Origin of the sequence: Maritalea mobilis (genome assembly GCF_019800885.1) — a bacterium.
GTDB classification, from domain to species: domain Bacteria; phylum Pseudomonadota; class Alphaproteobacteria; order Rhodobacterales; family Rhodobacteraceae; genus Roseibacterium; species Roseibacterium beibuensis.
In genome coordinates this window covers 114,134-226,865 of the sequence record NZ_JAHVKE010000002.1, presented here as the reverse complement: position 1 = coordinate 226,865, position 112,732 = coordinate 114,134, and the positions used below count along the sequence as shown (strand labels likewise).

Annotated in this window: 114 protein-coding genes (2 of these 114 cut by a window edge); 45 read left to right on the top strand and 69 right to left on the bottom strand. The window is 63.1% G+C overall.

Translation table 11 applies throughout. The features are described from left to right. The 3 genes in view from KUV65_RS09850 to KUV65_RS09840 are tightly spaced (each overlapping or abutting the next) and all read right to left on the bottom strand, a layout consistent with a single transcriptional unit that may run on beyond the window. Positions 1-768: the 5' portion of a right-handed parallel beta-helix repeat-containing protein gene (locus KUV65_RS09850; protein ID WP_222190091.1), read on the bottom strand. The gene continues 639 nt to the left of window position 1, outside the view; 768 of the gene's 1,407 nt are visible here — the first part of the coding sequence; it begins with the start codon at positions 766-768; its stop codon lies off the left edge, out of view. Further along, positions 734-1,861 carry a glycosyltransferase family 4 protein gene (locus tag KUV65_RS09845; RefSeq protein WP_222190089.1) on the bottom strand — a complete coding sequence of 376 codons (1,128 nt, stop codon included), beginning with the start codon at positions 1,859-1,861 and terminating at the stop codon, positions 734-736. The genes KUV65_RS09850 and KUV65_RS09845 overlap by 35 nt, the downstream gene beginning before the upstream one ends. Then, on the bottom strand, positions 1,858-2,196 hold the full coding sequence (locus KUV65_RS09840; RefSeq protein ID WP_222190086.1) for a hypothetical protein: 339 nt from the start codon (positions 2,194-2,196) through the stop codon (positions 1,858-1,860). Before KUV65_RS09840 ends, KUV65_RS09845 begins: the two co-directional genes overlap by 4 nt. A gap of 176 nt (positions 2,197-2,372) precedes the next feature. On the opposite strand from KUV65_RS09840, the gene KUV65_RS09835 reads away from it, so the two are divergent. Beyond that, positions 2,373-2,549: a hypothetical protein gene (locus tag KUV65_RS09835; protein WP_222190085.1), complete on the top strand. Its 177-nt coding sequence runs from the start codon at positions 2,373-2,375 to the stop codon at positions 2,547-2,549. Between the two features lie 66 nt (positions 2,550-2,615). On the opposite strand, the gene KUV65_RS09830 is transcribed toward KUV65_RS09835, so the two are convergent. Continuing rightward, the gene (locus KUV65_RS09830) at positions 2,616-3,365 is read right to left on the bottom strand and encodes a sugar transferase (protein ID WP_261331733.1); all 750 of its coding nucleotides are present in this window, start codon (positions 3,363-3,365) and stop codon (positions 2,616-2,618) included. Positions 3,366-3,809: 444 nt separating this feature from the next. Here KUV65_RS09830 and KUV65_RS09825 point away from each other — a divergent pair, with 444 nt between their 5' ends. From KUV65_RS09825 to KUV65_RS09815, 3 genes are all read left to right on the top strand, one after another. Beyond that, entirely contained in the window at positions 3,810-4,352 is a 543-nt protein-coding gene (locus tag KUV65_RS09825) for a type VI secretion system-associated protein TagO (RefSeq protein ID WP_222190084.1), read from the top strand. 85 nt (positions 4,353-4,437) lie between these two features. Beyond that, positions 4,438-5,742: a UDP-glucose dehydrogenase family protein gene (locus KUV65_RS09820; protein ID WP_222190083.1), complete on the top strand. Its 1,305-nt coding sequence runs from the start codon at positions 4,438-4,440 to the stop codon at positions 5,740-5,742. 250 nt (positions 5,743-5,992) lie between these two features. Then, positions 5,993-6,319: a hypothetical protein gene (locus tag KUV65_RS09815; RefSeq protein ID WP_222190082.1), complete on the top strand. Its 327-nt coding sequence runs from the start codon at positions 5,993-5,995 to the stop codon at positions 6,317-6,319. Positions 6,320-6,406: 87 nt separating this feature from the next. On the opposite strand, the gene KUV65_RS09810 is transcribed toward KUV65_RS09815, so the two are convergent. Then, complete coding sequence (locus KUV65_RS09810) at positions 6,407-7,372, bottom strand: KpsF/GutQ family sugar-phosphate isomerase (protein WP_222190081.1); 966 nt, start codon at positions 7,370-7,372, stop codon at positions 6,407-6,409. Between the two features lie 97 nt (positions 7,373-7,469). Here KUV65_RS09810 and KUV65_RS09805 point away from each other — a divergent pair, with 97 nt between their 5' ends. Further along, a complete protein-coding gene (locus tag KUV65_RS09805; protein WP_222190080.1) occupies positions 7,470-7,925 on the top strand; it encodes an NUDIX domain-containing protein in 456 nt (151 codons plus the stop codon). Here KUV65_RS09805 and KUV65_RS09800 read toward each other — a convergent pair. Continuing rightward, positions 7,922-9,211 carry a PP2C family protein-serine/threonine phosphatase gene (locus tag KUV65_RS09800; protein WP_222190079.1) on the bottom strand — a complete coding sequence of 430 codons (1,290 nt, stop codon included), beginning with the start codon at positions 9,209-9,211 and terminating at the stop codon, positions 7,922-7,924. The genes KUV65_RS09805 and KUV65_RS09800 overlap by 4 nt on opposite strands. A 161-nt stretch (positions 9,212-9,372) precedes the next feature. Here KUV65_RS09800 and KUV65_RS09795 point away from each other — a divergent pair, with 161 nt between their 5' ends. Further along, complete coding sequence (locus KUV65_RS09795; RefSeq protein WP_222190078.1) at positions 9,373-9,699, top strand: Hpt domain-containing protein; 327 nt, start codon at positions 9,373-9,375, stop codon at positions 9,697-9,699. 5 nt (positions 9,700-9,704) lie between these two features. Here the strand turns inward: KUV65_RS09795 and ilvA are convergent, their stop codons facing one another. After that, on the bottom strand, positions 9,705-10,952 hold the full coding sequence (ilvA, locus tag KUV65_RS09790) for a threonine ammonia-lyase IlvA (protein ID WP_222190076.1): 1,248 nt from the start codon (positions 10,950-10,952) through the stop codon (positions 9,705-9,707). Positions 10,953-10,990: 38 nt separating this feature from the next. After that, positions 10,991-11,758 (bottom strand): hypothetical protein, encoded by a 768-nt coding sequence (locus KUV65_RS09785; RefSeq protein ID WP_222190069.1) that lies wholly within the window; start codon positions 11,756-11,758, stop codon positions 10,991-10,993. An 84-nt stretch (positions 11,759-11,842) separates the two neighbouring features. Here KUV65_RS09785 and KUV65_RS09780 point away from each other — a divergent pair, with 84 nt between their 5' ends. Continuing rightward, positions 11,843-13,066: an argininosuccinate synthase gene (locus tag KUV65_RS09780; protein WP_222190068.1), complete on the top strand. Its 1,224-nt coding sequence runs from the start codon at positions 11,843-11,845 to the stop codon at positions 13,064-13,066. A 90-nt stretch (positions 13,067-13,156) separates the two neighbouring features. On the opposite strand, the gene KUV65_RS09775 is transcribed toward KUV65_RS09780, so the two are convergent. From KUV65_RS09775 to ilvD, 7 genes are all read right to left on the bottom strand, one after another. Next, complete coding sequence (locus KUV65_RS09775) at positions 13,157-14,032, bottom strand: DUF4394 domain-containing protein (RefSeq protein ID WP_222190067.1); 876 nt, start codon at positions 14,030-14,032, stop codon at positions 13,157-13,159. Positions 14,033-14,131: 99 nt separating this feature from the next. Beyond that, positions 14,132-16,165: an NADPH-dependent 2,4-dienoyl-CoA reductase gene (locus KUV65_RS09770; RefSeq protein WP_222190066.1), complete on the bottom strand. Its 2,034-nt coding sequence runs from the start codon at positions 16,163-16,165 to the stop codon at positions 14,132-14,134. Between the two features lie 82 nt (positions 16,166-16,247). Further along, positions 16,248-16,712 carry a DUF4405 domain-containing protein gene (locus KUV65_RS09765; RefSeq protein WP_222190065.1) on the bottom strand — a complete coding sequence of 155 codons (465 nt, stop codon included), beginning with the start codon at positions 16,710-16,712 and terminating at the stop codon, positions 16,248-16,250. Between the two features lie 74 nt (positions 16,713-16,786). Next, positions 16,787-17,155, bottom strand: coding sequence for a hypothetical protein (locus KUV65_RS09760; protein WP_222190064.1), 369 nt, complete (start codon positions 17,153-17,155; stop codon positions 16,787-16,789). A gap of 32 nt (positions 17,156-17,187) precedes the next feature. Next, the gene (locus tag KUV65_RS09755) at positions 17,188-17,961 is read right to left on the bottom strand and encodes a DUF6478 family protein (RefSeq protein WP_222190062.1); all 774 of its coding nucleotides are present in this window, start codon (positions 17,959-17,961) and stop codon (positions 17,188-17,190) included. Between the two features lie 68 nt (positions 17,962-18,029). Beyond that, positions 18,030-18,770 (bottom strand): hypothetical protein, encoded by a 741-nt coding sequence (locus tag KUV65_RS09750; RefSeq protein ID WP_222190060.1) that lies wholly within the window; start codon positions 18,768-18,770, stop codon positions 18,030-18,032. After that, positions 18,751-20,484: a dihydroxy-acid dehydratase gene (ilvD, locus tag KUV65_RS09745; RefSeq protein WP_222190059.1), complete on the bottom strand. Its 1,734-nt coding sequence runs from the start codon at positions 20,482-20,484 to the stop codon at positions 18,751-18,753. The genes KUV65_RS09750 and ilvD overlap by 20 nt, the downstream gene beginning before the upstream one ends. Positions 20,485-20,661: 177 nt before the next feature. Here ilvD and KUV65_RS09740 point away from each other — a divergent pair, with 177 nt between their 5' ends. From KUV65_RS09740 to KUV65_RS09725, 4 genes are all read left to right on the top strand, one after another. Then, positions 20,662-21,558: a CPBP family intramembrane glutamic endopeptidase gene (locus tag KUV65_RS09740; RefSeq protein WP_222190058.1), complete on the top strand. Its 897-nt coding sequence runs from the start codon at positions 20,662-20,664 to the stop codon at positions 21,556-21,558. Positions 21,559-21,642: 84 nt separating this feature from the next. Continuing rightward, a complete protein-coding gene (accD, locus tag KUV65_RS09735; RefSeq protein WP_222190056.1) occupies positions 21,643-22,590 on the top strand; it encodes an acetyl-CoA carboxylase, carboxyltransferase subunit beta in 948 nt (315 codons plus the stop codon). After that, positions 22,587-23,861, top strand: a complete 1,275-nt coding sequence (locus tag KUV65_RS09730; protein WP_308124598.1) for a bifunctional folylpolyglutamate synthase/dihydrofolate synthase — start codon at positions 22,587-22,589, stop codon at positions 23,859-23,861. Before accD ends, KUV65_RS09730 begins: the two co-directional genes overlap by 4 nt. A gap of 170 nt (positions 23,862-24,031) precedes the next feature. Continuing rightward, complete coding sequence (locus KUV65_RS09725; protein WP_222190055.1) at positions 24,032-24,544, top strand: hypothetical protein; 513 nt, start codon at positions 24,032-24,034, stop codon at positions 24,542-24,544. On the opposite strand, the gene KUV65_RS09720 is transcribed toward KUV65_RS09725, so the two are convergent. From KUV65_RS09720 to zapE, 3 genes are all read right to left on the bottom strand, one after another. Then, the gene (locus tag KUV65_RS09720; protein WP_222190054.1) at positions 24,537-25,145 is read right to left on the bottom strand and encodes a hypothetical protein; all 609 of its coding nucleotides are present in this window, start codon (positions 25,143-25,145) and stop codon (positions 24,537-24,539) included. The two genes, KUV65_RS09725 and KUV65_RS09720, sit on opposite strands and share 8 nt — an antisense overlap. Positions 25,146-25,154: 9 nt before the next feature. Then, positions 25,155-25,754, bottom strand: coding sequence for a HupE/UreJ family protein (locus KUV65_RS09715; RefSeq protein WP_222190053.1), 600 nt, complete (start codon positions 25,752-25,754; stop codon positions 25,155-25,157). Between the two features lie 97 nt (positions 25,755-25,851). Further along, on the bottom strand, positions 25,852-26,940 hold the full coding sequence (gene zapE / locus KUV65_RS09710; RefSeq protein ID WP_222190052.1) for a cell division protein ZapE: 1,089 nt from the start codon (positions 26,938-26,940) through the stop codon (positions 25,852-25,854). Positions 26,941-27,076: 136 nt separating this feature from the next. On the opposite strand from zapE, the gene KUV65_RS09705 reads away from it, so the two are divergent. Beyond that, on the top strand, positions 27,077-28,327 hold the full coding sequence (locus tag KUV65_RS09705; protein WP_222190051.1) for an MFS transporter: 1,251 nt from the start codon (positions 27,077-27,079) through the stop codon (positions 28,325-28,327). A gap of 89 nt (positions 28,328-28,416) precedes the next feature. On the opposite strand, the gene KUV65_RS09700 is transcribed toward KUV65_RS09705, so the two are convergent. From KUV65_RS09700 to KUV65_RS09685, 4 genes are read right to left on the bottom strand one after another with little or no spacing between them, the layout of a single operon-like run. Then, positions 28,417-29,334 carry an ornithine cyclodeaminase family protein gene (locus KUV65_RS09700; RefSeq protein WP_261331731.1) on the bottom strand — a complete coding sequence of 306 codons (918 nt, stop codon included), beginning with the start codon at positions 29,332-29,334 and terminating at the stop codon, positions 28,417-28,419. Further along, complete coding sequence (locus tag KUV65_RS09695) at positions 29,331-29,954, bottom strand: HAD family hydrolase (RefSeq protein WP_222190050.1); 624 nt, start codon at positions 29,952-29,954, stop codon at positions 29,331-29,333. Before KUV65_RS09695 ends, KUV65_RS09700 begins: the two co-directional genes overlap by 4 nt. After that, complete coding sequence (gene fghA, locus KUV65_RS09690; protein ID WP_222190049.1) at positions 29,951-30,790, bottom strand: S-formylglutathione hydrolase; 840 nt, start codon at positions 30,788-30,790, stop codon at positions 29,951-29,953. The genes KUV65_RS09695 and fghA overlap by 4 nt, the downstream gene beginning before the upstream one ends. A 59-nt stretch (positions 30,791-30,849) precedes the next feature. Continuing rightward, complete coding sequence (locus tag KUV65_RS09685) at positions 30,850-31,800, bottom strand: AEC family transporter (RefSeq protein ID WP_222190047.1); 951 nt, start codon at positions 31,798-31,800, stop codon at positions 30,850-30,852. A 352-nt stretch (positions 31,801-32,152) separates the two neighbouring features. Between KUV65_RS09685 and KUV65_RS09680 the strand changes: the two genes are divergently transcribed. Further along, positions 32,153-32,770, top strand: coding sequence for a TetR/AcrR family transcriptional regulator (locus KUV65_RS09680; RefSeq protein WP_222190045.1), 618 nt, complete (start codon positions 32,153-32,155; stop codon positions 32,768-32,770). 2 nt (positions 32,771-32,772) lie between these two features. Next, entirely contained in the window at positions 32,773-33,201 is a 429-nt protein-coding gene (locus KUV65_RS09675; RefSeq protein ID WP_222190043.1) for a DUF1330 domain-containing protein, read from the top strand. On the opposite strand, the gene KUV65_RS09670 is transcribed toward KUV65_RS09675, so the two are convergent. From KUV65_RS09670 to KUV65_RS09650, 5 genes are all read right to left on the bottom strand, one after another. Then, positions 33,198-33,914, bottom strand: a complete 717-nt coding sequence (locus KUV65_RS09670) for an NYN domain-containing protein (protein ID WP_261331730.1) — start codon at positions 33,912-33,914, stop codon at positions 33,198-33,200. The two genes, KUV65_RS09675 and KUV65_RS09670, sit on opposite strands and share 4 nt — an antisense overlap. A 93-nt stretch (positions 33,915-34,007) precedes the next feature. Further along, on the bottom strand, positions 34,008-34,175 hold the full coding sequence (locus KUV65_RS09665) for a hypothetical protein (protein ID WP_222190041.1): 168 nt from the start codon (positions 34,173-34,175) through the stop codon (positions 34,008-34,010). Beyond that, positions 34,165-34,686: a GNAT family N-acetyltransferase gene (locus tag KUV65_RS09660; protein ID WP_222190038.1), complete on the bottom strand. Its 522-nt coding sequence runs from the start codon at positions 34,684-34,686 to the stop codon at positions 34,165-34,167. The genes KUV65_RS09665 and KUV65_RS09660 overlap by 11 nt, the downstream gene beginning before the upstream one ends. Before the next feature lie 6 nt (positions 34,687-34,692). Beyond that, the gene (locus tag KUV65_RS09655; protein WP_222190036.1) at positions 34,693-35,118 is read right to left on the bottom strand and encodes a hypothetical protein; all 426 of its coding nucleotides are present in this window, start codon (positions 35,116-35,118) and stop codon (positions 34,693-34,695) included. 53 nt (positions 35,119-35,171) lie between these two features. Further along, positions 35,172-36,284: an S-(hydroxymethyl)glutathione dehydrogenase/class III alcohol dehydrogenase gene (locus KUV65_RS09650; protein WP_222190034.1), complete on the bottom strand. Its 1,113-nt coding sequence runs from the start codon at positions 36,282-36,284 to the stop codon at positions 35,172-35,174. Positions 36,285-36,358: 74 nt separating this feature from the next. On the opposite strand from KUV65_RS09650, the gene KUV65_RS09645 reads away from it, so the two are divergent. From KUV65_RS09645 to infB, 5 genes are all read left to right on the top strand, one after another. After that, positions 36,359-36,655 (top strand): I78 family peptidase inhibitor, encoded by a 297-nt coding sequence (locus KUV65_RS09645; RefSeq protein WP_222190032.1) that lies wholly within the window; start codon positions 36,359-36,361, stop codon positions 36,653-36,655. Between the two features lie 154 nt (positions 36,656-36,809). Continuing rightward, positions 36,810-37,415, top strand: coding sequence for a ribosome maturation factor RimP (gene rimP / locus KUV65_RS09640; RefSeq protein ID WP_222190030.1), 606 nt, complete (start codon positions 36,810-36,812; stop codon positions 37,413-37,415). Positions 37,416-37,420: 5 nt separating this feature from the next. Further along, on the top strand, positions 37,421-39,052 hold the full coding sequence (gene nusA, locus KUV65_RS09635; protein WP_222190028.1) for a transcription termination factor NusA: 1,632 nt from the start codon (positions 37,421-37,423) through the stop codon (positions 39,050-39,052). Between the two features lie 24 nt (positions 39,053-39,076). After that, entirely contained in the window at positions 39,077-39,706 is a 630-nt protein-coding gene (locus KUV65_RS09630) for an RNA-binding protein (RefSeq protein ID WP_222190026.1), read from the top strand. Next, positions 39,703-42,183, top strand: coding sequence for a translation initiation factor IF-2 (gene infB / locus KUV65_RS09625; protein ID WP_222190024.1), 2,481 nt, complete (start codon positions 39,703-39,705; stop codon positions 42,181-42,183). Before KUV65_RS09630 ends, infB begins: the two co-directional genes overlap by 4 nt. 69 nt (positions 42,184-42,252) lie before the next feature. Here infB and tspO read toward each other — a convergent pair whose 3' ends face one another. From tspO to KUV65_RS09610, 3 genes are read right to left on the bottom strand one after another with little or no spacing between them, the layout of a single operon-like run. Further along, on the bottom strand, positions 42,253-42,720 hold the full coding sequence (tspO, locus tag KUV65_RS09620; RefSeq protein WP_222190022.1) for a tryptophan-rich sensory protein TspO: 468 nt from the start codon (positions 42,718-42,720) through the stop codon (positions 42,253-42,255). Between the two features lie 58 nt (positions 42,721-42,778). Next, positions 42,779-43,816 carry a 15-cis-phytoene synthase gene (gene crtB, locus KUV65_RS09615; RefSeq protein ID WP_222190021.1) on the bottom strand — a complete coding sequence of 346 codons (1,038 nt, stop codon included), beginning with the start codon at positions 43,814-43,816 and terminating at the stop codon, positions 42,779-42,781. Next, a complete protein-coding gene (locus KUV65_RS09610) occupies positions 43,813-45,363 on the bottom strand; it encodes a phytoene desaturase (protein WP_222190019.1) in 1,551 nt (516 codons plus the stop codon). Before KUV65_RS09610 ends, crtB begins: the two co-directional genes overlap by 4 nt. A 137-nt stretch (positions 45,364-45,500) precedes the next feature. On the opposite strand from KUV65_RS09610, the gene crtA reads away from it, so the two are divergent. The 4 genes from crtA to bchO are packed head-to-tail and all read left to right on the top strand — an operon-like array spanning position 45,501 to position 49,814. After that, complete coding sequence (crtA, locus tag KUV65_RS09605) at positions 45,501-46,241, top strand: spheroidene monooxygenase (protein WP_222190017.1); 741 nt, start codon at positions 45,501-45,503, stop codon at positions 46,239-46,241. Further along, on the top strand, positions 46,238-47,257 hold the full coding sequence (gene bchI, locus KUV65_RS09600; RefSeq protein WP_222190015.1) for a magnesium chelatase ATPase subunit I: 1,020 nt from the start codon (positions 46,238-46,240) through the stop codon (positions 47,255-47,257). The genes crtA and bchI overlap by 4 nt, the downstream gene beginning before the upstream one ends. Then, a complete protein-coding gene (locus tag KUV65_RS09595; protein ID WP_222190013.1) occupies positions 47,254-48,957 on the top strand; it encodes a magnesium chelatase subunit D in 1,704 nt (567 codons plus the stop codon). Before bchI ends, KUV65_RS09595 begins: the two co-directional genes overlap by 4 nt. Further along, the gene (gene bchO, locus KUV65_RS09590; protein ID WP_222190011.1) at positions 48,954-49,814 is read left to right on the top strand and encodes an alpha/beta fold hydrolase BchO; all 861 of its coding nucleotides are present in this window, start codon (positions 48,954-48,956) and stop codon (positions 49,812-49,814) included. Before KUV65_RS09595 ends, bchO begins: the two co-directional genes overlap by 4 nt. Positions 49,815-49,878: 64 nt before the next feature. On the opposite strand, the gene KUV65_RS09585 is transcribed toward bchO, so the two are convergent. The 15 genes from KUV65_RS09585 to bchF form a co-directional block, all read right to left on the bottom strand. After that, complete coding sequence (locus tag KUV65_RS09585) at positions 49,879-50,322, bottom strand: c-type cytochrome (RefSeq protein WP_222190009.1); 444 nt, start codon at positions 50,320-50,322, stop codon at positions 49,879-49,881. Between the two features lie 97 nt (positions 50,323-50,419). After that, a complete protein-coding gene (gene hemA / locus KUV65_RS09580; RefSeq protein WP_222190007.1) occupies positions 50,420-51,634 on the bottom strand; it encodes a 5-aminolevulinate synthase in 1,215 nt (404 codons plus the stop codon). Then, on the bottom strand, positions 51,631-52,443 hold the full coding sequence (puhE, locus tag KUV65_RS09575; protein WP_222190006.1) for a putative photosynthetic complex assembly protein PuhE: 813 nt from the start codon (positions 52,441-52,443) through the stop codon (positions 51,631-51,633). The genes hemA and puhE overlap by 4 nt, the downstream gene beginning before the upstream one ends. After that, the gene (gene acsF, locus KUV65_RS09570; RefSeq protein ID WP_222191255.1) at positions 52,443-53,510 is read right to left on the bottom strand and encodes a magnesium-protoporphyrin IX monomethyl ester (oxidative) cyclase; all 1,068 of its coding nucleotides are present in this window, start codon (positions 53,508-53,510) and stop codon (positions 52,443-52,445) included. The genes puhE and acsF overlap by 1 nt, the downstream gene beginning before the upstream one ends. A gap of 44 nt (positions 53,511-53,554) precedes the next feature. After that, the gene (locus KUV65_RS09565; protein WP_025311371.1) at positions 53,555-53,851 is read right to left on the bottom strand and encodes a hypothetical protein; all 297 of its coding nucleotides are present in this window, start codon (positions 53,849-53,851) and stop codon (positions 53,555-53,557) included. Positions 53,852-53,854: 3 nt separating this feature from the next. Then, on the bottom strand, positions 53,855-54,337 hold the full coding sequence (puhC, locus tag KUV65_RS09560) for a photosynthetic complex assembly protein PuhC (protein ID WP_222190004.1): 483 nt from the start codon (positions 54,335-54,337) through the stop codon (positions 53,855-53,857). Between the two features lie 13 nt (positions 54,338-54,350). Next, positions 54,351-55,007, bottom strand: coding sequence for a photosynthetic complex putative assembly protein PuhB (puhB, locus tag KUV65_RS09555; protein WP_222190002.1), 657 nt, complete (start codon positions 55,005-55,007; stop codon positions 54,351-54,353). 40 nt (positions 55,008-55,047) lie between these two features. Continuing rightward, a complete protein-coding gene (gene puhA, locus KUV65_RS09550) occupies positions 55,048-55,827 on the bottom strand; it encodes a photosynthetic reaction center subunit H (RefSeq protein WP_222190001.1) in 780 nt (259 codons plus the stop codon). Between the two features lie 25 nt (positions 55,828-55,852). Next, complete coding sequence (locus tag KUV65_RS09545) at positions 55,853-57,283, bottom strand: PucC family protein (RefSeq protein WP_222189999.1); 1,431 nt, start codon at positions 57,281-57,283, stop codon at positions 55,853-55,855. Then, a complete protein-coding gene (gene bchM / locus KUV65_RS09540) occupies positions 57,280-57,972 on the bottom strand; it encodes a magnesium protoporphyrin IX methyltransferase (protein WP_222189997.1) in 693 nt (230 codons plus the stop codon). Before bchM ends, KUV65_RS09545 begins: the two co-directional genes overlap by 4 nt. After that, positions 57,972-58,940, bottom strand: coding sequence for a ferredoxin:protochlorophyllide reductase (ATP-dependent) iron-sulfur ATP-binding protein (gene bchL, locus KUV65_RS09535; protein WP_261331727.1), 969 nt, complete (start codon positions 58,938-58,940; stop codon positions 57,972-57,974). Before bchL ends, bchM begins: the two co-directional genes overlap by 1 nt. A gap of 16 nt (positions 58,941-58,956) precedes the next feature. Continuing rightward, positions 58,957-62,556, bottom strand: a complete 3,600-nt coding sequence (locus KUV65_RS09530) for a magnesium chelatase subunit H (protein ID WP_222189995.1) — start codon at positions 62,554-62,556, stop codon at positions 58,957-58,959. Further along, complete coding sequence (gene bchB, locus KUV65_RS09525) at positions 62,528-64,078, bottom strand: ferredoxin:protochlorophyllide reductase (ATP-dependent) subunit B (RefSeq protein ID WP_222189993.1); 1,551 nt, start codon at positions 64,076-64,078, stop codon at positions 62,528-62,530. The genes KUV65_RS09530 and bchB overlap by 29 nt, the downstream gene beginning before the upstream one ends. Then, the gene (locus KUV65_RS09520) at positions 64,075-65,358 is read right to left on the bottom strand and encodes a ferredoxin:protochlorophyllide reductase (ATP-dependent) subunit N (protein ID WP_308124597.1); all 1,284 of its coding nucleotides are present in this window, start codon (positions 65,356-65,358) and stop codon (positions 64,075-64,077) included. The genes bchB and KUV65_RS09520 overlap by 4 nt, the downstream gene beginning before the upstream one ends. Continuing rightward, positions 65,355-65,840, bottom strand: coding sequence for a 2-vinyl bacteriochlorophyllide hydratase (bchF, locus tag KUV65_RS09515; protein ID WP_222189991.1), 486 nt, complete (start codon positions 65,838-65,840; stop codon positions 65,355-65,357). Before bchF ends, KUV65_RS09520 begins: the two co-directional genes overlap by 4 nt. Before the next feature lie 304 nt (positions 65,841-66,144). Here bchF and KUV65_RS09510 point away from each other — a divergent pair, with 304 nt between their 5' ends. The 6 genes from KUV65_RS09510 to idi all read left to right on the top strand — a co-directional run bounded on the left by KUV65_RS09510 (position 66,145) and on the right by idi (position 72,584). Further along, the gene (locus KUV65_RS09510; RefSeq protein ID WP_222189989.1) at positions 66,145-67,056 is read left to right on the top strand and encodes a cobalamin B12-binding domain-containing protein; all 912 of its coding nucleotides are present in this window, start codon (positions 66,145-66,147) and stop codon (positions 67,054-67,056) included. A 34-nt stretch (positions 67,057-67,090) separates the two neighbouring features. Next, positions 67,091-68,530, top strand: coding sequence for a transcriptional regulator PpsR (gene ppsR, locus KUV65_RS09505; protein ID WP_222189987.1), 1,440 nt, complete (start codon positions 67,091-67,093; stop codon positions 68,528-68,530). A 139-nt stretch (positions 68,531-68,669) separates the two neighbouring features. Then, complete coding sequence (chlG, locus tag KUV65_RS09500; RefSeq protein ID WP_222189985.1) at positions 68,670-69,587, top strand: chlorophyll synthase ChlG; 918 nt, start codon at positions 68,670-68,672, stop codon at positions 69,585-69,587. Then, positions 69,584-70,873 (top strand): BCD family MFS transporter, encoded by a 1,290-nt coding sequence (locus KUV65_RS09495; protein WP_222189983.1) that lies wholly within the window; start codon positions 69,584-69,586, stop codon positions 70,871-70,873. The genes chlG and KUV65_RS09495 overlap by 4 nt, the downstream gene beginning before the upstream one ends. A gap of 2 nt (positions 70,874-70,875) precedes the next feature. Continuing rightward, on the top strand, positions 70,876-72,057 hold the full coding sequence (locus KUV65_RS09490) for a geranylgeranyl diphosphate reductase (protein WP_259548629.1): 1,182 nt from the start codon (positions 70,876-70,878) through the stop codon (positions 72,055-72,057). Further along, positions 72,054-72,584 carry an isopentenyl-diphosphate Delta-isomerase gene (gene idi, locus KUV65_RS09485; protein WP_222189979.1) on the top strand — a complete coding sequence of 177 codons (531 nt, stop codon included), beginning with the start codon at positions 72,054-72,056 and terminating at the stop codon, positions 72,582-72,584. The genes KUV65_RS09490 and idi overlap by 4 nt, the downstream gene beginning before the upstream one ends. A 67-nt stretch (positions 72,585-72,651) precedes the next feature. Here idi and dxs read toward each other — a convergent pair whose 3' ends face one another. The 13 genes from dxs to KUV65_RS09420 form a co-directional block, all read right to left on the bottom strand. After that, the gene (gene dxs / locus KUV65_RS09480; RefSeq protein WP_222189977.1) at positions 72,652-74,577 is read right to left on the bottom strand and encodes a 1-deoxy-D-xylulose-5-phosphate synthase; all 1,926 of its coding nucleotides are present in this window, start codon (positions 74,575-74,577) and stop codon (positions 72,652-72,654) included. A 169-nt stretch (positions 74,578-74,746) separates the two neighbouring features. Next, complete coding sequence (pufC, locus tag KUV65_RS09475) at positions 74,747-75,850, bottom strand: photosynthetic reaction center cytochrome PufC (protein WP_222189975.1); 1,104 nt, start codon at positions 75,848-75,850, stop codon at positions 74,747-74,749. 3 nt (positions 75,851-75,853) lie between these two features. Then, complete coding sequence (gene pufM / locus KUV65_RS09470; RefSeq protein WP_222189973.1) at positions 75,854-76,858, bottom strand: photosynthetic reaction center subunit M; 1,005 nt, start codon at positions 76,856-76,858, stop codon at positions 75,854-75,856. 3 nt (positions 76,859-76,861) lie between these two features. Next, on the bottom strand, positions 76,862-77,764 hold the full coding sequence (gene pufL, locus KUV65_RS09465) for a photosynthetic reaction center subunit L (RefSeq protein ID WP_222189972.1): 903 nt from the start codon (positions 77,762-77,764) through the stop codon (positions 76,862-76,864). 134 nt (positions 77,765-77,898) lie between these two features. Further along, positions 77,899-78,063 carry a light-harvesting antenna LH1, alpha subunit gene (gene pufA, locus KUV65_RS09460; protein WP_222189970.1) on the bottom strand — a complete coding sequence of 55 codons (165 nt, stop codon included), beginning with the start codon at positions 78,061-78,063 and terminating at the stop codon, positions 77,899-77,901. Between the two features lie 15 nt (positions 78,064-78,078). After that, the gene (gene pufB / locus KUV65_RS09455) at positions 78,079-78,228 is read right to left on the bottom strand and encodes a light-harvesting antenna LH1, beta subunit (RefSeq protein WP_222189968.1); all 150 of its coding nucleotides are present in this window, start codon (positions 78,226-78,228) and stop codon (positions 78,079-78,081) included. 216 nt (positions 78,229-78,444) lie between these two features. Continuing rightward, a complete protein-coding gene (pufQ, locus tag KUV65_RS09450) occupies positions 78,445-78,663 on the bottom strand; it encodes a cytochrome PufQ (protein WP_222189966.1) in 219 nt (72 codons plus the stop codon). Then, positions 78,656-80,137, bottom strand: a complete 1,482-nt coding sequence (gene bchZ / locus KUV65_RS09445; RefSeq protein ID WP_222189964.1) for a chlorophyllide a reductase subunit Z — start codon at positions 80,135-80,137, stop codon at positions 78,656-78,658. Before bchZ ends, pufQ begins: the two co-directional genes overlap by 8 nt. Next, positions 80,137-81,717 (bottom strand): chlorophyllide a reductase subunit Y, encoded by a 1,581-nt coding sequence (gene bchY, locus KUV65_RS09440; protein WP_222189954.1) that lies wholly within the window; start codon positions 81,715-81,717, stop codon positions 80,137-80,139. The genes bchZ and bchY overlap by 1 nt, the downstream gene beginning before the upstream one ends. Positions 81,718-81,721: 4 nt before the next feature. Then, on the bottom strand, positions 81,722-82,723 hold the full coding sequence (locus KUV65_RS09435; RefSeq protein WP_222189952.1) for a chlorophyllide a reductase iron protein subunit X: 1,002 nt from the start codon (positions 82,721-82,723) through the stop codon (positions 81,722-81,724). Beyond that, complete coding sequence (bchC, locus tag KUV65_RS09430; protein ID WP_222189950.1) at positions 82,720-83,661, bottom strand: chlorophyll synthesis pathway protein BchC; 942 nt, start codon at positions 83,659-83,661, stop codon at positions 82,720-82,722. Before bchC ends, KUV65_RS09435 begins: the two co-directional genes overlap by 4 nt. Before the next feature lie 129 nt (positions 83,662-83,790). Next, a complete protein-coding gene (locus tag KUV65_RS09425) occupies positions 83,791-84,930 on the bottom strand; it encodes a methyltransferase (protein WP_222189949.1) in 1,140 nt (379 codons plus the stop codon). Positions 84,931-84,934: 4 nt separating this feature from the next. Then, a complete protein-coding gene (locus KUV65_RS09420; protein ID WP_222189947.1) occupies positions 84,935-85,810 on the bottom strand; it encodes a polyprenyl synthetase family protein in 876 nt (291 codons plus the stop codon). A 108-nt stretch (positions 85,811-85,918) separates the two neighbouring features. Here KUV65_RS09420 and crtD point away from each other — a divergent pair, with 108 nt between their 5' ends. From crtD to KUV65_RS09390, 6 genes are all read left to right on the top strand, one after another. Next, the gene (gene crtD / locus KUV65_RS09415) at positions 85,919-87,496 is read left to right on the top strand and encodes a 1-hydroxycarotenoid 3,4-desaturase CrtD (protein WP_222189945.1); all 1,578 of its coding nucleotides are present in this window, start codon (positions 85,919-85,921) and stop codon (positions 87,494-87,496) included. Beyond that, positions 87,406-88,329: a carotenoid 1,2-hydratase gene (gene crtC / locus KUV65_RS09410; protein ID WP_374107074.1), complete on the top strand. Its 924-nt coding sequence runs from the start codon at positions 87,406-87,408 to the stop codon at positions 88,327-88,329. The genes crtD and crtC overlap by 91 nt, the downstream gene beginning before the upstream one ends. Positions 88,330-88,394: 65 nt before the next feature. Next, a complete protein-coding gene (gene hslV, locus KUV65_RS09405; RefSeq protein ID WP_222189943.1) occupies positions 88,395-88,952 on the top strand; it encodes an ATP-dependent protease subunit HslV in 558 nt (185 codons plus the stop codon). Continuing rightward, positions 88,949-90,031 (top strand): hypothetical protein, encoded by a 1,083-nt coding sequence (locus KUV65_RS09400; RefSeq protein WP_222189941.1) that lies wholly within the window; start codon positions 88,949-88,951, stop codon positions 90,029-90,031. The genes hslV and KUV65_RS09400 overlap by 4 nt, the downstream gene beginning before the upstream one ends. Then, entirely contained in the window at positions 90,028-91,341 is a 1,314-nt protein-coding gene (gene hslU, locus KUV65_RS09395; RefSeq protein ID WP_222189939.1) for an ATP-dependent protease ATPase subunit HslU, read from the top strand. The genes KUV65_RS09400 and hslU overlap by 4 nt, the downstream gene beginning before the upstream one ends. Positions 91,342-91,439: 98 nt before the next feature. Continuing rightward, positions 91,440-92,474, top strand: a complete 1,035-nt coding sequence (locus tag KUV65_RS09390) for an alpha/beta hydrolase (RefSeq protein ID WP_222189937.1) — start codon at positions 91,440-91,442, stop codon at positions 92,472-92,474. On the opposite strand, the gene KUV65_RS09385 is transcribed toward KUV65_RS09390, so the two are convergent. The 3 genes from KUV65_RS09385 to KUV65_RS09375 form a co-directional block, all read right to left on the bottom strand. Continuing rightward, a complete protein-coding gene (locus KUV65_RS09385) occupies positions 92,471-93,013 on the bottom strand; it encodes a Smr/MutS family protein (protein ID WP_222189936.1) in 543 nt (180 codons plus the stop codon). The two genes, KUV65_RS09390 and KUV65_RS09385, sit on opposite strands and share 4 nt — an antisense overlap. An 81-nt stretch (positions 93,014-93,094) precedes the next feature. Continuing rightward, entirely contained in the window at positions 93,095-94,123 is a 1,029-nt protein-coding gene (gene mltA, locus KUV65_RS09380) for a murein transglycosylase A (RefSeq protein ID WP_222189935.1), read from the bottom strand. Positions 94,124-94,126: 3 nt separating this feature from the next. After that, the gene (locus KUV65_RS09375) at positions 94,127-94,786 is read right to left on the bottom strand and encodes a Tim44/TimA family putative adaptor protein (RefSeq protein WP_222189934.1); all 660 of its coding nucleotides are present in this window, start codon (positions 94,784-94,786) and stop codon (positions 94,127-94,129) included. Between the two features lie 140 nt (positions 94,787-94,926). On the opposite strand from KUV65_RS09375, the gene KUV65_RS09370 reads away from it, so the two are divergent. Together KUV65_RS09370 and secB are read left to right on the top strand one after the other, a co-directional pair. After that, positions 94,927-95,394, top strand: a complete 468-nt coding sequence (locus KUV65_RS09370; protein WP_222189933.1) for an FxsA family protein — start codon at positions 94,927-94,929, stop codon at positions 95,392-95,394. Positions 95,395-95,449: 55 nt separating this feature from the next. Then, on the top strand, positions 95,450-95,965 hold the full coding sequence (gene secB, locus KUV65_RS09365) for a protein-export chaperone SecB (protein ID WP_222189932.1): 516 nt from the start codon (positions 95,450-95,452) through the stop codon (positions 95,963-95,965). Positions 95,966-95,974: 9 nt separating this feature from the next. Here the strand turns inward: secB and dnaQ are convergent, their stop codons facing one another. From dnaQ to KUV65_RS09345, 4 genes are read right to left on the bottom strand one after another with little or no spacing between them, the layout of a single operon-like run. Next, entirely contained in the window at positions 95,975-96,730 is a 756-nt protein-coding gene (gene dnaQ, locus KUV65_RS09360) for a DNA polymerase III subunit epsilon (RefSeq protein WP_308124595.1), read from the bottom strand. After that, entirely contained in the window at positions 96,666-97,259 is a 594-nt protein-coding gene (coaE, locus tag KUV65_RS09355; RefSeq protein ID WP_222189931.1) for a dephospho-CoA kinase, read from the bottom strand. The genes dnaQ and coaE overlap by 65 nt, the downstream gene beginning before the upstream one ends. Then, the gene (locus tag KUV65_RS09350) at positions 97,256-98,092 is read right to left on the bottom strand and encodes a shikimate dehydrogenase (RefSeq protein ID WP_222189929.1); all 837 of its coding nucleotides are present in this window, start codon (positions 98,090-98,092) and stop codon (positions 97,256-97,258) included. The genes coaE and KUV65_RS09350 overlap by 4 nt, the downstream gene beginning before the upstream one ends. Next, positions 98,092-98,685, bottom strand: a complete 594-nt coding sequence (locus KUV65_RS09345) for a Maf family protein (RefSeq protein ID WP_261331725.1) — start codon at positions 98,683-98,685, stop codon at positions 98,092-98,094. Before KUV65_RS09345 ends, KUV65_RS09350 begins: the two co-directional genes overlap by 1 nt. A 559-nt stretch (positions 98,686-99,244) precedes the next feature. Between KUV65_RS09345 and rho the strand changes: the two genes are divergently transcribed. From rho to KUV65_RS09315, 6 genes are read left to right on the top strand one after another with little or no spacing between them, the layout of a single operon-like run. Then, on the top strand, positions 99,245-100,516 hold the full coding sequence (gene rho, locus KUV65_RS09340; RefSeq protein ID WP_222189926.1) for a transcription termination factor Rho: 1,272 nt from the start codon (positions 99,245-99,247) through the stop codon (positions 100,514-100,516). Positions 100,517-100,532: 16 nt separating this feature from the next. After that, on the top strand, positions 100,533-101,819 hold the full coding sequence (gene mnmE, locus KUV65_RS09335; RefSeq protein ID WP_222189924.1) for a tRNA uridine-5-carboxymethylaminomethyl(34) synthesis GTPase MnmE: 1,287 nt from the start codon (positions 100,533-100,535) through the stop codon (positions 101,817-101,819). Between the two features lie 11 nt (positions 101,820-101,830). Beyond that, a complete protein-coding gene (gene mnmG / locus KUV65_RS09330; protein WP_308124594.1) occupies positions 101,831-103,696 on the top strand; it encodes a tRNA uridine-5-carboxymethylaminomethyl(34) synthesis enzyme MnmG in 1,866 nt (621 codons plus the stop codon). Further along, on the top strand, positions 103,693-104,319 hold the full coding sequence (gene rsmG, locus KUV65_RS09325; RefSeq protein WP_222189920.1) for a 16S rRNA (guanine(527)-N(7))-methyltransferase RsmG: 627 nt from the start codon (positions 103,693-103,695) through the stop codon (positions 104,317-104,319). Before mnmG ends, rsmG begins: the two co-directional genes overlap by 4 nt. After that, positions 104,312-105,112, top strand: a complete 801-nt coding sequence (locus KUV65_RS09320) for a ParA family protein (RefSeq protein ID WP_222189918.1) — start codon at positions 104,312-104,314, stop codon at positions 105,110-105,112. The genes rsmG and KUV65_RS09320 overlap by 8 nt, the downstream gene beginning before the upstream one ends. Then, entirely contained in the window at positions 105,112-106,029 is a 918-nt protein-coding gene (locus KUV65_RS09315) for a ParB/RepB/Spo0J family partition protein (RefSeq protein WP_222189915.1), read from the top strand. Before KUV65_RS09320 ends, KUV65_RS09315 begins: the two co-directional genes overlap by 1 nt. On the opposite strand, the gene hemW is transcribed toward KUV65_RS09315, so the two are convergent. From hemW to rph, 3 genes are read right to left on the bottom strand one after another with little or no spacing between them, the layout of a single operon-like run. After that, positions 106,030-107,190, bottom strand: a complete 1,161-nt coding sequence (gene hemW, locus KUV65_RS09310; protein WP_222189913.1) for a radical SAM family heme chaperone HemW — start codon at positions 107,188-107,190, stop codon at positions 106,030-106,032. Next, positions 107,177-107,788 carry an RdgB/HAM1 family non-canonical purine NTP pyrophosphatase gene (gene rdgB, locus KUV65_RS09305; protein WP_222189911.1) on the bottom strand — a complete coding sequence of 204 codons (612 nt, stop codon included), beginning with the start codon at positions 107,786-107,788 and terminating at the stop codon, positions 107,177-107,179. The genes hemW and rdgB overlap by 14 nt, the downstream gene beginning before the upstream one ends. After that, a complete protein-coding gene (gene rph / locus KUV65_RS09300) occupies positions 107,788-108,501 on the bottom strand; it encodes a ribonuclease PH (RefSeq protein WP_222189909.1) in 714 nt (237 codons plus the stop codon). The genes rdgB and rph overlap by 1 nt, the downstream gene beginning before the upstream one ends. A gap of 102 nt (positions 108,502-108,603) precedes the next feature. Here rph and hrcA point away from each other — a divergent pair, with 102 nt between their 5' ends. Continuing rightward, positions 108,604-109,668 carry a heat-inducible transcriptional repressor HrcA gene (gene hrcA / locus KUV65_RS09295; RefSeq protein ID WP_222191250.1) on the top strand — a complete coding sequence of 355 codons (1,065 nt, stop codon included), beginning with the start codon at positions 108,604-108,606 and terminating at the stop codon, positions 109,666-109,668. A gap of 9 nt (positions 109,669-109,677) precedes the next feature. Next, positions 109,678-110,232: a nucleotide exchange factor GrpE gene (locus KUV65_RS09290; RefSeq protein WP_222189907.1), complete on the top strand. Its 555-nt coding sequence runs from the start codon at positions 109,678-109,680 to the stop codon at positions 110,230-110,232. Here KUV65_RS09290 and mutS read toward each other — a convergent pair whose 3' ends face one another. Next, a protein-coding gene (gene mutS / locus KUV65_RS09285; protein ID WP_222189905.1) for a DNA mismatch repair protein MutS crosses the window boundary here: on the bottom strand, positions 110,233-112,732 show its 3' portion. It continues 143 nt past the right edge of the window; only the last 2,500 of its 2,643 coding nucleotides appear in the window; its start codon lies beyond the right edge, outside the window; the stop codon is at positions 110,233-110,235.

Here is a 112,732-nt window from a genome sequence, read left to right as displayed (position 1 = left end):
ATCCAGGTCGAGATCACGGAACTCGGCCTCGAACAGATCATGAAAACGGGCAAACCCGCGGATCATGCCGAGCGCGGAACAGCGTTCGACCAAGAGGCCACGCACCGATGTCCCCTGCTCGGTTTCGATGACGCGGCCCACATTGACCGCGTGAATATCGGCAAAGGAAAGGTTCTGGATCTCGCCGCCGGTGTCGAGATTGAAGAAACCATTTCCGCCGGATCGAAGATAGGACGGCCCGGAGATGTTTAGGTTCGAGCTGTTCTCCTGAAACACGACAAAGGGGGCGCCGCCAACGTCCGGTCGCTCTCCCGGTCTGGTCTCGTTGCCGATCATCTGAAAGACAGGGGCCTCACCGGCATGGTCGGGCTGGTGAAACGCCTCTCCCTCGCGCAACACGCCGAAGTGAAGCGACACGGCCTCGGTCGGCGTGCCGGAAACTGCCCAACGCAGTTGCTGTCCCGACCATGGGTGCGGTGTTTCCTCCTCGGGCAAGCCTACGAAAATGGATTGGCCCGGGCGCGCCGATGCTGCCAACCGGTTCAGGCGGGACAACGGCAGGGCGTTGTTCCAGTCGCGACCATCTGCTTCGCCACTTGCTCTTAACGACACATGCACCGCGTCGTCAGTAGGCTGTGCCCGCACCGGCCCCGGCAGTGCAGCCGCAGAGGCCATAAGACCGAACAGCACAGTGCGGCGGTTCAAAACCGCCCCTACCCCTGCGCCCAAGGCATCACGGGGTGTCGAGCTGGACACGGTCGTTTTCATGGGACTGATTGTAAATCTCGACTGTTTGATGGGCAATTGACGTCCAGTTGAACGCAGGATCCAGCGGCTGCGCGGGAATGTCATCTGCATCATCCGCCAAGCGCGATGCCAACGCATCAACATCTCTGACCGGGAAATAATGCTCGGGCGAAAGGCCGAGATCGAGATTGGGTTGAATATCGCTCAGCAATAGGGGTGCACCAAGGGCCCAGGCCTCAAGCGCCGCGATGGGTAGCCCCTCGTGATGCGACGGAAGGATGAACATCTTCGCATTGGCCAGAAGCTGCGCCACCTTGGCCTGGGGCAAAGCGCCGGTGAGGATGACCTCGGGGTGCGCAATTTCGCTCAACATCCGGTCATGATCCGAATTGCTGTGGCCGCCCACGATCACCAGCGGCGTGCGTATGCCAGATTTCTTGTGCGCGCGGATCAGATCGGCAAAGCCTTTCTCCGGCACCAGGCGACCAACCGTCATCATGTAGCCTTCGGGTTCCAATCCGAATTCGCTCAGGGTCGAGGGGCCGTTAGCAGCCAAGGCACGTCCGACGATGTGATCGGCACCATTGGGGATATAATCGATCTGTTCGGCCTTCGCGGGATAGTCCCGGCGCAAACGCTCGGCCAGTGTTGGCGACACCGCGATCGTGCGGCAGGCACTCGCGACGCCGATCCGTTCGCCCAGGCGCAAAACCGACCGGGCAAAGGCGTTCCACTTGTCGCGTCGGAAATCGTCACCGTGATGTGTCAGGATGACCGGCATCCCAAGGAGACGGGCCAACGGGGCCAGAAGGCCTGGGCCGATCGCATGGATGTGGACGCAGTCCGCATGTTGCGAGAACCGGGCGCGCAGGATTGCCACAAGGCTATTCGACAGCGTTTCGAGATAGGTGTTGCGCATGGCATAGGCCGGCACAACCTCGATGCCCACGCTGGTGCGATAAGGAATGTCGCCGATATAGGGCTTTCGTCCGAAAACGACGATGTCCAGATCGGGGCGTTCGCGCTTCATCCGATCGTAGAGGTTTTCGCAATGCGTCTCGATCCCGCCGGAAACGTCCGGAATGCCACGTAAACCAATGACGCAGACCTTCATGTCGGGGTTCCTTCCGTTATCAGCGCGTCATCGCCGGATGGGGACAGCCACGGGTGAAGCGTCGCGCAATCGGTAGGCGCGGGCAAGGCGTCGCAAATCTGGGAAAATAGTGTTTCGCATTTGGAAACGGTCAAAGCTTGGGGCTCGGCATGCCAGAGCGGAAAAGCTCCGGGAGCAAGATTTTGGCCGCCTGCTGTTTGCGAATCGGCGTCAAAATCCTGAAGGAAAGATATTGTTTCCGTAGCGGAAACAGTCATCAAAACGGGCATTAGGGCGTCATCATTGGCGTCAGGAATAGGAAAACCGGCAATTTCTTGCCTTTCAAAATCGACCATAAGTCATTGTATTTCAATATTTTTACCCCTTCAAACATCACGTTTAAGCCTCATCCAGGATGCCACATTGCTGCCGTTTTCCATCTATAGCATCCTCCTTATCAACCTTTCGTTAACTCGGAGGCGTTACTGAGAGGATGTACGAGGTGCGAAAAGGGTAGGGGAAAGAACAGAAGATGTATGAGAACCAAAACATAATCGAAGCAGAACTGTTCAACGACGACTCCGGGTCAAAACGCCCCGAATGGGAGGGAGCTGACCGCTCGGTGCTCATTGCGCGAAACCTTATGTTCTGGAGCTCTGCCGCGATCAGCTGCGGCGCCATCTACTTCGTGCTGTCGGCCATTACCTGACATCCCCCGAAAACACCTGCTTCGGCTGGTATCCGTCACCTGTGTTGGAAACCTCTGAAGGCCGGGTCAGTATCCGGATCCCCGGAAAAACTCTTTCCAGAAGGTCTGTGCCGTGATCTTCACATCCAAAAGCAGAGACTGCCGCCGGATGTACTCCAAATCGTAGTCGAGCCGCTTGCGCGCAGCATGTGCGGTCGAGGTTTCCCCCCTGAACCCGTTCACCTGGGCAAGGCCCGTAAGCCCCGGCTTTACCACGTGTCGGGCCATGTAGCGCGGATCGAACTCCTCGTAGAGCATTCCGTTGGCAAGCATCCCGGGAACATGCGGGCGCGGACCGACAACCGACATCTCTCCCTTCAGAATGTTGAAGATCTGCGGCAGCTCATCGAAGCTGGTTTTCCGCAACAAACGCCCGATCTTCGTCACCCTCGGATCGTTCTTGGTGGTCTGCGCAACCCCGCTGACGTCGCACTGATCGGTGCGCATCGTGCGGAATTTGTAGATTTTGAACAGGTCACCGTTCAAGCCGTAGCGGTCCTGTCGAAAAAAGACCGGGCCCGGGCTACTCAGTTTAATGAGCACCGCAAAGACGGCGAAAAGTGGCAAAAGCAAGACAAGTGCAACCGTTCCGACGAGCAGATCGAACGATCTCGACAGAACACGATACCCCAAGTCGTTACGCGGCAGATGGATGGGATGATGACGGCGCTCTGACGGGCTCAACACCCTCTGACGCAGCACCCCATCTCCGGCCATGCCGATTTCGGCACGACCACCGATACTAGAAAAGTTACTGACTTCATTAGAATATTTCATGGCAGCCTCGCAGCATCGGAAAGTGCGACTGAATGGTGTGCCTTCCCGAGAAATGAACGATTAAAAAGGTTGCCCCCACTATGGCATAGCATACGACCATCGCAACATGCCGGAAAATACAACCTATCATTGGTGTTGACGGACAAATTCGGCCCAAGATATGCCCAAGTTCTGCCTTTTTTTTCACCGAGCGCCCAAGTTTTGCCCAGAATGGAGTCTCTTGAGGCCCGAATCGCGTGACGTGTCTGGCATGTGCCGCGGCCTTGGTCCGTGGTTGGGCCGCGTTTATTGAAAAGATCCGGTTGGCCTTGGGTGGCGTATGTTTTTCTGTTCCGGCAAGTTGCCGTGGTGTATCCAGCGTATCAAAAGATTTGGACAAGAGCTTCCATGTGGAGACCAATGATTATGCGTAGTTTTTTATCAATCTCTTCCCTTCTTGCGACTTTGCTCACCCTCCCCACCGCCGCGCTTGCGTACGATGACCTACCCTTTTGCAATGAGGGTACGATCGGCGTCGAATGTATCGAGACCTTCTCGGAGGCCGGCCCCTGGGAGATCGTCGAGGTCGTTCCGCCGGTGGGCAGCCAGAACGCCTTGGTCATGTCGTCGCTATCCTTCCAGGATCTGCCCGGCATCTTCGCACGCTCCGCGCCGGCCGAATTGGTCCTGTCCTGTCTCGAGAACACGACCCAGTTCGAAGTGAGGTTCGGCGAGAACTTCATGTCCGATGTCGGCGACTACGGCACACTGATTTACAAGATCGATGACGAAGCGCCGGTATCGCTCGAGGCCGACGTATCCGCGAACAACCGTGCGCTTGGTCTTTTCACCGGGGCCGAGGCCATCCCGCTGATCCGCGGCCTGTTCGAACATGAAAGGCTGTTGGTCAGCGCCACATCCTTCACCGGAAGAACCCTCAACGCGAGCTTTTCCATCGAAGGCCTCGAAACGGCGATCGAGCCGCTTAGGACACTCTGCAACTGGTAGGTTTCACACCCTGAACAAGGCATCGCTTTTCGTGGATTGGTTTGACCACGGGGCAACCGGATTTGGAAATCGTTAGGAGGATTTCATGAAGATCACCATGATCGGCACGGGCTACGTTGGGCTCGTTTCTGGTGTTTGTTTTTCGGATTTCGGACATGACGTGATCTGCGTCGACAAGGATCCGCGCAAGATCGAGATGCTGAACGCGGGCCAGGTCCCGATCTTCGAGCCGGGTCTGGACACCTTGATGGAGAAGAACGTCGAGGCCGGGCGCCTCTCCTTCACCACCGATCTGGCCACTGCCGTGGACGGGGCCGATGCCGTGTTCATCGCCGTGGGCACGCCCACGCGGCGCGGCGATGGCCATGCCGACCTGACCTACGTGATGGCCGCCGCCGAAGAGGTCGCCAAGGCCCTGACCGGCTATGCGGTGATCGTGACGAAATCGACCGTTCCCGTCGGCACGAACCGCAAGGTCAAGCAAGTCGTCGCCAAGGCCAACCCCGAGGCAGAATTCGACGTCGCCTCGAACCCCGAATTCCTGCGCGAAGGGGCGGCCATCGACGACTTCATGCGCCCGGACCGTGTCGTCGTCGGGGTGCAAAGCGAACGCGCCAGCGAGGTCATGGCCGAGATCTACCGCCCGCTGTTCCTGCGTGAGTTCCCGATCATCACGACCGACCTCGAGTCGGCAGAGATGATCAAATACGCCGCCAATGCCTTCCTTGCCACGAAGATCACCTTCATCAACGAAATCGCCGCCCTGTGCGAACGTGTCGGCGCAGACGTCAAGGAAGTGTCCAAGGGCATGGGCCTCGACAATCGGATCGGCAACAAGTTCCTGCATGCCGGGCCGGGCTATGGCGGGTCGTGCTTCCCCAAGGACACCAGCGCACTGGCCCGGATCGGGCAGGATCATTCCGTTCCCATGCAGATCACCGAGACGGTCATTCGTGTGAACGAGGACGTGAAGCACCGGATGATCGAGAAGCTGCGCGACCTGTGTGACGGGTCGTTCAACGGCAAGACGATTGCAGTCTTGGGCGTCACCTTCAAACCCAACACCGACGACATGCGCGATGCCCCCAGCCTGACGATTGTGCCGTCACTGGTTGGCGGCGGGGCGAAGGTTCGTGTTGTAGATCCCCAGGGTCAGCGCGAAGGCGAAGACCTGCTGCCGGGTGTGCAGTGGATGGACGACCCCTACAAGGCGGCGAACAAGGCCGATGTCGTGGTCCTGCTGACAGAGTGGAACGAGTTCCGCGCCCTCGATCTCAAGAAGATGGCCAAGAAGATGACCACCGCCCGCATGGCGGACCTGAGAAACATCTATTCCCCGCGCGACGCCAAGCGCGCCGGGTTCGAGGCCTATGTTGGCGTCGGAAGATAACGTTCCGTAACCAAACGAAAAATTGAACCAGTCATCACGGCCGCGCGACTGTTTTACACGCGGCCGTGCGCTTGGTGCGCGGGTTCGCCCAATATGTTCATTTTCGCACCAAAATAACGAATAGTTCCTTCCAGCGTGTGTTGAAACAGGGCCCGGAAGCCATCAATTCATCTCCACCGACGGACGATACCGTCACCAACGTGAGAAACGCGGTCTTGATCAACGAGGCCCGTTGCAAAGGAGATTGAAAATGAAACGCACCGTCATCGCTACCGCCATCATCGCCGCCGTCGCCGCTCCGGCCTTCGCGCAAGACCAAAGCGAAGCCCTCTCGACCGCGATCGAAATTTACAACGAAAGCGTCGACACCAACGCCGAGCGCATCAACAACGTCCAACGTGGCGCGCAGGTCAAGATTGGCGAAAACAGTGCACTTCGTACCGCTGTTGAAATCGCAAACAGCAGTGCGGACACGCCCTCTGACCGTATCAGCACCGACACTGTCACGGTGTTCCCGAGCGAACCCGCCTATGCAGCCGACACGATCGCTCGCATCCGCGCCGAAGCCGACAACTAAGTCCGTGGTGCTAATCTAACGCTTCCGCAAACGCCTCGCCTGTCTTTCAGGCGGGGCGTTTTGTTGTCCGCCGCCAAGGCCAGGTCTTCAAAGCAATCCGGCGCGCAGGCAGTCGTGGAGATGGAGGATACCGAGGGGGCGCCTGTCGGAATCGACAACGAAAAGGGCCGTGATCTTGTTTTCCGACATCATGGCCAATGCTTCGGAGGCAAGCATATCAGGCCCAATGCAGCGCGGATTCTGCGTTGCGACCTCACCGGCGGACCGATCCATAAGATTGGAAATATTGCGCCGAAGGTCACCGTCCGAAATGACACCGGCCAGTTTTTCGGACTCCGTTACGCCAGCGATTCCAAAGCCTTTTTCGCTCATCACCACCAGCGTTTCGGCCATGGACTCGGTCGCCGGAACAAGCGGGAGCCGTTCGGTCCCGTGCATCAACTGCGAAACCTTCGCCAATTGCGCCCCCAGCTTTCCGCCCGGGTGAAAGGTATGGAATTGCTCGGCAAGAAAACCGCGGCGCTCCATAACGGCGACGGCCAGGGCATCACCCAGAGCCAGCGTCAGGGTGGTCGATGTGGTAGGCGCCATGCCGAGGCTGCAGGCTTCGGGCTCGGGCGGCAAAAGCAATTTGAAATCCGCTGCCTGCATGAGCGTGGACCCGGCCCGGCCTGAAATCGCGATCAACGGGATGGAAAACCGGGTGACATGGGCCACGATATCCCGCAGCTCCGAGGTTTCGCCCGAATTCGAGATGAGGATCGCCAGATCCCCCGGTGTGACCATTCCCAGATCGCCGTGGCTGGCCTCGGCGGGGTGGACGAAGGCAGATGGTGTGCCCGTTGACGCGAAGGTCGAGCTGATTTTGCGGGCGATGTGACCGGATTTCCCAATACCCGATAGGATGACGCGCCCCTTCGTATCGAGCACGGCCTGCACCGCATCGGCGAAATCTTCTGGAAGGCTGTCGGCCATCGCGGTGACGGCGCGACCCTCGGTCTGCAAAACGCGCCGAGCGGTGGCGCGGATCATGTCGGAGACATCCTGTTTCATGGGCGTCCCATAGCCCAAGCGAACAGGCTTGGCGAGGGTGGTGCTTTCGCTGATGCGTCCGGGCTGGCAAGAAGACGCATGACACAGGAGGACCCCCATGAACCGTCGATTCGGACCTGTCCCTGATCGGGAGATCCGCTTTGCGCCGCGGCCCGGTGTTTATGCCATCATCGATGCTGGCGACGGACTTCTGGCCACGTTCCAGGAAGAACCTCGCGCGGAACTGCAACTGCCCGGCGGCGGGATCGATCCTGGCGAAGCGCCCTTGGTCGCCCTTGCACGGGAAGTGCGTGAAGAAACCGGGTATTCCATTGCCGCACCGCGTCGATTGGGGATGTTCCACCGGTACACTTTCATGCCGGAATACGGCTACCACGCGCACAAGCAGTGCCATGTCTATGTCGCCCGATTGGGTCGCAGGCATTCACCGCCGACCGAACCCGGGCACAGCGCGGTTTTCCTGCCGTGGACTGTCGCCCTGTCCGAACTGGACGTCTCCGGCGATCGGCATTTCGTAGCGCAATGGCTGCAAATCCGTGGTCAACGCCGCTAGGTCGGCGGACCATGATAGTCGAGCACGAGCGCAGAGGCGTCATCCTCGAACCCGGGCGCGGTGGCAAAGGCCCGCAGATCCGATTTGAGACATTCCAGGAATTCCGCGCCTGTTGCCCTGCGGTGCTTGCGGCTCAACTCGATCAGCCCCGCTTCGCCCAGCATGGTCCCATCGGGCGCGCTGCATTCGGTCAGGCCATCGGTGTAGAAAATCAGCCGGTCGCCCGGCATCAGGCGTTCGCGATCGACCTGATAGGTTGCATCCCGCACCAGACCGATCGGCAGACCGCCTTTGCCCAAGGTCTGAACGCTGCCATCGGCGCGAATGAGGATCGGGTGGGGATGGCCCGCCTGCACGAAGCTGAACTGCCCGGTCATCACATCCAACATCCCCAGAACCAGCGTGAGATAACGATCGCCGGTCAGTTCCTCGAGCATCAGCGCGTTCAGCCGCGTTGCGACAAAATCCGGTGGAAGGGCGCGAAATACGCCGCCGCCCAAGCCGGACAATGCGATGTTCTGCTCGGGGGCCCGACCCGAGAGCATACCGGCGACCCGTGCCCCGATCATCGCAGAGGCCACGCCGTGGCCGGACACGTCGATGCTGTGGACACCGATCATGCCGCGAGATGCCTCGAACCAACCAACCATGTCGCCCCCGACATGGCCCGACGACTCCAGCCAAAGCGACAAGTCCACACCCGGCAAGCTCCGGCTCGTGTCCGGCAGAAAGGACAGCTGCAAGCGGCGCGCTTCCTCGAGGTCGACATCGATGGCGTCGTAAAGCGTCTGGATCTCGGACAAGGCGCGGCCGAGTTGATGGTTTTTGTCCACAAGGGCGCGCTGCATCGCGACGATTCTCGCACCGGCATTCAGGCGCGCGCGCAATTCGGAAGGGTGGAGCGGTTTGCTGAGGAAATCATCGGCACCTGCGGCCAGACCTTCGGCCAAAGCATCCTCCGCCGATTTCGACGTCAGCAGGATGACATAGGCATACCCCTCGCGCCCCGAGGCCCGCAGGCGGCGGCAGAATTCCGGACCCGTCATGCCAGGCATCATCCAGTCGCAAATGACCATCCCGACGCGCGCGTCGCGGGCAAGGTCCAACGCCTCGGCCGGATCGCCCGATGACCAAGGCTCCATGCCCCATCGCTTCAGCAAGGCACAAAGCATTCCCCTTTGCGCGGCGCTGTCGTCGAGAACAAGAATCGTGCCGCCCACCCCGTCTGCCAGCGGCGGGACGGGAAAGGCATTGGCATAAGTCCGTTCCGAAATTTCGGGATACATCGCCCCTCACTTGTGCGACCAACTGGCAGACATTGACGCATCCTAGGCCGGGCGATCTTAAGGCCCGGTAAACGCTCGAAATCGCAACATCGCGGCATCCGCGTTTAAGAATTCCTCAACCTACGCCTGATACTGTCCCAAGCGTGGGGAAGGAGATATTGATGAGTTTGATTGATTGGGGCCGCCTCGCGACCCTGCGCGAAGATATCGGTCCGGAAAGCTTCGACGACATCGCAATGATGTTCGTCACCGAGATACAAGACACCCTTGATCGTTTTACACCGGGGTCGGAGACCGCAGCGGATTTCCACTTTCTGAAGGGAAGCGCAGCGAACATGGGTCTATTAGCGATGGTCGAGGCCTGCGCCCGCGCCGAAGAAACCTGTGACGCCGGATTCACAGCAGATATCGAAGACGTCAAAGCCGTCTTTCTTCAATCACTTGCGGAACTGGAAACCCGAATGCCGTCACAGATCGCGGCGGCGTAGCCGATTCAGATCAGGAAATCGGCCAGAACCTCGTCATCTGTAACATCGCGGAAAGCGAATCCGCGGGCGTTCACCCGTTCGAACAAGACGGGGAAGTTCGCTGCGTCGCCGGTTTCGATGCCGATCAGGACCGAGCCGAAATTGCGGCTGTTCTTCTTGAGGTATTCGAACCGGGTGATGTTGTCGTCGGCGCCCAGAAGGTCGAGGAAATCACGCAATGCGCCGGGCCGCTGCGGCAAGCGCAGGATGAAGTATTTCTTCACGCCCTGCCAATTCATGGCGCGTTCCTTGACCTCGGGGAGGCGCTCGAAATCGAAATTGCCGCCCGAGGTCACGCAGACGACCGTCTGCCCGGCGATCTGGTCGCGCACATCATCCAACACATCGACGGCCAGTGCGCCGGCAGGCTCTAGCACGATCCCTTCGCCGTTCAGCATCTCTTGTATCGTTACGCAGATACGATTCTCGGGCGCCAGAAGGACATCGGCGGGCGCAACCGATTTCAACACGTCGAACGTGCGGTCCCCGATGCGTGCAACGGCGGCCCCGTCCACGAATGTATCGGTGATCGGGATGGTCTGCGGCGCGCCAATCCGCAGGGCTGCCGTCAGGCTTGGTCCACCCACCGGCTCGACCAGCGTGAACTTGGTCCGGGCGCCAACCGCGTTGAAATACGAAATCATCCCGGCAGACAGGCCACCCCCGCCCACAGGCAGGATCAACCGGTCCGGCGCGTCCCCCATGTCGTCCAGCAACTCGACGGCGACAGATGCCTGCCCCTCGATCACGTCGGGGTCATCGAAGGGCGACAGGAAATGCGCGCCGGTCGACTCGCAATGGGCCTTGGCCGCCGCCAGCGTGTCGTCGAAGAAATCGCCGACCAACTCGATGGTGACGGCATCCCCGCCGAAACGCCGGGTCTTCATGATCTTCTGCTCGGGCGTCGTCACCGGCATGAAGATCGTGCCCTCGACCCCGAAATGCGCACAGACAAAGGCGACGCCCTGCGCATGGTTGCCCGCACTGGCACAGACGAATTTGCGTTTCTCGGGCGTCGCGGCCAACACCTTGCGCATGGCGTTGAACGCGCCCCGGATCTTGTAGGATCGGACGGGGCTCAGATCTTCGCGCTTGAGCCAGATATCGGCCCCGAAACGCTCGCTCAGATGCGCGTTGCGCTGAAGCGGCGTGGGCGGAAACAGGTCGCGCAGGGCCTCGGTGGCGGCGCGGGCGGCATCGGAAAACTGGGTCATGTCACGGGCGTGCCCCAACGCGGGCGCGCTGTCCAGACTCAGTGTAGCTGCCGACCCTCGACGAGGTTGCCATAAAGCGTGGTCATCAAGGCAAGGTTCACGAGAAGTTGCAGCCACGAAATCACGGCGGACACGAGAACGGCCACGATCCCGACTCCGAAGAGAACCAGCACCGCTTGCGACAACAACCCGCCAACCAACGCGATCACGATGATCGGCAACAGGATCTGGCCCGAAACGGGCCCCGTTACCTGCCAGCTTTCGCCGATGGACAGCGGAGCGTCGATGGCTGCGGCCGGAAGGACAAGGCCCACACGCGTGCCCACCCAGCTGATCCCGATGATCAGACCGATCCCGAGGATCAAACCGGCCCCGAAACCGGGCAGGATCATCACGACGAGGCCGATGATGATCGTCATCGCGATCATCGCCCCCACAAGGATCAGGCCCACCTGCAAAGCACGAATGAAATAGCGCCCGTTGCTGGAGCCGTGCCACGACGGGATGGGGCCGTTCGCATATTCCTCGAGCAAGACGAACCGATGCCATGCCACCGCTGCCCAGACCCAGGCGACGACGCTCAGGATCGCGCCGACCAGCGCCAGCAGCCAATTGACCTCGGGCATTTGCTGGGCATTCGGGTTGGAGGGGTCGAAACCGGGCCCGCCTGTCATCAGGTCGGTGTTCGTCACGGCCAGAAAGATCGTGGGGGCCATGGCCAACAGCAGCGTCAACTGCGCGGCCTGCCCGAGATTGCCGAAGACCTGCCGCACGGCGTGGCGCAGCAACTGATACCCATAGTCCATCTCGACCTCCACTCACCTTGCCCCGCCCCTGAAAACCCGGTATCGCCCCGTCGGTCAATGACGAAAGCCTGACGGAGCCCTCCCATGTCCGCACCCAAGAAGGTCGTGCTTGCCTATTCCGGCGGTCTCGACACCTCGATCATCCTGAAATGGTTGCAAACCGAGTATGGCTGCGAGGTGGTGACCTTCACCGCCGACCTCGGCCAGGGCGAAGAGCTTGAGCCGGCGCGCAAGAAAGCCGAGATGCTGGGCGTCAGCGAGATTTATATCGAGGACCTGCGCGAGGAATTCGTCCGCGATTTCGTCTTCCCCATGTTCCGGGCAAACGCAGTCTACGAGGGGCTGTACCTGCTGGGCACCTCGATCGCACGGCCGCTGATCTCCAAGCGGCTGGTCGAGATCGCCGAGGAAACCGGCGCGGATGCCGTCAGCCACGGCGCGACTGGCAAGGGCAATGACCAGGTCCGGTTCGAACTGGCGGCCTATGCGTTGAACCCCGAGATCAAGGTGATCGCCCCGTGGCGCGAATGGGACCTGACCAGCCGCACGCGTCTGCTCGACTTCGCCGAGAAGAACCAGATCCCGATCGCCAAGGACAAGCGCGGGGAAGCGCCCTTCTCGGTCGACGCGAACCTGCTGCACACCTCGTCCGAGGGGAAAGTGCTGGAAGACCCGGCCGAGATGGCACCGGATTACGTTTACCAGCGCACGGATGATCCGGTGACCGCCCCGGACGAGCCGGAATACATCGAGATCAGTTTCGAAAAGGGTGACGCGGTCGCGATCAATGGCGAGGCGATGTCGCCCGCGACGATCCTGACCACGCTGAACGCCTACGGCAAGAAGCATGGCATCGGACGACTGGATTTCGTTGAAAACCGGTTTGTCGGCATGAAATCGCGCGGCATCTACGAAACACCGGGCGGCGATATCCTTTTGGAGGCACATCGTGGGATCGAGCAGATCACGCTCGATAGTGGTGCCGGCCACCTGAAAGACTCGATCATGCCGCGCTACGCGGAGCTGATCTATAACGGCTTCTGGTTCAGCCCCGAGCGCGAAATGCTCCAGGCCCTGATCGACAAGAGCCAGGAACACGTCACCGGCACGGTCAAACTGATGCTGTTCAAGGGCTCCGCGCGCACCGTGGCGCGCTGGTCGGATCACAGCCTGTATTCCGAAGCACATGTGACCTTCGAGGAAGACGCCGGCGCCTACGACCAGAAGGACGCGCAGGGGTTCATCCAGCTCAATGCGCTTCGCCTGAAGCTCCTCGCTGCGCGGAACCGGCGCCTGGGCGGGAAGTGACCTGAGTGAACGGGCAGCCGGATTGCCCGGCCACCCGTAATGACGGATCAGATCAACGGGCGCCGCTGGCGCCCGTTTGCCGTTGCTGGGTTATTGGCCCGCGACCGCCACGGCGAACCCGGTCACACCGCCCATGCCCAGATCGGCCAACATCTCGGCTGCGCCACTTTCCAGGTCGATCGAATAAAGGCCCGCGGTCTCGGCGCCTTCCATCTGAAGGATCGCATAGGCCATGTTCTCTCCCTCGGCGGGCGAGGCGATGTCGAAGCCGCCCATCGGTGCCAGATCGACAGCCATCCCGTCCACCGTCACCTCGGCAATGGTCGCCAGCATGCCGGCGTTGTTGGCAAGACTGACCAACGAGTCGGTCTCGGCATCGAGGGCGTATTGAAAGGTCTCGGACGCAGTCATGCCGTTGATCGCGTTGGTGTAGGCGTTGGCGAAGACCATCGGCGTTGTGCCAGCGTTCGCGTCGCCGTCTTCATAGGCCAGCGTCGTGAAACGGCGCACCGAATTCGCGCGCTCATCATTGTCGCCGAACCCGTCCGGGAAATAGACAAGGTTGTCACCCGCCGTCGAAACCGCGCGCACGGCGTCGATCGCGTTGTTGAAATCGAACCCGACCATTGCGTCATCGTCGATCATGGCGTCATCCATGAAGGACGCGCTCAGATCCGACATCATACCCGTCATCGGGTCGATCGTGTAGATCATGCCTGCGCCGAAGCCGAGCAAATCACCGGTCACGGGACGGTAAGCGATGGCAGCAACTGCGTTATCCAGGTCCTGCGACATGGCGGTGGCCGGATCCGCCAGATCGGGCATGACGACCACGGATGCACCGTCATTCGCCAAGGCGTAGCCGGTCAGGGTCGGACCGCCGGAATGGGCTTCGCCATAAACCGCTTGGGTGAACAGAACCGGGATCATCGGCATCGCGCTGATCATCAGCAACTTCTTGAACATCTTAGCCTCCAAGATTGGACTGTTTTCCCGGCCTTTTTGGCCGAGCTGACAGGAACCACGAGGGAGGCGCGGCCGGAGTTTCACATCCGCCGAAAAAAATCAAAGAGAGGCGGCGAGGCGTGTGCCCTGATCGATGGCGCGCTTGGCATCGAGTTCGGCCGCCACATCGGCCCCACCGATGACATGGCAGGCAATCCCTTCTGCATCCAGCGCATCGGCAAGGCTGCGCTCGACGACCTGCCCGGCGCAGAGCACGATGGTATCGACCTCGATCAGGGTCGGGTTCACGTGGTCCGGGCCAAAGCTGACATGCAAGCCGTCCGCATCGATCTTTTCGTAGTTCACGCCCGGCATCATCTTGACGTTCTTCATCTTGAGGCTGGCGCGATGGATCCAGCCAGTCGTTTTGCCTAACCTCTTTCCAGGCTTTTCCGGTTTTCGTTGCAGAAGCACGACCTGTCGCGCCGCTGGCGCGGGGTGCGCACCATCCGGGGCAAGGCCGCCGCGATGTTCCTCGGGGTCCGATACACCCCATTCCTTGCGCCACAGCTCGGGGTTCTCGGTCGGACTTTCATCGCCCTCGACAAGGTACTCGGCCACATCAAACCCGATCCCGCCGGCACCGATGATGGCCACGCGCGTCCCGACGGGTGCCTTGCCCGCCAAGACATCAATATAGGACAGCACGTTCGGCCCGTCCTGACCGGGGATCTCCGGGTTACGCGGGTTGACCCCGGTCGCCACGATCACCTCGTCGAAGTCACGCAGGTCATCGGGCGACGGTGCCGTCGACAACCGCAGGTCGATGCCGCGACGGTCGATCATCGTTTCGAACCAATGGACGAGGCCGTGGAACTCTTCCTTGCCCGGGATTTCACGGGCCATGTTCAGTTGCCCACCCACCCGGTCGGCCTTGTCGAACAGGGTCACCGCATGGCCGCGCTCGGCCGCGGTCAGGGCCGCCGCGACACCGGCCGCCCCGGCCCCGACAATCGCCACTCTTTTGGGCTCATCTGTCGGGCGGATCTGCAACTCCGTTTCATGACAGGCGCGCGGATTCACGAGGCAGGACGTCAACTTGCCCGAGAAAGTATGATCAAGGCACGCCTGGTTGCAGGCGATGCAGGGCGCGATTTCATTCGCGCGGCCTGCGGCGGCCTTGGCCACGAAATCGGGATCGGCGAGGAACGGGCGCGCCATCGACACCATGTCGGCGCAGCCCTCGGCCAGAACCTCCTCCGCGACATCCGGCATATTGATGCGGTTGGAGGTGATGATCGGGATACCAACCTTGCCCATCAGCTTTTTTGTCACCCAGGCGAAGGCCTTGCGCGGCACGCTTGTCGCGATGGTGGGAATGCGCGCCTCGTGCCAGCCGATACCGGTATTCAGGATCGTGGCACCCGCCTCTTCGATCGCTTTGGCAAGTTGAACGACCTCGGCATGTGTCGATCCGCCGGGAACAAGGTCGATCATGCTCAGGCGGAAGATGATGATGAAATCCGGGCCAACCGCCTCGCGCGCGCGGCGCACCACCTCGACCGGCAAACGCATCCGGTTCTCGTAGGGTCCACCCCAACGGTCGGTCCGTTTGTTGGTGTGGGTGACGAGGAACTGGTTGAGGAAATACCCTTCGGAGCCCATGATCTCGACCCCGTCATATCCAGCCTCTCGGGCGCGGACAGCCGCCGTGACGATATCGGCGATCTGTTTCTCGATGCCCTCTTCGTCCAATTCCTTCGGCGGGAAGGGGGAGATCGGCGACTTGATCGCGCTGGGGGCCACGCAATCGGGCGAATAGGCATAACGGCCGGCATGCAGGATCTGCATCGCGATACGCCCGCCAGCGTCATGCACGGCATCGGTCACGATCCGATGGTTCGCGATGTCCTGCTCGGTGAACAGCCCCGCCGCGCCGGGAAACACGCCGCCTTCCTTGTTGGGGGCCATGCCGCCTGTCACGATCAGGCCAGCCCCGCCGCGCGCCCGTTCCGCGTAGAATGTGGCCACGCGCGGCCAATCCTTCGTCTCTTCAAGGCCCGTGTGCATGGACCCCATGAGCACGCGATTCTTCAGGGTGACAAAACCCAGGTCAAGCGGGGCCAGCATGTGCGGATAAAGCGTTTCAGGCATTGGCGGTTCCTCCCGCCCGGCAGGTAATCGCGCGGAGAGCCGTCTGTCATCCCCTACGCGGCGTCACGGGCATCCGGGCCTTTTAATGAGAGCCGATCGCCTCTCCCCAAAACTCGCGCTTGAACATTCCGCCAAGGGCTTCGATCCAGGATGCAGGCGGCAAATCGAGAACGGATGTGACCACGACAATGGCGACGGCAGCGACCGCGATCAGGACTTCGACCGTGTGTCCCTTGCGCGTGGCCGAGCCGAAGAGGAGCGTTTTGTATACCGCGATGTGAACCCAGAAGTGCCAGACCACGAAGCCGACGAACAACAGGCTGGTCGTGGTATGCAGGGTTTCCCATTGCCCGCGCGTCAGGCCCACCCAATGCCAGTCGATTGCGCTTGCCAGCCGACCTTGCGGCGCGATGTACATCGCGATGCCGCTAAGCGCGGCCACAAGAACGGAAAGCGACACACCGAAGAGCGCCGCCGCGCGTCCGGAAAAGGGCGGCCGGCTGCGGGAACGCTCGGCGGCGTGCTCGTTTTCGTGAGAGTCGGTCATCTTGAGGCTCCGTTTTCCAACGGGCAGGTCCGATGCGTGGGTTGGGTCAACCTAAGGGTCGCCCAACGAGCAGGTCAATCCTGTGCCGCGGACACATGGCGCCGGAACGCCGTTTTCAAAAGCTCGATCTCGTCGCGGAGCAGGGCCACTTCGCCACGGATATCTTCATCGAGGCCAGTGCCTGCCATGAGCGTTATCCGGTCGAGAATCTCGCCGCTGGTGGTGCTGCGCAAGGCAACCACCTGCACGCCGTCCGACAGGACATCTGCGGGCAGATCGATCGTGACACGGGTGGCCCCAGGTTGGTCCGGCATCGCGACCATGCGAGCAAGACCAACAACCTTGCCGTTATGAACCGCTTCGATCCCTGTCTCCAACGGCCCTTCGAAGATCCCTTCGTAAACGCCAGACGTGATCCGAACCTGCTGCAGTCTTTCCCGCACTGTCATCACCCTTCTGCCCCGCGAGGGACGACTTAGACATCGGCGCGCGGCGCGCGCAAAACCACCATGTCCCACAGCGCGATACGCGTCATCTCGGGACTTTCGATAATGAGGTCGAGCCACGCTTTTTCGATTCGTTGCTCGTTGATCTTGGAATAGGCGAGATCGAATTCCGCCTGTCCGCGCCCTTCGCGGATCTCGATCTGTCGCACCAGTTGTTCGACATTCGGACCGTGCTGCACATTCAGCCGGGCATAAAGTTCGACAGGTTGTTCCCGTTCGATCCGAAGATCGACCGTGATGAAATGGTTCAGGGTCAAACCCTCGACCGCTTCAGCGGGAAGATCCTGAACCAGCGACACGAAGGATCCGTCAAACCGGTAGACCTCCAGCACGAGGCCGAAAATGGCGCCGTCAATCCAGGCTGGCGCGCGGTCTTGCCGTAGGCTGAGGTCTGAATGCGCCGCGTCGTGAAACAGGGTCACGTCACCCGGCAGATGCGTCGGAGACGGCACGCCGACCAGGCCGCGCGGGCGCATTTCGACACGCCAGGGGGCCGGGCGCATGGCCCAATCGCACTGGTCAGACTGCTCGATCCCGTCACTGGGCCGGACTCGTGACAACAATTCATTCCGCGCACGCGATGAAAGGTCGTCCAACCTGTCGCGCATTTCGCGCATCTCGACATTCATTTCGACAAGGGCCGAACCGGGCACGCCACTGGGCGCGTCCATCGCGCGCTGCCATCGTTTCAGCCGGTCACTCCGGCCAAACCGTTCCAGAATGCCTGGCTTTTGATCCCCCATGAACACTCGTTCCTCAAACCTAACACTGTCCCGTCCGCGTCGAATATAACGGCGAACTTCAAAAGACGTTAACCGAATATTCGCCGGAACAGGCCAACATTGAACAGACCACCGCTTGGGGGCGGCTGGACCGCCTCGACCGGAACGGCAGGCGCGACAATGGGGGCGGTGTCACCCAGGCCGGCATTGGCCGCCTGAACTGCGCCGGCAAAGGCGCGCAAGGTCGCAAGGCTTTCCGCCTCGCTGACCTCGCGATCCTCAAGCGCCAGAACGGAAAGCGTGGTAATCCGCTGACCCAGGTCGAGATAGGCGCGCCAGTAATCGCGCTGCACACCCTCGACCGATCCGGCGCTGACGTCGCTTGCGTGCAGCAGGAACATGTCCCCCTCGATCCGGGTGTCGAGAACCGTGACCGTTTCAGGGTCTTGCGACCGGCTGAGCAGCGCGAGCCCCTGTTCCGACCGGAAGAAGGCGTCGAGTTCCCCGAGGCTGTCGGCAATCGCGCCCTCGTCGGACGGCGCAGAGATAGCTGCCGTCAGAACCGCCGGGACCGATGGTTGATCCGCGCGGCGGGAGCTTGAGATCGCCGCGCAGTTGCCCAAAAGAACGAAGGCCGTCGCGCCATCATCGCGCGTCGCCGTTTCATCGACGCAAAACCCCTCGGGGCCGGTGACGATGATCGCCGATTGGGTGACGATCGCCTCGCGCGGGGCCGAGGCCCCCAAGCCGCCGACGCACCCCGCCAGCGCAAGGCAGAACAAGCCAAGCGCGGCGGGGCGAATCCGCGGATCAAAGATCGGCGTAGACATGCTTCTCTTCTTTGCCACCGGGATGGGTGACTGCGCCGAGACGGGCATTCCCGACCAACTGGGCGTATTTCCAAAGCGCGCCGGTGGCGTAGATCGTTTCACGCGGGCCGGACCAGTTGGCGCGGCGCTCCTCCAGCTCCTTGTCGGACAGAGCGACGGACAACTCGCCGTTGATCGCGTCAATCGTGATCATGTCGCCATCCTGAAGCAGGCCGATCGGCCCACCCACGGCGGCCTCGGGGCCGACATGGCCCACGCAGAAGCCACGCGTTGCGCCCGAGAAACGGCCATCGGTGATCAGAGCCACCTTCTTGCCCATACCCTGCCCCGAGAGGGCAGCGGTCGTGGCCAGCATTTCCCGCATGCCGGGGCCACCCTTGGGCCCTTCGTTGCGAATGACGATGACCTCGCCTTCCTCGTAGTTGCGCGCCTTCACGGCTTCGAAGGCGTCTTCTTCACATTCGAAGACGCGGGCCGGACCGGTGAACACCTGGTTCTCTGCGGCCATGCCAGCGACCTTCACGATGGCGCCTTCGGGGGCAAGGTTGCCTTTCAGGCCCACGACGCCACCGGTGGGCGTGATCGGCGTTGCAGCCGAATAGATGACCTTGCCGTCCGCTTCGCGCGTGATGAGGTCGAGTTCCTCGCCCATGCTGCGGCCGGTGGCGGTGATGCAATCTTCGTGGATGAGGCCCGCCTTGCGCAGTTCCTTCATGACGACGGGCACGCCGCCCGCTTCGTAGAGGTCCTTGGCGACGTATTGGCCGCCCGGCTTCATATCGACGAAATACGGCGTGTCCTTGAAGATCTCGCAGACGTCGAACAGGTCGAAGTCGATCCCGGCCTCGTGCGCGATGGCGGGCAGGTGCAGGCCGGCATTCGTCGAGCCGCCGGTGCAGGCCACGACGCGCGCGGCGTTTTCCAGCGATTTGCGGGTGACGATGTCACGGGCGCGGATGTTCTTCTCCAAGAGGTTCATCACCGCCTCGCCCGAGGCGACCCCGTATTGGTCGCGCGATTCATAGGGAGCGGGCGCGCCGGAAGAATTCGGCAGCGCCAGGCCGATCGCCTCGGAGACGCAGGCCATGGTGTTGGCGGTGAACTGGCCGCCGCAAGCGCCCGCGCTGGGGCAAGCCACGCGCTCGATCACGGCCAACATCTCGTCCGACATGTTGCCCGCCTGGTGCTGACCGACGGCTTCGAACACGTCCTGCACGGTCACGTCCTTGCCTTCCAGACGGCCCGGAAGGATGGACCCGCCGTAGATGAAGACCGATGGCACATTCAGGCGCACCATCGCCATCATCATGCCCGGCAGCGACTTGTCGCACCCGGCAAGGCCGACAATGGCGTCGTAGCAATGGCCACGCATGGTCAGCTCGACCGTATCGGCGATGGCATCGCGCGAGGCAAGCGACGAGCGCATCCCTTCATGGCCCATGGCGATGCCGTCGGTGACGGTGATCGTCGTGAACTCGCGCGGGGTGCCGTTGGCATGCTTCACGCCCAGCTTCACCGACTGTGCCTGTCGGTTCAGCGCGATGTTACAGGGCGCGGCCTCGTTCCAGCAGGTCGCGACGCCGACGAAAGGCTGGTGAATCTCTTCCTCGGAGATGCCCATTGCATAGAAATACGACCGGTGCGGCGCGCGCGACGGACCTTCCGTCACGTGGCGGCTTGGCAATTTCGACTTGTCCACCTTGCCCTTCAACATCGCTGGCTCCCTTCCGCTTACAGGCTTGCGTCCCGGCGAGGGTTGGCCGGGCTTTGCTCCGGAATAGACGGCGGCCTGCGGCGACACAAGAACGTTAGGCCAACAGGGCCTACGCATGATTGCCGCGCCCCCCGATGCGGAGTAGGGTGTTTGCAACAACAAAAGGCAGGCAGGCCGATGCAGTATCCCGCCCACGCGGAATTCGTGGCGCCCGCACGGGCGCGTCCCCAGCTATGGCGATTGTTCGTCGGCCTGCTCTTGGCCGGGGCAATCTATTTTGCCGGGATCCTGCTGATTTTCGGAATCCTTCTGATCACGAGCGGCCCGGAGGGCGCGCAACGCTGGATGGCCTCGATGTCCCTGGCGAACGGCCCGACCAGCACGCTTCTGTTGCTGGCGACCTTCATCGGGATGGCCCTGGGGCCGATGGCAGCGGCGAAACTGCTTCACAGACGCCCGGCCCTGTCCCTGTTCGGCGGGCCATTTCCGCGGCTCTCAACCCATTTCGCGATCGGGGCCGTGGTCTGTGCCGTTGTCTACGGCGCGACCCTTCTGATCCCCAGCCCCGAGGGCGCAACGCCCACGCCAAATCTCGACCTGTCCCTCTGGGCCAGTTTCCTGCCGCTCGCCTTGGTGGGTGTGTTCGTGCAAACCGGGGCGGAGGAGCTGCTGTTTCGCGGCTATGTTCAGCAGCAACTGGCCGCGCGCTTCCGCTCGCCCGTGATCTGGATGGTCTTGCCGGCCGTTCTCTTTGGTTTGGCGCATTACCAACCCGACCTGATGGGCGAAAACACGTGGTTCATCGTGGCCGCCACTGGCGTGTTCGCCTTGCTTGCCGCCGATCTGACCGCCGTGACCGGGAATATAGGGGCCGCGTGGGGGCTTCATTTCGCCAATAACTGTGCCGCGATCCTGTTCGTGGCCAGCGACGGGCCGCTGTCAGGCCTTGCGCTTTACACGATGCCGGTCGATCCGGCCTCGCCTGACATGGCCCCCCTGATCCTTCTGGATATCGGCATCACGGTTGCAATCTGGCTGGTCATCCGGCTGGTCGTGAAGCGCGTCCGCGCCTGACCGGACGTCACCGCGCATGATTGCATTTCCCGCCTGCGAGGCCTATCTCGGGCGCGAACCGTCAGACCCGTCCTGAGAGCGCGCATGAACTGGATCACCAACTACGTCCGCCCCCGGATCAATTCGATCTTCTCGCGTCGCGAGATGCCCGAGAACCTGTGGTCCAAGTGTGATGAATGCGGCACGATGCTGTTTCACCGCGAGTTGAGCGACAACCTGAACGTCTGCACGAATTGCGGGCATCACATGGCGCTCACGCCGCGCGACCGGTTCACGGCGCTGTTCGACGCGGGCATCTTCACCGAGGTCGAGGTGCCGCAGCCCATCGATGATCCGCTCAAGTTCCGCGATCAGAAAAAGTACCCGGACCGCTTGAAGGCGGCCCAGAAACAGACGGGCGAGGCCGAGGCGATGCTGGTCGCCGAGGGCGAGATCGGGCGCACTCCTATCGTCGCGGTCGCGCAGGATTTCAGCTTCATGGGCGGGTCCATGGGCATGTATGTGGGCAATGCGATCATCGCCGCCGCCGAACGTGCCGTGATGCTGAAACGCCCACTGATCCTGTTCTCTGCCGCCGGGGGCGCGCGCATGCAGGAGGGTATCCTGTCGCTGATGCAGATGCCGCGCACCACGGTCGCCGTGCAGATGCTCAAGGAAAATAACCTGCCCTATATCGTGGTGCTGACGCACCCGACGACGGGTGGGGTGACCGCCAGCTACGCCATGCTGGGTGACGTTCATATCGCCGAGCCCAACGCACTGATCTGCTTTGCCGGGCCACGCGTGATCGAACAGACGATCCGCGAGAAACTCCCCGAGGGGTTCCAACGGGCGGAGTACCTGCTGGATCACGGCATGCTGGACCGCGTGACCCCACGCAAGGATATGCGCGAAGAACTCATCACCATCACGCGGATGCTGATGGGCTTGCCGCCCGCGATCCTGGCGGATCTGCCGCCGCCGCCCGAGGTGTCACCCGAACCTCCCACACCGGCGCCGACGCCGGATCAGGATAGCGAACAGACCTCGTGAGCAGCGCGACATCCGACATCCTCCTTGACCGGATGATGTCGCTCCACCCCAAGGTGATCGACCTCACGCTCGACCGGATGTGGCGCATCCTTGCCGCGCTCGGCCACCCCGAGCGTGAGATGCCGCCGGTGATCCATATCGCGGGAACGAACGGTAAGGGATCGACCCAGGCAATGATCCGTGCGGGCCTCGAAGGGGCTGGCAAGACTGTCCACGCCTATACCTCGCCGCATCTGGCGCGGTTTCACGAACGCATTCGGCTGGCGGGAGATCTGATAGAAGAAGATGCACTCTCGGCAATCCTCGACGAATGCCTCGTTGCCAACGGCCCGGACCCCATAACGTATTTCGAGATCACCACCGCAGCCGCGATCCTGGCCTTCGCGCGCACACCGGCCGACTACACCTTGCTGGAGGTCGGCCTTGGCGGGCGGCTCGATGCGACCAACGTGATCGACGCGCCGTGCCTGACCGTCATCACGCCCGTGGATATGGACCATCAGCAGTTTCTTGGCGAAACCTTGTCCGAGATCGCTGCGGAAAAGGCGGGCATCATCAAGCGCGGAGTACCGTGCATCGTCGGGCGGCAGCAGGATGACGCGCTGGAGGTGATCGAGGACCGCGCCGTGCGCCTCGGTGCCCCCCTCCTGGCGCATGGGCAGCACTGGCATGTCTGGGAGGAACGCGGGCGGCTGGTGTTCCAGGACGAAACCGGCCTGCTGGACTTGCCGCTCCCCGCGCTTCCCGGCGCGCATCAGGTCGAGAATGCGGGCATCGCGCTGGCCGCCCTGCGCGCACTCGGCATGGACGAGGGTGCCTGCGAGGCGGCAATGCGCAACGTGACGTGGCCCGCGCGGATGCAGCGCCTGCGCCATGGCCCGCTGGTCGATGCGGCGCAGCAGGCAGAACTGTGGCTGGACGGCGGGCATAACCCGCATGCAGGCCGCGCCATCGCGGCGCATTTGGCCAACTTGCAGGATCGGCCCACCTACCTGATCTGCGGCATGCTCAACACCAAGGACCCGGCGGGGTACCTGGAACATTTCAAGGGGCAGGTGGCGGGGCTTCAGGCCGTTCCGATCCCTGATGCTACCGCAACACTTTCGGCCGAAGAAACCGCCGCCGCCGCGCGAGAAGCGGGTCTTACAGCGGTCGAGGCCGCGTCTGTCGAAGACGCGCTTGCCGCCATCACAGGCGAAACGCCCGAAGCGCGCATCTTGATCTGCGGTTCTCTTTACCTTGCTGGAAACGTGTTGAAAGAGAACGGGTAGCGGTCTTTGCGACGGGGTCGCGGTGCTTTGGCCGTTCCTCCGTTCCGCCGTTGCAACGAAGACCCTGCCACGCTGTCAGTCAACGCGGGCGAACACGAACGCGCGACCTGATCGGCGGCGGCATCCGCCGCCCCTTGACCATTCGTGCAGCGGGTCCACACTCTGCATCCATGCGCCGAACGACTTTCACCGCCCTTGCCATCGCATTGGCCGCCCTTCCAGCCCACGCCGCCCGGTTCCAGTTCTGCTGGGTCGGAAACTCGGGCTATACGATGGAAGGGATCATCGAGGTGCCGGACAACCTGCTGAACACCGGGATCATCACCCAACAGGATGTCAGCGCCTTCTTCATTCAAGGCTATCATGACGGGGTGCCAATCGGCGCTTGGAACATGCGCCAGCGCACGACCGAGACGACCTGGACCCTGTTCTTCGACACGACCAACCTCGAATTCCCGATGGGCGGTCACTTCCTCGAACAAAGTTACCAGGCGTGGAACGCCAATGGCGAGGTGAATGATTGCGGGCCGGACGGGTTCGGCTTCAACGGCGGCAACTGGGCACAAGATGTCTGCATCGACAATGTCTGGATCGCGGCCAGTTCCATCGATCCCGATACGCCCTTGCCTGTCTTCGGTATGGACACCGAGATGTCCTGCCAGTCGGTCGTCCCGCTCAGCTAAGGCCGCCAGTCATCTCGAAGGCGAGATACAGGACCAGGATCGCCCCAAGCCACGAGGCTGCCACCCTCCAGCCGATCCGCATCCAAGGGGCCGCAACCTTATCCAGCGCGACGCGGGCTGCCCCGGCGGGCAAGGCCACCGCGATGTTGACCCCAAGGATCAGCCCGAGATGGATGAAAACCGACAGCTCGAACAAGCCATGCCCTTCGAGACCCACGGCCAGGGCCCCCACCCCGGTCAATGCCGCGAGGCCGATTGCCAAGGTCTTGGTCGGGCGCGGCAGCAGGGCTGCGAGTGCTGCGATCACGATGCCCAGCGCGATGAACACGGTCGTGATCCATGGCCCAACGACAGAGGCCACGATCACGCCCGCGATCTGCCCTAGCAGGTAGAATGGCCAGGCGCGCGGCAAACCCTCCGCGTCCCAGAGGCTGAGCAATATGCCCAGCGCGAGGATCGGGATGAGCAAGCCCGGATCGGTCAGGACAACGCCTGTGCCCTCGACCACCTGGTTATAGGCATCCGCCCCGGTATCAAAGCTGTGCGCGGCGGCAGGACCCGCGCCGATCAGCGCGGTCGCCGCAATCCCGATCCGTTTCAAGACGCGCCCTCAGGCAAGTCCGAACAGAAACGCCGCGCCGACCAGGGCGATCACACCGCCGGCGCCGCGCACAGCGGTCTTGCCGATCTCGGACTTGGTGAGAAAGCCGAATGCGATCCCGATCATGTGCAAAAGACCCGTTCCGACGACGAAGCCGACGGCGTAGCCGTAGGGGCTGAAGGCCTCTGGCAACTCGGTCCCATGCGCGTGTCCGTGGAAGATTGCAAAGACGCCGACGATGACCGCCGCCACCCAGATCGGCGCGCGCACGGCAAAGGCGATCAGAAGGCCGAGGATGACACCCGACAGCGCGATACCGGTTTCAACGGCAGGCAGGGGCATGCCCACCACGCCCATCGCGCCACCCACGGCCATCACCAGCGGGAAGACGACCGGAAGGATCCAGATGGATGGCGATCCCAGGAACGCGCCCCACAGGCCAACGGCGACCATGGCAACGACATGATCCCAGCCGAGGATCGGGTGCCAGAAGCCGCTGGCAAAGCCGGTATTGATCCCCTCTCCGGTGTGCGCACCCGCCTGCGCGGCCAGAAGCATCAGGGGAAGCGCAAGGAGCGCGGCACGGGACTGCGGGGAAAAGCTCGGCATCGGAAAACTCCTGCAAAAAGGTTGTCGAAAGGGTAGCAAGCGCCTGACCCGGGTCAACAGATCATGCACAAGAAACGGAACGCCGCCTGCGTAAGTTTCAGGGCTGATCGCGCCCGGCGCCCCAATCGGCGCCCTGCATCTCGCGCAAACGGCTTGCGGTGCGTTCGAACTCGAAACTCCCCGCCCCTTCGAGATACAGGCGCTCCGGCTCGTCCTCGGCCGTCGCGATCAGCCGGACATGCCCCTCGTAGAGCGCATCGATAAGGGTAACGAAGCGCTTTGCCTCGTTGAACTTGCTGGCGTCCAACCGCGGAATGCCTTCCAGCACCAACAGCTTTACCGCGCCCACGAGCGCCAGGTAATCCGCCGGGCCCAATGGCTGACCGCACAGATCCCAGAACGAGGCCCGCGCCATGCCCGCCCAGTACCGGGGCACATGCACCTCGCGTCCCTTCACCTCCAGGCAGAGCTCTTCCTCGCGCCCCTCGGTCAGGTCGCGCCAGATTGCATCGACCTTTTTCGTGGCCTCGGCGCCCAGCGGGCAGAAATAGACCGGCTCACCAGCCAAGCGATCCTGCCTGTAGTCGGCCATTGCGTCCAATTGGTCGACCTCAAGACGGGATTGCAGCAACTCGATGAACGGCAGGAATAACTGCCGGTTCAGCCCATCCTTGTAGAGGTCGGTCGGATGCCTGTTCGACGTTGTCACCACCACGACGCCAGCATCGAACAGCTTTTCAAATAACCGTCCAACGATCATCGCATCCGCGATATCCGTGATCTGCATCTCGTCGAAACACAGCAGGCGAAGATCCTTGGCAATCGCGTCGGCGACCGGCTTGATCGCATCGTCCACGCCGGTCTTGCGCGCTTCGTGCAGGGCGGCCTGCACCTCTTGCATGAAGGCATGGAAATGCACCCGGCGGCGTTCCTTGATGCCGACATGCGCGTAGAACAGGTCCATCAGCATGGACTTGCCACGGCCAACCCCGCCCCAAAGGTACAGGCCCTGTTTCCCGGCGGGTTCGGCCCGTTTGAAACGAGACAGCAACCCTTTGCGTTGCGGGGCCTCCAGCCGCTCGCGCAGTTCCTCAAGCCGCAGCAACGCCGCGCGCTGTGCCGGATCGGGGCGCAGAAGCCCTTCGGCGACGCGCGTATCGTAGATAGCTTGCAGGTGTTGTCCCATGCGTCGGTTCCTAGCGCGCGATGTCGTCCGGCGCCAGCGGTGCGATCATCGATGCTGATGTGCGCCAGCACGCTTTGTGGATTGACGGTGCCTGCCACGCCCGCAATCTTGCACCCTGCGAACAAGGACAGGGTTGATGACCAAATCCCCGCTTTTCACCCCCGTGCTTATCGGTGGCTCGATCATCATCCTGATCAGCTTTGCCATCCGCGCCAGTTTCGGGGTGTTCCAGATCCCGATCGCCGATGAATTCGGCTGGTTGAGGGCCGAGTTCAGCCTCGCCATCGCGATCCAAAACCTTGCCTGGGGTATTGGGCAGCCGATCTTCGGGGCCATCGCGGAACGGTTCGGCGACCGTCGGGCGATCATCCTCGGCGCGTTGACCTATGCCGTGGGCCTGGTCCTGTCGTCCATGGCCGTCACGCCCGGACAGCACCAGCTTCTGGAAATTTTTGTCGGGTTCGGCATCGCCGGAACAGGCTTCGGCGTCATTTTGGCCGTTGTCGGACGGGCCGCCTCGGACGAGCACCGCTCCGTGGCGCTTGGCATCGCCACGGCCGCAGGTTCGGCCGGCCAGATCGTGGGCGCCCCCCTCGCCGAAACCCTGTTGGGTCTTTTCCCCTGGCAAACCGTCTTCCTCATCTTCGCAGGAATGGTGCTCGCGTCGCTCTTTGCCCTGCCGCTGCTGCGCGCACCAGAGGCCGCCTCGAAGGCCGAGCTGGAGGAGAGCATGGGCGAAATCCTCGGCAAGGCTTTCCGGGATCCATCCTTCACGCTCATCTTCGTCGGCTTCTTTTCCTGCGGCTACCAACTGGCCTTCATCACCGCCCACTTCCCCGCCTTCGTGACCGAGCTTTGCGGCCCGATCGACCCGACCGGCATCCTGGCAGGTCTCGGCGTGACGACGACATCGGGCCTTGGCGCGCTTGCGATTGCGCTGATCGGGTTGGCGAATATCGCCGGTACGATCACCGCAGGCTGGCTCGGCAATCGCTTTCCAAGGAAATACCTTCTGACCCTGATCTATGTGGGGCGCACGCTGGCGGCCGGCATCTTCATCCTGCTCCCCATAACGCCCGCAACGGTCATCGTCTTTTCCATCGTCATGGGCGCGCTGTGGCTGGCCACCGTGCCGCTGACCTCAGGGCTCGTCGCCTATATCTACGGGCTGCGTTACATGGGGACGCTTTATGGCATCGTCTTTTTCAGCCACCAGCTTGGCGGCTTCCTCGGTGTCTGGCTGGGGGGCTGGATGTACGACCTCTACGGCGACTACACCGCCGTCTGGTGGATTGGCGTGGCCGTCGGGGCATTGAGCGCGATTGTCCACCTGCCGATCCGCGAAACGCCGCTTCAAGACCGCAACCGCGTCGCCGTGGCCACCTGACCCAAATCTTTATCCTGAAAATATGCTGGGGGAGCGCGAGGGGGTGAAACCCCCTCGCACGGGTCGCCTGCGTCAGCAGGGGAAACCGCTCAGCCGCCTTGCACCGCGTTCAGGATGTAGCGCGCGACCATCAGGTCCAGATGCGCGCCGCCACCGTTCTTGAACAGCGTGATCTCGTCTTCGCCCTGCCGCGCAAAATCCCCACCCGGCAGATCGTAGTAGTCGGCCACAACGTCGGTTTCCGAAACGACGCCCTGCTCCAGCGGGATCTTCAATTCGCCGATATGGCCCAGAACGGTATCGCGGCTGTCGAGGAAGATCCGCGCACGTTCCAGCACCTCGTCATCGGCCTCACGCATGTCAGGGCGGTAGGCGCCGATCAGGTCCAGGTGTTGGCCCGGTTTCAGCCACGCCCCCTCGATCAGGGGACGGTCCGTCATCGTGGCACAGGTGACGATATCCGCCTCGGCCACGGCGGCGCGCAGGTCGGTCATCGGGGTCGTATGCCCGTAATGCTCGGCCAGTTGCGCCGCCGGTTCGGGCGAACGGTTCCAAACGATGAAAGATGCCTTTGGAAACAGCGCGCCATAGGCCTCGCGCAGGGATCGGCCGACGGTGCCGGCGCCCACGATCAGGATCGTCTCGCTATCCTTTCGCGCCAGCTTGCGCGCGGCCAGCAGGCTGTCACCCGCTGTTTTCCACTTGGTGACGAGGTGGAAATCCACGATCGCCGACAACTCGCCGGTTTCGTCGTCGTAAAGGTTCACCCCGCCATTCACCATCGGCTTGCCGCGCGCCGGATTGCCCGGATGGATCGTCGCCGTTTTCACAAGGCTTCCCAACCCGTCGATCCAGGCCGCGCGGCTCAGCAGCGTGTCCTTGCCGCGATAGAGGAACGTATCCCCGATCTCGGCCCTGGGCAGGGCATGCCCCGCCTCGATCGCATCGGTCAGGGCGATCCAGTCAAGCTTTTCTTCGGCCTCGGGCCCGATCATCGCGATGCTCATGGCTTGGCCTCCTCCTCGGTCAGCAGGTCGGCGGCGACCAGCCTGTCGGCCCAGCCCGACGGCCCATCGAACAGATGCGCCTGCCATCCGCGCGCCTCGGCGGCGGCGATGTTCGCGTCGCGGTCATCGGCGAAAAGAATGGCACCGGGCGCGACGCCAACACCTTCTTCCACCAACTCGTAGATCCTCGGATCCGGTTTCGTCACCTGCATCCGGCCCGAGACGAATTCGATATCGAACTCGTTAAGGAAATCGAACTGGGTTTGCGCATAGGCGTAGCTTTCCACCCCGAAATTCGTCAGGCAGTGGACCGGCACGCCCTTGGCCCGCAGCCGCCGCATGAGGGTGACGGAATGGTCGATGACCGGCGTGGCCAGCTCGATCCAATTGTCGTGCCAATCGCGGATCTCGGCCCGCCAATGGGGATAGGTCTCCGCCGTTTCATAGATCACGTCGCGAAACGGCTCGCCCCGATCCACTCGTTCATTCATCCAGTGCAGATCGACCTCGTTGAACAGGGCCTTTCGACGGTCTTCACCGTAGACCCGGTCGTAATACCGTTCGGGTTGCCATTCGATCAGCACGTTGCCGATGTCGAAGATCACGGCTTCGGGTTTCATTCGGTCACCCCGTAAAGCGCCTCGGCATGGAAGGCGACGTGATCCTCCATGAAGGTCGAAATGAAGAAATAGCTGTGGTCATAGCCGGGCTGAAGCCGCAGGGTCGCGTGCTGCCGACGCGCTGCGATGGCCTCGGCCAGGGCCTCGGTCTTGAGCAGGTCGCCGAACTGGTCCGCCGTGCCGGTATCGATCAGGACCGGACCGGGAAACCCCTTTTCGCGCATCAGGACAGTGGCGTCATGCGCCTCCCACAGGGCCGTATTCTCGCCCAGATACGCGGTGAACTGCTTGCGGCCCCAATCGCTTTCCATCGGGTTGCAGATCGGAGCGAAGGCCGAGACGCTGGCAAAACGCTCCGGGAAACTCATCGCGATGGTCAGGGCACCGTGCCCGCCCATCGAGTGCCCGGTGATGCCCTGCCGCGCTTCGTCCAGGGCAAAGCGATCGAACAGCGCGCGCGGAAGCTCCTCGGTCACGTAGTCCCACATCTGGAAATGCTCGGCCCACGGGTCCTGCGTGGCGTTGACGTAGAACCCGGCGCCTTGCCCGAGGTCGTACGCCTCGTCATTCGGCACGCCCGCGCCGCGGGGCGACGTATCTGGAAAGACCAGCGCGATCCCCTGTTCGGCTGCCCACATCTGCGCACCCGCCTTCGTCATCGCGTTCTCGTGGGTGCAGGTCAGGCCCGACAGGAACCAGAGCACCGGCACCGGGCCATCTTCGGCCTCGGCCGGCATGAACAGCCCGAATGTCATATCGGTGCCGGTGGCATCCGACGCGTGGCTGTAAACGCCCTGCGTACCTCCGAAACAGCGATTTTCCGAGATCGTCTCCATCAGGGGCACCCCTTCCATACATTGCTTGCGCCAAGGCGTAACGCGGGTGGCCTGCCTGCTCAACCGCCCAAGGTGATCCCCGCCATCTGCGACACCCAACCGATAATGACCGAGACTGTCAGGATCGAGATCGTCGTTGACACCAGAATGGCCGTCGACACCCGCTGCGGCGCGACACCGTAATGCTGTGCCAGAATGTAGACATTCCCGGCGACCGGCAGCGATGCCGCGGCAATCATCACCGCCGCGTCGAAGGTTGCGACCGGGAACAGGACCAACGCGGCGAACGCGACAGCGGCCGGGTGCAGGACAAGTTTGCAGAAGCTGAGCCACCCGGCGACCGACAGGCGCTCGGCCGATTTCCCGGCCAGAGAAGCCCCGATTGCAAAAAGCGCCCCGGGGGTCGCTGCCGCGCCAAGAATGCCGAGAAACTCGTTCACGGGACCGGGCACATCCCATCCGCTCGACGACCAGGCCAGCCCTAGCACGATGGACACGATCATCGGGTTTTTCAGCAGGCCCATCCCGACCGACTTCAGCGTCGACAAGCGCACGCGGCCCTCGCGGCTGCCGGTGACAAGAATGACGATCAGGCTGGAAAACACCACGAGGTCCAGCGTCAGCACCATCAAAACGGGTCCCGCCGCCGCCTCACCCATCAGGACGACCAGCATCGGCACGCCCAGAAAACCGGTATTCCCGATCACCGCGCATTGAGCCTCGACGGCTGCTTCGGTGATCGGCCTGCGCCTGAGCATCGCGACCGCCGTGGCCAACAGGTAGACGATGAAACACCCCCACAGGTAGGCCGCCACGAACCACCAGTCGAAAATCTCGGCGAGCGACAGATTCGCGGCAAAGCGGAACAGCATCGCCGACAAGGCGAAGTAGAACACGAACTTGGTCAGGTAAGCCGCCGCCTCGGCCGTGAAGAACCCGGTGCGACAGGCCTGAAACCCCAATCCGATCAGGGCGAAGAACGGCAATGTCTTGAGGAAGATCTCAACCATGCCTTTTCGGCTACGCCACGCCGCGCGGACTGTCCAGCGATGCGACAGAAGAGGAGTTTTCAAACTGAACCGTTTGGTCAGTTTGCGGGATTCACAGTGGTCCGCGCATCCTGACAAGCCACATTGGCCATGACGCGTCCCCAAGCGTCACCCGGTTGGAGCGGCGTGCCGAAATCCCGGTCGATCAGCGCGGGACAATCCCTGTGGCCGAAGCGATCCGGCGCGCCAATGACGGTTGACCAGATGACATGGTGCGCGGCGACCGTCGCGCGCCGTCATCCTTGCCTGAACTGAACTGACTGGTTTACGCTTGTCTTCGGGGACGCGGAAGGATCGGGGACGGGGCGCCAGCATGAACGCTGACCTGAAGGTCAAGAAGGGCCGCAAGTTCGATCAGGTCGTCGAAGGCGCCCGCACTGTCTTCATGCGCGAAGGCTTCGAAGGGGCCAGCGTCGACGCCATCGCCCGCGACGCCGGCGTTTCCAAGGCCACGCTCTACAGCTATTTCCCCGACAAGCAGCAGCTTTTCATCGCCGTGCTACAGGCCGAATGCGACCAGCAATCGGAGATCGAGTTTGCCATCACCGGCTGCGACATACCCGTGCCCGATGCCTTGCGCCTGATCTGCAAGACCTTGGTCGGCCTTGTCCTGTCCGATGTCGGGCAAGACATCTTCAGGATTTGCGTGGCCGAAGCCCAGCGCTTTCCCGAACTGGGGCGTGCCTTCTACGAAAGCGGGCCAAATCGCTGGAATCGAAAAATAGCGCAATATCTCGAAAGCCCGGCCGCACAGAAGATGCTGGATATCGACGACAGCCTGCTTGCCGCCGACCAGTTGGCGCAGCTGTGCCGCACGGACCTGATGCTGAAAAGGGTTTTCGGGGTGCAAACCGATGTCACCGAAGCCGATGTCGATTTCATCGCGAACGAGGCCTGCAAGACCTTTCTCGCCCGTTATCAGCGTCGCTAGGCATGGCCCGGTATATCGACCCGACACGCGAGAGTTTCGCCACCTTCCGCGAAATGCAGCGCGAAGGGCCGGTTCACATGCTGAACCTGCTCAAGTTTCGCGAGCGCGCCGCCTATGATGATGGAACCGAGTGTTCAGGGGCCGAAGCCTATCGTGCCTATGCCCGGGAAAGCGCGCCCATCTTCCAACGATTGGGCGGACGGCAAGTCTGGATCGGGCGCCCCGAACTGATGTTGATCGGGCCCCGGGAAAAGCTCTGGGACCTTGCCTTCATCGCCGAATATCCCAACGTCAACGCCTTCGTGTCGATGCTGCGCGACCCCGCCTATCGCAAGGCAGTGCGCCACAGGCAGGCGGCCGTCGCGGAGTCGCGCCTGATCCGGATGGAGCCCGGCAACCCCGGTGGGGCCTTCGGCGAGATCGCGCCCTAGTCGATCCGGCGCACAAGCAATTGGTTGCCCTGTCCGCGTTTGACCTCCAGCGTCCTGATCGCTTCGACAAGGTCGCTCAGCTTGCGCTTTCCATAGGTCCGCGTGTCGAAATCCGGGTTGGCGCTGGTCATGTACTGGCCAAGCTGTCCCAGCGAATACCAGTCGTCTTCCTGCCCGATCCCCTCCATCGCCCGGTGGATCAGATCCCGCGCCTCGCTGATCGGGCGCTTGTCGCCCGCTTGCTTGTCGTCTGTTTTCGGATCGCCACCCTCCGACCCGAGGATGTTCTCGACAAAGATGAACCGCTTGCAGGCTTTACGGAAGGCATCGGGCGTTTTCTTCTGGCCAATGCCAAAGACATCCAGCCCTTGCTCGCGGATCCGGCTGGCCAGTCGCGTGAAATCGCTGTCGGAACTGACGAGGACAAACCCGTCGAACCGGCCAGAATGCATCAGGTCCATCGCGTCGATGACCAGCGCGATGTCGCTTGCGTTCTTGCCCACGGTATTGGCCGGCTGGTGATGCGGCACGATCCCGAACTCGGCCTGCACATTCGACCAGCCCTTCATGTGCGACGAGCTGAAGTCGCCGTAGATGCGCCGAACACTTGCCTCGCCGAACCCGGCGATCTCGTCGAAGATCGCCTTGGCGTGCTTGTGGCTGGTGTTGTCGGCATCGATCAGGACCGCAAGAAGCGGGGTGTCATTGGCCATGTCGTCTCCTGTTTTTCACGCACAGCCTCGCACGGATGCATCCGGCGAGCCACCCGCCTTCGGCGAGGTTGGCATGCCTTGGGCATGGCGCGGCTACTTGGCCTCGCCGGTGGCAGCGGTTTCTTCGGGGCACGGGGTTTGACCGGCGATCAGGTGTGCCAGTTCCTCGGCTTCGTCGGACGTATAACTCCCGCCGATCACAAGCGCGCCGATCGCGCTGAACGCCTCGCCAATGATCGAAAAGGGACTCTCAGTCTCCATCGGTCAGGTCCAGCATCATGACCAGGGCATCGACATAGCCCTCGGTCGGATGATGGAACGCCCCCGGCAATCGCCCGACCACCTCGAACCCGGCGTGCTGCCACGTCTTGATCGCGCGGGCATTGGTGGACACGACGAAATTGTACTGCATCGCGCGGTAGCCCATCTCGCGCGCTGTCTCGATGGAATGGGAGAGCATCGCCCGCGCCACGCCCTTGCCCTGCGATTGCCTCGCCGTGACATAGCCACAGTTGCAGACATGCGCGCCGCCGCCCGGATGGTTGGGACGGATGTAATAGGTCCCCAGAACGGTCCCGGCGCCATCCTCGACTAGGAACACCGTCTTTCCTGGCGCGCACCAGAGGGCGACGGCACCATCCGCGTCGATCTTCGGGTCGACCGTGTAGGTATCGCCGGCCCGGAATACGGGCAGGAGGAGGTCAACCAAGGCCGACCTGTCCTGTTCATTGGCGTCTGGGGTGGCGCGGCGAATTCGAAGCGCGCTTGTCATTGTGGATTACTTCGTACCACCGCCGCCGATCGTGCCGCCCGTGCTGCCCGACGGAACACCGTTCCCGGCCACGACCTCGTCCCAGATATCGCCCAGACGATCCGCGATTGTTTCCCGAGCGTTCGAGTCGTCATCGACGTTGTAGACAACGAGGAACGGCGCCACGAGGCCGGATTCGTCGGCGCAGATGAACAGAGCGTCGATCACTTCACCGCGCAGGTCATATCCGCCCAAGGTCCATTCCGACCGACCGGTGAACCCGTCAGCGCCAAAGCGCGACCGGTAGGTGCCGATCGTGGTCTCGGCGTAGTTCATGCAGGTTTCGCGGTCCGGCAGCGACGAGAAATCGGTCACGGTCCACCCTTCGGCTTGCGCCATGCCGCTTACCCCGATCACCAGGGCACCCGCTGCCGCCATCTTCTTGAAATTCATCTTGTCAGTCCTCCTGTTGGGGCCCGGTTCGACCGGACCGGGGAATTCTTCCCTTAATAAATCACGACCGAGCGGATCGACTCGCCCGAGTGCATCAGTTCAAAACCCTTGTTGATATCTTCCAATGGCATGGTGTGGGTGATCATCGGGTCGATCTCGATCTTCCCTTCCATGTACCAGTCGACGATTTTCGGCACGTCCGTGCGACCGCGCGCACCGCCGAATGCCGTGCCGCGCCAGCTGCGGCCGGTGACAAGCTGGAAGGGCCGCGTGCTGATCTCGGCGCCCGCCGGCGCCACGCCGATGATGATCGACTCGCCCCAGCCCTTGTGCGCCGACTCGAGTGCCGCGCGCATCACCTGCACGTTGCCCGTCGCGTCGAAGGTATAATCCGCCCCGCCCTTGGTCAGGTCGACAAGGTAGGCGACCAGGTCGCCCTCGACCTCGGTCGGGTTCACGAAATCGGTCATGCCGAAACGCTTGGCCATCACCGCCTTGTCCGGGTTCAGGTCCACGCCGACGATCTGGTCGGCACCGGCCATCCGCAGGCCCTGGATCACGTTCAAGCCGATCCCGCCAAGGCCGAAGACGATCGCGCGGCTGCCGATTTCCACCTTGGCGGTGTTGATCACCGCCCCGATCCCCGTCGTCACCCCGCACCCTATGTAGCAAACCTTGTCGAAGGGCGCGTCCGGATGGATCTTGGCAACCGCGATCTCGGGCAGGACCGTGTGGTTGGAAAAGGTCGAACAGCCCATGTAATGCAGGATCGGTGTGCCATCGAGCATCGAGAACCGGCTGGTCCCGTCCGGCATCAGGCCCTGGCCTTGGGTCGAGCGGATCGCCTGGCAGAGGTTCGTCTTGGGGTTCAGGCAGTATTCGCATTCCCGGCATTCCGGGGTGTAAAGCGGGATGACGTGATCGCCCGGCTTCACGCTGGTCACGCCCTCGCCCACCTCCAGCACGACGCCTGCGCCTTCATGGCCGAGGATCGCCGGGAACAACCCCTCGGGGTCCGCGCCGGACAAGGTGAAATCGTCGGTGTGACACAGGCCTGTCGCCTTGATTTCAACCAGAACCTCGCCCGCCTTGGGGCCTTCGAGGTTCACGTCCATGATTTCCAGCGGCTTTCCCGCTTCCAGTGCGACGGCGGCGCGTGTGCGCATGGTCCACTCCCTCCCTTGGGGTTGTTTTGTTCCGACCTTGTGCCAATCTGACAATTGAATCAACGGAGGAAACCATGACTCGCCCCCTCGCTATCGCCCTCGCGGTCTGCATGCCCGTCATGGCCTTTGCCAACGGAGGAAGCGACGGAATGACCGAACGCCCCAGCCGGGACCAAGGTCCTGATACGTGCGGCGCCGCCCAATACGAGTACCTGCTCGGCCAGCCTTACCAGGAAGCCGAAGCCTTGGAATTCGAGGGGCCGGTGCGCATCCACGCCTTCAATGCCATGATCACGATGGATCACCTGCCGAACCGTATCAATTTCGTCTACGGACCGGACGGCATGATCATGCGGATTTCCTGCGGCTGACCGGCCCGGCGCGCATCTATCTTGCGCGCCCCGGAGATTCCGCCTATATGGCCTTCAACAGCGGTGCCGTCGGGTCCAAACCGGCAGGCTCCACCGGGAAAGAGCAACGGGCCGCGCGCCCGTTTTTTTGTGTTTGAAACCTACCATGGACGGCATGACCGACCTTATCGCCAAAACCGCAATCGACCGCCGCATGGCCGAAATCCTGATCCCCGTGATCGAGGGGCTCGGCTTCGAGGTCGTGCGCATCCGCCTGCAGGGCGGAAACACCAAGACGCTTCAGATCATGGCCGAACGCCCCGAAGGCGGCATCGAGGTCGATGATTGCGCCGAGATTTCCAACGCGATCTCCGCCGTTCTCGATGTCGAGGACCCGCTGGAAGACGCCTACACGCTCGAAGTCTCCTCGCCCGGCATCGACCGGCCCCTGACCCGCCTCAAGGATTTCGAGACCTTCGAGGGGTACGAGGCCAAGATCGAGACGACCGACATGATCGACGGACGCCGACGGTTCAAAGGCGTGCTGGCCGGGGTCGAGGGCGACGAGGTGCTCATCAATATCGACGGCGAGGGAAAGAATGCCGAGCCCGTCACCATCGGCCTGCATTACGACTGGCTGTCGGATGCCAAGCTCGTGCTGACCGACGACCTGATCAAGGAGATGCTGAAGAGCCGTAAAGAGGCCGGCATCATCGACGAAACCCAATTTGACGAGATCGTGGAAGAGCCCGGCGAAGGGGCTTCCAAGGCGGAGGACTGAGACCCATGGCCATTACTTCGGCAAACCAGCTTGAACTCTTGCAAACGGCCGAGGCCGTCGCGCGCGAAAAGATGATCGACCCCAGCCTCGTGATCGAGGCGATGGAAGAAAGCCTCGCCCGCGCCGCCAAGTCGCGCTACGGCGCCGATCTGGATATCCGCGTGTCGATCGACCGCAAGACCGGCAAGGCCACCTTCACCCGCATCCGCACCGTGGTCGAGGATGACGAGGTCGAGAACGAAAAGGCCGAGCTGACCGTCGAACAGGCGAAACCCTATCTCGACGATCCCAAGGTCGGCGACGTCATCGTCGACGAGGTGCCGCCGGTCGAGATGGGCCGGATCGCCGCGCAATCGGCCAAGCAGGTCATCCTGCAAAAGGTCCGCGAAGCCGAACGCGACCGCCAGTACGAGGAATTCAAGGACCGCGCCGGCACGATCATCAACGGCACCGTCAAGCGCGAGGAATACGGCAACGTCATCGTCGATATCGGCCGTGGCGAAGGCATCCTGCGCCGCAACGAGAAGATCGGCCGCGAGGCCTATCGCAACGGCGACCGCATCCGCTGCTACATCAAGGATGTCCGCCGCGAGACGCGCGGCCCGCAGGTCTTCCTCAGCCGTACCGCGCCGGAATTCATGGCCGAACTGTTCAAGATGGAAGTGCCGGAAATCTACGACGGCATCATCGAGATCAAGGCCGTGGCCCGTGACCCCGGTTCGCGCGCCAAGATCGCCGTCATCTCCTATGACAACGGCATCGACCCGGTCGGCGCCTGCGTCGGTATGCGCGGCAGCCGCGTGCAGGCCGTCGTGAACGAGCTTCAGGGCGAGAAGATCGACATCATCCCGTGGTCCGAGGACATGCCGACCTTCCTCGTGAACGCGCTGCAACCGGCCGAGGTGACCAAGGTCGTCCTCGACGAGGATGCCGAGCGTATCGAGGTCGTGGTGCCCGACGAGCAGCTGTCGCTGGCCATTGGCCGCCGCGGTCAGAACGTGCGCCTTGCCTCGCAACTGACGGGGCTCGACATCGACATCCTAACCGAGGAAGAAGAATCCAAGCGCCGCCAGGCCGAGTTCGAGGAACGCACCAAGCTGTTCATGGACACGCTGGATCTCGACGAATTCTTCGCGCAGCTGCTGGTCGCCGAAGGCTTCACCTCGCTGGAAGAGGTCGCCTATGTCGAGTTGGATGAACTCCTGGTGATCGACGGCGTCGACGAGGCGACCGCCGAGGAACTTCAGGCCCGCGCCCGCGACTACCTTGAAGAGCAGAACAAGAAAGCCCTCGAAAAGGCCCGTGAACTGGGTGTCGAGGACAGCCTTGTTGAATTCGACGGCCTGACACCCCAAATGCTGGTTGCACTTGGCGAAGACGGCGTGAAGACTCTGGAAGATTTCGCCACCTGCGCCGACTGGGAACTTGCCGGCGGCTGGACCACCATCAATGGCGAACGCGTCAAGGACGAGGGTCTGCTCGAGGCCTTCGACGTGTCCCTTGAAGAAGCCCAGAACATGGTGATGACCGCCCGCCTGCAACTTGGCTGGGTCACCATCGAAGAGCTGGAGGCACAGGCCGCCGCCGAGGCCGCCGAAGCCGAGGGTGACGCCGAAACCGAGGAGGCCCGGGCCTAAGGGCCCGGACCGGAGGTCGCGCGGATGCCTCGCGGTGGCCGCAAAAAGGAAACGGACGGGCCGGAACGGCGCTGCATCGTCACCGGAGAGGTGGCGCCGAAACACGGCCTGATCCGCTTTGTCGTCGGACCCGACGGTCAACTGGCCCCAGACCTGCTGGAAAAGCTGCCGGGTCGGGGCATCTGGGTCAGCGCCGATCGCGCGGCCCTGGAAAAGGCCGTGGCGAAAAACCTGTTCTCGCGTGCTGCACGGCAGCAAGTGAATGTGCCGGACGGGCTGATCGACGGCATCGAGGCGGGCCTTGCCCGTCGCCTGACCGACCTTGTCGCCCTCAGCCGCAAGGCCGGCGAGGCGGTCGCCGGTTTCGAGAAGGTGAAGGACTGGCTGGCCACGAAAAAGGTCGCCGTTCTGCTTCAGGCCAGCGATGGCTCGGAGCGTGGAAAAAGCAAACTCTGGACGCCCACGGGCGCCCGGTATTTCAGCGTCCTGACCGCCCGGGAATTGGGTTTGGCATTCGGACGCCAAAGTGTGATACATGGCGCGCTTGCCGCTGGTGGTCTGGCTCCTCGTGTAGTAGAGGGTGCCGCGAAACTACAGGGACTGCGCAAGGCAGACGGCGGAGTGACCGCCGAGAAGGACGAACGGAACGCATGAGCGATCAGGACGGAAAAAAACCCCTTGGACTTTCGGGCGGTGCACGCTCGGGCCGCGTGAACCAGAGCTTCTCGCGCGGGCGCACGAAGAGCGTGGTCGTCGAGACCAAGCGCAAGCGCGTGGTCATGCCCAAGCCCGGGCAGCAGAGCGCCGCAGCGCAGAACGCCGAGGGGAACAAGGGCAGCAAGACGGTTAACGACGCCGAGCTTGAGCGCCGCCTGAGGGCTTTGCAGGCCGCTAAGGCCCGCGAGGCCGAGGAAGAAGAGCGCCGCAAGCAGCAAGAGAAAGAGCGCGAGGAAGAGCGCGCCCGCCGCCGCGCCGAGGCCGAGGCCAAGGAACGCGAGGAACGGGAACGCGAAGAGGCCATCCGCGCGAAGGAAGAAGAAGAAAAGCGCCGCCGCGAAGAGGCCGAGGCCCGCAAGAACGCCCCGGCCGAGCCCGCCGCGCCGTCGCCGGCCGAGGCCCCGCAGGCTGACAAACAGCCGCGCGGTGCCAGCAAGCCCGCCCCGCAGCCCGCGCGCCGCAAGGAAGATGACGACCGTAGCGGCCGTGGCAAAGGTGGCGACCGTGGTGGCCGCCGCTCGGGCAAGCTTACGGTAAACCAGGCCCTTTCGGGTGGCGAAGGCGGCCGTCAGCGCAGCCTTGCCGCCATGAAGCGCAAGCAGGAACGCGCCCGCCAAAAGGCTATGGGCGGGTCCGAGCCGCGCGAGAAGATCGTGCGTGACGTGCAGGTGCCCGAAACCATCGTGGTGTCGGAACTGGCCAACCGGATGGCAGAACGCGCTGCGGATGTCGTGAAATCGCTCATGCAGATGGGCATGATGGTCACGCAGAACCAATCGATCGACGCCGACACGGCGGAACTGATCGTCGAAGAGTTCGGCCACAAGATCGTTCGCGTTTCGGACGCCGACGTCGAGGACGTCATCGATCAGGTCGAGGACAAGGAAGAAGATCTTCAGCCGCGTCCGCCGGTCATCACGATCATGGGCCATGTCGACCACGGCAAGACCTCGCTCCTCGACAAGATCCGTCAGGCGAATGTCGTCTCGGGCGAGGCCGGGGGCATCACCCAGCATATCGGCGCCTACCAGGTGACGACCGAATCGGGTGCCGTGTTGACCTTCCTCGATACGCCGGGCCACGCCGCGTTTACGTCCATGCGGGCCCGTGGTGCGCAAGTGACGGATATCGTCGTGCTGGTTGTCGCGGCAGATGACCAGGTCATGCCGCAGACGGTCGAGGCCATCAATCACGCCAAGGCCGCCAACGTTCCGATGATCGTGGCGATCAACAAGGTCGATAAGCCGGCGGCCGATGTGCAGAAGGTGCGTACCGACCTCCTTCAGCATGAGGTGATCGTCGAGGCGCTTTCCGGTGACGTGCAGGATGTCGAGGTTTCGGCCATGACGGGCCAAGGCCTGCCGGAACTGCTCGAAGCCATCGCGCTCCAGGCCGAGATCCTGGAACTGAAAGCCAACCCCGACCGCCCCGCCGAAGGTGCGGTGATCGAGGCGCAGCTCGACGTGGGCCGCGGCCCCGTTGCGACCGTCCTTGTGCAGAAGGGCACGCTGCGCCAGGGCGACGTCTTCGTCGTCGGCGAACAGTGGGGCAAGGTGCGCGCGTTGATGAACGACAAGGGCGACCGCGTGTCCGAAGCTGGCCCGTCGGTGCCGGTCGAGGTCCTGGGCCTCAATGGCACGCCCGAGGCCGGTGACGTTCTCAACGTCGTCGAGACCGAGGCACAGGCCCGCGAAATCGCCGAGTATCGCGAACAGGCTGCCAAGGACAAACGCGCCGCCGCCGGTGCTGCGACCACGCTGGATCAGCTCTTGGCCAAGGCCAAGGCCGACGAGAACGTGGCCGAGCTGCCCATCGTGGTGAAGGCCGACGTGCAAGGTTCGGCCGAGGCCATTGTTCAGGCGCTCGAAAAGATCGGCAACGACGAGGTCCGCGTGCGCGTCATCCACTACGGTGTGGGCGCGATCACCGAAAGCGACATCGGCTTGGCCGAAGCTTCGGGAACGCCGGTTATCGGTTTCAACGTCCGGGCCAATGCGCCTGCGCGCAGCGCCGCCAACCAGAAGGGAGTCGAGATCCGCTACTACTCGGTGATCTACGACCTCGTGGACGACGTCAAAGCCGCCGCATCGGGCCTGCTCGGTGCCGAGATCCGCGAGAACTTCATCGGGTATGCCCAGATCAAGGAAGTGTTCCGCGTCTCGGGCGTCGGCAACGTCGCTGGCTGTCTCGTGACCGAAGGGGTGGCGCGCCGGTCTGCCGGTGTGCGCCTGCTGCGCGACGACGTGGTGATCCATGAAGGTACGCTGAAGACGCTCAAGCGCTTCAAGGACGAGGTCAAGGAAGTCCAGTCCGGCCAGGAATGCGGCATGGCCTTCGAGAACTACGACGACATCCGCCCCGGCGACGTCATCGAGATCTTCGAACGCGAAGAGGTGGAGCGCACGCTCGCCTGATCGCGGCCAATCGCAGAAACAAAGAGGGCGCCCAGAGAGGCGCCCTTTTCTTTTGATATGGTCCTGTGGTCAGGCCGCTGGAACGGTGTTCGGGTTGCGGAGCACGATCGACAGGTTCAGGACGCCCGCGTAGCTGACCCAGATCACGTAGGGCACGAAAAGAAGCCCCGCGATCCAGTCCATCATAAAGAAACTAACCATGGTGCCCACCACGGCCCCCCACAACATCGCGATGACCACGGCGCCCGCCTTCAACCGGCGCAGTCCGAAAAAGACCGGCGTCCAAAGGGTATTGAGCGCGATCTGCATCGCCCAGAACCCCATGGCGTGGGCGTTGTTTTCCATCACCGCAATGCGCGTCGCGGCATAGGCCGACCCAAGATAGAGCAACGTCCAGGCGATCGGGAACAGCCAGTTGGGCGGCGTCCAGTCGGGCTTGGACAGGTCGCGATACCAACGACCCGGCGGAAACATCGACCCGGTCGCGGCAGCCGCGCAACAGGCGGCGAGAAACAGAATGAAGACAGACCAATCCATGAGCTTCACTTAGGCTTTCACGGTGATGCGTTCCAGTACGGAACGACGAATTGCTCGGTCAGGCCGTCGCGCGCGTCAAACGTTCTGCTTCCTGCTCGGCGCGGTCGCGAGCCTCCAACTGTCTAAAAACACTCAGGATTCCTTCACCACGAACCACTGGGCGCGGGTCTGGATGGGCCGCTGCTTCGACAAGGAAAGCAACCTCGGGCAAGGGCCTGGCATAGACCACGGCGCTTTCCGGCATGACCGACACCCAGGCGGCACGCATGACCGAAAGGCCCAGCAAGCTCATCTTGTGACGTCCTGTCGTGCAGACCCTTTGAGAGATCGAATCGTACCCGCGCCGGGCAAGCTTGCGGCCAATGGCGTCGTAGCAGTGGCGCGCGGCGAATATGCCGGGGCGTGCGGCCAAGGGCAGGCGGCCTATCCCGGGCTCGGAACGGTGATAGAGGCGGTTGGCCTCGGCCAGCAGGCGCTTGACCATGGACCGGATTTGCGGCGTGGGCTGCGGATCGGCAAAGAAGGCGTCCTCATCCAGACCGATCTCGTCCAGCCATTCGGTCGGCAGGTACAGCCGGCCTGCGCGCGCGTCCTCGCCGACATCGCGGGCGATATTCGTCAGTTGCATCGCAACGCCAAGGTCGCAGGCCCGCGATAGTGCGTGTTCATCCCGCACCCGCATCAGGACGCACATCATCGCCCCCACGGCGGCGGCAACGCGGGCGGAATAGCTCCGCACCTCGGACAGGGTGGCATAGCGCCGTTCGATCCCGTCCCAAGCCAGCCCTTCGAGAAGCGCCTCGGGCAAGGCGCGGGGCATGTCGAATTCTTCGATGATGGCCGCGAAGGCCCGATCGGCCGGCGCATTCCGGGGCGTGCCCGCATAGGCCAGATCGAGACGGTCGCGAAGGTCCAGCACCGCGGCGGGCTTATGCTCGCCGAAATCGACCTCGTCATCGGCAAGGCGGCAGAAGGCGTAAAGCGCCAGGGCCGGATCGCGCACCGAGGCCGGCAAAAGCTTGGACGCGGCATGGAAGGAGTAGGAGCCTTCGCGAATCGCCTCTCGGCAATGGTCGAGATCGGCCGGATCGATCATTCGGCCGCGACCTTCAAGGGGCGGCTGATCGGCCGCGGCGCATCCGGCACCAACTGTGTCAGCACCTCGGACGATGTCACGACCGACGGGATACCGGCACCGGGATGGGTGCCCGCGCCCACGAGGAAGAGGTTTTCCAACTCTTCCGAGGTGTTGTGTGGACGGAACCATGCCGATTGGAAAATGCGCGGTTCAAGGCTGAACCCCGATCCGTGCGGCGCCAGGTAGCGCGTGCCAAAGGTCTCGGGTGTGAAGATCTCGCTGGCCGAAAGACGCTCTTCAAAACCGGGGATCAGTTTGCGGTCGAGCACGCTGGCAACGTTCTGGCGATAGGATTCGCAAGTCTCTTGCCAGTTTACCGCGTTCTCACCGTGCAGGTTGGGCACGGGCGACAGCAGGTAGAAGGTGTCATCGCCTTCGGGTGCCGCGCTCGGGTCGGTGACCGTGGGCCGGTGCAGGTAGACCGACATGTCATCGGCCAGCTTCTGCTTGATGAAGATGTCGTGCAGCAGGCCCTTGTAGCGCGGGCTGTTGAGGATGGTGTGATGGCCGATATCGGGCCACATCTCGCGCGTGCCGCGCGTGCCAAAGTACCAGACGAACAGGCCCATCGACCAACGCGAGCGGTTCAGGCGCATGGGCGTCCAGCGTTTCTTGGTGCGTTTGCGCAGAAGTTTCTCGTAGGTCGTGCCGGGATCGGCGTTCGACACCACGATATCCGCCGTGAGAGAGCGCCCGTCCTTCAGGATCACACCCGTGGCGCGGTCGCCCTGAGTCGTGATCTCGTCCACCTCAGCCTCTTGCAGGATTTGGCCGCCCTGGTCGCGGATGACGTTCGCCATCGCGTCGGCCATCGCCTGCACGCCACCCATGGCGTAATGCACCCCGAATTCCTTTTCGAGGTGGCTGACGAGAATATACATCGATGTCACGTTGACCGGATCACCGCCGATGAAAAGCGGATGAAAACTCAGCGCCATGCGCAAGCGCGGATCGCGCACGCGGGCGGCGGCATGGCCATAAACGGAGCGGTCTGCACGAAGCCGGACGAAACCCGGAAGCTCCTTGATCAGGTCCATCAGCTTGTTCATAGGGCGGCGGCCAAGCCCTTCGAACCCAAACAGGTACCGCGCCTCGCTATCCTTGAGGAACTTCTTGTAGCCCGGCACGTCGGAGGGTGAGAGGCGGCGCACCTCTTCGATCATGGCCTCCTCATCCTGGCGCACGGCAAAGTGGCTGCCATCGTCCCAGCGGATCTCGTAATAGGGATCGACGGGGCGCAGATCGACGTCCTTGTCGAAGTCGCGCCCGCATTCCTGCCAAAGCTGGCGGAAGACCTGCGGCACGGTCACGATGGTCGGGCCCAGGTCGAATCGATGCCCGTTCTGAGTGATGGACGAACCGCGCCCGCCGGGGCGGTCCAACCGGTCGACGACGGTGACTTCATAGCCCTTGGCGCCCAGCCGCATCGCAGCCGAAAGGCCACCCAAACCGGCACCAATGACAATGGCCCGCGACGGGACGGAGGGAGAAGAGTGGTCGCTCATGGCCTCGGCCTCATACTGTCTAGTCAGATTTACAATATGCGATACTGCGCGGATTTGCCAAGGCTTCGAGCAATTGAATATTCTTTTCATGCCGCGACATATGTGTCAGGATAAGTTGACACATAGAGAGATCGGCCATGCAATCCGTAACGTTGAGCCTTTTTCGCTTCGGGTCCGTCGCAGCGCGGCTATGGGCTTTTGGTCAGATGGCCACTGCCAGATTCGCACTGAAAGCGATCCCGGACATTCAAACCTTCAAACTCTGCGGCTCCGGCTCGGGAGAGGGGTTCACCCCGATTCCCAACACCGCCGTCTACGCGATCCTGGCAACATGGCCGGATCATGACGCCGCACGGCGCGCCATGCACGGGCAACAGGTGTTCCGCCGCTATCGCGAGATGGCGGATGAGACGATCACCATCTTCCTGACCCCCGCCAGCGCGCGCGGGAAATGGGGCGGGAAGGAACCGTTCCAGCCGCAGGATATCGAGGTCGGCGAACCAATCGCCGCCCTGACCCGCGCGACCGTGAAACCCAAGGTCGCCCTCAAGTTCTGGGGTCAGGTGCCCGATATTTCGAAGGTCGTCGGCAAGGATCCGAACGTCATGTTCAAGATCGGCATCGGCGAGGTGCCTTGGGTGCAACAGGTCACGTTCTCGATCTGGCCCGATAAAAAGACCATGGCCGAATTTGCCCGCCATGACGGGCCGCACGCCCGCGCCATCAAGGCCGTCCGCGACGGCCAATGGTTCAAGGAAGAACTTTACGCCCGGTTCCGTGTCGATGCCGTAGAAGGCGAGTGGGAGGGTCAGACCCCTTCCCTGACCGAGAAACCGAAAACCGCCACACCAGACCCGATCGAGGTAGCCGCAGAATGACCGAACCCGCGACGACGGGACCTTTCCCGTTCTCCGCCATCGTTGGCCAGGACGACATGAAACTGGCCATGATCCTCACAGCAATCGACCCCGGTATCGGCGGTGTCCTCGTCTTCGGGGACCGTGGCACTGGCAAATCGACCGCCGTGCGGGGCCTTGCCGCCCTGCTTCCGCCGATCAAGGCAGTGGCCGGATGCCCGGTGAATTCCGCGGTCGAAACGGATGTGCCCGAATGGGCGCAGGTGCATGACCATTCCATCGTCGAAAAGCCGACGCCCGTCGTGGACCTGCCCCTCGGCGCGACCGAGGACCGGGTCGTCGGCGCGCTCGATATCGAAAAGGCCCTGACACAGGGCGAAAAAGCGTTCGAGCCGGGCCTGCTGGCCAAGGCGAACCGCGGGTATCTCTATATCGACGAGGTCAATCTGCTGGAGGATCACCTTGTCGACCTGCTTCTGGACGTGGCGCAATCCGGCCAGAACGTTGTCGAACGCGAAGGTCTGTCGATCCGCCACGCGGCGCGCTTCGTCCTCGTCGGCTCGGGCAACCCCGAGGAAGGTGAATTGCGGCCGCAGCTTCTCGATCGTTTCGGCCTGTCGGTCGAGGTCGAAAGCCCCAAGGATATCGACACGCGCATCGACGTCATCCGCCGCCGCGACGCCTATGACCGCGACCAGGCGGCCTTCCTTGCCGACTGGCATGACGCCGACATGACCCTGCGCGCCCAGATCGTCACCGCGCGCGACGCGCTGGCCCGCGTCGATGCCGATGACAGCATCCTGCGCGATTGTGCCGAGCTTTGCATTGCGCTTGGCTCGGACGGGTTGCGGGGTGAATTGACCCTTCTGCGCGCCGCACGCGCCCTCGCCGCGTTCGAGGGCGATCCGGCCGTTACCCGTGACCATGTGCGCCGTGTGGCGCCCAGCGCCCTGCGCCACCGGTTGCGCCGCGATCCGCTGGACGAGGCCGGGACCACCACGCGGGTCACCCGCACGGTGGAGGAGGTGCTGGCGTGAGCGCCGGCGAGGAGCGCTGGCAACGGGCCAACCTTGCGCTGGCCTGCTTTGCGCTCGACCCCGCTGCATTGGGCGGGATCTGGCTGCGTGCCCGTGTCGGGCCTGTTCGCGACCGGTTCATGCAAGGTCTCGACCTTGCGGTGCGGGGTCGAAACACGCGCCGCCTGCATCCCAATATCGGGGACGATGCGCTGTTCGGGAGTGTCGACCTCGCCGCAACGCTGGACAGCGGCACGCTGACGAAAACACGCGGTTTGCTCGAAGAGCCGGGGCTGTTGATCCTGCCCATGGCCGAACGCGCGAAATCGGGTCTGGCCGCCCGGCTTGCCGGGGCATTGGACGACCGGCGCGGGTTGTCCTTGGTTGCCCTCGATGAGGGGGCCGGCCCCGAAGAGCGCATTCCGCAAGCGCTGGCGGATCGGCTCGCGATTCATCTCGATCTGACGGATCAAAGACTATCCGATGCGCCCGATCTGGCCATCGACACGGATGCCCTTGTCGAAGCACGGCGCCTTCTGCCCGACGTGACCGTTCCCGAAACGGCGATCTCGGAACTGGCCGAGGTGGCCATGCGCCTTGGTGTTTTGTCCCTCAGGGCGCCGTTGCAGGCACTGGCCGTGGCGCGCGCCTCGGCCGCCTTGTCCGGCGAAATCGAGGTGGACGAACCCGACCTGATCACGGCCATTGAATTGGTCCTCGCCCCGCGTGCGACGCAATTCCCCGAAGCGCCGCCGGAGGAGGCCGAGGAGCCCGAAGACCCACCCGAACCAGACACGCCAGACGACACACCGGACGAAGCCAGCGACGAGGACGAAACGCCGCCCCTTCCAACCGAAATCCTGTTGGAGGCGGCGAAGGCCATGATGCCATCGGACCTGCTTGCCCGGCTGGAAGCGGGCCGCGCGGCGCGCAACGCGCCGGGGGCCAGTGGCTCTGGCGCATCGAAAAAGGGCAACCGGCGCGGGCGACCCATGCCATCGCGCGCTGGTCGCATGGGCGGCGAGGCGCGGGTGGATCTCGTGGCGACACTCCGGGCTGCGGCGCCGTGGCAGCCCCTGCGCCGCCGGGCGACGGGGATTCCCGATCGCATTCACGTCCGGATGTCCGATATCCGTATCCGCCAGTTCGAGGAAAAATCCGACCGCGCGATCATCTTCGTGGTCGATGCCTCCGGGTCCTCTGCACTCGCACGCCTGGCCGAAACCAAGGGCGCGATCGAGCTCTTGTTGGCCGAGGCCTATTCGCGGCGCGATCACGTCGCCCTGGTCGCCTTCCGCGGGGACGGGGCCGAGGTTCTGCTGCCTCCGACCCGGTCGCTGGTTCAAACCAAGCGCAGGCTGGCGCAGCTGCCCGGCGGGGGTGGCACGCCGCTCGCCTCGGGTCTCAAGGCCGCACTCGATCTTGCGGAACTGGCGCGCAGCAAGGGTCTGACGCCCTCGGTTGCGCTGCTGACCGACGGCCGCGCCAACGTGGACCTGACCGGTACTGCCAACCGCGCACAGGCGGCCGAGGACGCGACGCTGATGGCCCGTGCCCTGCGCGCAAGGGGCATGCCGGGGCTTGTCATCGACACCGGTTTGCGGCCCACGCGCGGCCTCGATGCCCTCGCGCTTGACATGGGCGTGCCCTACCTGCCCCTGCCCCGCGCCGACGCCAAGGCCGTGTCAGCCGCTGTCGAGACCGCGCTGGATCCGGCATGACCGCAGACTACCCGCCGACCGACTGGCCTTTTCACGAGGCCAGCAGCATCGTGCCCGTCTCTCCGCATCGGTGGCATGTGCAGGATTTCGGAACCGGGCAAGACGCGCTTTTCCTGCATGGGGCGGGTGCATCTGCCCATAGCTGGCATCGTATCGTGCCCTTCCTACAGTCGCGATTGCGCATGATAGTGCCTGATCTGCCCGGTCACGGCTTCACCCGCAGCCCGCGCGGGCGGGCGCGCCTTCCCGATGTGGCCCGTGATCTTGGCGCGCTACTGGATCACCTCGGCGCGACCCCCAGGATCATCGTCGGACACTCCGCTGGGGGCGCCATCGCGCTGGAAATGGTTCGACTCGGCATCGCCAAGCCCGACAGAGTGGTTGTCGTGAACGGTGCGCTGGAAAACTTCCGCGGTCCGGCGAGTTGGTTGTTCCCGATCATGGCCCGGGTCATGGCGCTGAACCCGCTGACCGGCTTTCTGCTCAGCAGCGGATCGCCATCGCAAGTTCGCAGCCTGATCGGCGCAACCGGAACCGAGCTGGATGATGAGGCGCTTGCCCTTTATCAGCGCTTGATCAAACGCCGCTCTCATGTCGATGGGACCATGGCCATGATGGCGCAATGGTCGCTGGATGAGTTGAGCCGGTCACTGGGCCAGATCCAGTGCCCGACCCTGTTCGTCCATGGCGAGGATGATCAAGCGGTGTCGGTCGCCGTCGCGGAACGCGCCGCACGCGCCATGCCCCACGCCAAGCTGCACGTCTTGTCCGACGTCGGGCATATCGCACAGGAAGAAGCGCCCGAGGCTGTTGCAAGGGAAATCCTGACCTTCGCGGAACCCGCAGCGGCAGATTGACAGGCAAAAAGAAAAGGGCGGCCCGAACCGGACCGCCCCATTCAAAACATATTGATTGGCCTGATTATTCAGCCTGAAGCGATGCCAGGTAGGCATACAGGTTCAGCGCGTCTTCTTCCGAGCGGACGCGGAAGGTCATTGCGCCGCGCAGGCTGTTGTTGCCGGTTGCCTCACGGATATAGCCAGTCGGATCCATCACGTAAGCGGTGAAGGTCTCTTCGGTGATCGTGATGCCTGCCTCGTTCAGAGCCTCCAGCCCGGGCGACCAGCGGAAGTCTTCGACGCTGCCGAAGGTTTCGCCGGCAACACCATAGAGGTTCGGCCCAACGCGCGCGTTGCGGCCGGCCAGGGTTTCGCCTTCGTCATTCACCACGACGTGGCAGGCGACACACTGACGGAAAGCAGCTTCGCCGGCTTCCGGATCACCCGATGCGCCGTGAGCTTCGGCAAAAGCCATCGGTGCAGTCAGCATGGTCGCGGCTGCGGCGAGGAGAATCTTGCGGGTCATTTAGGTCTCCCTTCTGAAACGGTCCCGGGGCATATAACTAGGACTGGACCACTAGGGTCCAGCCCTTTTCGTCAAGTTTCCGTGACTCTTGGCCGCGTCAAGCAACCGCGTGAGAGATGGCGCACTGCTTCCAGAGGGTTTTCAGCGCCATGACGAGGTATTCGATATCCTCGTCGGTATGGAGCGGACCCGGCGTGAAGCGCAGGCGCTCGGTTCCCTTGGGCACGGTCGGGTAGTTGATCGGCTGCACGTAGATTCCGAACTGGTCCATCAGGATGTCCGACAGCATGCGGCACTTGACCGGGTCCTTCACCATCACCGGGATGATGTGGCTGGGGTTGTCCACATGGGGAATGCCCTCGGCATCCAGCCGGGCGCGCAGGCGGGAAACCTGGCGTTTCTGCATGTCGCGCTCGTAGGAGCTTTCCTTGAGATGCCGGATCGAGGCCGTTGCGGCGGCCGCGACGGCGGGCGGAAGGGCCGTCGTGAAGATGAAGCCGCTGGCGAAAGAGCGGATGAAATCGACCAGTGCGTGGCTGCCGGTAATGTAACCGCCAACGCAGCCATAGGCCTTGCCAAGCGTGCCTTCGATCAGGGTGATGCGATCCATCAGGCCTTCGCGTTCAGCCACACCGCCGCCGCGTGGGCCGTACATGCCGACGGCGTGAACCTCGTCGATATAGCTCATTGCGCCGTGCTTTTCGCAGACGTCGAGGATCTCGGCGATGGGTGCGATGTCGCCATCCATCGAATAGACCGACTCGAACGCGACGATCTTGGTCGCGTTCGCGGGCAGCGCGGCCAGCTTGCGATCCAGGTCTTCGGGGTCGTTATGCTTCCAGATGACCTTTTGGGCGCGGGAATGACGGATGCCTTCGATCATCGACGCGTGGTTCAGCTCGTCCGACAGGATCACCGCGTTGGGCAGGCGCGCACCGAGGGTCGACAAGGCGGCCCAGTTCGACACGTAGCCAGAGGTGAAGAGCAGGGCGGCTTCCTTGTTGTGGAGGTCGGCCAACTCTTCTTCCAGACGCTTGTGATGCCAGGCATTGCCCGAGATGTTGCGCGTGCCGCCGGCCCCGGTGCCGCAGCTGCGCACCGCATCGACCATGGCCTGCACAACCTTTGGGTTCTGGCCCATGCCAAGATAGTCGTTCGAACACCAGACCGTCACGTCGCGCTTGCCCTCGTCGTGGTGGTTCACGACCTTGGGAAAGGTTCCGCATTGGCGCTCAAGCTCGGCGAAGATGCGGTAGTTGCCCTCATCTTTCAGTTGCTCCAGCTGGGCCTGGAAAAGTGCATCAAAACTCATCGGGCGTCCTCGCTCTGTAGTATCGCTTGGGTTGGTGTTGGGCGCTCGGGAAGCATCCAGCGCCAAAGTTTCTCGTCCGGCAAAGGCAGGACCATGAACCAGTGTTCAAGGAGCGCCAGGACCGTCAGGGCGGTCAGCAGGGCGAAACCGACGATGTCGGCCGCCCCGTCCGAGGCCCAGATCCGCTCCAGCCAGCAGGCCGCGGCAAAGCTCAGGCCCGTGATCGAGATCGGGAACAGCCAGTTCATCCGCGCGGTGCGGAAATGGCTGGGAAGATGGTTCAAGGGTTCGGGGATGAACTCGACGTTGATCTTGCGCACGCCCAGGTAGAGGTTCAGCTTCGCGCTGATCCGGGCGACGAAAAGGACGCCAAAGGTCCAGAGGCCGAACTGGTTCTCGGCCCCGAGGGACAGCACGATCATCGCCACGAACAGCGCCGCAAGCAGCATTTCGTGATAGGCGATCGTACCCCAGGCGCGGATAAACCGCTCCCATTCCGGCAGACCGTCCTGCATCGGCACTCGCACCGGGCCGGTGATCACCCCGGTGAGGAAGGCCAGTTCCACCCAGCCCCAAAGCGCCAGTGCGGCCAGAAAGGCCACGTAGACCCCGGCAACACTGGAGTCGTTCAGCGTGTCGATGTAGCCCGCCCCGCCCAGGACGAGGAACGGCAAGTTCATCAGAACACACCAGAGCCGCGCGTGCGCGCCCTCGCGGTCCGCGCGCCGGACCGCGAGTAGGATCACCCCGGTGGAGAACCACCAGAGGAAGAGGGCAACAAGGCCCGCGATCCAGGGAGAGCTGAGCATCAGTAGGCGGGCTCCAGACGGGTGGATTCCGGCACGTGGTGCTTGATCGCCGGAATGGTGTAGAGGCTGACAAAGGCCGTGGCCGCGCGGGCCATTGCGCCCACGCGCTTGAAGATGTTGCCGCTTTCCTTGGCCTCGGCGATATCCACATTGGCCCGTTGCAGTGCCTTCAGGCCCTTTTCCCAGCGCGGATGCTCGATATCCAGCGTGATCGGGAAGACCTGCTTGGAGATTTCCGAGGTCTTGGTGAAGACCTCATGTGCGTACCAGTCGGGGTCGACCCCCAGTGCCTTGTGGAAGGCCGGACGCTGGTGGTCACGGACATACATGGTGGAATAGACCGCCGTCAGGAAGAACTTGATCCACAGCACGTTGATGCCGCTGGTCAGCTTGGGGTCGGTCTTCATCAGAAGGGCGAAGGCCTCGCCATGGCTGAACTCGTCGTTGCACCACTCCTTGAACCACTTGAAGATCGGGTGGAACCGAAGCTCGGGGTTCGCCTCAAGATGGCGGTAGATCGTGATGTAACGGGCGTAGCCGATCTTTTCCGACAGGTAGGTGGCGTAGTAGATGAACTTGGGCCGGAAGTAGGTGTACTTCTTCTTCTGCGTCAGGAAGCCGAGGTTCACGGCGATCCCCGCCTCGCGCAGGGCATCGTTGATGAAGCCGGCATGGCGCGCCTCGTCGCGGGCCATCAGCTGGAACAGCGTGACGATGTCCTCGTTGTTGCCGCGGCGCTTCATCTCCTTGTAGAGGACGCAGCCCGAAAACTCGGCCGTGCAGGACGAGACCAGAAAATCGATGAACTCGGCCTTCAGCTTGGGCTCCATCCCGTCCCAGTCGATATGGTCCCAGTCCTCGTTCTTCTTGAAATGGCCCTTGTTCGGGTCCGATTGCATCTGGTCGATCAGCTTGTCCCAATCCTCGCGGACGGGAGAGACGTCGATCGCATCCAGTTCGTCGAAATCGGTGGTGTAGAATCGCGGCGTCAGAAGGGTGTTCTGCATCGCCAGCGCGGTCGCGCCCTCGCTATCGACGATGGCCTTTTCATAGTTCTGGGCGGCCATGGCCTCTTCGACGGTCGAGGCGTCGGCGGAATGAGCAAGATCCTTCATACCGTCACCTCTTCGGAAAAGCTGAATTCACACAGCTCCATGAACTCGAAATCGCCGGTGGCGCGGGTCCAGAGCTGTTCGAGTTTCGACGCGCGCGTGATGCGGGCCATGCGCTCTTCACGAACGACTTCACCATAGGGGGCCATCACGGGCGGGCCCTTGACCTGCACCTCGTCGCCCGGATTGATCGTGGCGCCGTTCAGGAATTTCACATGCGCATGCAGGCTGTCGAAGCAGTGGCTGACTTCGACCACGCAGGGCACGGTCTCATAGTCTCGGGTCAAGAGTCCCATCGGTCATTCCTCCAGGAGGCGGGCAAAGACCGCCTCATTATCCGCCCCGAAACCGACAAGTTCGGCCCGGAAATCGGTGTAGTCATCACGAACCCCGATGCGCCCGTCTGAAAAGCGCACCAGCCGGATCGGCTCGGATGCATTGAGGCCAACGGCCCCGCGTTCGCGTTCCAGCACGCGATAGATACCAGCGACAAAGCCCCCTTCTTCGGCGCTCAGGCTGGTAATGACATTGCCGTCCCCGTCCAGCACGCGCGCGGACCCGTCCATCTGCCCGAAGATGCGGATGACGCGCTCCTGCACGACCGGCACTTCGCTGACAGGCGGCGGTGTCGCCTCCAGCGGACGATCGGTCAGCCGCGCGTAGGTGACGATCAGCAATACGCACAGACAGAGGATGAACATCGCGCGCACCAGGATGGTGGGCACCATCTCCTTATCGCGCTTGACGAGTTTGCCTTCTTCACGGGCTTGGGTCGTTGCCATGGATCAGTCCCCCTTACTCGGCCGCGACAGGGCCGTGGCCCGCCGCGTGCTGGGTGTTGGAGGTCACCTCGACCACCGGGTGGGACACTGCCGTGGCAGCGGCCTCGGACAGGATCTCGGCCACCTTCTTCGCCTCGGGAATGCAGCGCAGCGCGGGCTGCGTATTCTTCATTTTCCAGGGGCGCACATGGGGCCAGGTGTTCAGGTAGGAGGGGCGGAACCCGCTCTCCTCGGTCAGTTCCAGCGCAATCGTGCCGGTGCCATCGCGGCGCAGGCCCAGACTTGCGTTCACGACCTGGCGGAAGGGCAGGTTCAGCGTCACGGTCAGCGCCGCGCCGATGCGCATCGCCACGCGCTTGTTGGTGACCGTGTACATCGTCGTCTTGGCCTGGATCAGGCCCATGACGATCAGGAGCAGGCAGACAAAGCCGCCCAGAACAAGAAAGAACGAGGCCGCCGTTGCGCTGTCGATCCAGCTTTCGGTGGCGGCCCCGCTGATGGTGCGCCAGGCGAACAGGAAGAAGAAATACCCCGCGACCCACCAGAAGCTGAGGGACTCTTTCGTCAGCGCCCACCAGTCGGGTTGGCCCTGCCAGAGGATGCGTTCCCCCTCGGGCAGGTTCTCGGGAAGACCACGGACGGGCTCGGTCTGAAAGTCGTCGTGGGACATGGGGTTTTCTCCTTCCGGTCGTTGGATGTCGTCCGCCGCGTCAGAGCAGCGGATCGACCCGGTCTTGCGAGGCGTAGAGGGTGCCGCCGCCGTAGTAGGTCGAGATCTTCTCTTCCTCGAGCTTGGTCACCTGGTTGGGCGACTTGGTGACCGGCACATTGGCGAAGTGTTTGCCGTAGACGGCGTAGACCTTCACCTTGCTCGGCCAGATCCGGCAGAACTGGATCGGGATCAGGCGGTTGCCGCCACCATGGGCTTCGTCGAGCTCGATTTCGAGGTAACGAACGAGGCTTTCGGGTGCGTCGACCCACATGTCGGTGACGGTGCCGACGGTTTCGCCATCACCGGCCACAAGCGGCAGGCCGCGCGGATCGAAGCCGGCCGACACGCGATAGGACTCGGTCTGCCCCATCGGGACGATCTTGGGATGCCCATGCCCGTCGAGTTCCGGCACGTCGGCGCGCGGGGCCCAAGCTGCCGGTCCAACCCCATCGACCATCGGGTCGCCGGTGGGTTCGTACGGGAAGCCATTGACCGCTGCGGTCCGCTCCATCGCGAGGTTCTCGCGACGGTGGGCCGCCTCGTTCTCGGGCGACGGCATCACGACCTCACCGCGGCCGTGCGGCAGGATGAAGGTCTTGGCGTTGGGAACGGGGAACGGACCCTGGTTGGGGGCGGCGGTGCCGTCCTCGTTTTCGAGGGGGTAACCCTCGCGCATGTTTTCCGTCTGCAGATAGTAGATCAGCAGAGCGAAGAAGATCCAGAAGAGCCAGATCGACAGGCTCGCCAGATCGAAGTTGCCGAAGAATACAGCTTCCATTGGACTTTCCTTTCCTTTCGGCGGTTCAAGTGGGCAGGTCGGCGAGCCCGATCTTGCCGGCCTCCCCGCGGGCGGTATTCGTGACGGTCCGAACCAGCGGTCCTAGCGCCACGAGCGTTGCGAAAAGCAGTAGAATCTCGAAGTGGTAGACGACCGAGTAACCGGTCGCCGGGTCGTTGAGCGCCTCTCCCAAACCGCCGGTGGTGGCGATCTGGTTGATCGTGTCGCGCACCCCGCCGCCAATGGCGGTCGAGATGCCGGCGGCTGTGGCCTGCGCGGCCCCCCAGGCGCCCAGCGCAAGGCCGCGCCCGGCCGTGCCCGAGGTGGGCATGGTCATGGCGGCGGTCAGCGTCGCGACCGAGAACAGGCCGCCGCCGAAACCGATCAGGCTGGCCCCGAAGAAGAAAAGCCCCGTCGACCCCATCGGGTTCGCGAAAATGACGGCGGTGAAGGCCGCGACACCGGCCAGCACGCCGCGTCCGGCCATGCGGTAGGGGTTGATGCCGCCCGCCAGCCATTTGGCCGCCAGCGCGAATCCGACAAGCGCCCCGATGGCCCAAGTGGCGGTCAGCAGCGTGGTCGAAGACACCGACAGGCCGAGGATCTGGCCCCCGTAGGGCTCCAGCAGAACGTCCTGCATGTTGAAGGCCATCGTGCCGATGAAGACCACGGCCAGAAGCCGCCCCGCACTGCCGCCCGATGCGTAATCGGCCCAGGCATCGCGGAAGGTCGGGCCTTGCGCCGCGCGCTCGGCCTTGGTCATGGGGCGCACGCGCTCCTGCTTCCAAAGGGCGATCACGTTCAGGACAAGCGTGGCAACGGCCGTGCCCTGCACCACCTGAATCAGTTCGAGACCGTTGAAGTCACGCAGCATGAAACCGATGACGATGGAGGACACTGCCATGCCCGCCAGCAGCATCACGTACAGCAGTGCCACGACGCGCGGGCGCGTCTCATCCGTCGCCCGGTCGGCGGCCAGCGCCAGACCGGCCGTCTGGGTCATGTGCATGCCAAGGCCGGTCATGACGAAAGCAATCCCGGCAAGGATCTCTCCGGCCCACGGGATGTCATAGGCGACATTCGCCGTATCGCCCGACAGGACCAGCAGCGCGGCAGGCATGACGGCAAGGCCGCCGAACTGCCAGAGCGTTCCGAACCAGAGATAGGGGATCCGCTTCCACCCGATGGCGGATTTGTAGGTGTCCGACTTGAACCCAAGCAGCGCTCGGAACGGTGCGATCAGCACCGGCAGCGCCACCATGATCGCCACGAGGAAAGCAGGCACCTGCAATTCGACGATCATGACGCGGTTGAGCGTGCCCAGCAACATCACGCCCGCCATGCCGACAGACACTTGGAACAACGAAAGCCGCAAGAGCTGGCTCAGCGGCAAGTCGTCCGACGCGGCATCCGCGAAGGGGAGATACTTGATGGACATGCGTTTCAGCGCACTCATCTTGCATACTCCAGGCAGGTGGAAATGTAGAAGCCGCGGCTGACGCGCTCCACCTCGGTCATCGTGCCCGTGGCGCCGTGCCGTGCTGCCATGCGAGCCAGTTTGGCGGGCGCATGGGGGATCATGGTGGGCGACCGGTCGGACCGCGGGAAAAGTTTTCCAACGCCAAAGAACGCCATCAGGAACGGCGTGCGCGGGGCAACCGTGAAAACGATGGAAGACCGGACGCGGGGGCACAGGCTGGCCAGCGCCTGCCCCAGATCGTCGGCGGTGTAGTAGATCATCGAGTCCATCGCCATGACATGGTCGAAGGACCCCAGATCGGCCGACAGCATGTCGCCCGAGGTAAAGGTCACCTGATCGGCCAGGTCTGCCGGCAGGCGCTTGGCCGCGATTTCGACCAGTGCGGGCGAGATGTCGATGGCGACCACCTCGGCCCCGCGACGGGCCAGTTCCTCGGTCATGGCGCCGGTGCCGCAGCCAGCGTCGAGGACGCGCTTGCCGGTCAGATCGTCGGGCAGGCGCGACAGCATGATCGCGCGCATCCGGTCGCGCCCTTCGCGCACCGTCTGACGGATGCCGGAGACCGGCGCGTCAGAGGTCAACCGCTCCCATGTCTGGGTCGCGGTGCGGTCGAAATAGTGTTCGACCCGGTCGCGCGTGGCGCCATATGTCGGCGTCGCAACCATCAATCGAACCCCAGCAACTCGAAGATATCGCGATCTTCCATCGGCGCCGGCGCAAGCGGGTCGGTGCCCGCGTACAGCAACTCTGCCAGACGGATGTATTCGGCGCGGCACTGCACGATGTCCTCGTCATCCGGCATTTCGAACAACGTCTTCTTCTTGAGGCGCGACCGGCGGATGGCATCGACATCGGGCATATGCGCGATGCGCTTGAAGCCGACCTCGTTGCAGTAGCGATCGACCTCGTCCGTCTCGCGCGAGCGGTTGGCGACGCAACCGGCCAGGCGCACGTTGTAGTTCTTCGACTTGGCCTGAACGGCGGCGATGATCCGGTTCATGGCGTAGATGCTGTCGAAATCGTTGGCCGTGACGATCACGGCGCGGTCGGCATGCTGCAGCGGCGCGGCGAAGCCACCGCAGACCACGTCGCCCAGAACGTCGAAGATGACCACATCGGTATCTTCCAGCAGGTGGTGCTGCTTCAGCAGCTTGACGGTCTGGCCCACGACATAGCCGCCACAACCGGTACCCGCGGGCGGGCCACCGGCCTCGATGCACATGACGCCGTTATAGCCCTCGGTCATGAAATCCTCGGGGCGCAGCTCCTCGGCGTGGAAGTCGACCTCTTTCAGGATGTCGATCACCGTGGGCTGCAAATGGCCGGTCAGGGTGAAGGTGCTGTCATGCTTGGGGTCGCAGCCGATCTGCAGCACGCGCTTGCCCAGCTTGGAAAACGCCGCGGACAGGTTGGAACTGGTCGTCGATTTGCCGATGCCGCCCTTGCCGTAGACCGAGAAGACGGTTGCGCCCTCGATCTTCATGCTGGCGTCCTGGTGCACCTGCACCGAGCCTTCGCCATCTTCGCCCTTGTTCAGGACGGGCGGCGCGCCAAGGCCGCGTTTGGCAAGACCCTCTGCCTCGCGCGCATTGGCGCGAGCGGCGGGGGGGTTCTTTGTATCGAGGGGGCTCATCCGGTCGTCTCCTCTTTCATTCCGCGGCCATTCCGGGGGTGAGACCTTCGAGGGTATCCTCGAGCTCGTCCGCGCCGGCCTGAAGGGCGGCGAGCGTAGCCTCGTCGGGTTGCCAGTAATTGCGTTCGAACGCTTCAAGCAGGCGGTTCGCCATGCGGACCGAGGCCTGAGGGTTCAGTTCCGCCAAGCGGCGGCGCATCTCTTCGTCGAGCACGAAGGTTTCGCTGAGGCGCTGATAGACCCAGGGATCGACCTGGCCCGTGGTCGCCGACCAGCCCAGCGTGTTCGTCACCTGCGCCTCGATCTGGCGGACACCTTCGTGGCCGTGCTTCAGCAGACCTTCGAACCACTTGGGGTTCAGGCTGCGCGAACGGGTTTCGAGCGCCACCTGATCCTGCAGCGTGCGCACCTTGCCCTCGCCACGGGTCTGGTCGCCGATGAAGACCGGGGCCTCGGCCCCGCCCTTGGCGCGTTTCACCGCGCGGGAAATGCCGCCGAGCGTGTCGAAATAGTGGTCCACCGTGGTGACGCCCAATTCGACCGATTCAAGGTTCTGATAGGCCAGATCGACGTCTTTCAACGCGGTCTGAAGCAAGCCCGCGTTCTTCCGCGCCTTGCCGTCCATGCCGTAAGCGAAGCTCTTGCGCGCCTCGTAGGCATCGGCAAGTTCGTCTTCCTCGCCCCAAGCGCCGCTATCGATCAGCGCGTTGACGTTGGAGCCATAGGCCCCCTCGGCGTTGGAGAAGACGCGCAGCGCAGCCTCTTCGATGCCGACGCCCATCTTCTGCATGTAATCGAGCGCATGGGCGCGCACGAAGTTCATCTCAATCGGTTCTTCGGCCGTGGCGGCCTTGTAGGCGGCTTCGGCCAGCATCCGGGTCTGCAAGGGCAGCAGGTCACGGAAAATGCCCGAGAGCGTCATCACAACGTCGATGCGGGGGCGACCCAGCTCTTCGAGCGGGATCAGGTCGGCGCCACACAGGCGGCCATAGCCATCAAACCGCGGCTTCGCGCCCATCAGGGCCAAGGCCTGGCTGATCGGCCCGCCATCGGACTTGATGTTGTCGGACCCCCACAGAACCAGCGCGACCGAGCGGGGCATCTCGCCCGCCGCCTCGATCAGGCGCTGCGCCTGTTTCGCGCCATCCTGCAAGGCAAAGGCAGTGGGCATGCGGAACGGATCGAAGGCGTGGATGTTGCGGCCCGTGGGCAGCACCTCGGGCGAGCGGATCAGGTCGCCGCCCGGAACAGGCTCGATATAGCGTCCCGACAGGGCCCGCATCAGGGCACGCAGTTCGGTCTCCTGCCGGAGCAGATGTTCGACCCTTTTCCGCGTTTCAGGGTCTGTTTCGGCCATGACGCGCAGGTGCTCCTGCAACTCGGCCTCGGCGATGGGTTGGCCCACGATATGCAGGCCATCGGGGATCAGCGCATCCTCGGTTTCCAGCAGCGTCAGCCACAGCTTGTCCGGGTCGCGTTCCGTCAGGTCCACGGCCTCGGCCTGCGCTTCGATCAACTCGGCCAATTCGGCACGCTCATGCGCATCGGGCGACAGCGCACGCCAGCGCGTCAGGCTGTCTTTCAGTTCCGAAAGGCCCTTGTAGAGGCCCGAGGCTGCCAGCGGCGGGGTCAGGTGCGTGATCGTCACCGCGTTCGAGCGGCGCTTGGCCAGCGTCGCCTCGGACGGGTTGTTCGAGGCGTAAAGATAGACGTTCGGCATTTCGCCGATCAGGCGGTCGGGCCAGTCGCGTGCGCCAAGACCGGCTTGCTTGCCCGGCATGAATTCCAGCGCGCCATGCATGCCGAAATGCAGCAGGACATCCGCACCAAACGTATTCCGAAGCCACAGGTAGAAGGTGGTGAAGGCATGGGTCGGCGCGAAACCATGTTCGAACAACAGGCGCATCGGGTCGCCCTCGTAGCCGAAGGTCGGCTGAACACCCACGAAAACCTTGCCAAGCTGTGCGCCAAGAACGAAAACGCCGCGCCCGTCCGACTGGATCTTGCCCGGGGCGGGGCCCCAGACGCTCTCGATGGCTTTCAGCGGGGGCGTGTTGCGGACGATGGTGTCGGCATCGACATGGGCGGCGACATTCGCCTCCTGCCCGTATTGCTTGGCGTTGCCTTCCAGGACCGCGCGACGCAGGTCATCGACGGTAGCGGGAACCTCCACGTCGTAACCGTCGGCTTTCATCTGCTTGAGCGTGTTGTGCAGGCTTTCAAAGACGCTGAGGTAAGCGGCGGTCCCGATGGCCCCGGCATTCGGCGGGAACCCGAACAGGACGATGCCGACCTTCTTCTCTGCGTTTTCCTTGCGGCGCAGCACGGCCAGGCGGCGTGTTTTCTCGACCAGCGAGGTGATCCGCTCGGTGCAGGGGGCCATCGCCCTCGTATCGGACTTGCAAGCACAGGCAATCGAACAGCCTTGGCAGCCATCCACGCCATGCCGCCCACCGAACACGGTGGGGTTGGTCGCGCCGTCGATCTCGGGCAGGGCCACCAGCATCGTGGTCTCGACCGGGCCAAGACCGCCATTCGACGACGACCACTGGCCCAGCGTCTGGAACTCGATGGGGTGCGCGGCGATGTAGGGCACGTCGAGCTCTTTCAGAACTGCGACTGCGGCCTCGCTGTCGTTATAGGCGGGACCGCCGATCAGGCTGAACCCCGTCAGGGACACCAGGGCGTCGATGCGGCCCTTGTCGAAATAGGCGGACATAGCGGGGCGCCCGTCGAGACCGCCGGCAAAGGCCGGAAGCACGGCAAGGCCCGCTTTCTGCATCTTGCGGATCACGGCATCGTAATGCGCCGTATCACTGGCCAGGATGTAGGAGCGCATCATCAGCAAACCGACGGTGCCCACCGGGTTCTCCGGCTGCGGCAGGTCGGCCGGGTCGGTCGTGATGCGGTGCCCCGGCAGATCGGGGTGGTAAAGACCAACCTCGGGGTAATCGATGGGCGCAGCGGCCTCGGCCCCGGCAAAGGCGCGGTCGGTGGCGTAGCGCCCGACAAGGAAGCGCACCATCTGTTCGACGTTGTCGTCCGATCCGCCCAACCAATACTGCATGGTCAGGAACCAGGCCCGAACGTCCTGCGCCTTGCCTGGAATGAATTTCAGGATCTTCGGCAGGCGGCGCAGCATCTTCATCTGCTTTTCGCCCGACCCGCTTGGCGCGCCGTTGCTGCCTTCCTTGGAGCCGCGAAGCTTTTTCAACAGCTTCATCGGCCCGCTGGCGGGCTTGGTCATGTCCAGGTCGCCCATCCGGGTCAGCTGGACGATTTCCTTGGCCGAGATGATGCCGATCATGGCGTCGCAATGATCGCGGCGCGCTTCGAGGTCCGGCAGGATCGCGCGGATATGTTCCTCGATGAAAAGCAGGTTGGCGACGATGATATCGCCATGCTTGATGGCGATCTTCGCCTCTTCCAGCGCTTCGGGGTTTTCCGCCCATTCGGCGCTGGCGTGGACCGAGACGTTGAGGCCCGGGAATTCCTTACCCAGGCGTTCGCTCACACGGGCAGCGGGGCCAGCCGCGTGGGCATCCAGCGTGACGATCACGACCCGGTAGCCGGGGATATTGTCACTGTCACCGCGCAAAGTGTGCCTTAGCCTCATACAAAGTGTCGATACTGATCTCCGAGACACCGCGTTCGGCGGCGAATTTCTCGGTGTTGCGCTTGGCCTTGCCGCGCACGAAGAAGGGGATTTTTTTCAACTCGCGTTCCGCGTCGGCGAGCCAGACCATCACGTCGCCGCCGGTTTCCACCGGGGCCTCGGGCTGGGCCGCAACGGGCTCGGGCGCGGGCGCCTCGGCGATCGGCTTGGGCGCGTGGCCGCCATGGTGGCTGGCCCCGGCTTCGTCATGGAATTCGAAATCCTCGCGGAACATGTGCAGCAGGTGTTCTTCCAGACCCATCACCAGCGGGTGGATCCAGGTGTCGAAGATCACGTTCGCGCCTTCCCAGCCCATCTGGGGCGAGTAGCGCGCGGGGAAATCCTGCACGTGAACAGGGGCCGAGATGACGGCGCAGGGGATTCCGAGCCGCTTGCCGATATGGCGTTCCATCTGCGTGCCGAGGATCATCTCGGGGGCCAGATCCTCGATGGCTTTCTCGACCTCGAGGTAATCGTCGGTGATCAGCGCCTCGACGCCGTAATCCTTGGCCAGTTTGCGGATATCGCGGGCAAATTCGCGGTTGTAGCACCCAAGGCCCACCACCTCGAAGCCCATCTCATCCCGCGCGATGCGGGCGGCGGTCTTCACATGGGTCGCGTCGCCGAACAGGAACACACGCTTGCCGGTCAGGTAGGTCGAGTCGACCGACTTGGACCACCACGGCTGGCGCAGGCGGCTAAGGTCTTTTTTCGGCTCTACAGCGCAGATTTGGGCCACTTCAGCCACGAAATCATGGGTCGCGCCGACACCGATCGGAACCGTCTTGGTATAGGGCTGGCTGCAGGTGCGTTCGAGGTGCCGCGCAGCGGTTTCCGCGTGTTCGGGGTACATCAGAACGTTGAAATGCGCCTGCCCCAGCTTGGCGATATCCTCGGGCGTTGCATCGAACGGGGCCACGACATTCACGCCGATCCCCATTTCGTAAAGCAGGCCTTTCACCTCTTCGATATCGTCGCGGTGGCGGAAGCCCAGCGCGAGCGGCCCGATGAGGTTCGCGGTGATCTCCTGCGTGCGCTCCATCGGCTGCGCCAGGGCGCGCACGATCTGGTAGAAGGTTTCGTCCGAGCCGAAGTTTTCCTTGCGCTGGTAGCTGGGCAGTTCCAGCGCGACGACCGGGACGGGGATATCCATCGCCTCGGCCAGGCCGCCCGGGTCGTCCTGGATCAGTTCGGCCGTGCAGGATGCGCCGACGATCATCGCTTGCGGCTGATACCGGTCATAGGCATCGCGGCAGGTTTCGCGGAAGATGCTGGCCGTATCGGTGCCGAGGTCGCGCCCCTCAAAGGTCGTGTAGCTGACCGGCGGGCGGTGGTTGCGCCGCTCGATCATGGTGAAAAGCAGGTCGGCATAGGTGTCGCCCTGCGGGGCGTGCAGCACGTAATGCAGACCCTTCATCGCGGTGGCAACGCGCATGGCGCCAACATGCGGCGGGCCTTCATATGTCCAGACGGTCAGTTTCATTCCGCTGCCTCCAGTTTCAGAAGCTCACGGCGCCGCACGGGGCGGCTGAACAGACCGGCCAGATCGCCTGCCTGCTCGTAGAAATGCACCGGCGTGAAGACCAGTTCGATGGCCCACTTGGTCGTCAGGCCCTCGGCCTCCAGCGGATTGGCGAGGCCAAGACCGCAGACCGTCAGGTCGGGCCGCGCGGCGCGCACGCGGTCGAGTTGCTTGTCCACGTCCTGCCCTTCGGAAATCGTGGGGCCGGCCGGGATCAGGTCCATGTCGGGGCCGACAAGGCCCTTGTGGATGTAGGGCTGGCCGATCTCGATCGCCTCCATCCCGCATTCGCGGGTCAGGAACCGGGCCAGCGGAATTTCCAGCTGGCTGTCGGGCATGAAGAAGATGGTCTTGCCTTGCAGGGCCTTCGCGGCGTTGGCGATGGCGGTGCGGGCCCGGGCGCGCGGCGCATCCGTGACGTGGGCAAAGGTTTCGTCATCGACGCCGAATTCGTCGGCAATCGCACGAAGCCACAGCGTCGTGCCCTCTTCGCCGAAGGGGAACGGGGCCTGGATCATTCGCGCGCCGCGGCGATCCAATGCAGCGGACGTATCGCCGAGGAACGGCTGGAGGCAGGCATAGACCGTGTTCGGGCCAACACCCGGCGCTTCGGCCGAGCGGTGCGCGGGCAGGACGCGGATCGGGCCGATGCCCATCTTGGTCAGCAGATCGACGGCCTGATCCTCGACCACGTCGGGCAGCGCGCCGACCAGCAGCAGTTCACGCTCGTCCGTCTCGGGCAGGACCGGCACCATCGAGGCGAGGCAGGCATCTTCGCCCTGCGTGAAGGTCGTCTCGATCCCGCTACCGGAATAGTTCAGCACCCGCACATGCGGCGCATGCTTGACCGTCAGCCGTTCGGCCGCGCGGTGCAGGTCCAGCTTGATCACCTCGGACGGGCAAGAGCCAACGAGGAAAAGCTGCTTGATATCGGGGCGGCGCGACAGAAGGCGATCGACCTCGCGATCCAGTTCCTCATGCGCGTCGGCCATCCCGGCAAGGTCGCCCTCTTCCAGAACGGCGGTTCCGAATCGCGGCTCGGCGAAAATCATGACGCCCGCGGCCGATTGCAGAAGATGCGCGCAGGTGCGGCTGCCGACGACAAGGAAGAAGGCGTCCTGCATCTTGCGGTGCAGCCAGATGATCCCGGTCAGGCCGCAGAACACCTCGCGCTGACCACGCTCCTTCAGAATGGGTGCGTCGCGGCAGGTGGCACCAGAAATGTTGGTCGGTTGGTTCACAGGCGACCCTCCGACTCCAGCCGCGCCATGCGGAGTTTCCACAGGAATTGCGCGGCGTTCACGACATAGGCGGCATAGGCGGCCAATGCGATCCACATCTGGGTGTCATGGGGCCAACCCGCGAAGAGCGCCCAGACATAGGTCAGGTGCAGCGCGATCACTGCAAAGCTGAACACGTCTTCCCAGAAGAAGGCCGGCGCAAAGAGGTATTGGCCGAACACGACCTTCTCCCAGATCGCGCCGGTCACCATGATGGTCAGCAGAACCAGGGTTTTCAGGACGATCGACGCCGTGGCGAGGTCATACCCCGCCCCCGTGATCATGAAGCGGACAACAAGCGCCAATGACACCAGAAACACCAGGAATTGCAGGGGCGCGAGCACCCCCTGCACGGTCGTCCATACCGTGGCATCGCGTCGCGCGCGTTCTTCTGGTGTGTAAAGCTGCCTTGACGGAGCATGGGTGAACGTGTCGCTCGGCATTTCCCGTCGATTCCCTTGGTCTGTCTGGGAAAGGTAGGGCTGTAAGCCCGATAGTGTCAACCAAAACTTACACTTTCGAGGCGGGTTTTCCCATGCGGCAAAAGCCAGCAGGTGGCAAAGCATCTCCCTTGTTTTATTGATTTCTTTGCCCAATTGAGTATGGGAAAGCGGCAAGGATGATCGCTAAACGAGTTGCTGTGTCAATTTCCTTTGACAGGTGGCTTGCGATGTTGGAAACTTTCCGGGGTAGTCAATTCGCGGATGTCCGCGTTTCCGAGTACCCGGATTGGTGCGAATGCGCGCCGTGGCTGGTGAAATCATGATGGATGACCATGGCAATATGCCGTCCCGGACAACCACCGGGATGACGCATGATCCGCGCCTGCAGGACCGTCGCAGCGCGCAGGAGGTCGGGGTCCGCAGCCTCGCCCGCCAGGCCATCCGCCTCATGGCATCCCGCAAAACCGCCCCCAGCGACCTGTCGGCCCAACGGTTGCGCGTTCTGTGCGACGCGTTTCTCGACGAGCATGACGACGCGCGCCACCTCGTGCTCATGCGCCTGAGGCAAAACGGGGTAAGCCTGCGCGACATCATCGACCGCGTCGTGCCCGATATTGCCCGCTGCCTTGGTCAGCGTTGGGCCGATGACGAAATCAGTTTCGCCGAGGTCACCATCGGCTCCGCCCGCCTGCAGGAGACCGTGCGCGCCCTCGGCGCCAAGGACCAGGCCTGGCAAAACGTGATCTATGCACAAGGTGGCCGCGCCGGTGAAGAGCAACGCCCCCGGACACCAAGGGCAAAGGCACCACGCATCCTTTTGGTCGTTCCCCGCCCGGAACATCACACGCTCGGGATATTCGTCGCAGCGGATCAGTTGCGGCGCTTGGGCTACGTGGTCGATATCGCCCTCGACAAGCATCCGCGCCAGATCGCGGACAGTGTGCGTTTCGGGCACTATGCCATGCTGGGTATCACGGCTGCCGGGCGCAGAACGCTTGCAACAACAAGAGAAATCGTAGACACAGTGCGGCTTAATACGACGTGCGTGATCCCGATTGTTCTTGGCGGCTCCATCCTGGAAGCCGATTTCGACCTGAGGTCCCTCACGGGTGTGGACCATGTCGCACCGGATATGGTGACGGCCCTGGGCCTTTGCGGACTTGAAACGAAAGGGAACTGCACCCTTTTAGAGGTGGATGCAGACATAGACAGATGAGCGGTTTTCCTCCGTGCCGGGATAGAAAATGCTGATGAACACACGTGGATCAGAGTTCTGGGATCAGCCTTCGTCGCCGCCCATCGGCCCGGAGCAGTTCAACGAGATTGTCACCACGGCGGCAGATCTTGCCATCGTTATTGATACCCAGGGCACGGTCAAATCAGTCATCACCAACCCTTTGAACCCCACATTGGGGCGTCTCGACCATTGGAAAGACCGCGACATTCGCGAATTCATGGCCGAGGACAGCCTGGGCAAGCTTGAAACTCAGCTTGCCGCCTATCGCGAGGGCCAGAAGACCAAGGTCGACGCGATCGAGGTCAACCATTACGACAACGCGAATTGGGAATTCCCGATCCGCTACACGATGCACAAGACGGGCAATCCCGACATCATCCTGATGTTGGGGCGCGATCTTCGCCCGATTGCCGAGCTTCAGCATCGTCTCGTGAAAGCGCAGCTTGCGCTTGAGAAGGATTATGAAAGCCACCGTGATTACGAGACCCGCTACCGGGTCATCATGGAGGCTGTGCGCGATGCCCTCGTGCTGGTCGATGTCTCATCGGGCCGAATTCTCGACCTGAACGAGGCCGCGGCCCAGATCCTCGGGGCCGAGGCGGATGCCTTGACCGGGTCCGCCTTCACGCAGGAATTCGAGGGCAAGCGGCGGGGCGAGTTCCTTGAAGGGCTGGTTCTGACAGCTGGTGACGAAGCCGCCGCCGCCGTCACGGTAACCACGCGGCGCGGCAAGGCCGAGGTCGAGATCTACCCGACCGTCTTCCGCGCGGCTGGCGACAAGACCTTGCTCTGCCGGCTTGAGGCCGCTGGAAGCCAGGAAACCGTCGCGGCCGAGCTTTCCCAGACGCTGACAAGCCTTTACCGCGACGGTCCCGATGCGGTGGTCGTCACCGACAGTCACGGCGTGATCCGGTCGGCGAACGAGGCATTCCTCGGGCTGTGCGATGCAGGGCATCTTGGGGACGTGAAGGGCCGGTCGCTTGGCGACTACCTTGCGCGGGGCAGTGTCGACTTGAAGGTTCTGATCGACAATGCGGCCCGGAATGGCACCATGCGCCTCTATTCGACGCGCTTTGAAGGCGCCTATGGCAGCCAGCTGTCCATCGAGATGTCCGCGACGCATCTGGCAGGCGCCGGTATGACCGGGTTCGCCTTCGTGATCCGCGACACCTCGCGCATGGAAGTGATCCGCGAGCCCGGCGCGCCCGCGCCGTCAGGCCCTGCCCCCATGTCCGATGACGCGATGCGCAACGTGATGGACCTGGTGGGCTCCGCCCCGCTGAAGGATATCGTCGCGGCCACCACCGATGTGGTCGAGAAGATGTGCATCGAAACGGCCGTGGAACTGACGGACAACAACCGCGTCGCCGCAGCCGAGATGCTGGGCCTGTCGCGGCAGTCGCTTTACGTGAAGCTGCGGAAATACGGTCTGCTGCACAAGAACGGCAACTGATCCTTCCCGACTCTATTTCTTGGCCGGCCTGCGAGGACGCAGTGCCGGTCTCAGGCTTGTTGGAACGCGCCTGAGACATAATGCGTCTAGTTCATTTTACACTTGCCGAGTCGCATACTGTCAACTTATCCTGACAGTCATGAGTGTAACGACCGACCTCAGCCAGACTCAGCCGCGAAAACTGCCGGAGCCGAAGGCGGTTCTCACCCTGCTGAAACCCATCACGTGGTTCCCGCCCATGTGGGCCTATCTGTGCGGCGCTATCAGTGCGGGTGTTGCCCCCTCGGGGCATTGGTTGGCCCTTGGCCTGGGCGTCTTCCTCGCCGGTCCCGTCGTCTGCGGCATGAGCCAGGCCGCGAATGACTGGTGCGACCGCCACGTGGACGCGATCAACGAACCTCACCGTCCGATCCCATCGGGACGCATTCCGGGCCGTTGGGGCCTTTGGATCGCGCTATTCATGTCCGCGCTGGCCCTGGTCATTGGCTTGGCGCTCGGCCCGTGGGGATGGGGCGCGACGGTCGTCGCCGTTCTGGCCGCCTGGGCCTATTCAGCCGAGCCTGTCCGCCTCAAGAAATCCGGCTGGTGGGGACCGGGCCTTGTCGGCCTGTCCTACGAGTCGCTGCCCTGGTTCACCGGCGCGGCAGTTCTGTCTGCGGGGGCCCCTGCATGGCCCGTGGTGATCGTCGCGCTGCTCTATGGGATCGGCGCGCATGGCATCATGACACTCAACGATTTCAAGGCGCTCGAAGGCGACCGTCAGATGGGCGTGAACTCGTTGCCCGTGACGATGGGCCCCGAGCGTGCGGCGAAACTGGCCTGCGTCGTCATGACCGTGCCGCAGATGATCGTCATCGCGCTCCTCTTCTCGTGGGATCGCCCGTGGTATGCGGTTGCGATCATCGTTTCGCTGCTTCTGCAATTTTACGCGATGCGGGTTCTCCTGAAGGACCCGAAGGGCAAGGCCCCGTGGTATAACGGCACCGGTGTCACGCTATACGTCTCCGGCATGATGATCACGGCCTTCGCCATCAGAAGCCTGGAGGCCTGGCCATGACGCTTTCCTGGTTGCAAATCGTTCGGCTTGGCCTCGTGCAGATGGCGCTCGGGGCCATTGTCGTTCTGACGACATCGACCCTGAACCGGCTTATGGTGGTGGAACTGGCGCTACCCGCCGTTCTGCCCGGCCTGCTGGTGGCCCTGCATTACAGCATCCAGATCACGCGACCGCAGTGGGGCTACAAGTCCGACACGGGCGGGCATCGCACGCGTTGGATCATCGGGGGCATGGGAATCCTGGCGATTGGCGGTCTGTCGGCCGCCTATGGCGTCGTGCTGATGGACAGCAATTTCACCCTCGGGCTGATCACGTCGATCCTCGCCTATGCCGCCATCGGTGTCGGCGTCGGCGCCTCGGGCACATCGCTTCTGGCGCTTTTGGCGACCGCGACCGCCGACCACCGCCGCCCGGCTGCCGCCACGATCACCTGGCTGATGATGATCGTGGGCATCGCCGTAACCGCCGGTGTCTCGGGCCAGTTCCTCGATCCGTACACGCCGATGCGCCTGATGCAGGTTGTCGCCACTGTGACCGGGCTTGCCTTCGTCGTAACCTGCCTGGCCGTCTGGGGCATTGAACGGACCGTCGTCGCCCGGGCCGAGCCTGAGGCTGCCCCGTTCATCGAGGGTATGAAAGAGGTCTGGGCCGAACGGAAGGCCCGCCATTTCACCATTTTCGTCTTCCTCAGCATGACCGCCTATTTCATGCAGGAGTTGATCCTCGAACCCTATTCCGGCCTCGTTTTCGAGTTCACGCCCGGCCAATCCACCTCTCTTTCGGGTGCGCAGAATGGCGGCGTGTTCCTTGGCATGGTTCTTGTCGGCGTCGCGGGCACCGCGCTGCGCTTCGGCTCGCTCAAGGCCTGGGTGATCGCCGGCTGCATCGGCTCGGCCGGCGCGCTTGGATTGATCACCATGCTCGGCCAGATCGGGCCGGAGGCGCCGTTGATGCCTGCCGTGGTCCTGATGGGCTTTTTCAACGGCATGTTCGCCGTGGCGGCCATCGGCTCGATGATGGCGCTGGCCGGTGAAGGCCGCAGCGCCCGTGAAGGCACCCGCATGGGCCTTTGGGGTGCGGCACAGGCGATCGCCGCTGGCTTTGGCGGGCTGGCCGGGGCCGCGATGGTCGATGTCATGCGCGGCTTCATGGCCGACCCCACCGCCTTCGGGGCCGTATTCCTTTTCGAAGCGCTCCTCTACATCGCGTCGGCCTACATGGCCCTGCGCGTGATGGAGCGTCACCCTGCCATGACCCCGAACGGGGTCGCCGTTCCGGGAGAATGACCATGCTCTACGATGTTGTCGTTGTGGGGGGCGGGCCGTCTGGCGCGACCGCCGCGGAAGATCTGGCGCGTTCCGGGCACAAGGTGGCCCTTCTCGACCGGGATGGACGGATCAAACCCTGTGGCGGGGCGATTCCCCCACGCCTGATCCGCGATTTCCACATTCCCGACGAACAGCTCGTTGCCAAGATCACCACGGCGCGCATGATCTCTCCGTCGGGTCGCAAGGTCGACATTCCCATCGAGAACGGCTTTGTCGGCATGGTGGATCGCGAACATTTCGACGAGTTCCTGCGTGTCCGCGCCGCCGAGGCCGGGGCCGAACGCGTCACTGGCACCTACACCCGCATCACGCGCGATGCCGATGGCACCCATGTCCATTACCGCGACAAGGCCACGGGCGAGGATCGGGCCCTGACCTGCAAGATCGTGATCGGCGCCGACGGCGCACGGTCCAATGTCGCCCGCACCGAGGTCAAGGGCGGCGACAAGATCCCCTACGTCATCGCCTATCACGAGATCATCGAAGCCCCCGGCCCTGTCGGCGACTACGACCCGGCCCGTTGCGACGTGATCTATGACGGGCGCATCAGCCCCGATTTCTACGGCTGGGTCTTTCCGCACGGGAAATCCGCCAGCGTCGGCATGGGCTCGATGGTCAAATCCGTCGACGTCAAAAAGGCCACCGCGGACCTGCGCGTGGCCGCCGGCCTGCAGGATTGCAAGACCATCCGGCGCGAGGGCGCACCGATTCCGCTGAAGCCGCTGGATGAGTGGGACAACGGGCGTGACGTGGTCCTGGCCGGCGATGCCGCCGGCGTTGTCGCCCCCTCGTCGGGCGAAGGGATCTACTACGCGATGGCGGGTGGACGCTGCGCCGCAACGGCCGCCGCCGCCAAGCTGCAAACCGGCCTGATCCGCGACCTGAAACTCGCCCGAAAGCTGTTCATGCGCGAGCATAAGAACGTCTTCAAGGTGCTCGGCGCGATGCAGGACGCCTATTACAAATCCGACGAACGGCGCGAACGTTTCGTCAGCCTCTGCCACGACATCGATGTTCAACAATTGACCTTCGAGGCCTATATGAACAAGGAATTGGTCAAGGCCCGGCCGATGGCGCATATCAAGATCGGGCTGAAGAACCTGTCTCATCTGGCCGGCATTGTCCCGGCGACACGCATATGACGATCGAAATCCCCACCTGGGTGGATGGCCGCCTGACCCCCGTCGAAAAGCTCGAAGCCCATGTGAAGGGCCTGCGGCACAAGGCGATTTCCGTCTTCCTCATGCGCGAGGGGCGCGTGCTCCTGCAACGTCGGGCGATGGGCAAGTATCACACGCCCGGGCTTTGGGCGAATACCTGCTGCACGCACCCGTTCTGGGGGGAAGACAGCCTCGATTGCGCCGGTCGTCGTTTGGCCGAAGAACTTGGCCTGACCGATGTGACTTTGGAGTATCGCGATACGGTCGAATACCGGGCCGATGTTGGCGGGGGCCTGATCGAGCATGAGGTCGTCGATATTTTCGTGGGCGAACTGCCCAGTGGCGTGGAGCCCAAGCCCAACCCCGACGAGGTGATGGACACGATCTGGCACCCGCTGGACACGCTGGCCGAAGAGGTCACGCGCAAGCCCGAGGGCTTTACCCCGTGGTTGCAGATCTACCTGCGGGATCACGCGACCAAGATCTTCACTGCGGCCGACCCGGTCTGAAACCGCTTATTAATCCAACAAAAAAGGCCGCCTTGGGCGGCCTTTTTCATATCTCGAAACGGCGCACTCAGGCCGAGGCTTGCCCCGCGAAGATTGCGACCGACACGCCCATCGCCTGCAGGGCCGTGCCCGCGATATCCGCCGCCGTAAGCCCCGCATCGGCATACATGTCGGCGGGGCTCGCCTGCTCGATGAAGCGATCGGGCAGGTGCATGGTTCGTACCTGGCACCGTCCATCGAGTTGCCCTGTCGCCGCCAGATGATGCAGAACCAGCCCCCCGAACCCGAGGACGGAGCCCTGTTCTACGGTCACCAGCGCCGTGTGGCCCGCAACCAGCCGGTCGATCAGGTCGGTGTCAAGCGGCTTGGCGAAGCGTGCGTCGGCAACCGTCACGGACAGGCCCTTGGCCTCCAGTTCCTTGGCGGCTTCGCGCGCCTCGGACAGGTGGGCGCCAAAGGACAGGATCGCGACATCGTGGCCTTCCTGAATGACGCGACCCTTGCCGATTTCCAGGACTTCGCCAGTCTCGGGCATGTCCACACCCACGCCCTCGCCGCGCGGATACCGCAAGGCGATCGGCCCGTCATCATGGGCCGCAGCCGTCGCCATCATGTGGACCAGTTCCGCCTCGTCGGCGCAGGCCATCACCGTCATGTTGGGCAGGGCGGCGAGAAAACTGATGTCGAACGCGCCGGCATGGGTCGGGCCATCGGCCCCCACCAGGCCCGCCCGGTCGATCATGAAACGCACCGGCAGGTTCTGCAGCGCCACATCGTGCACGATCTGGTCATACCCGCGCTGCAGGAAGCTGGAATAGATCGCGCAGAACGGTTTCAGACCGCCAGCCGCCAGGCCGCCGCAGAACGTCACGGCGTGTTGCTCGGCAATACCCACATCAAACACACGCCCGGGCATCGCCTTTTGCAGGACGTTGAGGCCAGTGCCCCCCGGCATGGCTGCCGTCACGCCCACGATGCGTAAATCAGTCTCTGCCATGCGTGTCAGGGTCTTTCCAAAGACGCCCGTGTAGCTGGGGGCGTTGGGTTTCGACTTTTTCTGCGCGCCCGTGGCGACATCGAATTTCGCGACCCCGTGGTAGCAATCGTCGGCCCCTTCGGCGGGCGCGTAGCCTTTGCCCTTCACGGTCACCGCGTGGATCAGAACCGGCCCGGTGGCCCGCGCCTTTGCGGCGCGCAGCACGGACAACAACTCGCCCATGTCATGCCCGTTGACCGGCCCCAGATAAGTGAAGCCCAGGTGCTCGAAGAGCGTGGCGGATTTCGAATGGCCCGTCACCAACTCGCGCGCCCGTTCCGCCCCTTGGCGTAGCGGCTCCGGCAGGTGTTGTGCGACCCCGTCGGCAATATCCTTCAACGCCGCGAGGGGCGAATTGGTCGCAAGGTTCGACAGGTAGCGCGACATCGCGCCGGTTGGCGGGGCGATCGACATCTCGTTGTCGTTCAGGATCACGAACAGGCGACGACCATAATCGCCCGCGTTGTTGAGCGCCTCGTAGGCCATGCCGGCACTGATCGAGCCATCGCCGATCACCGCGATCGCGTCGCCCGTCGCCTCGCCAAGTTCACGCGCCATGGTGAAACCCAGGGCGGCGGAAATGCTGGTGGAGCTATGGGCCGCGCCGAACGGATCGTAGTCGCTTTCGGCGCGCTTCGTGAAGCCGGACAGGCCGCCTTTCTGGCGCAGGGTCCGGATCCGGTCACGGCGTCCGGTGACGATCTTGTGCGGATAACACTGATGGCCAACGTCCCAGATCAGTTTGTCATAGGGCGTGTTGAACACGGCATGGATCGCCACGGTCAGTTCGACAACGCCAAGGGACGATCCAAGGTGCCCGCCGGTTTCCGACACGGCCGAGATCACCTCGGCGCGCAATTCGTCGGCGCATTGTTTCAATTCGGGGTCGCTCAGCCGCCGCAGATCGGCGGGATAGGTCACTCGGTCGAGAACGGGGGTTTGCGGTCTGTCGGTCATTCTTCAGGTCCTCCCGAACCTGCTCGTCAGAGACGAAAAAGCCGCGGACAGGGTCTGAATCCCGCCCGCGGTCCAGTTAACCTCACGAAGGGACGTAAGGGTCCTTGCGATCCGCGGGCGGGGCATCCCGCCCGCGGTCAATCCTGCTATGGGCCGCGGCCCGCATGGCTCACTCGAAGGCCGAGTAGTCCGGCTCGCCGTCAAGGACAGCCAGCTCGGGCCAGTTGCGGATCACGTTCAGGCCATTGAGCGGCTGCTGTTCGCCCTGGTGACAGGTGCGACAGGCTGCCAGAGGCATGTCGGCGTAGACCGGGCCAAGGCGCTCTTCCGGCAGAACCTCCTGCAAGGGCAGCAGGTAATCCGCGATGATTTCCTGAACCATGGCGATCCCGAGGGTCGCGGTGGCCCATTGCGGGGTCACCTGCGCGGCATCGTAGAACGCCCGCGTGTTGTGGCAGAAGGTACAGTTCACACCCAACGAGTTCGAGATGTAGTTCATGAACGCGTAGGTCCGTTCGGCCTGCTGGATCAGCGGGTCGCCCGGCTGCTGCTGCACGCGGCTGGCCAGATCGTGAACACCGATGATGTTGTAGCTGCCTTCGTCATTCTCGAGCAGGTAATGCTCGAGGTAGTCGGAAGGCAACGACGTGAAGTTCGACACCATCGTCACACGGTTCTGGTTGGCGCTCCAGCCCGCGACGCTTTCGTTCACGGGGCTGACCCGGTACCAGATGTTGTTCGGCACGGGCTGCCCGCGGTGGCAGGTGTAACAGGTCACACCCACCTCTGCGTTCACCTGAACGTGTGCCGCCCAGTTCTGGTTGATGTTCTGGGTCATCTGGATCATCCGCCGGGCGACCGTGGTCTGGTAGTTCTCCAGACCCGGCTCCAGCAGATCGGGAATGCCCGTCCAGCTCCGCATGGCTTCGATCAGCCGGTTGTAGTTGTCGACCGAAAGATCAGCCAACAACGGTTCGGCCCCATCGATGGCAGCACCGGCCGTCTCGGCGCCTTCAGCTGGGACCACCGGTTCCGAGGTAAAGAACCCCGCCACCGTTGGATCGCCGGCCTCCAGATCCGTGAGGAATTCGGCCACGTGCATACCGGACCCACGGGGGCCGGTCTGCATGCTGTCTGTTGCGAAGGGTTGACCCCAGGTGACGAGCATCGCCGCCACGAACACCGCCGATCCTGCGACACCGACCGCGATGGCGGGGCCGAAGATATTGGTGGGATTCTCCCGGTCCCAGTTGCTAAACCACTTGGGTAACATGGCTCACTCTCCTGTCGGGGCGATGCCGCCGAAGTCACTGTACGACCCGTAGGCTTCGTAGCCATAGGCGCCCAGATGTTCGGGGGCGAAGTTGTGTTCCTGGGCCCAGATGAACCAGTTGTCCACGACGGTCCCGGTGAGAAGGATGCCAATACCACCCGTGATGGGGGTCAGGACCGCGAACCACCAGGCCCAACGGTGAATGCCTTCCATCGTGGCATTGAAGCCCATCGTCCAGCGCCAGAACAGCGCCGCCCGCTCGGAGGCCGTGCCACGGTCGACGATCTGCTCCAACTCCCGGTCGCCGCCGAAGCGGGTCACGGCCATGATGGTGCCGCCATGCATCGCGAAGAGCAGGACAGAGCCGTAGAGGAATGCGATCGAAAGCGCGTGGAACGGGTTGTAGTAGAGGTTCCCGTAGCGGATCGAGAAGGCCGTGGTCCAGTCGAGGTGCGGGAAGATGCCGTAGGGCACCGCCTCGCTCCAGGATCCCATCAGGATGGGACGGAACAGGCCAAGGACGAGGAACAGCCAGATCGCGGCCAGGAAGGCCCATGCGATGTGCTTGCCCATCTTGTGCTGGACAGCCAGCAGATAGGTGCGCACCCACCAGGCCATCACCGAGACGAGCAGGAAGAAGCTCGCGATGATGTACCAGCCCCCGTCATTGAGAGGCGGGAAGCTGAGGCCCCATTCCGGTCCCGGCGGTTCCAGCGCCAGCCAAAACAGTTGACGCAGGAACTCGGGGATGGACCATCCCACCTGCGCCAGCATGTTGAAGCCGACGATGAAGAACCACGCAAAGCCGGTGGCGAGGCTGGTGATGCCGGCCCAGCCCAGGTAGATCGGGCCAAGCTGTGCATTGCCCAGCCAGCCGAGCAGGCTGGAATGCGTCGCACCCTTGGTGCGGCCCCCACCCAGCACGTTCTCCTTGAGCTCCATGCCCATCTCGGGCTCGCCCTGAACCTGCACCTGGGTGAAGATGTTCTGGTATTCGAAGTAGGCCATGATTCACTCTCCCCCAATCACGGTGGCGGAGGCTTCGGTGCCGATGGTGGCCATGCCGGTGCTGTCATAGACGACACTCGGTTCGGGCCAGATCGGCAGGTCGAGCCACCAGTTCCACCACTCGGGCCAGCCGGACGTCCAGACCGGGCCGGAAATGATGATGCAGACCGCGCTCCAGAACACCGCCGCAATGGCCAGAAGCAGGCCGAGACGGTGGATACCCAGCGTGCCGATCGAATAGCCGATGAAATCACGGAAGAAGGTATCCTCGTGATCCGGCGTCTTCATCTCCTCACCCTTTTCGGGGTTGGCTGCCGACAGGATCAGGCCACCGTGCAGCGCGAGCGCCAGCGTGGTGGTGAAGAACAACGTCACCGCCAGCATGTGAGCCGGGTTGTAGTGGAAGTGCAGGTAAGCGTAGCCGACATTCGACACCCAATCGAGGTGGCTGAAGATCCCGTACGGGAATCCGTGGCCCCAGGCACCCATCAGAAGCGGGCGGAAGATCACCAGCGTCACATAGGCAAGGATGGCGAAAGCGAAGGCAAAGGGTACGTGATACCCGATCCCCAGCTTGCGGCAGATTTCGACCTCGCGAAGGGCCCAGCTGATGAATGCGCCGGTGGCGCAGATCGTGATGATCTGCCACAGGCCGCCTTCCATCAAAGGCGCCATCCCGAGACCATAACTCAGGTCAGGGGGTGCGATGTTGATCGTCCAGGGGTTGAACGTGCCTTGCATGGCCGCCCCCCAAAGGATCAGAACCGTTCCCAGAACGGCGAAAAATGCTGTCGTGACCCCAAAGAACCCCACGTAGAAAGGGCCCACCCAGAAGTCGAACAGATCGCCGCCGATCAGCGTCCCTCCGCGGACGCGATACTTTTTCTCGAAGCTTAGCAAAGCCATGCGTCTGTCTCCGCGTGTGGCGGCGTGTCCCCGTTACGGTCAGCCGTCAGTTTTTTCGTCGGATCGCCACGGGCGGGCGTAAACCCGCCCGCGGCATTTGTCAGACTCCCGCAAACACGGGACGGGTCCGGCGATCAGCCGCCGAAGCCCGCCGATGCGGCGGCATTTTCCATCCAGTTCAGGCCGGACGAGAGCACCGCGAGGTGAATCATCACAGCCAGAAGGAACAGGAACACACCCTGGGCCACGAACACGCGGCGCGGGTCGAAGATGAGCCAGATCTTGTAGAACTTAGCCATGTTGTCGCTCCTTCCTTAGAACCAGGGGGCCCAGATGTACGTGGCGATATGGGCGACGACGGCAACGGCCGCAAACAGCCAGAGCCCGCTCATATACACCGAATGCAGCTCCTGGGCCTGCTCGTCGGTCAGACCCGTGAAGGACAGGTCGGTATTGTCAGCCATAAACTTTCCTCCGGAACGTTAGACTGATGCCGCGAACCCCGCGGCCGGGCCCCGACAAGGCCTCATTGCCCTGCCGGCATTCCATCCGAACCGCAGCATGGCTACGTCTCGAATGAACTCAGTCTCGGCTCCGGTCGTCACGCCGAGTTTGTCGTGGTGCCTTGCTCTGCCAGCCGGGTCTGAAGCGGCTCTGAACGGCAGGTTTGGCAGTATTCTTCAGGCCGTAAAGATCATCGGTGTGATGATCCGCGCCTGGCTCCAGGCGCGTTTGATCGGCCCTTTGTCGGTCATGCTTCCGGTGCGGATCGCGGCCAGCGCCCAAGTCAGGAGCGCGAGAGGCAACGTCGCCACGAAGATGATCGCGAAGTAGATCATGAACTCCGTTTTGGGCGGCTTGTGCCGCGTACCGGGAGTGTTCGAGGTCATGTCAGTCATTGTGGTCTCCCTCGGTGAACTCGAAGCCGGCGGGCGCAAGCGCCTCGACCGTATTGCGTTGGACACGCTCGGCACCGCTGGCCAGCGCGGCCTTCTCGGCCGCATCGCGCAGCGTCTTGGCCGCGGAAATGCGCGTCAGAATGGGGTGTTCGGCCACGATCCGGTCGAGAAGCGCCTGCGCGTCCTCGTCCCACGGGAAATCGCGGCGGAGTGTCGTCGGCGTCGCCTCGGCGCTGTCCATCTCGCTGCCGAGAGGCAGGATGTGGAAAAGCGCGTCGAACAGGCCGTTGCAGACCTCCTGGATCAGGTAGGTCGCGCCCGCGTAGCCCATGAAGGGCGTTCCGGTAGCCCTGCGGATCGCGGCGCCCGGGAAGCTGGCGGGAATGAAGGCCGGTTTCGGCCCATGCCCCGCGCTCATCTCGGCGAGGTACATCTTCTCGTTGATCGACCCCATCAGCACCAATGGGCGCTTCTGGCTGATCATGGCGCGGACCTGCTCGTTGTCGGTCTTCTTCCCGGCGCAACGCGCCACGGCGAAGGCACAAGGCAGGCCCATGTCGTTTTCGAGGAAGTTGCGCACGCCGCGCGCGTAGGTTTCGTTCGCGACAATGCCGAAGCTGGCCGTGGCGAAGAAGTCCTGCGTGACCGAGCGCCAAAGATCCCAGATCGGCTTGATCGTCGAGTGCTTCTCGCGCTCGATGAAGGGTTCGGGGTCGAGGCCCGTCAACTCGCCCAGCTTGCGCAGGAACTTGGTCGTGCTGTCCACGCCGATGGGCGCTTGCAGGTAGGGCTTGCCGAGCACCTCGGCCAAGCCGCGACCGAACTCGCGATACATCACGATGTTCACGTCGGCATTCACGAGGTTCCGCATCTCGGCCAGGTGGCTGCCCAGCGGCATCACCATGTTGACCTCGCAGCCGATCCCTTCGACCAGGCGGCGGATCTCGTGCAGGTCGGACGGCATGTTGAACGTGCCGTACATCGGCCCGAGGATGTTCACGCGCGGGGCGGCCCCCTCTTCGCGTTTCTTTTCCGGGGGCATCCGGCCCTTGGTCATGCCGAACTCGGTGAAGATCCAGGTCATCGCGCGATCGGCGCTTTCCCATTGGTCTTCGTCGATGGTGCGCGGCAGGAACCGTTGGATGTTCGTGCCCATGGGCGTGACGCCACCGCCGATCATTTCGGCAATCGACCCGGTGACAACGACACTTGGCAGGGCCGGGTCCAGAACGTCCCAGGCCCGCTTCATGGCGCCCTCGGTGCCGTCGCGGCCAAGCTCTTCCTCGCCCAGGCCGGTGGTCACGATGGGCAGCTCATGCGGCGGCAGGCCATCGGTATAATGCAGGACCGATGTCACTGGCAGGTTTTCACAGCCGACAGGGCCGTCAATGATGACCTGAAGGCCCTTCACCGCCGTAAAGGCATAGACCGAACCCCAGTAGCCTCCAGCGCGATCATGATCTTGAATGAGCATCAGATCATCTCCTGCGCTTTGGCCGCACGGGCGAGTTTATCCAGCTTCTTCTGATGCTGGGCACGGTAGTCGGGCCGCAGGTTCGGGGAGCCTTCCCAGATCCCGGCGGTGTCACCCTCGCCCACGCCCTCGAAGAATTCGCGCATGTGATCCATGCGCGCCTTGTTCGCCATGGCGGCGTTCACGACCTGCCCGAGCGACCCGGCACCGGCCGGACCCATCAGCGGACGGGCGGAAATCAGGTTGGTGAAGTAGAGGCTGGGAATACCCAGTTCCTTGCCCTTCTGGACGACCGGGGTCGTGCCGATGGCCAGGTCCGGCTGGATCGCCTCCATCGCGGCGCAGTCGTCTTCGAGGCTGGCGCGGAACTTGATCTTGACGCCCCTGGACTCGAGCCATTCGACATCAGGCGCGGACCACGGCGTTTTCGGGCAGGCGGTTCCAACGTAAGGAACCTCGGCCCCGCTTTCGATCAGCAGTCGTGCGACCAGCAATTCGCTGCCCTCGTAACCCGAGAGCGTGATCGTGCCCTTGATCGGCGCGGCAGAGAGCGCGCCCTTGATCGCGGGCAGGAACGCGTTTTGGGCGGCGGCGACCTTGTCGGCGGCGACGCCATAGGCCTCCCCGATCGCGGCAAGCCAGGCTGCGGTGCCGTCATGCCCGACCGGGGCAGAACCCACGATGGTGCGGCCGGCGGCCTGAAACTCGCGGATGGCGCTGGTGTAGAAGGGGTGGATCGCGGCCACCACCTCGCTATCCAGCGCGGCATAGAGCTCGCGCCACTCACGGCAGGGAACGACCGGACCTGCCGCCAGACCGAGTGGCGCGAGCATCCCTCCGACTCCTATCGGATCCGCAGGGAACATTTCGCCCAACAGCGTAACTGTCGGACGGTCTGATTTACCCGAGACAGGGGCTTGCACTGGGCCGGCCTCCACCTCCTGTCGGGCATAGTTGAGCATCGATCCCGCGAGGACATCCTTGGCCTCGGCATGGGTCGGCACCCCAAAGCCCGGAACGTCGATGCCGACGATCCGAACCCCGTTGATTTCGTCCGGCAACAGCCGGAGCGGCACACCCGATGCGGTGGGCACGCAAAGATTGGTGATCACGATGGCGTCGTAACGCTCGGGATCGGCCATCTCGTGCACGGCATCGCGGATGTCTTCGAAGAGTTTCCCGGTGACCAGCGTCTCGGAATTGAACGGGACGTAGCCGACCGAGCGGCGGGCCCCGTAGAAATGCGACACGAAGGTCAGCCCGTAGACGCAGCAGGCCGACCCGGACAGGATCGTCGCCACACGGCGCATCCGCAGACCGACGCGCAGGCTGCCGAAAGCCGGGCACATCGACTGCGGCTTGTCATGCGGGCCTTGCGGATAGTCGGCAGCATACTGATCGAGGATTTCGGATTTGCCGGCCATGCGGGCGGCTTTTTCCATTTCGGCCGCACCAGCGTGGCAGCCCATCCCGTCCCCCTGAGGCAGAGACGGGACCGCCGCAGCGGCGCGGTCATCGCGGGATTCGCCCCGGATGATCTCGGCCGTGTCGGCGTCGTCGTATCTGATCTCGTCCGTCATGGTCTCAGGCCTCGTCGTAAACGACTTCGAGGGATTTCTTCGGCGTGGCATCCTTGCCGCGCATGTCTTCGTCAGTGGCGGGTTCCAGAACGACACCGGCACCGGTGTCGGACCCGTCGAACAGGGCCAGAAGTTCGTCCTGGCTAAGCGCGGTCGGGCGCATCGGCGGCGCCTTGGCGACGTTTTCGCCCAGCGCGGCGAACAAGTCGCCCCAATGACTCTCGGCGGTGCCGACGATCTGGTAATTCGCGGATTTCTTGCGCAGGTCGTCATCCTGCGGGATCGACGCCAGCACGGGGATGTCCACGGCCTTGGCAAAGGCCTGCGCCTCGCCCGAGCCATCATCCTTGTTGATGACCAGGCCCGCGACGCCGACATTGCCGCCCAGCTTGCGGAAGTATTCCACCGCCGAGCAGACATTGTTGGCCACATACAGCGATTGCAGGTCATTCGAGCCGACCAGGATCACCTTCTGCGCCATGTCGCGCGCGATCGGCAGGCCGAAACCGCCGCAGACCACGTCGCCCAGGAAGTCGAGCAGGACGTAGTCGAAATCCCAATCGTGGAAGCCCAGCTTTTCCAACAGCTCAAAGCCGTGGATGATGCCCCGACCGCCGCAGCCGCGGCCAACCTCGGGACCGCCAAGCTCCATCGCGAAGACACCGCCGCGCTTGAAGCAGACATCGCCGATCTGCACTTCCTCGCCCGCCAGTTTCTTCTGCGTCGAGGTTTCGATGATCGTCGGGCAGGCCTTGCCGCCGAACAGAAGGCTGGTCGTGTCCGATTTCGGGTCGCAGCCGATCAGCAGAACGCGTTTGCCCTGCTCGGCCATCATGTGGCTGAGATTGGCGAGCGTGAAAGACTTGCCGATGCCGCCCTTGCCGTAGATCGCGATGATCTGGGTCTTCTTCGTCGGCTCGGATTGCGGGACTTCCAGCGTGGGTTCCGCCGCCTCGTCCTTCAGCCTCGCGTCATAGTCTTTGAGGTTGGGTACATCGAGGGTCATGCGGCGTTCTCCCAGTTGAGGATCATCTTGAGGCAGGCCGGGTCTTCGAACGCCGTCTGGTAAGCGTTCTCGGCCTCACTCGCGGGCACGGAATGCGTGATAAGATCCGAAAGGCTCAGGGCCCCGTGGGTAATGAGGTCGCGCGTGGCGACAAGGTCATCGCGCGTCCATTCAGCGGCGATGCGGAACCGCGCCTCGCGCAGGAACGCGGGCGGGAACGAAAATTGCAGCGGCTCGGGGTAGAACCCGGCCAGGACGATCTCGCCGCCCTTGGCGAGACGACCGACCAAGGTGTCGAGCAGGCTGGACACGCCCGACGCATCGTAGATGCAACGGTAGTCGCGGCGCTCATCCTCGTCGGGGTGGATGACCTGGTAGCCGGTTGCGCCCTTGGCGCGGTCGGCGTCGATTTCCCAGACGGTGGGCGCCTTGCCGCCTGCGGCCAAGGTCAGCCGCGCAAGCAGGCGTCCGAAAACACCGTGACCCACGATCAGGTCGGGCAGCGTCGTATCGAGACCGGCCACCGCGTGGCGCGCCGTGGCGGCAAGCGCAAGCAGCGCACCTTCCGGGCCCATGCCGGCGTCGATCTTCACAACGCGCTCCGCCGGCGTCACCAGCCGGTTCGATGCGCCACCGAACAGCCCGCGCACATCGCCGTAGCAATTCGCGCCAGGAACAAAGACGGTGTCACCGGGTTTGAAATTCGTGTTCGCGCCGGCCTCGACCACCTCGCCCGCAGCCTCGTAGCCGGGGACGAGAGGGTAGCCCATACCGGGGAACGGCGGCATCTGCCCGGACCAGAAAAGCTTCTCGGTTCCGGTGGAGATGCCCGAGTGGCACACGTCGACCACCAGGTCGTCAACACCCGGGTCGGTCAATGTGACCTGACCGAGTCCGAGGGTCTTGGGACCTTCGAGAATGACGGCGGTGGTGTTCAACTCTGCATTCCCCTTTGGTCGTTCACCAGCATGCGGGCAGAGAATCCCCGAGCTAGTGATTTGGTAGGTGTAAGTTTAACCTGACACTCTGTATTGTCAATGAGAATGGACATAGGCGTCAGGCTTTCTTTACAGCTTCCTGGCCGTGACAAGCCCGGTGATGAACGGGCGCGAGGTCCGATGCGGTTTGGCTTCTGAAAATCCTGCATCCTCAAGGAGTTGCGCGATTTCCTGCGCGCTACGGGCGCGGCCCGTGCGCATCGCCATGCAATAGATCGCGAAATAGGCGTCGCCCGCGCGTTCGGGCTGCGCGCCGCCTGACATCGGCTCGGCGACGATGACACGACCGCCCTCGGGCAAGGTCTCATGCACTTTGCTCAGAAGGTTTCGGACGGTTTCGTCGGAATGATCGTACAGAACACGGATCAGGCTGATGGCATCCGCGCCCTGCGGAAGCGGATCGGAGCGAAAGCTGCCGCCCGTGATCTGGGTGCGACCAGTCAGACCATTTTGTTCGAACCGGGTGCGCGCCCCCTCGGCGACAACCGGCAGATCGAAGAGGTGCAGGTTGAGCTTGGGATAGGCGAGGCCCACAGCCGTGAGAAACGCCCCCGTTCCGCCGCCGACATCCAGAAGCGTGTCCACGTCTGACAGATCGAGATGGCGCAACGCCTCTTCCGCGACGAGGGTCTGACTTTCGGCCATAAGGTCGGAATAGGTCTGCGCCGTATCGGGGTCGAGCGGGCCGGTGGCACCGAAGACGTAGGGCCAGAAATCGGCCAGCTCGGTCGTCGACCCGTCGCGGAAAAACGCAACCGGGTCAGCTAGATCGCGATAAAGTACGTCATGGTGCAGGATCATCTGCGCCAGCCCCGGAATGCCCGGCAGGGCCGCACCCAGCCGGCCCAGCGCGTAGCGGCCATTCCGGGTGCGCTTCATCAGGCCGAGTGACGTGGCCGCCTGGCACAGCACGCGCATACGTTCGACCGGTACCTCGGTCCGCAGGGCGAGATCTTCGACCGTCCGCGGCGCGGCAGCCAAATGCGAGGGGAGCTCAAGTGCCACGAAAGCCTGCAGGACCTGTGCGTGAATGAACCCGGCCACGAGGTCGAACAACGCCTCGCCATCCTTGCGCGCGACCCGCGCGGCAAAAGGCGTCCGGGCCGCCCATTTGTGGAATTTCCGGGAACGCAGCAGCGCCATGCGCCAGCCGTAGACGCGGTCGCTCAGGCGTGGCCGCGACAGGTTCGTCTGGTCCGCGGCTGCCATGGTCTCACACCGTTTGTCGGGCGGGCACGACCGGGGTCAGGCGTTCGGCCGTCTTGCGCACCATTTCGCACAACGCCGCTTCGCCGGGACAGGACGGGATCGAGGCGATCGCCCCGGACAGGATATCTTCCAACCGCCGGATCGCACCCCTGACGCCAAGCTCGGACACCGCGTTCGGACGGCCATTGATCTCGTCCTGCATCGCGGGCTTGCCGAGCGTCTCTTCATCGTAGAGCGCGTCGCGCAAATCGTCGGCCACCTGGAACGCTTCGCCGATCCGGGCGCCAAGCTCGGTCCAGGCGTCATGCTCTTCCCCGGCGGCGGCGGCGCCCATGCGGGTCGCGGCGGTGAACAGCGCGCCGGTCTTGGCCTTGTGATAGGCGGAAAGGTCGATCTTGTCCTCGCTCTCCCAGCCCTGGCCGGCGCAGATGCCACCGGGCATGCCGGTCGACTCGGCAAGGATGCGGATCAGCTTGATGGCACGGGCGGGGTCGGTGTCGGCGGCGCGGGCCAGAACGTCGAACGCCGCGATGATCAGCGAATCGCCGGTCAAAAGCGCCAGCGGCTCGGAATAGGCGAGATGAACGGTCGGCTTGCCCCGGCGTGTCGCAGCATTGTCGAAACACGGCATGTCGTCATGGACGAGGCTGGCGCAGTGGATGAGTTCAATCGCGGTCGCGGCGGCGTCGGAGATGGCGGGCTTGTCATCGCCACAGGCCATGGCGACCGACAGGCAGATCGTCGGGCGAATGCGCGCCCCACCCGGGGTGACGGCGTAATCGAGGGCCGAGGCCAGTTTCGGAGGTGCGGCGCGGTCGGCGCCCTGCGCCGTGGCGATGGCGGCGGTAATGGCCTGCTCGATCCTGTGATTCAGCGGCATGGCTCCCCCGTAAGGCTCGATTCTATAATGAACATGTCTGGTGTAAATTAGACTGGACATATTCATCCAAGCTGTCAACAATAACTGACACTTTCCTCGGAGGCTTTCTTGGCCGAACGATCCGACCGAATTCCAACCGCCATCGTGATCGGCGCCGGCATCGGCGGGCTGTCGGCTGCGCTGCGGCTGGCCCATGCGGGCCTCGCGGTCGAGCTTGTCGATATGGGCCAGGGTCCCGGCGGCAAGATGCGCACGCGCGACTCGGTCGCCGGGCCGATCGATATCGGCCCTACCGTCATGACGATGCGGCATGTTTTCGAAGAGCTTTTCGAAAGCGTCGGGGAGCGGCTGGATCAGCATGTCACGCTTCAACCCGACACGATCCTTGCCCGCCATTGGTGGCGGGATGGATCAACGCTCGACCTGCATCACGACCCGGATTTAAGCGCCAAGGCCGTTCGCGACTTTGCCGGTGCAAAGGCCGAAGGTGAGTTCAGGCGCTTCACCGACAAGGCCCGCCGCCTGTTCGAGGCGTTCGAAGCCCCCATCATGGAGTCCCCTGCCCCGCGCCTTGGCCCGCTCACCGCGCATGTCATGAAACACCCGGGCCTGATCCCCGCGATGGCCCCCGGGCTGAACCTGGCCCGCAGTCTTGCGCTGCAATTCAGCGACCCGCGCTTGCAGCAGTTGTTCGGACGCTACGCCACCTATGTCGGCGGCTCCCCTTATCAAAGCCCTGCCGTCCTCGGGCTGATCTGGCATTCCGAGGCGCGTGGCGTCTGGAGCATCGAGGGTGGAACGAGCGCCCTGGCGCAGGCCGTCTATCGCCTTGCGAAGGATCGCGGCGCGCGCTTCAGCTTCGGTGTGCGTGCCGAACGGATCGAGAGACAGGGGTCGCGCGCCCATGCCGTCCACCTGTCGGATGGGCGCAAGCTGACGGCGGATATGATCCTGTTCAACGGCGATCCGAAGGCGCTGAGCGACGGGTTGCTCGGCCCGGCGGTCCGCAACCTTTTGCCAGCGACCGCGACAACCCCGCGTAGCCTGTCGGCCTTTGTCTGGGGCTTCGCGGCCGAACCCTATGGCGTGGAGCTGACCCATCACAACGTCTTCTTCTGCGAAGACCCGCGCGTCGAATTCGGCGATATCGCGAAGGGTCAGATGCCGCGCGATGCGACACTCTATATCTGCGCACAGGATCGCGGCGGGGATACCCGCCCAAGCGGGCCGGAACGGTTCGAGATCATCATGAACGGCCCCGCGGGCCACCAGGCCACGGCGGAGGAGGAGCACCAATGCCGAACACATACGTTCGAGACCTTGGCGAGGATGGGTCTGACCTTTTCCCCGAGGCCCGACCTGTCCAAGCTGACGACGCCGGCCCGCTTCGCGAAGGCCTTTCCGGGGTCGGACGGTTCCCTCTACGGGCGGAGCCCGCATGGAATGATGGCGACGTTCCAGCGGCCGACCGCGCGGACGGCCCTTCCGGGGCTGTACCTGTGCGGGGGCGGAACGCATCCGGGGGCGGGCATCCCGATGGCCTGCCTCTCCGGCAAGCACGCGGCCGAGACGATCTTGAGCGACCTTGCTTCGACATCGACGTCCCCAGCGACGGCTACGCGTGGTGGTATCTCGACGGGATCAGCGACGATGGCGAACGCGCCATCTCGATCATCGGCTTCATAGGCTCGGTCTTTTCGCCCTGGTATCGCTGGTCGGGCCGCAAGGACCCGGCAAACCACTGTTGCCTCAATGTCGTGACCTATGGGCGCGGCGGGCGCTGGACGATGACCGATCGCGGCTCCGAGGCGCTTGGCCTGTCGCGCGACCGGCTTCAGATCGGCCCCTCGGCGATGGTGTGGGAGGACGACAAGCTGATTGTCGAGATCGACGAGCTGTCGACGCCCCACGCCCAGAAATTGCAGGGCCGGGTCATCGTGCGGCCCTCGGCCCTGACCAGCGTTGAGTTGCCCCTGACCGATTGCGGCACGCATATCTGGCGGCCCTTCGCCCCCAAGGCGGATATCGAGGTGCAGTTGAACCGGCCCGGCTGGACATGGTCGGGACATGGCTATTTCGATGCGAATTTCGGCACCCGCGCGCTGGAGGCCGATTTCAACTACTGGACCTGGGGGCGGTTTCCCCTGTCCGACGGCGCGGCCTGTTTCTACGACGCCACGCGCCGGGACGGGTCGGATCTGGCCGTGGCCATCGGGTTTGGCGAGGATGGCACGCCCCGCCCTATCGAGATGCCGCCCAAGGCCACCCTGCCCCGCCCCTTCTGGCAGGTCCGCCGCGAAACCCGGGCCGATCACGGCTACACCCCGCGGCAGGTCAAGCCGATGCTGGATGCCCCCTTCTACAACCGCTCGGCGGTGCAAACGAAAATCAACGGAGAGGAAACCGTCGGCGTGCACGAGGCGCTGGACCTCGACCGGTTCCGCGGCCCGTGGCTGATGCCGATGCTGGCCGTCCGCGTGCCGCGCCGCCGCCGATGGCCCGGCGGTCTGGGCAACTGACGGGGCGCCTGCGGTTGTCCCTCGGGGTTCCCCTCTCCATATAGGCCCAAAGAAACGGAGGCCCCATGGCAGAGAATGAGTTTCCCGGTTGGCATGGCACCACCATCGTCGGCATCCGCAAGGGTGACGAGGTCGTCGTCGCAGGCGATGGGCAGGTCAGCCTTGGACAGACGGTCATCAAGGGCACGGCGCGCAAGGTGCGCCGCCTCAGCCCCGGTGGCTATGACGTTGTCGCCGGGTTCGCCGGGTCGACCGCCGATGCCTTCACGCTTCTGGAACGGCTGGAATCCAAGCTGGAGGCGACGCCGGGACAGCTGCAACGCGCCAGCGTGGAACTTGCCAAGGACTGGCGCACCGACAAGTACCTTCAGAAACTCGAAGCCATGCTGATCGTGACCGATGGCAGCGAGTTGTACGTCATCACCGGCGCGGGTGACGTTCTGGAACCGGAATACGGGATCGCGGCCATCGGGTCGGGCGGCAACTATGCGCTGGCCGCCGCGCGCGCGCTGATCGACACCGATGCCGACGCCGAAACCATCGCGCGCAAGGCCATGGGCATCGCCGCCGATATCTGTGTCTACACCAACGGCAACCTGACCGTGGAGCGGATCGGCAAATGACCGAGATCACCCGCGACGACCTGCGCGCCGCGGTGGCGTCCGGCATGCTGACCGAAGCTCAGGCCGCGGGGGTGATTGTCCTGTCCGAGGAACGCGCGGGTGCGCGGGCACGGCGAAGCGGCCTCGATGAACCGTTCGAACTGTTCAAAGGCTTCAACGAGATCTTTATCGTCGTGGGCCTCGTCATCCTGTTCGCGGGCTGGATGGGGGTGACGGGTCTCAGCCTTCTATCGATCAACAGCGGCTATCTGCTGGGGATGCTCTATTCCGGGATCGCCTTTGGCCTGATCGCGCTGCTTGCGCGGTACTTCACGCTCACGCGCCGCATGGTCGCCCCCTCGATCGCACTAGCCATCATGTTCGGCATCTCGGCCGGGCAATTCGGGCTGTCCGTAGCCGCCGCGATGGACGCGCAGTTTCAGGGCACCATCACCATCGCCGCCGCTTGCGCGGGGGTCATGCTGTCGCTCTATTACTATTTCTTCCGAGTGCCCTTCACAGTCGCATTGATCGCGCTCAGCGTCTTTGGCGTCGCCTTCGGGCTGGCCACGATGGGCGGCGCGGTGCCGTCGTCGCCGCAGGATATCTTCCTTCTCTCCGCCGATGGTCCCTTTGCGCTGCTCACGATCCTTCTGGGCATCGTCGGCCTGATCGTTGCCCTGAGGTTCGACATGAGCGACCCGCATCGCGTCACCCGGCGCGCGGCCTCGGGGTTCTGGCTGCATGTCATCGCGGCTCCGGCCATCGTGAACACCGTCGCACTGACCCTGTTCGAGCAAGGCAGCCTTACGGCGCGGCTTGTCCTTGTCGCCTTCGTTGCGCTCATGGCTCTTTTCGCCATCATCATCGACCGCCGGTCCTTCCTCGTGTCCGGCGTGGGCTACATCGTGGCGCTCTCCATCACGGTGATCGAGGGCAACGCCTTTTTCGTCATCCTGTTACTGGGTGCCGGCCTCGTCTTTCTGGGCGCGCAATGGGAGGCCCTGCGCGGCGCCCTGATGCGCGGCCTACCCGCCTTTCCGGGCAAGACCGGCCTCCCACCCTGGACCATTCCGACCCCTGAGGAGCAGAGATCGTGACCGACCTGACCCCCCGCGAAATCGTGTCCGAACTGGACCGCTTCATCATCGGCCAGAAGGACGCCAAGCGCGCTGTCGCCGTGGCCTTGCGCAACCGCTGGCGGCGCAAACAATTGGGCGATGACCTGCGCGACGAGGTGTACCCCAAGAACATCCTGATGATCGGCCCCACCGGCGTCGGCAAGACCGAGATCTCGCGCCGCCTCGCCAAGCTGGCCCGCGCGCCCTTCATCAAGGTCGAGGCCACGAAATACACCGAAGTCGGGTATGTCGGCCGCGACGTGGAACAGATCATCCGTGACCTTGTCGATGCCGCGCAGATCATGGTCCGCGAATACATGCGCGAAGAGGTCAAGGCCAAGGCCCACGAGGCCGCCGAAGACCGTGTGATCGAGGCACTCGCCGGGACGGATGCACGCGAGCAAACGCGCGAAATGTTCCGCAAGAAGCTGCGCAGCGGCGAGTTGGACGACACGATCATCGAGCTTGAGGTCGCCGAGAATTCCAACCCGATGCCGATGTTCGAAATCCCCGGCCAGCCCGGCATGGGCGGGGCCGGCGGCATGATGAACCTTGGCGATATCTTCGGCAAAGCCTTCGGTGGCCGGACCGTGAAACGCCGCATGACCGTCGCCGCCAGCTATGACACCCTGATCGAGGAAGAGGCCGACAAGCTGCTGGACCAGGAGGCCGTCACCAAGGAGGCCGTGCGCGCCGTTGAACAGAACGGCATCGTCTTCATCGACGAGATCGACAAGGTCGCGGCCCGCCAAGACGTGCGCGGCGGCGATGTCAGCCGCGAAGGCGTGCAACGCGACCTTCTTCCGCTGATCGAGGGCACGACCGTGTCCACCAAGCACGGCCCGGTGAAAACCGACCATATTCTCTTCATCGCCTCGGGCGCGTTCCACATCGCGAAACCCTCGGACCTGTTGCCCGAACTTCAGGGCCGCCTGCCGATCCGGGTGAACCTGCGTGGGCTTACGGAAGAGGATTTCGTGCGCATCCTGACGGAAACCGATAACGCCCTGACGCGGCAATATTCGGCCCTGATGCAAACCGAAGAGGTCACCGTGACCTTCTCGGATGACGGGATTGCGGCGCTCGCCCGGATCGCGGCACAGGTGAACGACACGGTCGAAAACATCGGCGCTCGGCGGCTCTACACCGTCATGGAACGCGTTTTCGAAGAGCTTAGCTTCACCGCGCCGGATCGAGGTGGCGAGACGATCACGGTCGACGCAAATTTCGTGGAAGAGAACCTTGGCGAATTGACGCGCAGTACCGATCTTAGCCGTTACGTGTTGTAGGTTTGTGCTAGGGTAGGGCCATGCGGCGGCAGTTGTTTATCGTTATCTCGCTTTGCGTCGTCCTTGTTGGGTGCGCGGGCCGTTCCGTCGTGCAATTGGTGCCCGAATTTGCTGGCATCGGGGATAACGAACTGGTCTTCGTCGCCAGCACCCGCGAATACCTCGACGGTGAGTTTACCAATCAACGCCTCGAAGGGCTGGACTACCTGCGCTTTGACGTCAGCGTCCCGCCTGAGCGAGAGCTTGGCGCGGTCGAGCCGGGCCGCAGTGGCACGCCCGATCCGGCTACGGAGTTCCTTACAACTTCGGCGGATCGGTTGGGAAACAGGTCTAATTTCCGCTCGGCCATCGCGGCCGAACTGGCACGACGTCCCGCCAACCAGCGTGAAGTCATGCTGTTCGTGCATGGCTACAACACGACCTTTGCCGATGGGCTGTATCGCACGGCCCAGATCCGGCACGACTACGATATTCCTGTGGTCCCGGTGCATTACGCGTGGTCCAGCGCCGGGAGCGTCCTGGGATATGCCTATGACCGCGACAGCGTCCTCTTTGCGCGCGACGGTCTGGAACAGGTGATTACCGAAATCACCTCCATCCCCGGGGCCGAACTGGTCCTTGTTGCCCATTCGCTGGGATCCAGCATGACGATGGAGGTCTTACGCCAGCTCAGCATCGGCAATCGACGCGACGTTCTGGACCGGATCGCGGGCGTGATCCTGTTGTCACCCGATGTGGATATCAACGTGTTCCGCACACAGGCCCGTCGGATCGGGGACCTGCCGCAACCCTTCTTCATCTTCACCTCGCGGCGTGACAGGGCGCTGCAATTGTCGGCGCTGATCACCGGGCAGCGCAATCGCCTGGGCACCCTGGGCACCGCCGACGATGTTTCTGAATTTGACGTGACCCTGATCGATGTGTCGCAGTTCCGCGGTGGCGAGAATGACACGATGAACCATTTCACCGCAGCATCCTCGCCCGCGATGGTGGAACTGCTCAGCCAGGTGAGCTTGGTCAATTCGTCGCTTGAAAACGACCCGACGCAGCAACTCGACCTGTTCCAAGGGACGATTCTGACGGTCAGCAACGCGACCCAGATTATCCTCGCGCCGCAGGAGCTTCTGCCCTAACCGCGCCGCTTGAGATAGACGTAATAGGCCCCGCTTCCGCCGTGCCGTTGGTGCGCCTCACGGATATCGAGAACCATGGCGCCCAGCGGTGGCGCATGGAGCCAGCCGGGAACCTGCTGCCGCAAGACACCGCGCCGGATCGGGATCGGCCCGTCGCCGCTATCGCCCTCGCCACCACGGCCTTTGCCGGTAATCACCAGCACCAGCCTGTGACCGGCATCGAAACTGTCGATGATGAAATGAACCAGCGCCGGATGGGCCTGCGCCAAGGTCATGCCGTGCAGGTCGATGCGCGCCTCGGGCTTCAACTTGCCGCGCAGCATCTTGCGATGCGTTCCATGATCCATCCGCACGGGGGCCGATGCGATCCGGTTCGACAGGTCATCGCCAGGATGATGCGTGACGTGGGTCGGCGTATGAACCTTTTCCCCGATCATGAAGGCGCGCAGGCGCGACGCGGCGTCGGGTTGCGGGGTCGTCACTGGCTTGGGCTTGTCGGGATCAGCCGAACGCTCACCCGTCGGCTTGCGCGTATGCATCGGCTTTGTCGTGCGCGCCACCCGTGCCCAAAGCTCTCGCTCCTCGGGGGATAGACCCTTTTTTCCCTTGCGCCGCATCGGTCAGGCATCTGGGACGCGGCGATGCGCCTCTTCGATGGGAAGCAGAACGATCATCCGCCCCGGATCGCGGATCGTGCCCGCCGCCTCTCCCGCGTCATCCCCGAAGCCGAAAAAGATATCGGCGCGCTGTGCACCGCGGATTGCACCACCGGTATCTTGGGCAACCATCAGGCGACGCATCGGACCTTCGCCATCCTTCTCGATCCAGACCGGCGCGCCAAGTGGCGTGTAACGGGGATCGACCGCGATTGTCCTCAGCGGCGTGATCGAGCGGTTCATCGCCCCGAGCGGGCCAAGAGACGGGTCTTCGATCTCGACCTCGCGGAAAAACACGTAGGATGGGTTGTGGTGCATCAACTCCCGCCCAGCGGCGGGATTGCGTCGCACCCAGTTCTGGATCACCTGCGCCGAGACCTGGTGCGCCTCGTAGATCCCGCGGCGGACCAGTTCGCGCCCAATGGACCTGTATTCGTGCCCGTTGCGCCCACCATAGCCTACGCGGATCACGCGGCCATCGCTCATCCGGATACGACCAGAACCCTGGATCTGAAGGAAAAACAACTCCACCGGGTCATCGACCCACGCGATCTCAAGGCCGCGTCCTTCCAGAACGCCGCTTTCCTCGATTTCTTCGCGGCTGAGCCATTGTCCGGTGACTTCGGGCGGCATGCGGTACACGGGATAGCGATACCGCGCCGTGCGCCGCATCGATCCTTCCAACTCCGGCTCGAAGTAGCCGGTGAACAGCGCGGGCGTATCACCCCCGATCAGAACCGGGCGGAACAGCAATTCGAAAAAGGTGCGCGCGTCGCTGCTCGTTTCCGCCATGGCGCAAATCGGTGCCCAGTCCTCGCCGTCGATATCGCGGCAGGTGGACAGGAACGTGGAAAGGGCCGCGGCGTGATCATCCTCGGCCCATCCATCGAGATCGGAGAATTGCAGCAAGCGGACCGGTTCGTCAGCCACCGCTGACCCCGGATACAGGACCAGCGCAAAGATCGTGGCCAGAAAACCGCCGCGCCACCCCATGGATCATCCGTCGGTGGCCACCAGAACCCAGTTCGGGTCATCCCGGCCCATGGTCCGCGCGAAGGTCCAGACATCGCGCTGCCGCTTGATTTCGCCCGGATCGCCTTCAATCGTCTCGCCCGCGGCGTTTTTCACGACCGAGGTCAATTCGCCCACGAACCGCACGGTGATCTCGGCTTCCTGCGTGCCCCGATCGTAGGTCGCATCCTGCAAGGCCAGCTCGCGAACGCCGACAAACTCGGCCTCGATGTGCAGCCCCTGTTCTTCGCGCTGACGGATCACGGTTTCAAAGGTTTCGAGCACATCATCGGCCAAGAACGGGCGCAGGTCATCCACATCGCCCCGTTCGAAGGCCATCAGGATCATCTCGTATGCGCCACGCGCGCCGTGCAGGAACTCCTGCACGCTGAAGCCCGGCTCGGCCAGTTTCATCGCGGCCAGTGCCTTGGCGGCGTCGCTGCCATCTTCCACATGGTCGATGATGTCGTTGTCGGGTCCGCCTTCGATCACTTCGAAATCACGGCGCGGCTCGCGTGCCATGGGTTGCGGACGGGCCGGTGGTTTCTCAAACCCCTCCCGAGTGCCCAGAACACTTCGCAAACGCAGGATCAGGAAGATCGCGATTCCTGCGAGAACCAGCAGGGACAGGAGAGAGGAGTTCATGCTCGGGTACCTTTCGCGGCGGTCGGCGGTCTTACATCGAGGATCGCAAGGCACATATGTAAGGTACGGGGTGGGTCAAGTCCATCTTCGGGCCCCGAATACCGGGTGTCAAAGACGCGCAGTCGAGCGGAGCAAGACCAATGTGGCTATTTTTACTCTTCCTTGCGGTTCCCCTGATCGAGATCGCCCTGTTCATACAGGTCGGTGGATTGATCGGGCTTGGACCGACCCTGTTGATCGTGGTGTTGACCGCGATTGCCGGGACGGCTCTGGTTCGGTCGCAAGGGGCGCAGGCCTTGCAGGGCTTGCGCAACAGCTTCGATGAGTTGCGCGACCCCACCGAACCGTTGGCCCATGGCGCGATGATCCTGTTTTCCGGCGCACTTCTGCTGACGCCGGGGTTTTTCACGGACGCGGTCGGTTTTGCCCTGCTCATCCCGGGATTCCGCAACCTCGTCCTGCGCGAATTGCGAAAACGGATCGAGGTGCAGTCGATGGTTCGCACCGAACGCGGCTGGCAAGAGACCCGCGATGACGTGATCGATGGTGACTACACGGTTGAGGATACTCCGCCACGCTCCGGGCCGTCCGGTTGGACACAGCATTGAGGCTTTCGTTCGCGCCTGATAGATCAGCGTCAAACACGATTTGAAGGAGGCTGACATGGCCCAAGACGAAACCGGCGCGGCCCCCGCGCAAAGCAACGGCGCGCAACAACAACCGACCCTGCCGAAGATGCAGATTCTCGGCCAGTTCGTGCGCGATCTGTCGTTCGAGAACATCGCCGCGCAGAAATCGACCCAGTCGCAGCTTCAGCCCGACATCCAGGTTCAGGTCGCCATGGACGCGCGCAAGCGCTCCACCGAGAACCAGTACGACGTCATCATGAAGCTGAAGATCGAAAGCAAGACGAAGGGCGACACGCCCGAGCCGATCTTCCTGCTGGAAATCGAGTATGGCGGCATCTTCAGCATCGAGAACGTGGCCGAAGAACAGCTGCACCCCTTCCTGCTGATCGAATGCCCGCGGATGCTGTTCCCCTTCGTGCGCCGGATCGTCTCCGACGTCACGCGCGACGGTGGCTTCCCGCCGCTGAACCTCGACCAGATGGATTTCGTGGCGCTCTACCGTCAGCAACTGGCCCAGCGCCAAGCGGCGCAGCAGAAAGCCGACGCCTGACGACAGGATCTAGGCGAAGCGGGCCCAAATGGCCGCTTCGCCCAGTTCCTCGATAAATTCCGCGTGGGCCACACGCTCTTCCTCGGTGACTTTCGAGGGCAGGGGCGTTGGACGCGGACGCGGGCGCCACGTTTCATCCGTGGCGCTTTGCTTTTGGCGGCGCTCGGTCGGCGCAAGGGCAAAGTCCGGTTGCTTGCCGCCCGTCAACTCCAGGTACACTTCAGCCAGGATTTCGGAGTCGAGCAGCGCGCCATGCTTTTCACGCATGGAATTGTCGATCCCGAAGCGGCGGCACAGCGCGTCCAGCGAGGCCGGAGAGCCAGGAAAACGTTTGCGCGCGATAAGCAACGTGTCGATCGCCTGTTCCGAGGGGAGGGTCGGCAAACCCGCCCATTCCAGTTCGGCGTTGAGAAAACGCATGTCGAAACTGGCGTTATGAATGACCATCTTCGCATCGCCGACGAAGTCGCGAAACTCTTGCGCGATCAGCTTGAAAACAGGTTTGTCAGACAGGAATTCATCGCCAAGCCCGTGAACATCGAAGGCTTCCTGCGGCATGTCACGTTCAGGGTTGATGTATTGGTGATAGGTCTGCCCCGTGGGGACCTGGTTCCACAATTCGACGGCCCCGATCTCGACGATCCGGTGGCGGGGATTGTCGAACGGGTCAAGGCCGGTCGTCTCGGTGTCGAGGACGATCTCACGCATTAGTGTCTCCAGAATACTTCGACACAATATCTGCCACGGCTGCACGAGCGTCTTCAAGCGTATCGGTGCGAATGACGTGATCCGCGCGCGCGCGTTTTTCCGCGTCCGGCATCTGCCGGGCGCGGATGGTTTCAAATTGCTCCGCCGTCATGCCGGGACGGTCGAGCACGCGCCGTCGCTGCTCTGCTTCATCCGTGCTGACCACGACCACGGCATCGACCATCCCCTGGCCGCCGGTCTCGAACAGAAGAGGGATGTCCAGCACCACCAAGTTGTCAGCCTTATGCGCCTCGAGGAATGATTTACGATCCTCGGCGACGAGGGGGTGAACGATTTTTTCGATCCTGTTCAGCAGTTCAGGGTCTTTTTTGATCTCGGTTTTCAGAACGGTTCGGTCAACTTCGCCCCTAACCACGGCAGCCGGCACAAGGCCGGATAGGGGGGCAACGGCTGCCCCGCCCGTGCTGTAGAGACGATGAACCGCGGCGTCAGCGTCCCAAACCGGGATACCGAGGTCTCGGAACATCTGCGCGGTGGTGGATTTTCCCATCCCGATGGAGCCTGTCAGGCCAAGTTTGACGGTCATGCGCCAAGCACCGCTGCCCTCAAGTCGTCATCGACCAACGGGGTATAGCTGAACCAACGCTCAAAACCGGGCACGGCCTGGTGCAAAAGCATACCCAAGCCATCCACCGTCTCGCATCCGCGGGAAGCGGCCTCTTCCAAAAGGGCGGTTCGCAAGGGCGCGTAGACAATGTCGGAAACGACGGTCGGCGGCCGCAAGCGCGACAGGTCGATCGTCAGGGGCGGCTGGCCATCCATTCCCAGCGAGGTCGTGTTCACGATCAGGGACGCATCGCCGACCAGATCGGGGATCATCGTCCAATCCACGGGAGAGACTCGCGCGCCGAATTGATCCTTCAACGCATCGGCGCGGGCCCTCGTCCGGTTGGCCACGTAAACCACCGGCGCACCATCCGAGAGGAGCGCCCAGACGATCGCCTTGGCGGCGCCCCCGCTGCCCAGCACAAGCGCCGGACCGGCAGAGGCCGTCCATCCCGGCAGGCTTTGCCGGATGCTACCCAGAAATCCCATGCCATCGGTGTTGTCGGCCTGAATACCGCCAGCGGCGGTGAAGGTCAGCGTATTTGCCGCCCCGATCAGCGCGGCGCGGTCGGTCACGGAATCGGCTAGCGTCAGCACATGTTCCTTGTGCGGGATGGTCACGTTCACACCCACGAACCCCATCCGAGGGAGGGTGCGCAGAACCTCGGCCAGATCGGCATGGTTGACTTCGAGCGGAACGTAATGGCCGCGCAATCCGTAGCGCGACAGCCAATGGCCGTGCAGCCGGGGCGAGAGGCTATGGGCAACGGGGTCGCCGATGACACCGGCAAGCGGGATTTTCGGACGGGCCATCAGCTGATCCAACCTTTCAGTCTCAGGAACGACAGAAGCTCTAACAGGGGCAATCCAAGCACGGAGAACCAATCACCGTCCATGCGCGAGAAGAGCTGTGCGCCAAGTTTTTCGGCCTGGTACGCGCCAACGGACGACGACACCTCGGGCCAGGCGCGGTCGAGATAGCGGTCGATCTGCTCTGCGGTGAGGGGGTGCATTGTCATGCGGACTTCGCCCACGTGGCGCCAAACGGGTGCGCCATCCTCGTAGATCACGGCTGCGGACAGGAGGCGATGTTGACGGCCGCTCAACTCGGCCAGATGCGCAGCGGCCTCTTCGCGGGTGTCGGCCTTGCCGAAAATGCGGCCCTTGAGCTCCAGCACCTGGTCACTGGCCAGCACACAGGGCGATGCGAACTTTTCGACCGCCTTGCGGGCTTTGAATTCAGCCAGGGTATCGGCCACATCGCGCGGCGTCGCGCCTTCGGCCTCTAGCGCGGAACGAATCCCGACTTCATCGATTCGAACCGGGCGGACATCGACGCTGACCCCGGCATTTTCGAGCATCTGGCGGCGGATCTCGGACCCCGAGGCGAGTACAAGGTCAGCCATGTGACGAAAACTCCTTGGGACAGATGTGTTGAAAACCACCGGAGCAGGGCCGGGGATGAAAAAGGACAGAGGGGACAGAACGGCGCCTGGTGCTGTTTTCTGCCCGGTCCTCCGGTCTGATACCAGTGTTTTTCCCCGGGGACAGGGTTTGTTCAAGACGGTTGGGGAGATCGCAGTCATCCAAGTATTTCCGGAATTTTTCCACAGCTTGATGCAAAGCCGGATGTTCCATAACCAATTGATAAACATTCATAATTTGAGTTCTCCCGCGTTTCTACAGACGCGAAGCGATAGTATTCAGTGCTCGAGTTGGCGTGTGTATGAACGGTTCGAAAGCGAGTTTTTCGGCTTATCACCGGTCCTACAACCTTCTACTTACTTTAAAATTCTTTCTTTTTATTTAAGAAGAGGGCGATCAGCGCCGGGAATTGACTTTCGAGCAGGAACCCCATAGCTGAACAGCCAAGCCATCGTCCGATGGTGGATATTCCATAGAACATGACCGTCCCCGTGCCCCGCAACCTGGCGGCACGTGTGCAGACGAATGGTGATCCTTCCCATGAGTGAAAACATCCTGCGCCTGGCAGACCTGAAAGCGAAATCCCCCAAAGACCTTCTGTCCATGGCAGAAGAGCTGGAGATCGAGAACGCCTCGACCATGCGCAAAGGCGACATGATGTTCGAGATCCTGCGCGAACGGGCCGATGAAGGCTGGGAAATCGCGGGTGACGGGGTTTTGGAAGTCTTGCAGGACGGGTTCGGCTTCCTGCGCAGCCCCGAAGCGAACTATCTGCCGGGCCCTGACGATATCTATGTGTCGCCGGACATGATCCGTCAGCACAGTCTGCGCACCGGCGATACCGTTGAAGGCGTGATCGCTGCTCCGCGCGAGAACGAGCGTTATTTCGCGCTGACCGATGTGTCGAAGATCAATTTCGGAGAGCCACAGAAGGCCAAGCACAAGATCGCCTTCGACAACCTCACGCCGCTTTATCCGAACGAGCGGCTGAAGATGGAAATCGAAGATCCGACGATCAAGGATCGGTCCGCCCGGATCATCGACCTGGTTGCACCCATCGGGAAAGGCCAGCGTGCCTTGATCGTCGCGCCGCCGCGGACGGGTAAGACGGTTCTGTTGCAGAATATCGCGCATTCGATCGAGACCAATCACCCCGAATGCTACCTGATCGTTCTGCTGATCGATGAACGGCCCGAGGAAGTGACCGACATGCAGCGGTCGGTGAAGGGGGAGGTGATTTCCTCGACCTTCGACGAACCTGCAACGCGGCACGTGGCCGTTTCCGATATGGTGATCGAAAAGGCCAAGCGGCTGGTCGAACACAAGCGTGACGTTGTGATCCTGCTCGATTCGATTACCCGCCTGGGTCGTGCGTTCAACACGGTCGTGCCGTCCTCGGGCAAGGTTCTGACTGGCGGTGTGGATGCCAACGCCCTGCAACGCCCGAAGCGGTTCTTCGGTGCCGCGCGGAATATCGAAGAGGGTGGGTCGCTGACCATCATCGCCACGGCGCTGATCGATACCGGCAGCCGGATGGACGAGGTCATCTTCGAAGAATTCAAGGGCACCGGTAACTCGGAAATCGTGCTGGACCGCAAGGTGGCCGACAAGCGGGTGTACCCGGCGATGGACATCCTCAAATCCGGCACGCGGAAAGAGGACCTGCTGGTCGACAAGGGCGATCTGCAGAAAACCTTTGTTCTGCGGCGGATCCTGAACCCGATGGGCACGACGGATGCGATCGAGTTCCTGTTGTCCAAGTTGAAACAGACGAAGACAAATTCCGAGTTCTTCGACTCGATGAACACCTGATCCAGGGGAGTCGGCCATGAGCACGATTTTCGCCCTGGCCACGGCCCGGGGAAAATCCGGCGTGGCCGTGATCCGCATTTCCGGAAACGAGGCGTTCGAGGTTGGACGTCAGCTGGTCGGCACCTTGCCGATGGCCGGGCGGTTCGGCTTGCGATCCGTCCGCTCGCACGATGGGGTTTTGCTGGACGAGGCGCTGGTGCTGGTCTTTGCCGGGCCGAACAGCTTCACCGGCGAAGATGTCGTTGAATTGCAGCTTCACGGAAGCCGCGCGGTGATCCAGTCCGCTGAGGCGGCCATCCTTGCAACCGGCTTGGCGCGGCCTGCGGAAGCGGGTGAATTCACCCGGCGCGCGCTGATGAACGATACGCTCGACCTTGCGCAGGTTGAGGGGCTGAGCGAGTTGATCGAAGCCGAAACAGAGGCGCAGCGAAAGCAGGCCATGCGTCTTTACGATGGCGGCTTGCGCGAGGTCAGCGAGACCTGGCGGAACGATCTGTTGCGGGCAGCGGCCCTGATCGAAGCGACGATTGATTTTGCCGATGAAGAGGTGCCGGTCGATGTGACGCCGGAAGTCCGCGAGTTGATCGGTCGTACGCGAGACAGCCTGTTGCGAGAGATTGCGGGTTCAGAGGTCGCCGAACGGGTTCGAGACGGGTTCGAGGTCGCTATTCTCGGGGCGCCGAATGCCGGAAAATCCAGCCTATTGAACTGGATCGCGGGGCGCGAGGTTGCGATTACTTCGGATGTGGCGGGGACGACGCGGGACGTGATCGAAGTTCGGGTGGATTTGCACGGGCTGCCGGTCACCTTTCTGGATACCGCTGGCCTGCGAGAGACCGAAGACGCGGTGGAAAAGATCGGTGTTGCGCGCGCGATGGAGAGGGCGCGCGCCGCCGATCTGCGTGTTCTGCTGGTTGCGCCGGATGGGTCGGAGGAGGGGGCCGATCTGGTGCAGGCCGATGACATCAGGGTTGCGTCGAAGGTTGATCTTACAGGCGCAGATGGGATTTCAACCGTGACGGGGGCGGGGATTGACGACCTGTTGGAACGGGTCGGAGCAATTCTTGCGGAGCAGGCGGAAAAGGTCGGCACAGCGACGACGGCGCGGCATCGCCATGCGTTGCAACGGGCATGTCAGGAGCTCGAACTTGCTTCGGCGCACCTGGACGCAAACTCGGACGCACCGGAAATTTCCGCCGAACATTTGCGATCTGCGGTGGCCGCGCTTGACTCGTTGATCGGGCGCGTCGATGTAGAGGCCATCCTCGGAGAGATCTTTTCGCGCTTTTGCATCGGGAAATAGGAGTGTTTCACGTGAAACATGCCGATTTTGACGTCGTTGTTATTGGGGGCGGCCATGCTGGCGTAGAAGCTGCGCATACCGCCGCCCGCTCCGGTGCGCGCACCGCGCTGGTTACCCTGCGCCGCGACGGAATAGGGGTGATGTCGTGCAACCCCGCGATTGGCGGTCTTGGAAAAGGGCATCTTGTCCGCGAGATCGATGCATTGGGCGGGGTCATGGGTTTGGCCGCTGACCGGTCTGGCATCCAGTTCCGCCTTTTGAACCGCCGTAAGGGGCCCGCGGTGCGCGGGCCGCGGACGCAATCGGATCGCGCGCTGTATCGTGCTGCGATCATGGAGCTTGTGACCCAACAGCCGAATCTCGAAATCATCGAAGGGGAGGTGGCGGATCTGGTCGTGGAGGGCACGCGCATTGCAGGGGTTGAACTGGCTGACGGCAGCCATATTTCGGCCCGCGCCGTTGTTTTGACGACAGGAACCTTCCTGCGCGGCGTCATTCATATCGGCGACCAGAAGCATGAAGGCGGGCGGATGGGCGACAAGCCGTCGGTCAAGCTGGCCGAACGATTGGACGCGCTTGGATTGCCGCTCGGTCGTTTGAAAACCGGCACGCCGCCGCGATTGAATAGCAAAACCATCGCTTGGGATGGGCTGGACATGCAGCCGGCGGACGAGGACCCGTTCCTGTTTTCCTTCATGTCTACGGCGCCATCGGTTCGCCAGATTGCGTGCGGCATTACGCATACGAACGACAAAACGCACGACATCATCCGCGCCAATCTCGACCGGTCGGCCATGTATGGCGGGCATATCGAGGGGGTTGGCCCGCGGTACTGCCCCTCGATCGAAGACAAGATCGTGCGGTTTGCCGACAAGGCATCGCACCAGATTTTTCTCGAACCGGAGGGTTTGGACAGCGATGTCGTCTATCCCAATGGGATTTCGACTTCGCTTCCCATCGATGTGCAGGCTGATTACGTCCATTCCATCGAAGGGCTTGAGAATGCCGAGATTCTGCAACCGGGTTACGCGATCGAATATGATTACGTGGATCCCCGCTCGCTCGATTCGCACCTGCAGTTGAAAGACTTGCCGGGGCTGTTCCTTGCCGGTCAGATCAACGGCACCACCGGCTACGAAGAGGCCGCCGCGCAAGGTTTGGTGGCTGGCCTGAACGCCGCGCACTTAGCGAAAGATTTGGAGCCCGTGGGGTTTGCCCGCGACGAAGGGTATATCGGCGTGCTGATTGACGACCTGGTAACGCGCGGCGTGTCTGAGCCGTACCGCATGTTCACCTCGCGCGCGGAGTACCGCTTGTCGTTGCGGGCGGATAATGCCGATCAACGCCTGACGCCGAAGGCCATTGCGCTTGGGCTGGTGGGTGATGACCGGCGTGCAGCGTTCGAAGAAAAGATGGATCGTCTGTCAGCCGCGCGCGAGATGATGATGGGCACGCTCGTGACTCCCAGCGAAGCGAAGGCGGCGGGTTTGCGTGTGAACCAGGACGGGCAAAAGCGCAGCGCGTTTCAGCTTCTGTCTTTCCCGGATATCGAGATCGCGCATCTTGACCCAGTGGTGCCCGGCTTGGCCGAGGTCGAGGATGGGATACGCGAGCAACTTGAGATCGAAGCGCTTTATGCGACCTATGTCGAACGGCAGCATCGCGATGCAGAGGCCTTGCGACGGGATGAGGCCCAAAAGATCCCGGCCGAGTTCGTTTACGAAGAGGTTACAGGGCTGTCGACCGAGCTCCGCGGAAAGCTGGCGCGTATTCGACCGGCGACGCTGGGGCAGGCGGGGCGGATCGACGGAATGACGCCGGCGGCGCTTGCGCTGATCCTGACCAAACTGCGCCAGGCCGAAAGGCGCAGCGCATGACGGATGAAGAGGCGCGGGATCAGCTCTTCCGCGATGTTTCACGTGAAACACAGGAGCGGCTGACCCTCTATCACGCGGCGCTGGTGAAGTGGCAGAAAGCCATCAACCTTGTCGCGCCCGCAACGCTCGCCCATGCGTGGCATCGGCATTTCCTCGATTCGGCGCAGGTGTTCGATGCTGCTCAAGTCTCCTCGGGTCGCTGGGTGGATATCGGAAGCGGCGGCGGTTTTCCCGGTCTGGTCTGCGCGTTGATCGCGGCCGAGAAGGCGCCGGACCTGTCCTTTTCCTTCGTCGAAAGCGATATCAGGAAATGCAGCTTCCTGCGCGAGGTTGCCCGACAGTGCGATGTGCCGATCCACGTCTTCAGCCGCCGAATCGAAGATGTGCCGCCGCAGGATGCCGCCGTGCTGTCGGCGCGCGCCCTCGCGCCGCTTGATCAATTGCTGGGCTTTGCCGACCGCCATTTGGCCAAGGACGGGGTTTGCGTTTTCCAAAAGGGCGCGTCCCACCTGGAGGAGCTTGAAAGCGCCCGGGCCCGCTGGCAAATGGAGGTCGAGATCATCCCGTCGGTCACAGCGGCCGACGCCGCCATCCTTCGGATAGGACATATCGCCCATGCCTGACCTGACGCAGCCGCGAATCCTGGCGATCACCAATCAGAAGGGGGGCGTGGGCAAGACGACGACGGCGATCAACCTTGGCGCAGCCTTGGCGCGGATGGATAAGCGCGTTTTGATCGTGGACATCGATCCGCAGGGGAACGCGTCTACGGGGTTGGGCATCGAACCGTCAGCGCGAGATCTGACCACTTACGACCTGTTGTTGGACGACGCGCCTTTGGCGCAGGTGATTAAGCCGACCGACGTTGAAAACCTTTCGATTGCGCCTGCGACGACCGACCTAAGCTCCACAGATGTGGAGCTTGTGTCGCAGGGAAACCGCGTCTTCCTTTTGAAAGAGGCGCTGCGCGGCCCGGACGCGCGGATGTATGATTTCGTTCTCATCGATTGCCCGCCCTCGTTGAGTTTGCTGACTGTGAATGCCCTGGTCGCGGCGGATGCGGTTCTGGTGCCGCTGCAATCGGAATTCTTCGCGCTGGAAGGCTTATCGCAACTGATGCTGACCGTGCGCGAGGTGCGCGAGACGGCGAACCCCGAACTCCGCATCGAGGGCATCGTCCTGACGATGTATGACCTGCGCAACAACCTCTCGCGGCAGGTGGAGGCAGACGCGCGCGAAACCCTGGGCGAGTTGGTCTACAAGACCTGTGTGCCGCGCAACGTGCGGGTGTCCGAGGCGCCGTCTTTTGCGCTTCCGGTGATCGACTATGATCCAACCTCTAAAGGCAGCCAGGCCTATATCGCCTTGGCCGAGGAACTGATGGCGCGCAACGCGGCAGAACAGGAGCAGGCGTGATGGCACAGAAACGGGACCGCAAGGGATTGGGCCGCGGCCTGTCGGCGCTGATGGCGGATATCCAATCGGACGAAACGGCAGAACCGTCTGCTGAAACGGCATCCGACGGCGCAACGCCGCGTGCCGAACGGGTTATTCCGATTGATCGAATCGTGCCAAATCCGGATCAACCCCGTCGCGCCTTCTCGGAGGAAGCGCTGGATGAACTCGCCTCTTCGATCCGGGAAAAAGGTGTGATCCAGCCGCTGATCTTGCGCGTTGACCCGAGTGATGCGCAGAGATTTCAGATCGTGGCCGGTGAACGCCGCTGGCGTGCGGCGCAGCGGGCGCAACTGCATGAATTGCCGGCCATCGTGCGGGATTTCGACGATACGGAAGTCTTGGAAGTCGCGATCATCGAGAATATCCAGCGTGCGGATCTGAACGCCGTGGAAGAGGCGCAGGGCTATCGTCAGTTGATGGATCGGTTCGGGCATACGCAAGAGCAGTTAGCGACCGCAATGGGCAAGAGCCGCAGTCACGTTGCGAACCTGATGCGGCTTCTTCAACTGCCCGATGAAGTGCAGGACATGCTGCGGGATGGACGGCTGTCTGCGGGTCATGCCCGGGCGTTGATCACCACGGATGACCCTGTCGGTTTGGCGCGCACGGCTGTTTCCAAGGGTTTGTCTGTTCGTGAGGTCGAGAAACTGGCCAAGAAAGCGGCCGAGGGGCCCTCAACGCCCAAGCAACGCCACACGGCACCGTCGAAAGATGCCGATACCCGCGCGCTTGAGTCCGATCTGGGCGCGGCCTTGGGCATGAAGGTGGCTATCGATCACGACGAGGCCAAGGGATCGGGAAAAATTTCCATCAATTACAAGGACTTGGCCCAGCTTGACGACCTCATGCGCCTGCTTTCAGCGACAAGTCATTGATTACACGATCAAATCCCTGAGAATCGCGTTGAGCAGGGGGCGGCCGGCATTGGTCGTCCTGAGACGAGAGCCTTCGATTTCAAGAAAACCGTCTTCGATCAATGGCTTGAGGCGTGTCGTATCGAACGCATCCCCGGTCATGCGTTGATACCGCGCCAGGTCGATCCCTTCGGCAAGGCGCAACCCCATCATGAGATACTCCGTGCCCTGGTCTTCCGGCGAAACCTCCGTTCGGGCACTCTCACCCGATCCCTGCTTTTCCACGTGCAAGAGCCATTCCATGGGCGAAAGGGCGGTTTCCGTGGCAAATCGCTGCGTCCCGATCGTATGGCGACCATGTGCGCCGGGTCCGATCCCGCCCCAATCGCCCGCGCGCCAATAGATCAGGTTGTGACGCGACTGCGCCATGTCGCCAGCGTGGTTGGACACCTCGTAAGCCGGTAGACCCGCTTTATCGCAAAGGTCTTGCGTCAGCGCATACATGTCGGCGCCGAGGTCGTCGTCTGGCAACCCCTTCAGCCCGCCGTTCGCGAACCGGTCGCCAAAGGCGGTGCCGGGTTCGATGGTCAGCTGATAGAGCGAGAGGTGATCGGCGGCCATCGACAGCGCCTCGGTGAGTTCTGCGCGCCAATCTCCAACGGTTTGATGTTGGCGCGCGTAGATCAGGTCGAAGCTGACCCGATCGAAAACGTCCCTCGCAGTGTCGAAGGCGGTGCGGGCCTCGGCCACGCTGTGCAGCCGCCCAAGCCGTCGCAAATCGTCATCATTCAGCGCCTGAATACCCATGGAGACACGGTTTATCCCGGCATCCCGATAGCCGCGAAAGCGGCCTGCCTCGACAGAGGTAGGGTTCGCTTCCAGCGTGATCTCGATGTCATTGGCAACGGGCCAAGCTTTGCGGATTGAATCGACCACGGCAGCGACCGTTTCAGGCGCCATGAGCGAGGGCGTCCCGCCGCCGAAGAACACGCTTTGCAGCGTCCGGCCCGGTAATTCAGCGGCGAGCCGTTCAACCTCGGAAAGATAGGCGCGTTTCCAGCGATCCTGGTCGATCTGGGCGACGACATGGCTGTTGAAATCGCAATACGGGCATTTGGCCTGGCAAAACGGCCAATGGATATAGAGGCCGAAGCCGCCTTCTTCCCAATCAGGCCGGCTCAAACGCCTTCACCAGCTTGCGGAACGCGTCGGCGCGATGGCTGATGCGGTTCTTTTCCCAGCGGTCCATCTCGCCAAAGGTGATGTCGTAGCCTTTGGGTTGGAAGATCGGGTCATACCCATGGCCCTGATCGCCCCGCATCGGCCAAACCACCTGACCTTCCATCACGCCGGGGAACACCTCGTCATGACCGTCGGGCCAGGCAAGGACCAGCGTGCAGCAAAACCGCGCCGTGCGGGGGTGGGGGGCGTTAACCTTTTCCAGTTCGTCATGGGTTTTCTGCATCGCCATGACGAAATCGCGCCCGTTCGGCGTTTCGGCCCAATCGGCCGTGTAGACACCGGGCGCACCGCCCAAGCCGTCAATCTCGATGCCGGAATCATCGGCCAAGGCGGGCAGTCCCGTTGCCTTGGCCGCCGCATGGGCCTTGATGCGGGCGTTTTCGACGAACGTGGTGCCGGTTTCCTCGGGTTCCGGAAGATCGTGATCCTTGGCCGAGGTCACGGTGATCCCGTAATCGGCCAGCAAATGCGCGATTTCTTCCAGCTTGCCCTGGTTATGCGTGGCGACCAGCAGTTTTGTTCCGTCGAAGCGGCGCATCAGGCGACCGCCGCTTTCTGCGCGGCGACCAGTTCTGCCACCCCTTTTTCGGCAAGGCTGAACATTTCCTCGAACTGACCGCGGGTGAAGGCCGCCCCTTCAGCGCTGGCCTGAACCTCGATCAGCGTGCGGTTGCCCGTCATGACGAAATTGCTGTCAGTTCCGGCCTCGGAATCCTCGGCATAGTCGAGATCAAGGACCGGTTGGCCAGCGTAGACGCCGCAAGACACCGCCGCGATATGGTCGATGATCGGGTCGCTGGTGATATCGCCCGCCTTGAGCAGCTTGTTCACCGCCAGGCGCAGGGCCACCCAGCCGCCGGTGATCGAGGCGCAGCGCGTGCCGCCATCGGCCTGGATGACATCGCAATCGACCGTGATTTGCCGTTCGCCAAGCGCCTGACGATCCACCCCGGCGCGCAAGGCGCGGCCGATCAGGCGCTGGATTTCCTGCGTGCGACCGGATTGTTTGCCGGCAGCAGCCTCGCGCCGGCCCCGGGTGTGGGTTGCGCGCGGCAGCATTCCGTATTCCGCCGTGACCCAGCCCTGGCCAGAGTTGCGCAGGAAGGGCGGCACGCGTTCTTCCAGCGAGGCGCTGCACAGGACATGGGTATCGCCGCACCGGATCAGGCATGATCCCTCGGCATGGCGCATGACCCCCGTCTCGATGGAAATTGAACGCATTTCGTCTAGGTTTCGGCCGGAAGGACGCATAGATTTCTCCTGATTTCCCGTTGCGGGATAATCTGCCATGACACACCGGGCAACCCCGAATGGCGGTCGTGGCAGGATGCCTTGGTGAGGTCATTGGACGGAATGGCGGAACAGTCGGATATCCTTGAAGAACTCAACGATCGGTCGCGTGAGGTCTTTCGGCGTGTGGTCGAGGGATACCTTGAGACCGGGTCGCCGGTGGGCTCTCGAACCTTGACGCGGACGCTGTCGGAAAAGGTCTCGGCCGCGACGGTGCGCAACGTCATGCAGGATCTCGAATACCTCGGTTTGCTTGGCAGTCCGCACGTCTCGGCCGGTCGGGTTCCGACGCAGCTTGGCTTACGGATGTTCGTCGACGGATTCTTGGAAGTCGGCGATCTGAGCGCCCAGGAAAAGGCGTCGCTCGATGAAACGCTGGGGTCGAACGCGGCGGATGTATCGGGCCTGCTCGATCGGGTGGGCAGTGCGTTGTCGGTGGCGACACGCGGGGCCAGCCTTGTCCTGTCGCCCAAACACGAGGCGCCGATCCAGCATATCGAGTTCGTGTCATTGTCGCCCGAGCAGGCCTTGGTCGTCCTGGTCTTTTCCGATGGTCATGTCGAGAACCGGCTGTTCGCGCCGCCGCCCGGCTCTACGCCAAGTTCGATGCGCGAGGCCGCGAATTTCCTGAATGCGCGGCTGGCGGGACAGACGATCTCGTCGCTCAGGGCCTTGATGGACCGCGAAGTCGAAACCCGCAAACGCGAGATCGACACACTGGCCGATAGCCTGATCCAAAGCGGCCTGGCGGTTTGGGAAAATGACGGCGACCGGACCGAGCGGTTGATCGTGCGCGGACGGTCCAATCTGTTGGAAGATTCGTCCGAGGCCGAAGACCTCGACCGCATCCGCCAGCTGTTCGACGACCTTGAACGCAAGCGCGACATCGCGGAATTCCTTGAACTGACCGAAGGCGGCGATGGTGTGCGCATTTTCATCGGCTCCGAGAACAAGTTGTTTTCACTTTCGGGTTCCAGTCTGGTCGTCTCTCCATATATGAACGCTGATCGAAAGATCGTGGGCGCGGTCGGCGTCATTGGCCCGACCCGGCTGAACTATGGCCGTATCGTCCCGATCGTGGACTACACAGCGCAACTGGTCGGTCGATTGATTTCCGACCGGTCTTGAGAGGGTAAGATGGCAGAGCCGAAACAGGACCAATTCGAGGAAGAGCAAGCGCCTGCTGCGGAAGAAGAGGCGCCCGAGGTCGACGCGGCTGATCCGGAGGTCGAGCTTGAGCTTTTGCGGGCTGAACGCGACGAGCTGCGCGATCGCATGCTGCGCGCGCTGGCCGATGCCGAGAACAGCCGCAAGCGCGCCGAGCGGGACCGCCGCGAAGCCGAGCATTACGGCGGCTCGCGCCTGGCGCGGGATCTTTTGCCGGTTTACGACAACCTCAAGCGCGCCATCGATGCCGCCAGCGAGGAAGAGCGCAACATCGCGGGCGGCGTGATCGAAGGCGTCGAGCTGACGATGCGCGAGTTGATCAACATCTTCTCGAAGCACGGCGTCACGCCCGTCGCCCCCGAGGTTGGTGACACCTTCGATCCGCAGATGCACCAGGCCATGTTCGAGGCCCCGGTGCCGGAAACGAAAGCGGGCGAGATCATCCAGGTCATGGCCGAGGGCTTCTTGCTGCACGACCGCCTTTTGCGTCCGGCGCAGGTTGGCGTGTCGTCCAACCCCGGTTGATCAGTCGCCCAGCATCGATTTCAGGTCATAGATCAGGTTCAACGCCTCGCGCGCCGTCATCTCGTCGGGATGGGTGGCGCGCAGGCGGTCCTCGACCTCGGATGGTTTCACGGGACGCGCGGCCGGCTTGGGCGGTGTCGCCGAGAACAGCGGCAGATCGTCGATCAGCGTGCTGCGCTCGGGGCCTTCGCGTTCGCCCTGTTCCAAGGCATCCAGAACGATCTGCGCGCGCTCAATCACCTGGGCCGGCAGCCCCGCCAGTTTCGCAACCTGCACCCCGTAGGATCGATCCGCCGCCCCGGGCCGCACCTCGTGCAGGAAGATGATTTCACCATCCCATTCCTTCACGGCCATCGTCGCGTTGGTCAGGCCATCCAGTTTGGCCGACAGCGAGGTCATCTCGTGGTAGTGGGTTGCGAAAAGCGCGCGGCAACGATTGACCTCGTGCAGATGTTCCAGCGTGGCCCAGGCGATGGACAGGCCGTCATAGGTCGCCGTGCCGCGCCCGATCTCGTCGAGGATGACAAGCGCGCGGTCGTCGGCCTGGTTGAGAATGGTGGCTGTTTCGACCATTTCCACCATGAAGGTCGAACGCCCGCGCGCCAGATCGTCCGAGGCGCCGACGCGGCTGAAAACCTGGCTCACCAGTCCGATTTTTGCGCTGTCGGCAGGCACGAAACTGCCCATTTGAGCCAGAATCGCGATCAGGGCATTCTGGCGCAACCATGTCGATTTACCCGCCATGTTGGGGCCGGTCAGAAGGGTGATCGCGGCCCCGTCCTTGTCCGGCGATAGCGCGCAGCCATTGGCGACGAAGGGTGTGCCGGATTTCGAGAGTGCAGCTTCGACAACCGGATGCCGTCCGCCTGTGATCACGAAGGACCGGTCATCGGTCATCTCCGGCTTGGTCCAGTCGCCCTCTCGGGCGCGGCGAGCCAGCGCGGCGGCCAGATCCAGCTCGGCCAAGGCGCGGGCGGCGACGCCGATGCGGTCATGACCCTCTAGCACGGCGTCCCGCAGGGACTGGAACAAGGCGCGTTCGATCTCCAATGCCCGGTTGCCCGCGTTCAGGATGCGCGTCTCCAACTCGGACAGGTCCACCGTGGTAAACCGAACCGCATTCGCGGTGGTCTGGCGATGAATGAAGCGTTCCGAAAGGGGCGGTGCCAGCATCTTTTCTGCGTGGGTCGCCGTCGTTTCGATGAAATAGCCCAGTACGTTATTGTGCTTGATCTTCAGGGACTTGACACCGGTCGCCTCGATATACTCGGCTTGCATCCCGGCGATGACACCGCGCCCTTCGTCCCGCAGTTTGCGCGCCTCGTCCAATTCGGCATCGTAGCCCCCCGCGATCAGCCCGCCATCGCGCAGTTGAACGGGCGGTTCCGCAACCAGGGCTGCGTCCAACTGGTCGCGCAGATCATCATGGCCGAGCAGACCCTCGCGCGCCTCGGCCAGCAGGGGCGGCAATTCGATGCCGTCAAGGCGATCTGCCAGTCGCAAGGCACCGGCCAACCCATCGCGGATCGCGGCCAGATCGCGCGGGCCGCCACGGTCGAGGGCAAGCCGCGACAAGGCCCGGTCAAGGTCGGGGATCTGGCGCATCAGGGCATCCTGATCGTCTCTAACCTGCGTTTCAGAGACGAAAAACGACACGGCGTCGTGCCGTGCGCGGATGGTGTCGAGGTCGGTCGAAGGGCCAGACAGGCGACGTTCCAAAAGACGCCCGCCACCTGCGGTCAGCGTTCGATCGAGCACCGATAACAGGCTGTTCGCCCGCCCACCCGACAGCGCATGGGTCAGTTCGAGGTTCCGGCGCGTGGCGGCGTCGAGTTGCAGGATGCCACTGCTGGTTTGCTGCCGGGGTGCGCGCAGTAGGGGCAAGCTGCCTTTCTGGGTCAGATCGAGATAGTCGATCAACGCCCCCATGGCGCCCAGCTCGGCGCGGGAAAAGGCGCCGAACGCCTCCAGCGTTCCGACGGCGAACAGATCCTGAAGCCGTTTTTCCGCCGATTGAGAGTCGAAACTGCCGGGCGAAAGGGGCGTGACGGCGGCCCCCATTTCGGCGACGGCGTCTTGCCGGGCCACCTCCATACTGTCCTGAACCAGCACCTCGCGCGGGGCCAGCCGCGCAAGTTCCGGGCCAAGCCGGACGGGCGGGCAGGGCAGAACGCGGAAATCGCCCGTGGAAATATCGGCCCAAGCCAGGGCGCCTTCGCCGCGAACCTCGGCATAGGCGGCCAGGAAATTGTGCCGCCGCGCATCCAGCAGGCTGTCCTCGGTCAGCGTGCCGGGGGTGACCAGCCGCACGACCTCGCGCCGGACAACGGCCTTGGAGCCACCGCGTTTCTTCGCCTCGGCGGGGTCCTCCATCTGCTCGCAAATGGCGACGCGAAACCCTTTGCGGATCAGCGTCAGCAGGTAACTTTCGGCGCTGTGGACCGGGACGCCGCACATCGGGATATCGTCGCCATCATGCTTGCCGCGTTTGGTCAGCGCG

Bases quoted from the DNA above. Each gene is read 5' to 3' on its own strand.
- KUV65_RS09845 (WP_222190089.1), bottom strand. From the start codon at position 1,861: ATGAAGGTCTGCGTCATTGGTTTACGTGGCATTCCGGACGTTTCCGGC.
- KUV65_RS09840 (WP_222190086.1), bottom strand. From the start codon at position 2,196: ATGGTCGATTTTGAAAGGCAAGAAATTGCCGGTTTTCCTATTCCTGAC.
- KUV65_RS09835 (WP_222190085.1), top strand. From the start codon at position 2,373: ATGTATGAGAACCAAAACATAATCGAAGCAGAACTGTTCAACGACGAC.
- KUV65_RS09830 (WP_261331733.1), bottom strand. From the start codon at position 3,365: ATGAAATATTCTAATGAAGTCAGTAACTTTTCTAGTATCGGTGGTCGT.
- KUV65_RS09820 (WP_222190083.1), top strand. From the start codon at position 4,438: ATGAAGATCACCATGATCGGCACGGGCTACGTTGGGCTCGTTTCTGGT.
- KUV65_RS09815 (WP_222190082.1), top strand. From the start codon at position 5,993: ATGAAACGCACCGTCATCGCTACCGCCATCATCGCCGCCGTCGCCGCT.
- KUV65_RS09810 (WP_222190081.1), bottom strand. From the start codon at position 7,372: ATGAAACAGGATGTCTCCGACATGATCCGCGCCACCGCTCGGCGCGTT.
- KUV65_RS09805 (WP_222190080.1), top strand. From the start codon at position 7,470: ATGAACCGTCGATTCGGACCTGTCCCTGATCGGGAGATCCGCTTTGCG.
- KUV65_RS09800 (WP_222190079.1), bottom strand. From the start codon at position 9,211: ATGTATCCCGAAATTTCGGAACGGACTTATGCCAATGCCTTTCCCGTC.
- KUV65_RS09795 (WP_222190078.1), top strand. From the start codon at position 9,373: ATGAGTTTGATTGATTGGGGCCGCCTCGCGACCCTGCGCGAAGATATC.
- ilvA (WP_222190076.1), bottom strand. From the start codon at position 10,952: ATGACCCAGTTTTCCGATGCCGCCCGCGCCGCCACCGAGGCCCTGCGC.
- KUV65_RS09785 (WP_222190069.1), bottom strand. From the start codon at position 11,758: ATGGACTATGGGTATCAGTTGCTGCGCCACGCCGTGCGGCAGGTCTTC.
- KUV65_RS09780 (WP_222190068.1), top strand. From the start codon at position 11,843: ATGTCCGCACCCAAGAAGGTCGTGCTTGCCTATTCCGGCGGTCTCGAC.
- KUV65_RS09775 (WP_222190067.1), bottom strand. From the start codon at position 14,032: ATGTTCAAGAAGTTGCTGATGATCAGCGCGATGCCGATGATCCCGGTT.
- KUV65_RS09770 (WP_222190066.1), bottom strand. From the start codon at position 16,165: ATGCCTGAAACGCTTTATCCGCACATGCTGGCCCCGCTTGACCTGGGT.
- KUV65_RS09765 (WP_222190065.1), bottom strand. From the start codon at position 16,712: ATGACCGACTCTCACGAAAACGAGCACGCCGCCGAGCGTTCCCGCAGC.
- KUV65_RS09755 (WP_222190062.1), bottom strand. From the start codon at position 17,961: ATGGGGGATCAAAAGCCAGGCATTCTGGAACGGTTTGGCCGGAGTGAC.
- KUV65_RS09750 (WP_222190060.1), bottom strand. From the start codon at position 18,770: ATGTCTACGCCGATCTTTGATCCGCGGATTCGCCCCGCCGCGCTTGGC.
- ilvD (WP_222190059.1), bottom strand. From the start codon at position 20,484: ATGTTGAAGGGCAAGGTGGACAAGTCGAAATTGCCAAGCCGCCACGTG.
- KUV65_RS09740 (WP_222190058.1), top strand. From the start codon at position 20,662: ATGCAGTATCCCGCCCACGCGGAATTCGTGGCGCCCGCACGGGCGCGT.
- accD (WP_222190056.1), top strand. From the start codon at position 21,643: ATGAACTGGATCACCAACTACGTCCGCCCCCGGATCAATTCGATCTTC.
- KUV65_RS09725 (WP_222190055.1), top strand. From the start codon at position 24,032: ATGCGCCGAACGACTTTCACCGCCCTTGCCATCGCATTGGCCGCCCTT.
- KUV65_RS09715 (WP_222190053.1), bottom strand. From the start codon at position 25,754: ATGCCGAGCTTTTCCCCGCAGTCCCGTGCCGCGCTCCTTGCGCTTCCC.
- zapE (WP_222190052.1), bottom strand. From the start codon at position 26,940: ATGGGACAACACCTGCAAGCTATCTACGATACGCGCGTCGCCGAAGGG.
- KUV65_RS09705 (WP_222190051.1), top strand. From the start codon at position 27,077: ATGACCAAATCCCCGCTTTTCACCCCCGTGCTTATCGGTGGCTCGATC.
- KUV65_RS09700 (WP_261331731.1), bottom strand. From the start codon at position 29,334: ATGAGCATCGCGATGATCGGGCCCGAGGCCGAAGAAAAGCTTGACTGG.
- KUV65_RS09695 (WP_222190050.1), bottom strand. From the start codon at position 29,954: ATGAAACCCGAAGCCGTGATCTTCGACATCGGCAACGTGCTGATCGAA.
- fghA (WP_222190049.1), bottom strand. From the start codon at position 30,790: ATGGAGACGATCTCGGAAAATCGCTGTTTCGGAGGTACGCAGGGCGTT.
- KUV65_RS09685 (WP_222190047.1), bottom strand. From the start codon at position 31,800: ATGGTTGAGATCTTCCTCAAGACATTGCCGTTCTTCGCCCTGATCGGA.
- KUV65_RS09680 (WP_222190045.1), top strand. From the start codon at position 32,153: ATGAACGCTGACCTGAAGGTCAAGAAGGGCCGCAAGTTCGATCAGGTC.
- KUV65_RS09675 (WP_222190043.1), top strand. From the start codon at position 32,773: ATGGCCCGGTATATCGACCCGACACGCGAGAGTTTCGCCACCTTCCGC.
- KUV65_RS09670 (WP_261331730.1), bottom strand. From the start codon at position 33,914: ATGGCCAATGACACCCCGCTTCTTGCGGTCCTGATCGATGCCGACAAC.
- KUV65_RS09665 (WP_222190041.1), bottom strand. From the start codon at position 34,175: ATGGAGACTGAGAGTCCCTTTTCGATCATTGGCGAGGCGTTCAGCGCG.
- KUV65_RS09660 (WP_222190038.1), bottom strand. From the start codon at position 34,686: ATGACAAGCGCGCTTCGAATTCGCCGCGCCACCCCAGACGCCAATGAA.
- KUV65_RS09655 (WP_222190036.1), bottom strand. From the start codon at position 35,118: ATGAATTTCAAGAAGATGGCGGCAGCGGGTGCCCTGGTGATCGGGGTA.
- KUV65_RS09650 (WP_222190034.1), bottom strand. From the start codon at position 36,284: ATGCGCACACGCGCCGCCGTCGCACTGGAAGCGGGAAAGCCGCTGGAA.
- KUV65_RS09645 (WP_222190032.1), top strand. From the start codon at position 36,359: ATGACTCGCCCCCTCGCTATCGCCCTCGCGGTCTGCATGCCCGTCATG.
- rimP (WP_222190030.1), top strand. From the start codon at position 36,810: ATGACCGACCTTATCGCCAAAACCGCAATCGACCGCCGCATGGCCGAA.
- nusA (WP_222190028.1), top strand. From the start codon at position 37,421: ATGGCCATTACTTCGGCAAACCAGCTTGAACTCTTGCAAACGGCCGAG.
- KUV65_RS09630 (WP_222190026.1), top strand. From the start codon at position 39,077: ATGCCTCGCGGTGGCCGCAAAAAGGAAACGGACGGGCCGGAACGGCGC.
- infB (WP_222190024.1), top strand. From the start codon at position 39,703: ATGAGCGATCAGGACGGAAAAAAACCCCTTGGACTTTCGGGCGGTGCA.
- tspO (WP_222190022.1), bottom strand. From the start codon at position 42,720: ATGGATTGGTCTGTCTTCATTCTGTTTCTCGCCGCCTGTTGCGCGGCT.
- crtB (WP_222190021.1), bottom strand. From the start codon at position 43,816: ATGATCGATCCGGCCGATCTCGACCATTGCCGAGAGGCGATTCGCGAA.
- KUV65_RS09610 (WP_222190019.1), bottom strand. From the start codon at position 45,363: ATGAGCGACCACTCTTCTCCCTCCGTCCCGTCGCGGGCCATTGTCATT.
- crtA (WP_222190017.1), top strand. From the start codon at position 45,501: ATGCAATCCGTAACGTTGAGCCTTTTTCGCTTCGGGTCCGTCGCAGCG.
- bchI (WP_222190015.1), top strand. From the start codon at position 46,238: ATGACCGAACCCGCGACGACGGGACCTTTCCCGTTCTCCGCCATCGTT.
- bchO (WP_222190011.1), top strand. From the start codon at position 48,954: ATGACCGCAGACTACCCGCCGACCGACTGGCCTTTTCACGAGGCCAGC.
- KUV65_RS09585 (WP_222190009.1), bottom strand. From the start codon at position 50,322: ATGACCCGCAAGATTCTCCTCGCCGCAGCCGCGACCATGCTGACTGCA.
- hemA (WP_222190007.1), bottom strand. From the start codon at position 51,634: ATGAGTTTTGATGCACTTTTCCAGGCCCAGCTGGAGCAACTGAAAGAT.
- puhE (WP_222190006.1), bottom strand. From the start codon at position 52,443: ATGCTCAGCTCTCCCTGGATCGCGGGCCTTGTTGCCCTCTTCCTCTGG.
- acsF (WP_222191255.1), bottom strand. From the start codon at position 53,510: ATGGCCGCCCAGAACTATGAAAAGGCCATCGTCGATAGCGAGGGCGCG.
- KUV65_RS09565 (WP_025311371.1), bottom strand. From the start codon at position 53,851: ATGGGACTCTTGACCCGAGACTATGAGACCGTGCCCTGCGTGGTCGAA.
- puhC (WP_222190004.1), bottom strand. From the start codon at position 54,337: ATGGCAACGACCCAAGCCCGTGAAGAAGGCAAACTCGTCAAGCGCGAT.
- puhB (WP_222190002.1), bottom strand. From the start codon at position 55,007: ATGTCCCACGACGACTTTCAGACCGAGCCCGTCCGTGGTCTTCCCGAG.
- puhA (WP_222190001.1), bottom strand. From the start codon at position 55,827: ATGGAAGCTGTATTCTTCGGCAACTTCGATCTGGCGAGCCTGTCGATC.
- KUV65_RS09545 (WP_222189999.1), bottom strand. From the start codon at position 57,283: ATGAGTGCGCTGAAACGCATGTCCATCAAGTATCTCCCCTTCGCGGAT.
- bchM (WP_222189997.1), bottom strand. From the start codon at position 57,972: ATGGTTGCGACGCCGACATATGGCGCCACGCGCGACCGGGTCGAACAC.
- bchL (WP_261331727.1), bottom strand. From the start codon at position 58,940: ATGAGCCCCCTCGATACAAAGAACCCCCCCGCCGCTCGCGCCAATGCG.
- KUV65_RS09530 (WP_222189995.1), bottom strand. From the start codon at position 62,556: ATGAGGCTAAGGCACACTTTGCGCGGTGACAGTGACAATATCCCCGGC.
- bchB (WP_222189993.1), bottom strand. From the start codon at position 64,078: ATGAAACTGACCGTCTGGACATATGAAGGCCCGCCGCATGTTGGCGCC.
- bchF (WP_222189991.1), bottom strand. From the start codon at position 65,840: ATGCCGAGCGACACGTTCACCCATGCTCCGTCAAGGCAGCTTTACACA.
- ppsR (WP_222189987.1), top strand. From the start codon at position 67,091: ATGAACACACGTGGATCAGAGTTCTGGGATCAGCCTTCGTCGCCGCCC.
- chlG (WP_222189985.1), top strand. From the start codon at position 68,670: ATGAGTGTAACGACCGACCTCAGCCAGACTCAGCCGCGAAAACTGCCG.
- KUV65_RS09495 (WP_222189983.1), top strand. From the start codon at position 69,584: ATGACGCTTTCCTGGTTGCAAATCGTTCGGCTTGGCCTCGTGCAGATG.
- KUV65_RS09490 (WP_259548629.1), top strand. From the start codon at position 70,876: ATGCTCTACGATGTTGTCGTTGTGGGGGGCGGGCCGTCTGGCGCGACC.
- idi (WP_222189979.1), top strand. From the start codon at position 72,054: ATGACGATCGAAATCCCCACCTGGGTGGATGGCCGCCTGACCCCCGTC.
- dxs (WP_222189977.1), bottom strand. From the start codon at position 74,577: ATGACCGACAGACCGCAAACCCCCGTTCTCGACCGAGTGACCTATCCC.
- pufC (WP_222189975.1), bottom strand. From the start codon at position 75,850: ATGTTACCCAAGTGGTTTAGCAACTGGGACCGGGAGAATCCCACCAAT.
- pufM (WP_222189973.1), bottom strand. From the start codon at position 76,858: ATGGCCTACTTCGAATACCAGAACATCTTCACCCAGGTGCAGGTTCAG.
- pufL (WP_222189972.1), bottom strand. From the start codon at position 77,764: ATGGCTTTGCTAAGCTTCGAGAAAAAGTATCGCGTCCGCGGAGGGACG.
- pufA (WP_222189970.1), bottom strand. From the start codon at position 78,063: ATGGCTAAGTTCTACAAGATCTGGCTCATCTTCGACCCGCGCCGCGTG.
- pufB (WP_222189968.1), bottom strand. From the start codon at position 78,228: ATGGCTGACAATACCGACCTGTCCTTCACGGGTCTGACCGACGAGCAG.
- pufQ (WP_222189966.1), bottom strand. From the start codon at position 78,663: ATGACTGACATGACCTCGAACACTCCCGGTACGCGGCACAAGCCGCCC.
- bchZ (WP_222189964.1), bottom strand. From the start codon at position 80,137: ATGCTCATTCAAGATCATGATCGCGCTGGAGGCTACTGGGGTTCGGTC.
- bchY (WP_222189954.1), bottom strand. From the start codon at position 81,717: ATGACGGACGAGATCAGATACGACGACGCCGACACGGCCGAGATCATC.
- KUV65_RS09435 (WP_222189952.1), bottom strand. From the start codon at position 82,723: ATGACCCTCGATGTACCCAACCTCAAAGACTATGACGCGAGGCTGAAG.
- KUV65_RS09425 (WP_222189949.1), bottom strand. From the start codon at position 84,930: ATGGCAGCCGCGGACCAGACGAACCTGTCGCGGCCACGCCTGAGCGAC.
- KUV65_RS09420 (WP_222189947.1), bottom strand. From the start codon at position 85,810: ATGCCGCTGAATCACAGGATCGAGCAGGCCATTACCGCCGCCATCGCC.
- hslV (WP_222189943.1), top strand. From the start codon at position 88,395: ATGGCAGAGAATGAGTTTCCCGGTTGGCATGGCACCACCATCGTCGGC.
- KUV65_RS09400 (WP_222189941.1), top strand. From the start codon at position 88,949: ATGACCGAGATCACCCGCGACGACCTGCGCGCCGCGGTGGCGTCCGGC.
- KUV65_RS09385 (WP_222189936.1), bottom strand. From the start codon at position 93,013: ATGCATACGCGCAAGCCGACGGGTGAGCGTTCGGCTGATCCCGACAAG.
- mltA (WP_222189935.1), bottom strand. From the start codon at position 94,123: ATGGGGTGGCGCGGCGGTTTTCTGGCCACGATCTTTGCGCTGGTCCTG.
- KUV65_RS09375 (WP_222189934.1), bottom strand. From the start codon at position 94,786: ATGAACTCCTCTCTCCTGTCCCTGCTGGTTCTCGCAGGAATCGCGATC.
- KUV65_RS09370 (WP_222189933.1), top strand. From the start codon at position 94,927: ATGTGGCTATTTTTACTCTTCCTTGCGGTTCCCCTGATCGAGATCGCC.
- secB (WP_222189932.1), top strand. From the start codon at position 95,450: ATGGCCCAAGACGAAACCGGCGCGGCCCCCGCGCAAAGCAACGGCGCG.
- coaE (WP_222189931.1), bottom strand. From the start codon at position 97,259: ATGACCGTCAAACTTGGCCTGACAGGCTCCATCGGGATGGGAAAATCC.
- KUV65_RS09350 (WP_222189929.1), bottom strand. From the start codon at position 98,092: ATGGCCCGTCCGAAAATCCCGCTTGCCGGTGTCATCGGCGACCCCGTT.
- KUV65_RS09345 (WP_261331725.1), bottom strand. From the start codon at position 98,685: ATGGCTGACCTTGTACTCGCCTCGGGGTCCGAGATCCGCCGCCAGATG.
- rho (WP_222189926.1), top strand. From the start codon at position 99,245: ATGAGTGAAAACATCCTGCGCCTGGCAGACCTGAAAGCGAAATCCCCC.
- mnmE (WP_222189924.1), top strand. From the start codon at position 100,533: ATGAGCACGATTTTCGCCCTGGCCACGGCCCGGGGAAAATCCGGCGTG.
- rsmG (WP_222189920.1), top strand. From the start codon at position 103,693: ATGACGGATGAAGAGGCGCGGGATCAGCTCTTCCGCGATGTTTCACGT.
- KUV65_RS09320 (WP_222189918.1), top strand. From the start codon at position 104,312: ATGCCTGACCTGACGCAGCCGCGAATCCTGGCGATCACCAATCAGAAG.
- KUV65_RS09315 (WP_222189915.1), top strand. From the start codon at position 105,112: ATGGCACAGAAACGGGACCGCAAGGGATTGGGCCGCGGCCTGTCGGCG.
- rdgB (WP_222189911.1), bottom strand. From the start codon at position 107,788: ATGCGCCGCTTCGACGGAACAAAACTGCTGGTCGCCACGCATAACCAG.
- rph (WP_222189909.1), bottom strand. From the start codon at position 108,501: ATGCGTCCTTCCGGCCGAAACCTAGACGAAATGCGTTCAATTTCCATC.
- hrcA (WP_222191250.1), top strand. From the start codon at position 108,604: ATGGCGGAACAGTCGGATATCCTTGAAGAACTCAACGATCGGTCGCGT.
- KUV65_RS09290 (WP_222189907.1), top strand. From the start codon at position 109,678: ATGGCAGAGCCGAAACAGGACCAATTCGAGGAAGAGCAAGCGCCTGCT.